The organism is Enterococcus sp. DIV0691 (assembly GCF_051711145.1).
Classification (GTDB): Bacteria; Bacillota; Bacilli; order Lactobacillales; family Enterococcaceae; genus Enterococcus_B; species Enterococcus_B hirae.
Window position 1 is genome coordinate 578,187 of the sequence record NZ_JBIOLY010000001.1, and the last position, 115,343, is coordinate 693,529.

General features: G+C 36.7%; 97 protein-coding genes, 1 pseudogene, 1 riboswitch and 2 other annotated features (2 of these 101 cut by a window edge). Of the genes and pseudogenes, 81 read left to right on the top strand and 17 right to left on the bottom strand.

All coding sequences use genetic code 11. The features are described 5' to 3' along the window. Window positions 1–322 carry the start of a hypothetical protein gene (locus IGJ11_RS02615; RefSeq protein ID WP_010719970.1) on the bottom strand. Its footprint begins 374 nt before the window's first position, so only the first 322 of its 696 coding nucleotides appear in the window; its start codon is at window positions 320–322; the stop codon falls past the left edge of the window. A 522-nt stretch (window positions 323–844) separates the two neighbouring features. Here IGJ11_RS02615 and arsC point away from each other — a divergent pair. The 10 genes and pseudogenes from arsC to IGJ11_RS02665 all read left to right on the top strand — a co-directional run bounded on the left by arsC (window position 845) and on the right by IGJ11_RS02665 (window position 12,448). Next, complete coding sequence (gene arsC, locus IGJ11_RS02620) at window positions 845–1,255, top strand: arsenate reductase (thioredoxin) (RefSeq protein WP_207414639.1); 411 nt, start codon at window positions 845–847, stop codon at window positions 1,253–1,255. Window positions 1,256–1,702: 447 nt separating this feature from the next. After that, window positions 1,703–2,767: a ComEC/Rec2 family competence protein gene (locus IGJ11_RS02625; protein WP_176581668.1), complete on the top strand. Its 1,065-nt coding sequence runs from the start codon at window positions 1,703–1,705 to the stop codon at window positions 2,765–2,767. Next, a complete protein-coding gene (locus IGJ11_RS02630; protein WP_438772300.1) occupies window positions 2,764–4,059 on the top strand; it encodes an ABC-three component system protein in 1,296 nt (431 codons plus the stop codon). Before IGJ11_RS02625 ends, IGJ11_RS02630 begins: the two co-directional genes overlap by 4 nt. 15 nt (window positions 4,060–4,074) lie before the next feature. Then, window positions 4,075–4,665 (top strand): ABC-three component system middle component 1, encoded by a 591-nt coding sequence (locus IGJ11_RS02635; RefSeq protein WP_207432906.1) that lies wholly within the window; start codon window positions 4,075–4,077, stop codon window positions 4,663–4,665. Further along, complete coding sequence (locus IGJ11_RS02640) at window positions 4,655–7,768, top strand: AAA family ATPase (RefSeq protein WP_251849348.1); 3,114 nt, start codon at window positions 4,655–4,657, stop codon at window positions 7,766–7,768. Before IGJ11_RS02635 ends, IGJ11_RS02640 begins: the two co-directional genes overlap by 11 nt. 295 nt (window positions 7,769–8,063) lie before the next feature. After that, window positions 8,064–8,297: pseudogene (locus IGJ11_RS02645) on the top strand (transposase); the annotation flags it as partial. A gap of 254 nt (window positions 8,298–8,551) precedes the next feature. Continuing rightward, complete coding sequence (locus tag IGJ11_RS02650; protein ID WP_010719963.1) at window positions 8,552–9,283, top strand: GntR family transcriptional regulator; 732 nt, start codon at window positions 8,552–8,554, stop codon at window positions 9,281–9,283. A 12-nt stretch (window positions 9,284–9,295) separates the two neighbouring features. After that, window positions 9,296–10,468, top strand: coding sequence for an SIS domain-containing protein (gene agaS, locus IGJ11_RS02655; protein ID WP_063626617.1), 1,173 nt, complete (start codon window positions 9,296–9,298; stop codon window positions 10,466–10,468). A 22-nt stretch (window positions 10,469–10,490) separates the two neighbouring features. After that, on the top strand, window positions 10,491–11,498 hold the full coding sequence (gene lacD / locus IGJ11_RS02660; RefSeq protein WP_010719961.1) for a tagatose-bisphosphate aldolase: 1,008 nt from the start codon (window positions 10,491–10,493) through the stop codon (window positions 11,496–11,498). Between the two features lie 11 nt (window positions 11,499–11,509). Continuing rightward, window positions 11,510–12,448, top strand: coding sequence for a hexose kinase (locus IGJ11_RS02665; RefSeq protein WP_063626621.1), 939 nt, complete (start codon window positions 11,510–11,512; stop codon window positions 12,446–12,448). Window positions 12,449–12,468: 20 nt separating this feature from the next. On the opposite strand, the gene IGJ11_RS02670 is transcribed toward IGJ11_RS02665, so the two are convergent. After that, the gene (locus tag IGJ11_RS02670; protein ID WP_438772304.1) at window positions 12,469–12,678 is read right to left on the bottom strand and encodes a hypothetical protein; all 210 of its coding nucleotides are present in this window, start codon (window positions 12,676–12,678) and stop codon (window positions 12,469–12,471) included. A 604-nt stretch (window positions 12,679–13,282) separates the two neighbouring features. On the opposite strand from IGJ11_RS02670, the gene IGJ11_RS02675 reads away from it, so the two are divergent. The 5 genes from IGJ11_RS02675 to IGJ11_RS02695 are packed head-to-tail and all read left to right on the top strand — an operon-like array spanning window position 13,283 to window position 17,691. Beyond that, the gene (locus IGJ11_RS02675) at window positions 13,283–15,061 is read left to right on the top strand and encodes a glycoside hydrolase family 35 protein (protein ID WP_207432913.1); all 1,779 of its coding nucleotides are present in this window, start codon (window positions 13,283–13,285) and stop codon (window positions 15,059–15,061) included. Window positions 15,062–15,064: 3 nt separating this feature from the next. After that, a complete protein-coding gene (locus tag IGJ11_RS02680; RefSeq protein ID WP_010719958.1) occupies window positions 15,065–15,544 on the top strand; it encodes a PTS system mannose/fructose/N-acetylgalactosamine-transporter subunit IIB in 480 nt (159 codons plus the stop codon). Between the two features lie 12 nt (window positions 15,545–15,556). Continuing rightward, a complete protein-coding gene (locus IGJ11_RS02685; protein WP_010719957.1) occupies window positions 15,557–16,453 on the top strand; it encodes a PTS mannose/fructose/sorbose/N-acetylgalactosamine transporter subunit IIC in 897 nt (298 codons plus the stop codon). Beyond that, window positions 16,440–17,249: a PTS system mannose/fructose/sorbose family transporter subunit IID gene (locus IGJ11_RS02690; RefSeq protein ID WP_438772306.1), complete on the top strand. Its 810-nt coding sequence runs from the start codon at window positions 16,440–16,442 to the stop codon at window positions 17,247–17,249. The genes IGJ11_RS02685 and IGJ11_RS02690 overlap by 14 nt, the downstream gene beginning before the upstream one ends. Before the next feature lie 37 nt (window positions 17,250–17,286). Then, entirely contained in the window at window positions 17,287–17,691 is a 405-nt protein-coding gene (locus tag IGJ11_RS02695) for a PTS sugar transporter subunit IIA (protein WP_010719955.1), read from the top strand. A gap of 473 nt (window positions 17,692–18,164) precedes the next feature. On the opposite strand, the gene IGJ11_RS02700 is transcribed toward IGJ11_RS02695, so the two are convergent. Then, window positions 18,165–19,100 (bottom strand): response regulator transcription factor, encoded by a 936-nt coding sequence (locus IGJ11_RS02700; protein ID WP_063626626.1) that lies wholly within the window; start codon window positions 19,098–19,100, stop codon window positions 18,165–18,167. Between the two features lie 271 nt (window positions 19,101–19,371). On the opposite strand from IGJ11_RS02700, the gene ptcA reads away from it, so the two are divergent. From ptcA to aguA, 3 genes are all read left to right on the top strand, one after another. Next, complete coding sequence (gene ptcA / locus IGJ11_RS02705) at window positions 19,372–20,391, top strand: putrescine carbamoyltransferase (RefSeq protein ID WP_207432926.1); 1,020 nt, start codon at window positions 19,372–19,374, stop codon at window positions 20,389–20,391. Between the two features lie 236 nt (window positions 20,392–20,627). After that, a complete protein-coding gene (locus tag IGJ11_RS02710; protein ID WP_251849347.1) occupies window positions 20,628–22,046 on the top strand; it encodes an APC family permease in 1,419 nt (472 codons plus the stop codon). Continuing rightward, window positions 22,000–23,097 (top strand): agmatine deiminase, encoded by a 1,098-nt coding sequence (gene aguA / locus IGJ11_RS02715; protein WP_207432939.1) that lies wholly within the window; start codon window positions 22,000–22,002, stop codon window positions 23,095–23,097. Before IGJ11_RS02710 ends, aguA begins: the two co-directional genes overlap by 47 nt. A gap of 409 nt (window positions 23,098–23,506) precedes the next feature. On the opposite strand, the gene IGJ11_RS02720 is transcribed toward aguA, so the two are convergent. Next, a complete protein-coding gene (locus IGJ11_RS02720) occupies window positions 23,507–24,337 on the bottom strand; it encodes a MerR family transcriptional regulator (RefSeq protein WP_010719950.1) in 831 nt (276 codons plus the stop codon). 82 nt (window positions 24,338–24,419) lie between these two features. On the opposite strand from IGJ11_RS02720, the gene IGJ11_RS02725 reads away from it, so the two are divergent. Next, on the top strand, window positions 24,420–26,396 hold the full coding sequence (locus tag IGJ11_RS02725) for an ABC transporter ATP-binding protein/permease (protein ID WP_207432950.1): 1,977 nt from the start codon (window positions 24,420–24,422) through the stop codon (window positions 26,394–26,396). Further along, window positions 26,380–28,236: an ABC transporter ATP-binding protein/permease gene (locus IGJ11_RS02730; RefSeq protein WP_207432961.1), complete on the top strand. Its 1,857-nt coding sequence runs from the start codon at window positions 26,380–26,382 to the stop codon at window positions 28,234–28,236. The genes IGJ11_RS02725 and IGJ11_RS02730 overlap by 17 nt, the downstream gene beginning before the upstream one ends. A 332-nt stretch (window positions 28,237–28,568) precedes the next feature. On the opposite strand, the gene IGJ11_RS02735 is transcribed toward IGJ11_RS02730, so the two are convergent. Further along, the gene (locus IGJ11_RS02735) at window positions 28,569–30,071 is read right to left on the bottom strand and encodes a helix-turn-helix domain-containing protein (RefSeq protein ID WP_251849344.1); all 1,503 of its coding nucleotides are present in this window, start codon (window positions 30,069–30,071) and stop codon (window positions 28,569–28,571) included. Window positions 30,072–30,276: 205 nt separating this feature from the next. Between IGJ11_RS02735 and IGJ11_RS02740 the strand changes: the two genes are divergently transcribed. Further along, window positions 30,277–32,403, top strand: coding sequence for a VWA domain-containing protein (locus IGJ11_RS02740; protein ID WP_433961362.1), 2,127 nt, complete (start codon window positions 30,277–30,279; stop codon window positions 32,401–32,403). A gap of 103 nt (window positions 32,404–32,506) precedes the next feature. Next, window positions 32,507–33,391 (top strand): diacylglycerol/lipid kinase family protein, encoded by an 885-nt coding sequence (locus IGJ11_RS02745; RefSeq protein WP_251849342.1) that lies wholly within the window; start codon window positions 32,507–32,509, stop codon window positions 33,389–33,391. Window positions 33,392–33,672: 281 nt separating this feature from the next. Here IGJ11_RS02745 and IGJ11_RS02750 read toward each other — a convergent pair whose 3' ends face one another. Beyond that, window positions 33,673–34,362 (bottom strand): N-acetylmannosamine-6-phosphate 2-epimerase, encoded by a 690-nt coding sequence (locus IGJ11_RS02750; RefSeq protein WP_063626642.1) that lies wholly within the window; start codon window positions 34,360–34,362, stop codon window positions 33,673–33,675. 343 nt (window positions 34,363–34,705) lie between these two features. Here IGJ11_RS02750 and IGJ11_RS02755 point away from each other — a divergent pair, with 343 nt between their 5' ends. The 17 genes from IGJ11_RS02755 to IGJ11_RS02835 all read left to right on the top strand — a co-directional run bounded on the left by IGJ11_RS02755 (window position 34,706) and on the right by IGJ11_RS02835 (window position 53,874). Then, window positions 34,706–35,899: an MFS transporter gene (locus IGJ11_RS02755; RefSeq protein ID WP_034699715.1), complete on the top strand. Its 1,194-nt coding sequence runs from the start codon at window positions 34,706–34,708 to the stop codon at window positions 35,897–35,899. Window positions 35,900–36,071: 172 nt separating this feature from the next. Then, complete coding sequence (locus IGJ11_RS02760; RefSeq protein ID WP_010719940.1) at window positions 36,072–36,398, top strand: nucleotide pyrophosphohydrolase; 327 nt, start codon at window positions 36,072–36,074, stop codon at window positions 36,396–36,398. 51 nt (window positions 36,399–36,449) lie between these two features. After that, window positions 36,450–37,172, top strand: coding sequence for a class A sortase (locus IGJ11_RS02765; protein WP_010738352.1), 723 nt, complete (start codon window positions 36,450–36,452; stop codon window positions 37,170–37,172). A gap of 255 nt (window positions 37,173–37,427) precedes the next feature. Further along, the gene (gene licT / locus IGJ11_RS02770) at window positions 37,428–38,279 is read left to right on the top strand and encodes a BglG family transcription antiterminator LicT (RefSeq protein ID WP_010738350.1); all 852 of its coding nucleotides are present in this window, start codon (window positions 37,428–37,430) and stop codon (window positions 38,277–38,279) included. A gap of 120 nt (window positions 38,280–38,399) precedes the next feature. Beyond that, window positions 38,400–40,268, top strand: coding sequence for a beta-glucoside-specific PTS transporter subunit IIABC (locus IGJ11_RS02775; RefSeq protein ID WP_053765881.1), 1,869 nt, complete (start codon window positions 38,400–38,402; stop codon window positions 40,266–40,268). A gap of 14 nt (window positions 40,269–40,282) precedes the next feature. After that, window positions 40,283–41,725, top strand: coding sequence for a glycoside hydrolase family 1 protein (locus tag IGJ11_RS02780; protein ID WP_438772312.1), 1,443 nt, complete (start codon window positions 40,283–40,285; stop codon window positions 41,723–41,725). A 336-nt stretch (window positions 41,726–42,061) separates the two neighbouring features. Continuing rightward, window positions 42,062–42,823 carry a formate/nitrite transporter family protein gene (locus IGJ11_RS02785; RefSeq protein WP_010719935.1) on the top strand — a complete coding sequence of 254 codons (762 nt, stop codon included), beginning with the start codon at window positions 42,062–42,064 and terminating at the stop codon, window positions 42,821–42,823. 240 nt (window positions 42,824–43,063) lie between these two features. Then, window positions 43,064–43,765, top strand: a complete 702-nt coding sequence (locus IGJ11_RS02790) for a GntR family transcriptional regulator (protein ID WP_063626646.1) — start codon at window positions 43,064–43,066, stop codon at window positions 43,763–43,765. Between the two features lie 601 nt (window positions 43,766–44,366). Further along, window positions 44,367–45,701 carry a PTS sugar transporter subunit IIC gene (locus IGJ11_RS02795; protein ID WP_010738347.1) on the top strand — a complete coding sequence of 445 codons (1,335 nt, stop codon included), beginning with the start codon at window positions 44,367–44,369 and terminating at the stop codon, window positions 45,699–45,701. Between the two features lie 22 nt (window positions 45,702–45,723). After that, complete coding sequence (locus IGJ11_RS02800; protein WP_207432973.1) at window positions 45,724–46,812, top strand: DUF871 domain-containing protein; 1,089 nt, start codon at window positions 45,724–45,726, stop codon at window positions 46,810–46,812. Between the two features lie 8 nt (window positions 46,813–46,820). Further along, window positions 46,821–47,933 (top strand): amidohydrolase/deacetylase family metallohydrolase, encoded by a 1,113-nt coding sequence (locus tag IGJ11_RS02805; RefSeq protein WP_207432976.1) that lies wholly within the window; start codon window positions 46,821–46,823, stop codon window positions 47,931–47,933. Beyond that, on the top strand, window positions 47,917–49,023 hold the full coding sequence (locus IGJ11_RS02810; protein WP_207432980.1) for a DgaE family pyridoxal phosphate-dependent ammonia lyase: 1,107 nt from the start codon (window positions 47,917–47,919) through the stop codon (window positions 49,021–49,023). Before IGJ11_RS02805 ends, IGJ11_RS02810 begins: the two co-directional genes overlap by 17 nt. A gap of 20 nt (window positions 49,024–49,043) precedes the next feature. Next, window positions 49,044–49,784: a 2-dehydro-3-deoxy-phosphogluconate aldolase gene (gene dagF / locus IGJ11_RS02815; RefSeq protein ID WP_010719929.1), complete on the top strand. Its 741-nt coding sequence runs from the start codon at window positions 49,044–49,046 to the stop codon at window positions 49,782–49,784. A gap of 19 nt (window positions 49,785–49,803) precedes the next feature. Next, entirely contained in the window at window positions 49,804–50,808 is a 1,005-nt protein-coding gene (locus tag IGJ11_RS02820; protein WP_207432983.1) for a sugar kinase, read from the top strand. 1,323 nt (window positions 50,809–52,131) lie between these two features. Continuing rightward, the gene (locus IGJ11_RS02825) at window positions 52,132–52,707 is read left to right on the top strand and encodes a TIGR00730 family Rossman fold protein (RefSeq protein ID WP_063626655.1); all 576 of its coding nucleotides are present in this window, start codon (window positions 52,132–52,134) and stop codon (window positions 52,705–52,707) included. After that, window positions 52,707–53,147 (top strand): nucleoside 2-deoxyribosyltransferase, encoded by a 441-nt coding sequence (locus tag IGJ11_RS02830; protein WP_010719926.1) that lies wholly within the window; start codon window positions 52,707–52,709, stop codon window positions 53,145–53,147. The genes IGJ11_RS02825 and IGJ11_RS02830 overlap by 1 nt, the downstream gene beginning before the upstream one ends. 22 nt (window positions 53,148–53,169) lie before the next feature. Then, entirely contained in the window at window positions 53,170–53,874 is a 705-nt protein-coding gene (locus IGJ11_RS02835) for a deoxynucleoside kinase (protein ID WP_207432987.1), read from the top strand. Window positions 53,875–54,183: 309 nt separating this feature from the next. On the opposite strand, the gene IGJ11_RS02840 is transcribed toward IGJ11_RS02835, so the two are convergent. Further along, window positions 54,184–54,366: a hypothetical protein gene (locus IGJ11_RS02840; RefSeq protein ID WP_010719924.1), complete on the bottom strand. Its 183-nt coding sequence runs from the start codon at window positions 54,364–54,366 to the stop codon at window positions 54,184–54,186. 250 nt (window positions 54,367–54,616) lie between these two features. Beyond that, entirely contained in the window at window positions 54,617–55,042 is a 426-nt protein-coding gene (locus IGJ11_RS02845) for a hypothetical protein (RefSeq protein ID WP_207432991.1), read from the bottom strand. Between the two features lie 396 nt (window positions 55,043–55,438). On the opposite strand from IGJ11_RS02845, the gene IGJ11_RS02850 reads away from it, so the two are divergent. The 8 genes from IGJ11_RS02850 to IGJ11_RS02885 all read left to right on the top strand — a co-directional run bounded on the left by IGJ11_RS02850 (window position 55,439) and on the right by IGJ11_RS02885 (window position 65,637). After that, the gene (locus IGJ11_RS02850) at window positions 55,439–56,836 is read left to right on the top strand and encodes a glycoside hydrolase family 1 protein (RefSeq protein WP_207432994.1); all 1,398 of its coding nucleotides are present in this window, start codon (window positions 55,439–55,441) and stop codon (window positions 56,834–56,836) included. 365 nt (window positions 56,837–57,201) lie between these two features. Further along, a complete protein-coding gene (locus IGJ11_RS02855; protein WP_207432999.1) occupies window positions 57,202–58,278 on the top strand; it encodes an ABC transporter ATP-binding protein in 1,077 nt (358 codons plus the stop codon). Further along, window positions 58,278–59,165, top strand: a complete 888-nt coding sequence (locus tag IGJ11_RS02860) for a carbohydrate ABC transporter permease (protein WP_010719920.1) — start codon at window positions 58,278–58,280, stop codon at window positions 59,163–59,165. The genes IGJ11_RS02855 and IGJ11_RS02860 overlap by 1 nt, the downstream gene beginning before the upstream one ends. Then, window positions 59,162–59,980, top strand: a complete 819-nt coding sequence (locus IGJ11_RS02865) for a carbohydrate ABC transporter permease (RefSeq protein WP_207433003.1) — start codon at window positions 59,162–59,164, stop codon at window positions 59,978–59,980. The genes IGJ11_RS02860 and IGJ11_RS02865 overlap by 4 nt, the downstream gene beginning before the upstream one ends. Then, the gene (locus tag IGJ11_RS02870; protein WP_207433007.1) at window positions 59,964–61,262 is read left to right on the top strand and encodes an MBL fold metallo-hydrolase; all 1,299 of its coding nucleotides are present in this window, start codon (window positions 59,964–59,966) and stop codon (window positions 61,260–61,262) included. Before IGJ11_RS02865 ends, IGJ11_RS02870 begins: the two co-directional genes overlap by 17 nt. Window positions 61,263–61,286: 24 nt before the next feature. Continuing rightward, window positions 61,287–62,567, top strand: coding sequence for an extracellular solute-binding protein (locus tag IGJ11_RS02875; RefSeq protein WP_063626665.1), 1,281 nt, complete (start codon window positions 61,287–61,289; stop codon window positions 62,565–62,567). Between the two features lie 478 nt (window positions 62,568–63,045). Further along, window positions 63,046–64,596 carry a bifunctional metallophosphatase/5'-nucleotidase gene (locus IGJ11_RS02880; protein ID WP_207433009.1) on the top strand — a complete coding sequence of 517 codons (1,551 nt, stop codon included), beginning with the start codon at window positions 63,046–63,048 and terminating at the stop codon, window positions 64,594–64,596. Between the two features lie 405 nt (window positions 64,597–65,001). After that, window positions 65,002–65,637 (top strand): hypothetical protein, encoded by a 636-nt coding sequence (locus tag IGJ11_RS02885; protein WP_053765869.1) that lies wholly within the window; start codon window positions 65,002–65,004, stop codon window positions 65,635–65,637. A gap of 63 nt (window positions 65,638–65,700) precedes the next feature. On the opposite strand, the gene IGJ11_RS02890 is transcribed toward IGJ11_RS02885, so the two are convergent. Beyond that, entirely contained in the window at window positions 65,701–65,847 is a 147-nt protein-coding gene (locus IGJ11_RS02890) for a hypothetical protein (RefSeq protein WP_438772318.1), read from the bottom strand. A gap of 187 nt (window positions 65,848–66,034) precedes the next feature. Between IGJ11_RS02890 and IGJ11_RS02895 the strand changes: the two genes are divergently transcribed. Beyond that, on the top strand, window positions 66,035–68,110 hold the full coding sequence (locus IGJ11_RS02895; RefSeq protein WP_207433011.1) for an LTA synthase family protein: 2,076 nt from the start codon (window positions 66,035–66,037) through the stop codon (window positions 68,108–68,110). Window positions 68,111–68,612: 502 nt separating this feature from the next. Beyond that, entirely contained in the window at window positions 68,613–69,524 is a 912-nt protein-coding gene (locus IGJ11_RS02900) for a helix-turn-helix domain-containing protein (RefSeq protein ID WP_207433013.1), read from the top strand. Window positions 69,525–69,637: 113 nt separating this feature from the next. Here IGJ11_RS02900 and ndk read toward each other — a convergent pair whose 3' ends face one another. Next, window positions 69,638–70,081: a nucleoside-diphosphate kinase gene (gene ndk, locus IGJ11_RS02905; protein ID WP_010719910.1), complete on the bottom strand. Its 444-nt coding sequence runs from the start codon at window positions 70,079–70,081 to the stop codon at window positions 69,638–69,640. A 219-nt stretch (window positions 70,082–70,300) separates the two neighbouring features. Beyond that, window positions 70,301–70,475: riboswitch (M-box (ykoK) riboswitch) on the top strand. A gap of 347 nt (window positions 70,476–70,822) precedes the next feature. On the opposite strand from ndk, the gene mgtA reads away from it, so the two are divergent. From mgtA to nhaC, 7 genes are all read left to right on the top strand, one after another. Then, window positions 70,823–73,471 carry a magnesium-translocating P-type ATPase gene (gene mgtA, locus IGJ11_RS02910; RefSeq protein WP_010738332.1) on the top strand — a complete coding sequence of 883 codons (2,649 nt, stop codon included), beginning with the start codon at window positions 70,823–70,825 and terminating at the stop codon, window positions 73,469–73,471. Between the two features lie 317 nt (window positions 73,472–73,788). Then, window positions 73,789–74,460: an HAD family hydrolase gene (locus tag IGJ11_RS02915; RefSeq protein WP_207433015.1), complete on the top strand. Its 672-nt coding sequence runs from the start codon at window positions 73,789–73,791 to the stop codon at window positions 74,458–74,460. A 77-nt stretch (window positions 74,461–74,537) separates the two neighbouring features. After that, window positions 74,538–74,773, top strand: a binding site (T-box leader). A 38-nt stretch (window positions 74,774–74,811) separates the two neighbouring features. After that, window positions 74,812–75,049, top strand: a binding site (T-box leader). Between the two features lie 62 nt (window positions 75,050–75,111). After that, complete coding sequence (locus IGJ11_RS02920) at window positions 75,112–76,185, top strand: methionine ABC transporter ATP-binding protein (protein ID WP_088744979.1); 1,074 nt, start codon at window positions 75,112–75,114, stop codon at window positions 76,183–76,185. Window position 76,186: 1 nt separating this feature from the next. Then, entirely contained in the window at window positions 76,187–76,867 is a 681-nt protein-coding gene (locus IGJ11_RS02925; RefSeq protein ID WP_010719905.1) for a methionine ABC transporter permease, read from the top strand. 13 nt (window positions 76,868–76,880) lie between these two features. Beyond that, window positions 76,881–77,717 carry a MetQ/NlpA family ABC transporter substrate-binding protein gene (locus IGJ11_RS02930; protein ID WP_010738329.1) on the top strand — a complete coding sequence of 279 codons (837 nt, stop codon included), beginning with the start codon at window positions 76,881–76,883 and terminating at the stop codon, window positions 77,715–77,717. Window positions 77,718–77,791: 74 nt separating this feature from the next. Then, window positions 77,792–79,027 (top strand): M20 family metallopeptidase, encoded by a 1,236-nt coding sequence (locus tag IGJ11_RS02935; RefSeq protein ID WP_207433017.1) that lies wholly within the window; start codon window positions 77,792–77,794, stop codon window positions 79,025–79,027. A gap of 372 nt (window positions 79,028–79,399) precedes the next feature. Beyond that, a complete protein-coding gene (gene nhaC, locus IGJ11_RS02940) occupies window positions 79,400–80,812 on the top strand; it encodes a Na+/H+ antiporter NhaC (RefSeq protein WP_010738327.1) in 1,413 nt (470 codons plus the stop codon). A 69-nt stretch (window positions 80,813–80,881) separates the two neighbouring features. Here nhaC and IGJ11_RS02945 read toward each other — a convergent pair whose 3' ends face one another. Both IGJ11_RS02945 and IGJ11_RS02950 read right to left on the bottom strand, forming a co-directional pair. Beyond that, window positions 80,882–81,325 carry a DUF305 domain-containing protein gene (locus IGJ11_RS02945; RefSeq protein WP_034699754.1) on the bottom strand — a complete coding sequence of 148 codons (444 nt, stop codon included), beginning with the start codon at window positions 81,323–81,325 and terminating at the stop codon, window positions 80,882–80,884. A gap of 131 nt (window positions 81,326–81,456) precedes the next feature. Then, window positions 81,457–82,794: an amino acid permease gene (locus IGJ11_RS02950; RefSeq protein WP_010719900.1), complete on the bottom strand. Its 1,338-nt coding sequence runs from the start codon at window positions 82,792–82,794 to the stop codon at window positions 81,457–81,459. Between the two features lie 348 nt (window positions 82,795–83,142). Between IGJ11_RS02950 and IGJ11_RS02955 the strand changes: the two genes are divergently transcribed. The 12 genes from IGJ11_RS02955 (at window position 83,143) to IGJ11_RS03010 (ending at window position 98,851) form a co-directional block, all read left to right on the top strand. Next, window positions 83,143–84,030, top strand: a complete 888-nt coding sequence (locus IGJ11_RS02955; protein WP_207433018.1) for an oligosaccharide biosynthesis protein Alg14 — start codon at window positions 83,143–83,145, stop codon at window positions 84,028–84,030. A gap of 269 nt (window positions 84,031–84,299) precedes the next feature. Further along, entirely contained in the window at window positions 84,300–84,893 is a 594-nt protein-coding gene (locus tag IGJ11_RS02960) for a YczE/YyaS/YitT family protein (RefSeq protein WP_010738324.1), read from the top strand. Between the two features lie 403 nt (window positions 84,894–85,296). Beyond that, window positions 85,297–86,505 carry an ammonium transporter gene (locus tag IGJ11_RS02965; RefSeq protein ID WP_207433019.1) on the top strand — a complete coding sequence of 403 codons (1,209 nt, stop codon included), beginning with the start codon at window positions 85,297–85,299 and terminating at the stop codon, window positions 86,503–86,505. A gap of 29 nt (window positions 86,506–86,534) precedes the next feature. After that, the gene (locus tag IGJ11_RS02970; protein ID WP_207433020.1) at window positions 86,535–87,965 is read left to right on the top strand and encodes an amino acid permease; all 1,431 of its coding nucleotides are present in this window, start codon (window positions 86,535–86,537) and stop codon (window positions 87,963–87,965) included. A 22-nt stretch (window positions 87,966–87,987) separates the two neighbouring features. Beyond that, window positions 87,988–88,914: a glutaminase A gene (glsA, locus tag IGJ11_RS02975; RefSeq protein WP_034699759.1), complete on the top strand. Its 927-nt coding sequence runs from the start codon at window positions 87,988–87,990 to the stop codon at window positions 88,912–88,914. 261 nt (window positions 88,915–89,175) lie between these two features. Next, entirely contained in the window at window positions 89,176–90,624 is a 1,449-nt protein-coding gene (locus tag IGJ11_RS02980; RefSeq protein WP_034866326.1) for a hypothetical protein, read from the top strand. A gap of 213 nt (window positions 90,625–90,837) precedes the next feature. Then, complete coding sequence (locus IGJ11_RS02985; protein WP_053766158.1) at window positions 90,838–91,959, top strand: glycerate kinase family protein; 1,122 nt, start codon at window positions 90,838–90,840, stop codon at window positions 91,957–91,959. Between the two features lie 349 nt (window positions 91,960–92,308). Then, on the top strand, window positions 92,309–93,805 hold the full coding sequence (locus IGJ11_RS02990; RefSeq protein ID WP_207433021.1) for an Lsa family ABC-F type ribosomal protection protein: 1,497 nt from the start codon (window positions 92,309–92,311) through the stop codon (window positions 93,803–93,805). 86 nt (window positions 93,806–93,891) lie between these two features. Further along, window positions 93,892–94,449 (top strand): histidine phosphatase family protein, encoded by a 558-nt coding sequence (locus IGJ11_RS02995; protein ID WP_010738316.1) that lies wholly within the window; start codon window positions 93,892–93,894, stop codon window positions 94,447–94,449. Window positions 94,450–94,889: 440 nt separating this feature from the next. Next, window positions 94,890–95,966 (top strand): DUF871 domain-containing protein, encoded by a 1,077-nt coding sequence (locus tag IGJ11_RS03000; RefSeq protein ID WP_010719888.1) that lies wholly within the window; start codon window positions 94,890–94,892, stop codon window positions 95,964–95,966. Then, window positions 95,953–96,849 (top strand): N-acetylmuramic acid 6-phosphate etherase, encoded by an 897-nt coding sequence (gene murQ / locus IGJ11_RS03005; RefSeq protein WP_010738315.1) that lies wholly within the window; start codon window positions 95,953–95,955, stop codon window positions 96,847–96,849. The genes IGJ11_RS03000 and murQ overlap by 14 nt, the downstream gene beginning before the upstream one ends. Before the next feature lie 13 nt (window positions 96,850–96,862). Continuing rightward, entirely contained in the window at window positions 96,863–98,851 is a 1,989-nt protein-coding gene (locus IGJ11_RS03010) for a glucose PTS transporter subunit IIA (RefSeq protein WP_438772323.1), read from the top strand. Between the two features lie 687 nt (window positions 98,852–99,538). On the opposite strand, the gene nrdI is transcribed toward IGJ11_RS03010, so the two are convergent. Further along, on the bottom strand, window positions 99,539–99,988 hold the full coding sequence (gene nrdI, locus IGJ11_RS03015) for a class Ib ribonucleoside-diphosphate reductase assembly flavoprotein NrdI (protein ID WP_010719884.1): 450 nt from the start codon (window positions 99,986–99,988) through the stop codon (window positions 99,539–99,541). Between the two features lie 208 nt (window positions 99,989–100,196). Here nrdI and IGJ11_RS03020 point away from each other — a divergent pair, with 208 nt between their 5' ends. After that, window positions 100,197–101,621 (top strand): basic amino acid/polyamine antiporter, encoded by a 1,425-nt coding sequence (locus IGJ11_RS03020; RefSeq protein ID WP_010738312.1) that lies wholly within the window; start codon window positions 100,197–100,199, stop codon window positions 101,619–101,621. A gap of 162 nt (window positions 101,622–101,783) precedes the next feature. Here the strand turns inward: IGJ11_RS03020 and IGJ11_RS03025 are convergent, their stop codons facing one another. Further along, entirely contained in the window at window positions 101,784–102,104 is a 321-nt protein-coding gene (locus IGJ11_RS03025) for a DMT family transporter (protein WP_010719882.1), read from the bottom strand. A gap of 471 nt (window positions 102,105–102,575) precedes the next feature. On the opposite strand from IGJ11_RS03025, the gene IGJ11_RS03030 reads away from it, so the two are divergent. The 4 genes from IGJ11_RS03030 (at window position 102,576) to IGJ11_RS03045 (ending at window position 106,294) form a co-directional block, all read left to right on the top strand. Next, window positions 102,576–103,262 (top strand): DUF969 domain-containing protein, encoded by a 687-nt coding sequence (locus IGJ11_RS03030; RefSeq protein WP_010719881.1) that lies wholly within the window; start codon window positions 102,576–102,578, stop codon window positions 103,260–103,262. A 1-nt stretch (window position 103,263) separates the two neighbouring features. Then, complete coding sequence (locus IGJ11_RS03035) at window positions 103,264–104,208, top strand: DUF979 domain-containing protein (RefSeq protein WP_207433022.1); 945 nt, start codon at window positions 103,264–103,266, stop codon at window positions 104,206–104,208. A gap of 55 nt (window positions 104,209–104,263) precedes the next feature. Continuing rightward, window positions 104,264–104,908, top strand: coding sequence for a pyroglutamyl-peptidase I (gene pcp / locus IGJ11_RS03040; protein WP_207433025.1), 645 nt, complete (start codon window positions 104,264–104,266; stop codon window positions 104,906–104,908). 90 nt (window positions 104,909–104,998) lie between these two features. Continuing rightward, window positions 104,999–106,294, top strand: a complete 1,296-nt coding sequence (locus tag IGJ11_RS03045; protein WP_207433026.1) for a hypothetical protein — start codon at window positions 104,999–105,001, stop codon at window positions 106,292–106,294. Window positions 106,295–106,447: 153 nt separating this feature from the next. Here the strand turns inward: IGJ11_RS03045 and pnuC are convergent, their stop codons facing one another. After that, window positions 106,448–107,206 (bottom strand): nicotinamide riboside transporter PnuC, encoded by a 759-nt coding sequence (pnuC, locus tag IGJ11_RS03050; protein ID WP_010738309.1) that lies wholly within the window; start codon window positions 107,204–107,206, stop codon window positions 106,448–106,450. A gap of 285 nt (window positions 107,207–107,491) precedes the next feature. On the opposite strand from pnuC, the gene gloA2 reads away from it, so the two are divergent. From gloA2 to IGJ11_RS03075, 5 genes are all read left to right on the top strand, one after another. After that, on the top strand, window positions 107,492–107,872 hold the full coding sequence (gene gloA2 / locus IGJ11_RS03055; RefSeq protein ID WP_207433027.1) for an SMU1112c/YaeR family gloxylase I-like metalloprotein: 381 nt from the start codon (window positions 107,492–107,494) through the stop codon (window positions 107,870–107,872). A gap of 92 nt (window positions 107,873–107,964) precedes the next feature. Then, window positions 107,965–108,483 (top strand): hypothetical protein, encoded by a 519-nt coding sequence (locus tag IGJ11_RS03060; protein WP_010719875.1) that lies wholly within the window; start codon window positions 107,965–107,967, stop codon window positions 108,481–108,483. Between the two features lie 77 nt (window positions 108,484–108,560). After that, entirely contained in the window at window positions 108,561–108,740 is a 180-nt protein-coding gene (locus IGJ11_RS03065; RefSeq protein ID WP_010738307.1) for a hypothetical protein, read from the top strand. 52 nt (window positions 108,741–108,792) lie between these two features. Further along, entirely contained in the window at window positions 108,793–109,356 is a 564-nt protein-coding gene (locus tag IGJ11_RS03070; RefSeq protein WP_010719873.1) for a GNAT family N-acetyltransferase, read from the top strand. A gap of 287 nt (window positions 109,357–109,643) precedes the next feature. Then, the gene (locus IGJ11_RS03075; protein WP_251849252.1) at window positions 109,644–111,515 is read left to right on the top strand and encodes a collagen-binding domain-containing protein; all 1,872 of its coding nucleotides are present in this window, start codon (window positions 109,644–109,646) and stop codon (window positions 111,513–111,515) included. Between the two features lie 152 nt (window positions 111,516–111,667). Here the strand turns inward: IGJ11_RS03075 and IGJ11_RS03080 are convergent, their stop codons facing one another. Continuing rightward, window positions 111,668–112,183 carry an LURP-one-related/scramblase family protein gene (locus IGJ11_RS03080; RefSeq protein WP_010719869.1) on the bottom strand — a complete coding sequence of 172 codons (516 nt, stop codon included), beginning with the start codon at window positions 112,181–112,183 and terminating at the stop codon, window positions 111,668–111,670. A 23-nt stretch (window positions 112,184–112,206) separates the two neighbouring features. Continuing rightward, window positions 112,207–113,076 (bottom strand): Cof-type HAD-IIB family hydrolase, encoded by an 870-nt coding sequence (locus IGJ11_RS03085; protein WP_207433029.1) that lies wholly within the window; start codon window positions 113,074–113,076, stop codon window positions 112,207–112,209. Between the two features lie 124 nt (window positions 113,077–113,200). Here IGJ11_RS03085 and IGJ11_RS03090 point away from each other — a divergent pair, with 124 nt between their 5' ends. The 3 genes from IGJ11_RS03090 to tsaE all read left to right on the top strand — a co-directional run. Next, window positions 113,201–113,881, top strand: a complete 681-nt coding sequence (locus IGJ11_RS03090; RefSeq protein WP_010719867.1) for a uracil-DNA glycosylase — start codon at window positions 113,201–113,203, stop codon at window positions 113,879–113,881. 152 nt (window positions 113,882–114,033) lie between these two features. After that, a complete protein-coding gene (pta, locus tag IGJ11_RS03095) occupies window positions 114,034–115,014 on the top strand; it encodes a phosphate acetyltransferase (protein ID WP_010719866.1) in 981 nt (326 codons plus the stop codon). 257 nt (window positions 115,015–115,271) lie between these two features. Beyond that, a protein-coding gene (gene tsaE, locus IGJ11_RS03100; RefSeq protein ID WP_251849251.1) for a tRNA (adenosine(37)-N6)-threonylcarbamoyltransferase complex ATPase subunit type 1 TsaE crosses the window boundary here: on the top strand, window positions 115,272–115,343 show its beginning. It continues 402 nt past the right edge of the window; 72 of the gene's 474 nt are visible here — the first part of the coding sequence; it begins with the start codon at window positions 115,272–115,274; its stop codon lies beyond the right edge, outside the window.

A 115,343-nucleotide genomic window follows, 5' to 3' on the forward strand; every position in this document is an offset into this window, starting at 1 on the left:
AATAAAGTTTTCCATCTTTAAAAGAGTAGGCGGCGTTAGTTGGAGTATAGTAGGTCCTAAGTTGTTCTAAATAAACAATGGCTAAAATATGGCCTCTAGGATCATTTCTGCGCCAAGATTCTGTTTGTCCAACTGTTACTTTGTAGTAGTCTGACGAGACATCTTTTCCATTATCTGCGTTAATGGAAGCTGTAAATGAATGTGACGGATCTGTACAATCGTTTGTTACGGTGACATCAGCATGTGTTTTGGTTAGTGGTAAGAAAAACATTAAAGCAATGAAACCAAACAATAGGCTGACCAATGGTAATTTTTTTTTCATGGTATTCCTCCCTTTAATATAATTTATGTAAACGATCTTCGCTTACAATTTAAGTTTAAAGGAACAAGTTTAGGTTTCAATGTGTCCAATCAATCAATTTATTTCATTTTTTTAGTATAAAACCAAATGTAGTGAAATTATGGGTGGGGTGCTAATAGCTACGGTTATTCTAGCTTCTTTCAATAGAATAAGGTTCGTCAAACTGCCGTTTAAAACAAAGCGTTCATTTAGCATTCGTTAGTAAAAAATTCTTTTAGGAAATGATTCATGACATCGAGTATGATGAATTTTCTTCAATTTTAGACGATCCATGGATAATGACATTTATTAATTGTCAGGTAAAAAGAAGATCAGAACTGATGGCCAAAACATACCAAACTGATAATTGATGACGTAACTTTTCAATCATTTCACTCTTTTTTGATGCTTTCCTACAAAAATTCCTGTATGCTTGCTTTTAGTTAGAGAATAAAATAATGACCGAGCTATATCGAATGCTCATATCCAGGAGGAGAAATAAAAATGAAAAAAATTTATTTTTTATGTACGGGAAATTCTTGTCGTAGCCAAATGGCAGAAGGGTATGCACGTCAATTATTATCTGCCTCGGATGTGGAAATTAAAAGCGCAGGTATTGAAACTCATGGACTGAATCCACGAGCGGTTCAGGTAATGGCTGAGGATGGAATTGATATTTCAAACCAAACGTCTGATTTGATCGATCAGGATTATTTTACACAAGCAGACTTGATTATTACGCTTTGTGGAGATGCAAAAGATAAATGTCCGACGATTCCTGTAGGTGTTCAGCACATTCATTGGGATTTAACAGACCCCGCACAAGCAGTTGGAACCGAAGCAGAAATAGCATCAGCTTTTAGAAAAACAAGAGATAGAATTAAAGCACAGGTAATTGAACTCAAGAACCAGTGAGAGTCAGTATTTTTCGAAAATTGAGTGATCATTTGAGCTTCATTTGTCTGTATAGTGCTAAATTTTAACAGTCAAGAATTGAAGTCAGCAAGCCTTAAAATGGTCTTGCTGGCTTTTTTTTGCTTGCGATATTTTTGTCGCCTTCTCAATTATTTGGCGAGTTATGAATCAAGCAATTATTTCTGGTTATGAGAATGATTGGCGTTTAAAAATCAAAATTTATTTACAATAACAATGTTATGGGGAGTAAGATAAGAAAGAAAAGAGTGTATTTCGCGCAATTAACTAATGGACTGAAAGCTCTTATTGTCAGCTAAATTCCAGCGCCAATAACAAATGAATAGAAGTTTATTGTGTGTGATTTTGGTTAGTAAAGAATAACAAGATCAGCGAAAAGAAAGCAGAAGAAGGAGGAGGTTGCAGGGACAGGACTGCAATGAAAGAGAAATGATTACAGTGAAAGCTTTACCTGCTTATGATGGCGATTGTTTGATTGTTCAGTATGGAGAAGAAGATCAACGGACGAATCTGTTTGTCGATGGAGGTCAAGGACAACAAGTTGTTAGGCAGTTGAAAGAGGAAATTGCAACAATTAGCCAGAAAGGCGAGTGCATTGACTTACTGATTTTGACACATATTGATGCCGATCATATTCGGGGATTTTTGAGTTTGTTTTCTCAGTCGAGTTTTGACAAGTCATGTATTAAACGAGTGTTTTTTAATTCTAGAAAGCTGTTATCGCAAAAGTTTGATACAAAGGTTGTTTATGATGATCAACTGGAGATCGTTCAAGAAAAGGCAGAGATTAGTTTTAAACAAGGGGAGTCTTTCGATCGGTATTTGGAGGATTTGAAGATTGAAAAGATGACAGTTATTGACAATTCTTGTCAGCCCAAATTACTCAATGGAGCAAAAATGACGATTTTGACACCTGATGAAGCAAGTCTAAGGAAATTATATACAGATTGGGAAAAGGCAATTCAAAAAGAAACCAGGGATCAACTGATCAGCGGTCGAAATGTCAATCATCAGGGAAGCGTAGAAGAACTGATCAAAAAAGCTTTCCAAGAAGATCGCGCTGTCGCAAATGGGAGCAGTATTAGCTTTATATTGGAGTATGAAGGCAAACGACTGTTGATGCTAGCAGATGCTCATCCAAGTACTGTCACTGCGAAGTTAAAAGAACTGTATGGGGAAAAAGAGCTGCATTTTGACTTGGTAAAAGTGGCTCATCATGGGAGTAAAGCGAATACTAGTGACGATTTATTAAAACAGATTGAATGTGAAAATTATTTGATTAGTTCAAATAAGGGGAATCGTCATGGTTTTCCGCACAAAGAAGCCTTATCAAGGATTGTTTACCACAACTACACAAAAAAACGACCAACGAATTTTTATTTTAATTATTCTGATGCGAGTGAGGGGTTATTTACAAATGAAGAAATAAAAAAATACGGGATTCAATTGATCAAGAAAAAAATGAATGAGAGGGTACTAACGATTGACATATGAATGATTTTGAAGAGTTATCAGTGAATATTAGAGGAACCAATACTTATGGTTCAGGTTTATTGTATCAGCAGGATTGTGAAACGGGTTTTGTGATCACCGCAAAACATTGTGTAGTTGGGGAAACAATTAATGACTTCAAACTATTTGATTATACCCAATCTGAACTAGAAATCTTAGAACCACCAAGATGCTCAGATAGTCTAGATTTAGCGATTATCAAAGTGAAGGTAAAAAAAGGTTATCCTGAACTGCTTATAATGGAACCAGAAAATAAGCAAGAAATCGTATTTTATGGTTATCCAGAGTGTATGAAAGAAGACGGTGGAACTCCTTATCGAGGAAAGGCAACTCAAATCAGTAAGCCAGATATTTTTAAATTGGTACTGGACAATGAAATAGGATCGTCTAACAACACGGAGTATGAGAACATACGAGGTTGCTCAGGATCAGGAGTGTACGTCGAAAGAGAAGGTAAGTGTTATTTGACTGGGATTATTACGAAACTTCAGTCAGCGGGGCAACAAGGAATTGTTGAAGGGATTCATATCGCACATATTGTTGCTTTCTTTTTAGAAGAGTTTGATATCATGCTGGTACCTCGTTGCTTGAATGATTTTAGTGAATATTTGGCATCTATCATAAATGAATTACGAGAAGTAGGTGGACAAGAAAATAAGCTGATTTTTCTGATTGAAAAATGTTATCGTGAATGTTTTTCCGACATAACGCCTAAATTGATCCATAATCGGTTAAGTGATTACCTGTTTCTTCCTTCTCAGAAAAATGAGGATTATACCAATAAATTCTTGTGGATCGCTTGGCTGGAGATCTTGCTTTACAAGTTATTACAAACAAATATTGCTTTTGAGATCGATGATTGTTTCAAATTACTCACTCAGGAAAAGGAAAGAGCTGGTATCCATGTATTATTTACAAATCATCTAACACTTGACCGTTTCATTGGGAGTTTATTTAGAAGTACACTTTATGACAAGCTCGATAAACAAGATGTTTTGTTTGTAACTAATCAAAGGAGAAAATTTCGGGGTGGGAGTATTGCCAAGCGAGAACAAATTGAGGGAATCGTCGTGAACATCGATCATCCAGAAGTTTATGATCGGTTAACGATTGATAATCCCAATGAAAAAAAATTATTTCCTATTGTTCATATCGATTATATCGAAAATGAAATTGATCAGATTTTACACGACACAAAAGGGTTAACAGCCGTTGAGTTTTCTCAGAGGTTTCCAGAGGAGTTAACTCGTTTGTTTGAAGAAATTGCAAACTAATGGAGGTAGATAACAATGGTAGAGATATTAAAAGAAATCACTACGTATGAAATAATAGAAAAAACGACGGGATTGACCTGTTACACGTACCAACAAGCAAGCAAAAAGTATCGACTCCATTTTTTTTGTTATGTATTTGATAATCAAGATGAGTTATTAGCCAACTATGAAGAAATCAACGATCAGATTGCCTACAGTTTTCAAAGTCAATTAAAAAGGAAGATTGAACGATGGAATATTTATTTTTTTCTTTTTGTCAAAGCCAAAGTAGCGAAGCCAATCAAAGCCAGTATTGAACAAGACAAGTATGCAACCAGAAAGGTGATCGTGGATAATTTTCGAGAATTTGCTACTAATGATGCGCAAAAAGAAGCACAAAAAGAAGCACAAAAAAATAAAATTCAAGAAAGATTATTATTGAATCTGGAACAGACAAAACCAGTAAAGAAACTGGCTAAGGATGAGCGGCAAAATGATGAGAAAATCATCCATTTGTTAGCAGAATTAAAAACGATGGCTAAAAAAGAGAAAAAAGCACGAATACAAGAGTATATAAAACATGAGCTGTCAAATCTTAACGTAAAGGAAGGAACCGATGAGTCTTAAATTGAAAGGGATAAAAATTGATTCGTTTCGAGCATTTGAAAGGCAAAAATATTTTGATTGTGTGAATCCTGTTTTTAATGAAATATCAAATTTGATTGTTTTGTATGCGCCAAATGGAACCGGAAAAACCTCTTTTTTTGATGCCATCGAATGGAGCTTGACTGGCGAAATCAGTCGACTGAATGAAAATAAAAATGTCCGTGATATCGCCTCCCAAGAGCGAAAGTATATTTTAAAGAACAAATATTCCTCAGCCGAAGTGGGCAGTGTGGAACTAGCATTTGATGATGGCAGTTTTTATGCATTAACAACGAAAAAGTTAAATGGAAAGCAAACAACGGATTACGTTGAAGGGAATGAGTCCAAAAAAACGGTTGATTTAACAGCGAAAGAATTAAAGATTTTACGACAAAAAAATTTATTGACACACAATCAAATCGATGCTTTTTTGCGATCACAGAGTGCCGAAGGAAGATATGATGCTTTAAGTAATTTTTGGGACAAAGAAAATGTATCTGAGGATTATAAAAATCTAGTCTTATTCGTCAACGAAATGAATAAAGTATTAGGACAACAAGAAACTAAAATGAATCAGCTAACAAAAGAGATTGAAAAACTCGAAAGTAATGCAAAAATATGGCAAACAATCAACCAGCTGAAAGAAAATTATGCCAAGTTAAACGGAAAGAATAGTAAAAAAGATCCATTGTTAAAGAATCAATTAGGTTTACAAGAATTGTATATCGAATCGAACAAATTAAAAAGCAATAATCAAATAAAATTGAACCAGTTTGAAGAGGAGCGACAACAGCTAGAAAATTTAATCACAATGATCCAAGAGTATCGACAAATACCGCAGCAGATCGAATGGTCTGAAAAGCAGGTTGCTGATGTCGACGAAAAGTTAGCCCATTTGACAGAAATTGAGACAATCGAAGAAAAAAAGAAAGCACTGTTTGACGAAAAAATAGACTTGAGCAACCATCTCAAGCGTTGTAACTTTCTTATCAATCATGAAGCAGATTTTCAGGCACTAGAAATGGCTGAACAAAACAGTAATAGAGAAATCAATGAATGGATTAATCAACGAAAAAAATGTGAACAAGCATTGATTACTTTACAAAAGGAGCATCAAGAGCAAGAAGTAACATTAAGTGAGTGTCAAAATAAACGAGCGTTGCGGACGAATCAATTAACAGAAATCAAAGAATTAAACAGTTATTCCGATGTTAAAGCGAAAAGACAATTACTTGATCATGAAATCAAACAACAGAAAAAGAAAAAAATAGAGTTGGAAGCCAAGTTAGGTAAGATAAAGCTAACGTTGACAAAATTGTTTTCATTACTAAACTTAGACGATCATCAGTTAAGCCAAAAAGACTATTCAAAAGAACCTGATTATTCATTTTTGTTGGAACAGATAAGCCAACTTGATGACATTTGGCAAGAAAGAAAAAAATTGAAAGTTGATTTAGCACAAAAGAAGAAGGAACGTTCCTCTTTAGAAGATCTGGGCAGTCAGTTAGAACAGTTGAAAAAATTAGGTTATTCTATCGTAACGGATACGTCTTCGTCTGTCTGTCCATTATGTCTCCATGATCATCAAGAATTTCAACATATCATCCAAAAAATTGAAGCTAGTACGGCAGGTCTTTTACCGATTGAGCAACTGACGAAGGAAATCAGCCACTTAGAAGGAATGATCGATGAATCAACTAGGCGGTTAACTGAGGTAGTTTCTGGAGTAAAACAACAGATTCAGATACAAATAACGATTAAGGAAACTGAAATCAACCAACTTGACCACGATCTGTTACAAGTAACCTTAAAATTAAAACAACAAGAAGAAGCGTATTTAACCAATGAGAAACACTGGTACAAGTTAAATGAATACAGCCAAAAATATGGGATTGACTGTGAAAAAATTGCTGAAGAAACCCAGAAAAGAGTAAAGTCACTACAGGAGGAATTGGTAAAATTAACGAATGAATACCAAAATATCAAAGAAAAAATCAATCAAAATGAACAGCTGAATGTCAAGAATACTCATACACTCAAAACGATCGAATTACATTATCAACAAGCAAAAAAAAGCTTAAATGATCTAAAAGGAAACGAACAGTATCAATATTATCAGCAAGAACAGGCGTTTTATGAAGCGCTTGGTATTTCTGCTATCTCTGATTTTAAAAGGCAATGTAAACGCGAGTTAGAAAAAATCAATGAACAAGAAACCAAGCTTATTGCTGAAAAAGAACAACGACTAGAACAAGTAAATGGGAAAAGTAAAACAGAATTAGTAGAAGAACAACGAATCCAAGCAGAGCAGATTCGGCAGCTCGTTGTACGGAGGAAATATATCGAAAAGATATCTTATCAGCTGTTTGACCAAGTAATCATTGCACCAGAAGAATTGGAAAAAAATAAGCAAAAGTTGACCACAGCTATTTACGAATTAACGGAAAAAAATCAACTGTTGAGTCAACTATCTGGGCTTACCAGTGATTTTATCTCTGAAACAGGTATTGAAACGAAAAGAAGCGAACAAGCAAAAGTAAAAAAAATCTATGACCACTTAAGTAGCAAAGTACAAGAACTAAAAGAATTAAAAGACAGTAAATTAACCGAGATCAAAAAGCAAATCAAAAGTACATTTAATTTAGATACCGTCAATCAGATTTTTCAAATGATCGAACCTCACCCTGATTTTCGTAAGATTAGTTTTAAAATCAATGAAGCAAATCCCGATAAATTAGGACTGGATATTATGTGCAAACGAACAGAGGATGAAGAGGATGCCCCGATTTTATATCTAAGTTCTGCCCAAGTAAATATATTGTCTTTAAGTATTTTTCTAGGAACCGCTCTAGAGAATACAGACAAAGTGAATACGATTTTCATGGATGATCCAATCCAACACTTAGATAGTCTTAATGAATTATCCTTTATTGATCTATTAAGAATCCTTGCATTTAAGCTAGGAACACAGATCATCTTTTCCACCCATAACCGCCAGTTTTTTGACTTATGTCAGAGAAAATTAGATGCCAATTACCATAATGCCAGTTTTATCGAAATGAATTATACAGAGAATCAGTTGTAACAAATTTAGTTAGTCAGAAAAAGTGAAAAAGGGAGCTCTTTGATGTGAGGTTAGCTGAAAGATTCAGAGTATAAAACAAAAATTGCCTACAGAAGTTAAAAAAGATACGGATAGAGAATCAATCCCAACGAATAAGGGATTGATTCTTTTTTTCTAGATTAAATATAGATAGGAAGAATATATAGGTTGGATGGAGAGTTGTACTACCTATACGAAAGCAGAAGCTTTTTTAGGCTCTACATTTTTTGATATTGGCGAAATTCGCCAACATTTTTTTATGATTTAAACGGTATAGAAAAGACATCATTCACTATTTGGGGGCTATTTAACCAGAGAAACCGAAACCTATACGACAACTTTGCGAACATTTAGAAAGTTTCTGACACAGATCCGAAATGCCTTCTGCTACAATTACTCAAATGGACCACTAGGATGTTTAAACAAGCCTATCAAAGTATTTAAACGAAATTTTTATCATTTCAAACGGCGAATCTTGATTCGTCACGGTAAAACTTTTTTAAGCAAATAAAGATACTAAGATTAGTAGGTTTCTATTTCCTATTTTTTTCAACTGGTATCAGATTTCAGCACTTATGACTGTTATTTTCGCTAGGAACAATTTCTTAAAAATGGATAGTTTTATTATTTCAATAAAATAATCATTGCTAAATCAACGATTTAAGACGGTTGTAGAATTTTTTCCAGATTGTTTGTTGACAAAAATAAAAAAACCATCTTACCATTAGTTTGTGGTTATAACCAGTTTAAAAGAAGGAGAAACCTATGGGAAATTCTTTTAAAAACAAAGCTTTGTATCATCAGTTGGTAGATTTACTTAAAAATCAGATGGAAAGTAACATGATACCCCATGATAAATTACCCTCTGAACGAGAATTAACTGCTCAATACGGAGTTAGTCGGACAACGGTTCGATTAGCTTTGAAAGAGTTGGAAAATACAGGTTATATTTATCGGAGACATGGAAAAGGAACATTTGTATCCGATATCAAAAAGAACGTAGCAGATTTAGCAGGAACCTATAGCTTTACTGAACAAATGAAAAGTTTAGGTAGAACTGCTGAGACGCGGATCTTAGCTTTTGAAAAAATTGAAGCGGACAAATTTATTGCAAAACAATTGAATCTTTCATTAGGAGAAGTAGTCTTCAAATTAAGTCGATTGCGGATAGCTGATCGGGAACCGCTTATGATCGAAGATACCTATTTGCCAGTCAAATTTTTCTTATCATTAAATGATCAGCTTTTAAGAAGCAAACCTCTATATGATCTTTTTTCCGAGGATTTTAATCAGACCGTTCGATTAGCAGATGAAGAGCTATATGCAAGTGTTGCCTCAAAGGAAGATGCGAAACAGCTGATAATCTCAGAAGGAGCACCTGTCCTTCATTTAGCACGTCAAACCTATAATATGAAAAATGAAATTATCGAATTTACTTTAAGTGTCGCCCGTGCGGATCAATTTCATTATCAGATCCGCCATATTCGAAATAGTTAGGAGAATCGAAACATGTTTACAGTAGGAAAAGAAAAACTGGATCAGCTGGGTGCTGAGATCACGACTCGCGAAATACGCCAACAGCCGGAACTTTGGGAAGAAACCCTTGATCACTATCAAACAGTTCAAAAGGAATTAGATAATTTTCTTGCAATAGTTAAAGAAAAGGCAAATGGTCAGCGAACACGTGTAATCTTCACTGGTGCAGGAACATCTCAATATGTAGGAGACACATTAGTTCCTTATTTGCGCAAGAACGGTGATCGCCAAGCATTTAGCTTTGAAAGTATTGGAACGACTGATATTGTCGCAGAACCTGAAGAGTATTTAATTAAAGAAGAACCAACTTTACTTGTATCATTTGCGAGGAGTGGAAACAGTCCTGAAAGCTTGGCAGCAGTTGAAATTGCAAATCAGGTGGTTGATACGATCTATCATTTATCAATTACGTGTGCTGTAGAAGGAAAACTAGCTCAAATTAGTCAATCCGATTCCAATAGTTTTTTATTCTTGATGCCAGCACGTTCCAATGATAGTGGCTTTGCTATGACTGGTAGCTTTTCCTGCATGACTTTAGGAGCTTTGTTGACATTCGATCAAACAGTATTAGTGAAGAAACAACAATACCTGAAGGTTTTAAGTAATTTAGGAAATGAAGTAATTACCCGAGTAAATGAAATTGAAAAAATCGTTCAGCTTGATTTTGAACGCATTGTTTATGTTGGTTCAGGAAGTCTAGCTGGATTAACAAGGGAAGCGCAATTGAAGATTCTGGAATTGACAGCCGGAAAAATTGCTACCATCTTTGATTCATCAATGGGCTTTCGCCATGGTCCAAAGTCGTTTATTAATCAAAAAACAATCATGTTCGGTTTTGTTAATAATAATCCTTACACGCGTGATTACGACTTGGATGTCTTAGAAGAAGTGCGTGGAGATGAAATCGCTTCCGGAGTGTTCGCCATTACTCAACCAGGGCAACGGAATTTCACTGGCGATAAATTCGAGTTTACAACTGAGGCCGAATTACTGCCAGATGGCTATTTAGCACTAAGCTATATCATGGTTGCCCAAATAGTCGCTTTGTTATCATCGATTAAAGTGAATAATAAACCAGATACACCGTCACCAACAGGAACAGTTAACCGAGTTGTAAAAGGTGTAACGATTCACAAATATAAGTAAAAATAAACTGGGAGGAAGAACCATGATTACATTAACCAGAGGAAAAAAAGCAGCAATGGATCGTTTATCGACAAAAGATGGTATTATCAGTGCCTTAGCGATTGATCAACGCGGAGCATTAAAAAAAATGATCAAAGCCTTAAATGTAGAATTAAATGATGAACAGATTGAGCGTTTCAAGGAGTTAGTTTCTAGTGAATTAACCCCTTATGCATCTTCTATTTTATTGGACCCAGAATATGGTCTTCCTGCTGCAAGTGCACGACATGAAGATGCTGGTTTGTTGTTGGCCTATGAAAAAACCGGCTATGATGTAACAACACCGGGACGCTTGCCTGATTTATTAGCAGATTGGTCAGTTTTACGATTAAAAGAGCAAGGAGCCGATTCGATTAAGTTTCTACTTTATTATGACGTAGATGAAGATCCGGAAATCAATCATCAGAAGCATGTCTTCGTAGAACGTTTAGGTAGCGAGTGTGCCGAAGAAGATTTGCCATTCTATTTAGAATTACTATCATATGATACTCAAATTTCAGATGTTCATTCACTTGAATATGCCAAAGTAAAACCGCATAAAGTCAATAGCATGATGAAGGAATTTTCGAAACCACAGTACAAAGTAGATGTTTTAAAGGTAGAAGTTCCTGTCAATATGAACTTTGTAGAGGGTTTCAGTACAGATGAAGTAGCGTATACCAAAGAGGAGGCGGCAAAGTACTTCTTGGAACAAAGTCAAGCGACAGATTTGCCTTTTATTTTCTTGAGTGCCGGTGTTTCTACGAAGCTATTCCAACAAACATTGTTTTTTGCTAAAGATTCAGGTTCGACCTTTAATGGTGTGCTTTGTGGTAGAGCTACTTGGAAAAATGGTGTGAAGCCGTTTATCAAATCTGGTGAAGAATCTGCTCGTGCCTGGCTGAAAAGTGAAGGTCGTGAAAATATCGAAAGCTTGAACAACGTTTTGGCACAAACAGCCAGTTCTTGGTATGACAAAGTCCAAGTTGAAAAAGAAGCAGCTGTGAACTAGGAGGAGAGCTCGTGATAGTAACTGTAACGATGAACCCGTCAATTGATATTTCCTATCCGCTTGCTTCCTTGAATGTGGATACTGTCAATCGAACAGATCAAGTTAATAAAACAGCAGGTGGAAAAGGACTTAATGTAACCCGAGTAATCCATGATCTAAAGGGGGATGTACTCGCTACAGGAGTTCTCGGTGGGTTTCATGGGGCGTTTATTGCAGATGAATTAAAGCATGCCGGTATTAAGCAGAAATTTACAGAGATCAAAGAAGAAAGCCGGGATTCAATCGCTATTTTGCATGAAGGAAATCAAACTGAGATTTTGGAAGCGGGCCCAACAGTTTCCTATGAAGAACAGCAGAATTTCCTAGAAAACTTCAAGGAGCTAATAAAAAAAGCAAAGATTGTCACAATCTCAGGTAGTCTTGCAAAAGGATTGCCATCAAATTTTTACCAAACGTTGGTCCAATTGACAGAAGAGCAGTCCGCAAAGGTTCTTGTCGATACCTCTGGGGAAAGCTTGCATCAGGTTTTAGCTGGCAAACAGAAGCCATTTTTAATCAAACCAAATCTTGAGGAATTATCGACACTACTGAGACATTCATTTTCGATTGATCGATTAGAAGAAGTCCAGGAAGAATTGATTCAACCTATCTTCGCAGGTATTGAATGGATCATTGTTTCTCTAGGAAAAGCTGGAGCTCTCGCAAAACATAAAGATTGTTTTTATCGAGTTACGCTCCCTACGATAAAAGCAGTCAACCCAGTTGGTTCAGGAGATGCTACAGTCGCTGGATTTGCCTACGGCCTATCACAAGAAATGGATGAAATAGAACTTTTGAAGTTTTGTATGGCTACTGGTATGGCTAATGCACAAGAAGGACAAACAGGTCATGTTTCACCGGTGAATATTCAATCGCATATTGAAAAAATAACTGTAAAAAAGATTGAGTGAAAAAATCGATCTAGATAAAATCAATGATTTTTTGAGACCAACTCAATTTGGTAGAAGTTCCATTTTTTGTAGGATTCAACGTACTCCAGTAGTTGTTGTGAACCTCTACGTTTCGTCACTCGGACTTGCAGAACGGTCGGTTCATCGGTAAGAATCTTTAATAATTTCGCAACATTTAAAGGAGTTGGAAATATAATTTTATTTGTTTCCGTAAAATCTTCCTCATTCATGTGGATATTGTAGTCTTGTTTAAAGCGCTGACAGCTGGAATTGTAATAACACAATTCTTGACAATTAGGATCCACATATTGTTCGGGCAAATAAGTTTGCTGATAGATATATGCAGTTTTTTAGTTTTTCGTAAATGTCTGATGCAATCATAAAATGCTAAGGCTGGCAGTTTAAGCTTGTTTAAATAGTGTGGATCATTCCCTCGAGCGATTGATAAAACTTGGACTTGATCATTACTGATAGTGAATAATTCAATGTCAGAAAACTAGACCAGTTTTTCTTTACGTGAAACAAATGAGTCACGACCTTGATGACGAATTATGAATCCATCCTTTATTCATTCAGGGAGCGAATGACTGTAATAGAGCTTACGTTAAATATTTATATTAATTCTGCTTCTGTGTAAAGTTTATTGCCATTTTGGGATGTCTAAATTAACCCTTCAAACAACATCAAAGAATTAAACTTTTCGTTAGAGTCTTTGGTTTTGTATGTATAATTTGATTTTAACACGTTCTGTTATGTTGGATAGGGTTGACTTTCTATTTCAAATTATTTGATATATCAATATATTGAAAACGCTTTTATTGAAGGAGGGAGCTTTTGAACACATTTGAGATTAAAGAAGATTTTCTTCTAAACGGTAAGCCCTTTAAGATACTCTCAGGAGCTATCCACTATTTTAGAGTGGATTCAGCCGATTGGTATCACTCGTTATATAATCTGAAAGCATTGGGATTTAATACAGTTGAAACTTATGTACCATGGAATCTACATGAACCTAAAAAAGGAGATTTCCATTTTGAGGGAATTTTGGACTTAGAACATTTTTTGTCCATTGCTGAGGAATTAGGACTATACGCGATTGTTAGACCATCTCCATATATTTGTGCAGAATGGGAGTTTGGTGGTTTTCCTGCTTGGTTACTTAATGAGGGAACTCGGATCCGAACAAATGAAACCGTTTATTTGAACCATGTGGCGGATTATTATGATGTTTTAATAAAAAAAATCGTGCCGCATCAGCTGACAAATGGTGGAAATATTTTAATGATTCAAATTGAGAATGAATACGGTTCTTATGGAGAAGAAAAAGACTATTTACGTTCGATACGTGATTTAATGTTGGACAGAGGAATAACAGTGCCATTTTTCACTTCGGATGGACCATGGCGAGCGACACTCAGAGCAGGCAGCATGATTGATGAAGATATTTTAGTTACTGGAAATTTTGGTTCAAAGGCTGAAGAAAATTTTTCTTCAATGGAAGCTTTCTTCAATGAGCATGGGAAAAAATGGCCTTTAATGTGTATGGAATTTTGGGATGGTTGGTTTAATCGTTGGAAGGAACCGATTGTACAACGTGATGCAAAAGAATTAGCTGAGGCAATCAAAGAGGTCGTGCTGAGAGGAAGTATTAACCTGTATATGTTCCATGGAGGAACAAATTTTGGATTTATGAATGGTTGCTCAGCTAGAGGAGTGATTGATTTGCCACAGATTACTTCTTATGATTACGGAGCACCCTTAGACGAGCAAGGAAATCCAACCGAAAAATATTATGCAATCCAGACAATGATTCATGAAACGTTCCCTGATATCCAACAAATGGAACCTTTGACAAAAGACACAATGGAAATGAAAGATATTCCATTAATTGATAAAGTCAGTTTATTTTCAACATTAGATACAATTAGTCAATCAGTAAAAATGAAATATCCAGAAACGATGGAAATGTTAGGACAAAATACAGGTTATATTCTGTATCGCACCTCAATAAAAAAAGATGCAGAACATGAAAGACTGAGAGTAATCGATGGAAGAGACCGTAGCCAACTATTTTTAAATCAAAAACTGCAAGCTACACAATATCAGACAGAAATTGGTGAAGATATCATTGTTCCAATGCCTCAGGAAGACAATCAATTAGATATTCTAATTGAAAATATGGGGCGTGTTAATTATGGTCATAAATTATTAGCCGATACACAAAAAAAGGGAATTCGTACAGGGGTCATGGCTGATCTACATTTTATCACTGATTGGAATCAGTATTGTTTACCACTAGAATCATGTGAGAAGGTTGATTTTTCAAAGGAATGGTATCCTAACCAGCCAAGTTTTTATCGCTATGAAGTAGCACTTGATGAAGTGGAAGATAGCTTCATTGATCTATCAAAATTTGGGAAAGGTGTCGTATTTGTTAATCAGACTAATATTGGACGTTTTTGGGAAGTTGGGCCAACACTTTCGCTATATATTCCGAAAAGCTTATTTAAAAAAGGAAACAATGAAATAGTGATTTTTGAAACAGAAGGAACTTTCCAACCAGAGATCCAATTAGTAAAAGCACCACTATATAAAGAAATGAAAGAAGGATAAACAATGAGTATTATCGGAGTAAGAATTGATGGACGTTTAATTCATGGACAAGTAGCCAACTTATGGACAACCAAGTTGAACATCACACGGATTATGGTTGTAGATGATGAAGTTGCAAAAAATGATATTGAAAAAAGTGGATTAAAGCTGGCAACTCCACCAGGAGTTAAATTAAGTGTATTGCCGATTGAAAAAGCTGCTAATAATATTTTAGCAGGAAAATATGATTCTCAAAGATTATTGATTATTGCTCGGGAGCCGGATCGTTTATTGAAGTTGGTAGAATTAGGAGTCCCAATTGAAGAAATTAATGTTGGGAATATGTCACAGACGAATGAAACACGGTCCATTACTAAATCAATCAATGTGGTTGATCAAGATGTAGAAGTATTTAACAAATTACAGGCTAAAGGTGTTCGCTTAGTAGCGCAGATGGTTCCAAGTGATAAAGCAGAAAATTTTATGGCTTTATTAGCGAAATAGGAGGATAAATAAATGGATATCTTATGGTGGCAGATCTTATTATTAACATTATACGCAGGGTATCAAATTTTAGATGAGTTACAAATTTATTCATCGCTGAGTGCACCCGTTTTTGCCGGATTATTTGCTGGTCTAGTGATGGGGGATCTAAAAGCAGGACTTATTATTGGTGGTAGTATGCAATTGACTGTACTTGGTGTTGGTACCTTTGGGGGTGCATCAAAAATTGATGCCAACTCTGGAACGATTTTAGCGACAGCTTTCTCAGTAGCGCTAGGAATGAACCCAGAGCAAGCAATTGCCGTAATTGCGGTACCAGTAGCTAGCTTGATGATTCAATTAGATATATTAGCCCGTTTTGCGAATACGTATTTTGCACATCGCATTGATAAATTAGTTGAAGATATGAACTATAAAGGGATTGAACGTAATTTCTTAATGGGAGCCCTCTCTTGGTCACTTTCTCGTATGATTCCCGTTTTTCTAGCATTAGCATTTGGAGGAGGACTAGTAGAACAAGTGGTAGCCGTGCTAAATGGTGATTTGAAGTGGTTAGGCGATGGATTATCAGTAGCTGGAGCAGTTTTACCAGCTGTCGGTTTTGCTATTCTACTACGTTACTTGCCAGTTAAAAAGCATTTCCCTTATCTAATTTTAGGATTTACATTAACGGCATTACTAGGAACCGTCTTTACTAACATGCAGGTTTTAGGAACGGGTGTTGCAGGAGTTGTGAAGAATTTCGAAGGAATATTTAATTCACTTCCGATGTTAGCAATTGCACTAGTTGGATTTTCTTTAGCAGCCATCAGTTACAAAAATGGACAGCTGATACCACATTCGCCAGCCCCTAAAGATGTTACATCGAATGATTCAGATGAAGGAGAGATTGAAGATGACGAAATCTAATTATAAGTTAACGAAGGAAGACTTTAAGCAGATCAATCGCAGAAGCTTGTTTACTTTCCAATTAGGTTGGAACTATGAACGGATGCAAGGATCAGGCTATCTTTATACAATTCTGCCGCAATTACGCAAGCTTTATGGTGATAATTCTCCTGAATTAAAAGAAATGATGAAAACTCATACCCAATTCTTTAATACATCAAACTTCTTCAATACTATCGTTACCGGGATTGACTTGGCTATTGAGGAAAAGGAAGGTATTGATGGTAAAGACACTGTCTCAGGTTTAAAAGCTGGGTTGATGGGGCCTTTTGCAGCAATTGGTGATTCGATTTTCGCAGCGTTAATTCCAACAATTTTTGGAGCCTTAGCAGCCAATATGGCAATTAATGGCAACCCAACTGGAATTTTTATTTGGATTATCGCACAAATCGCTGTTATGATTTTCCGTTGGAAACAATTAGAATTTGCTTATCGTGAAGGAATCTCTTTAGTTACCACGATGCAACATCGCTTAACTGCCTTGACAGATGCTGCAACTTTGTTAGGGGGCTTCATGGTTGGAGCGTTGGTCGCTACCATGATTAATGTAAAATTGTCTTGGGCACCAAGTATTGGTGATGTGACGTTAAACATGCAAAACAACCTGGATATGATTTTACCACGATTATTACCAGCCGGTATCGTTGCAGCAATTTATTGGATGCTTGGCAAAAAGAATATGACTTCTACTAAGGCAATTTTCATAGTATTAGTGATTTGTGTAGCATTATCAGCTTTAGGCGTGATTTCAAAATAAGTCAGGCTGATTCCAATTAGTGATGAGGAGTGGTTCAATGGGAAAACAATTAGTTTTAATTAGTCATGGACTTTTCTGTGAAGAATTAAAAAAAAGTACAGAAATGATAATGGGGCCTCAGGAAAGTATTCACACAGTAAGCCTTCTTCCTTCTGAATCAGCGGAAGATTTTCGTGAAAAGTTTGAAACAGTAATTGCCAATTTAGATGATTTCGTGGTATTAGCAGATTTAATGGGTGGCACTCCGTGTAATGTAGTTTCAAAAATAATTCTCGAGGGTCAAGTAATTGACTTATACGCAGGCATGAACATGCCAATGGTCATTGACTTCATTAACAGTCAATTAATTGGAACAGAACTTTCATTAATCGAATCTGCTACAAGTAACATTTGTTATGTGAATGGACGGATTTTCAGTGATGACGATGATGAAGATGAGTAAGATAAAATATATGAGTGATGAAGCCAAAGAAATATTTCTCTGATCAGACTATAGATAAAAGACATTTCAAACTTGTAATTTGAGTTTGGAATGTCTTTTTATCTAGTTTTGTTCAAAATTTTGGACAAAAAAGAGACCCTTTGTCAAATGATGTTGGTAAAGAGAAATTCTAGAATGATTGGTGAAAGATTGAGAAAAAAGTATTCAGTATCAAGTAATAAGAAGGAATTTCCGAAATTTGACAAGAAACATAAATACTTTTTTTTTGGTGTTGATTATTATCTACTTGGTGTGTCTCAAATTTTTTATAAATTTCAGCGAATTTTTGAAGATGCCGCTTTTGTCTCATTCTCCATTTTTTTATTTTATGATTAACCTCATAAAAAAGTGGGACATTAATTAGATTTTTTCTGATTAATGTCCCAGACTCGTCTACAGACTGAGAACTTGGAAGGGATACTTCCAGGACTTTTTTAAACGGTTGACTCAATGGCTTCTTTATACTTTTCAAAAAGGGGGATAATTTGCGTGCGCTTTTTTATGTCAAGTTTAATAAAAATATTGTGGACATGAGTTTTAACCGTTCCTAATGAAAGAAAGAGCTGGTCAGCAATTTCCTGATTGGTTCGATGTGACAGTAGCAATATAAAAATTTCCGTTTCTCGTTGAGTAAACTGGTGATCCTGACAAAAGTCTTGAATCAAGAGAGAGGTGTCTTGCTTTTGTGTTTTTTCTTTCTGAGGTTGATATTTTTTGATAAAGAAGTGCAGTAATAAAACACATATAACAATCGAAAAAATATCCTCTGAGACACTACGATTATAAATTTTTGTCACTAAGGAGCTATATTGATCGACATTGAAAATCACGAAACTATCTTCAATAATGATCAAAATACTAAAGAAGAGATTGATGAACATCAATTGCTTTAAATAGTGTTTGTTCAGCAAAGGTACATCCTTTTTTGTTCCTCGCCAACAATAAATTCCTAGGTAAAACAGGAAGAGTTGATTGCCCAGATAATAGAGCCAGACTTTAAAGGCTGAATTATCCATCAATGGGATGGTAATCATCCAAGCAGCCAAAGCAAGCAGTAAAGCATAATGGAGAGGGGAAAGTTTTTCTTTTTGTAGTTCGGCAAGAATAGAAATGGAAAAAAAGGCGTTTCCCATAAAAATAATCGTTTTAACTGCTGGCGCACTCATAAATGCTTGATCATAACTTTGTGCAAAGGAATTGAGGAACTCCGTCATATAAATAATCGTGTTATCAAAAATGAAGAATGCCAAATACAAACTGATCCAGAGAAATAAGTTGTTTTTTTCTTTTAAATAAGCATAAATAGCAAAAGTCATCGTGATTGAATATAGAATGATCAATAGAATGTTGTAAACAAAAATAGCTATCATATTGAATCCCCTTTCATTTTTTTCCTTACCTCAAATTTCTTATTTTAATTATAACACCGATTTTTTTATCTTTACTTTTAATTCCTATAAACTTCCTTCTAAACTTTTGTAAACCCTTGGAAAATAACTGGTTTATATCCAAAAATAAACCAGCCTGTACCACGTATAGATCGACAATGATAACGTTTACAACTAATAGCTTATCGTAAACTCTCACTTTTTTTCCTAAAGTGAAGATGCAAAGCAAACAAATTACTTAGGAGGTTTCATTATGGGAAAAAAAGATTTTATTACAACTGAAAATTACACGAAGGAAGAGATCCAACAAATTGTTGACCTGTCATTGAAAATCAAAGCGGCCATCAAGAATGGTTTTTATCCTCCTTTGCTAAAGAACAAAGTGTTAGGGATGATCTTCCAACAGTCTTCTACCAGAACGCGGGTTTCGTTTGAAACAGCAATGACACAATTAGGGGGGCACGCAGAATATCTAGCACCAGGACAAATTCAATTGGGTGGTCATGAAACGATAGAAGACACGAGCCGAGTTCTTTCTCGTTTAGTTGATATTTTGATGGCTCGGGTGGAACGTCATCATAGTGTGTATGACTTAGCAACGAATGCCACGATCCCAGTTATTAACGGGATGTCTGACTTCAACCACCCAACGCAAGAAATTGGCGATCTTTGCACCATGATCGAACATCTTCCAGCAGGCAAAAAAATTGAAGACTGCAAGGTTTCCTTTATTGGAGATGCTACACAAGTCTGTTTCTCTTTAGGATTGATTGCAACAAAAATGGGAATGGAATTCGTTCAATTTGGACCAAAAGGGTTCCAGTTAAACGAAGACCATCGCGCACGACTAGACGCAATTTGCAAAGATTCTGGTGGCTCCTATACGATATCCGATCAAATCGATGTTATCGAAGGTTCGGATTTTGTTTATACAGATGTTTGGTATGGACTGTATGAAGCTGAACTATCAGAAGAGGAACGCATGCGTATTTTTTATCCTAAATACCAAGTGAATACGGACTTGATGAAACGTGCTGGGGAACAAGCGAAATTTATGCACTGCTTGCCTGCCACTCGTGGGGAAGAAGTCACAGATGAAGTCATGGATGGACCGAACTCGATCTGTTTTGATGAAGCAGAAAATCGGTTGACTTCGATTCGCGGTCTCTTAGTGTACTTGATGCGAGATTATGCGGAAAAAAATCCAATCGATGAGACCAAAAAAGCAGCGGCTAAAAAAGACTTGGAAGCTTTGCTAGGTGAAACATTTTAGACGCAAGAGATGAGGAAAGGAAATAATCTGCGTATCATGACGATGCGTGAGGATTGTCTCTGTTCTAGAGGAGGGGCTAACGATCTGAAAATCGATTCTTTCTAGCAGAATCTTGATCTCACACTAATGCAGCTTTTATGCCGCACTAGGAATCATACGAGGTGAGTCCGCAGGTTACAAGAATCGTTCAATCGCTGGTCCAACCTTATTCCCTTGTACCGGAAAGGAAGAAAACAATGGGAGAAAAGAAAAAATTTAGTTTGATGAGTGCTATATTATCTGTTATTTGTGTTGTATTTGTGGCAGAAGCGGCTGCACCGGTAGCAGCAATCGGAAATTCACAATTTTTTTGGTGGATCTTTTTATTGATTGCATTCCTTTTGCCCTATGGATTGATCTCGTCAGAGTTAGGAACAACTTATATCGGTGATGGCGGTATCTATGATTGGGTGACACAAGCCTTCGGACATCGCTGGGGATCTCGCGTTTCTTGGTATTACTGGATCAATTATCCACTGTGGTTAGCTTCTCTAGCAGTAGTCTGCCCTGATTTATTGATGACGATCACAGGCAGCGAATTTTCAACAGCTGCTGCTATCATGATCGAACTGATCTTTATATGGATCATTGTTTGGATCAGTTTTTATCCGGTCAGTGACAGTGTGTGGATTTTGAATGGAGCAGCTGTTATCAAAATGCTGCTGGCAATCTTGATTGGTGGCTTAGGTCTCTATACTGCGTTTACTAAGGGTGTGGCGAATGAGTTTACTCTTTCTTCCATGCTGCCAAGTTTCAATTTAAATAGTTTGTCCTTTATTTCAGTAATCATTTTTAACTTATTAGGATTCGAAGTGATTTGTACATTCGCGAATGATATGGAAAATCCTAAAAAGCAAATCCCTCAATCGATCATTGCCGGTGGACTGGTGATTGCAGCCATTTACATTTTTTCTGCATTCGGGATCGGTGTAGCAATTCCTACGGATCAGATTAGTACAGGCAGCGGATTGATGGATAGTTTTAAGTTATTGACAGGATCAACAGGCGGCTGGTTCATTATTTCGATGGCCTTTTTATTCTTACTGACATTGTTTGGCAATATGATTTCTTGGTCGTTAGGGGTTAACAATACTGCTTGTTATGCAGCCGAAAATGACGATATGCCGAAAGTATTTGCCAAACGCAGCAAAAAAAACGGCATGCCTACTGGTGCGGCGATTATGAATGGTATTGTTGCTTCTATCGTTGTCATCATCGCACCAATTTTACCAAATCAAGATTTATTTTGGGCATTTTTCTCGTTGAACCTAGTAATGTTCCTACTATCATATGTACCTGTTTTTCCTGCGTTTTATAAATTGCGCAAAATCGATCCAGAAACACCTCGACCTTTCAAGGTGAGCGGCAGCGACTGGTTCTTGAATGTATTAGTCGCACTACCGATGATCATGATCGTGATCTCATTGATTTTCACAGCGATTCCTTTGCAGTTTGATGCTGAATCGCTGAGTCAGCAATTACCAATCACGATTGGAGCAATTATATTTGCCCTCGTTGGTGAAATCATTATCTGGATCAAAAAAATCAAAAAAGAAGGAGTGCTGTATCATGGCAAAGCGAATCGAAAAGACCACACCGAAACAAGACGGGTTTAGAATGCCTGGAGAGTTTGAACCACAAGAGAAAGTATGGATGATTTGGCCAGAGCGTCCGGATAACTGGCGTGATGGAGGCAAACCGGCTCAAGAAGCATTTGCCGAAGTCGCAAAAGCGATCAGCAAATTCACGCCAATGAATGTGGTCGTGTCGCAACAGCAATATCAAAACTGCCGTCGTCAATTGCCTGCCGACATCACTGTCTATGAAATGTCGAACAACGATGCTTGGATTCGTGACTGTGGTCCTAGCTTTGTCATTAACGACAAAGGCGAATTACGAGGCAATGACTGGGGATTTAATGCTTGGGGCGGATTAGTTGATGGCTTATATTTCCCTTGGGATCAAGACGATCTGATTGCACAAAAGATCTGTGAGATAGAGCACGTGGATTCGTATCGAACGGAGGATTTTATTTTAGAAGGGGGATCCTTTCACGTTGATGGAGAAGGTACTGTTTTAACGACTGAGATGTGTTTGTTGAGTGAAGGTCGGAACCCTCATATGACAAAAGAAGAGATCGAACAAAAATTATGTGACTACTTAAACTGTGAGAAAGTACTTTGGTTAGGTGACGGGATCGATCCGGAAGAAACCAATGGGCATGTGGATGATGTGGCATGTTTTGTTCGTCCCGGAGAAGTGGCTTGTATCTATACTGAAGATCAAAACAGCCCATTTTATGAAGCGGCTCAAGCTGCTTACAAGCGTTTGAATGAAATGACCGATGCCAAAGGTCGCAAATTAAAAGTTCATAAGCTTTGTTGCCCAGTAGAGAATGTCACGATCAATGGGGATTTCAAGATCGATTACGTAGAAGGAACGATGCCACGTGAAGATGGCGACATTTGTATTGCTTCTTATATGAATTTTCTGATCACGAACAACGGTGTGATCGTTCCTCAGTATGGAGATAAAAATGATGCGCTGGCACTTGAGGAAATAGCAGAATTCTTTCCAGATAAAGAAGTCGTAGGCGTAAATACAGTTGAGATCGTATACGGTGGTGGAAATATTCACTGTATCACACAACAACAACCGCAAAGATAGGTGGAGGCTTATCTCAAAAATTGTCATCGCATTGGGTGGAATTTTAGGCGACGCTGCTCATGAACAATTGACCAAAGCCCAAAGCAGCAAATTCGATTACTGACCTGATCAATGACGGCCGTTTATTCGTTTTTAGAGATACTAGAAGAGACTGAGACAACTTTTGTCCCAATCTCTTTTTTTGTTTCATTGTCTATCATTAGCTGACGATCAGCTTGGTGATTCAACCATTAGAGGAAGCCAGATGTGGGTGAGATCTTTTCATAGTTTTCCCAAACCCATAAAAATCTCCTAGGTACCTTTTTAGTATATTTTAAAACAAATAATGCATATATATACAAATTGAATCATTTTTAAGAGATTGTTTTAAGAAGGGGAAATAAGGAACTTTCTTAGTTTCAGTAAACGATTAATTCTTTTTTACAGGTATCAAGATTTCAAATACACGTTTTTCAGGAATCGTGGTAGTAATTTCATCTTGCCATAATATTTTCCAAAAAAATCTTTCTGGAATAAATTTATTTTTTTGAAAATAGTTCAGTAGTTTCTGATTGATTTCTTGCTTATTATAATTTGAATCCTCTATGAAGAAAGAGACATATGTTCCATTCGATCTGGTTATAATTTTCTCTGCGTCGTAAAGATGGCTTTGTTCCTTGTTTATTTTAATTAGTGACCTAAAAGGAGTTTTTTGAATGTCAGAAAAAATAGAATCTTCTACTAAAAAATTTATAGGATAGCCATTAAATAAATCTTTTTGATCTAAGGATAAATAAAAATCACTATAACTAGATAAAGAATCGATGGAGTCGTAGTAATGAGAATGCATTAAATCAGAACAAATAAAAGATTCTTCTTCTCTATAAGAATGAGTAATTATATCAAAATTTATATTTTTCAATGTTGTATACCGATCGATATAATTTTCTAAAAACGTCTGCATATGTTTTAAGTCATTGATTTTTTCATCTAAAATTTCTTTTCGCTTTTTAAATTCTGTCAGCGTGTCATCCATGTTTCGATTATCGAGAAAATATTTAATCTGTTCTAAAGGTACATCAAGGAATTTCAAGGTTAGTATAACGTCTAATTCAAAGCATTGGTCACAAGTATAATATCTATAACCATGAGTAGATATTTTTTTTGGTTTGAATAAATCAATTTGATCATAATAAATTAAGGTTCTTCTACTTAAATTGACGTATTTTGCAAATTCACTGATTGTTAAATAATTATTCATAATTACCTCCTTGAATATAACGTAACGTTACAGTTTATTCTAGCAGAGCAATAACCCAAATTCGTTATAAAAGGAGATTCTTATGTTAAGTTTAATCGAAATAAAAAAAGTATTTGGAAATGAAATAGTATTGAATCATTTATCAGGAGATTTCCAAAAAGGCCTCAATTTTATTTACGGTCCATCGGGTAGTGGGAAGACAACGCTATTAAATATCATTAGTGGTATGGATCAAAATTTTGAAGGAGATGTTTATTTTAACAATCAGTCGATGAAACGTTTTACGAAAAAAGAACTATCCGACTATTATTACAATTCAATCGGTTTTATCTGGCAAGATTACCAATTGATAGAATACTTAAGTGTAGAATGTAACATTGATTTAGTTCTAAGCCTATCGAACTTAAATAAAGCAGAACGAAAAATGAAAGTAGCAAAGGTATTAGAGGAACTAGGAATATCTGGATTAGCTAAAATGAAAGTGGCAAAATTATCTGGCGGACAAAAACAACGAGTAGCGATAGCTAGAGCATTAGTAAAAGATCCAGAAATAATCATAGCAGATGAACCAACTAAAGCATTAGATCTTTTAGCTGCTAATAAAATAATGACGGAGCTAAAAAAAATCGCTAAAGAAAGAATAGTGATAATAGTCACTCATGATAAAGGTTTAATTGAAAAAGACGCAAATGTCTATAGCATGGAGCAAGGACAACTAAAATTAGTAGGGCAAAGTAAACAACACTCAAAAGATGACGGGAAAAACAATCGATTGAATAAACCTCCTTATTTATCTTTAAAAAATTGTATCTCTCAATCTTTTAACATTCTAAAAGGCGCATCCATATATTCTATATTAACGATTATTTTACTCATACTTTCTTCCTTTTTTATGTTGATTAATTTGAGTGGGGAAATAAAAGAAAAACAAAATGATAATTTTAGCCGTCTCGTTAAAGAAAGAGGAGAGACGATCAAAGATATTTCTTTGTCAAAAGAATCGACAGGTGGTGGTCCTTCTGGTTCTCTAAAACAAGATACTTCAGGAGCAGTAGATTTATTAAAAGATGATCCCAGAGTAGATTTTGTGGCACCCTTGGAAATAGTGGGTGATTTGAAACTAAACGTAGGAGATTTGATTAAAAATTATGAAGTGAAGGATAGCTTTAACTTGCCTGCAATTACGAAATTGATAGCTGGAAGATATCCTTCAATTGGAGAAATAGAAGTGGCTGTTCCTAAACGGTTACTGGATTTACTAGGTCTAAAACCCACCGACGTAATCGGGAAAAACTTAAATATGACAGGGCTTATAGACGTAAATCCAAAGATTGGAAGCAACGAGATTACAGGATCAAAGGTCTCATTAAATGATGTAAAAGTAGTGGGAGTCATTGAAAATAATCCTAAAGGTGGAGCAATTACCAGCACTTTAGGAAGACGTGACGGGAAACTAACGGATGGCCCGTTGTTGTTTAGTGTAGAAGCTATCAAAAAAATGCGCCAACAAGCAGGCATTGAGAAATCAATAAGTTATAACGTAAGAGCAAAAACATTAGATGATATTTTACCTATCGTGAATAAACTACAACAATCAGGTTTACAACCTTCTGGAGATTTTAGCATGATTGAAGACATGCTCCGATTGAGAAAGAAAAATGAGGAGCAAGGGGTTACCATCAGTTTGATATTCTTTGTATTGTCACTAACAATTAGTATTGTTCTGGCTTTGTTCAATTTTTATATAAAGAAAAGTGAATTTCGTTTTTTCAAATTCAATGGTTTCAGTAATAAAAATATTTTAAGTTTAATCATTTCAGAATACTTTATACTTGGAATAATGTCTTCTCTTCTATTTCTGATAACTTTCCCATTGCTTAGTCTTTTAAGTCAAAAAATATTTAGTATATATATAGTATCTACTAATAACTTAGTTTTGGTATTGTTGCTGCCATTTGTCCAATCAATAATAATCAGTATCCTATCCTACTTATTATTTCTTAAAACTAATCCTACTCATAAAATGAAACAAGGTGATTCGAATGATTTACTTAAATAATGTCAGTAAAAAGTACAAAGATTTGGATATACTATTACATGCCAATTATCGATTTAAAGATGGTACGTTAACTTGTGTATTAGGGAATAGTGGAGCTGGTAAATCAACATTATTAAATTTAATAGCAGGCTTAGATATAGATTATGATGGGGAAATTGAAAATTTATGTTTTAAGGAAAAAAATTTCTCAAATAAAAACTTGTCTAATTATAGATTCAACAATGTGGGATTTATTTTTCAAGATTATCATCTCTTAAATGGATATACAGTACTTGAAAATGTCATAATGGGGGCACATTTAGACTCTGAACTAACGAAAGAAGAGAAAATCGAAAAAGCATTGAATTTATTAACGGAACTCGGTTTAAAAAACAAGGCAAATCAAATGGTCCATGAGTTAAGCGGCGGTCAAAAACAAAGAGCATCTATAGCGAGAGCCTTAATGAACGATCCTAAAATAATTCTTGCAGATGAACCAACGGCTGCTTTAGATGAATTAAATAGTGATGGTGTGATGAAGATACTAAAAAGGTTGGCAAGGAATCGAACCGTGATTGTTATTACACATAGTGAAAAAGTTTCAAAGTACGCCGATGAAATAGTCTGTTTAAAAAATCATACAATAGAAATAGTTAAAGAAAAAGAGCGATATGAATTAGACTATAGTAAGGAAAGTCAGACTTTCACAGCGAAAAAAACTAAAGAGATTGTCCCAAAACTCAACTCAAAATTACTTTTTTGGATAGCAATCAGGAATTTTAGAATACATTTTTTAAAAAATTTACTTGCTATCGTATTGATTTCATTAGGAACGGTCTCTTTTATTTCAACGTTAGGAATAAAAAATACAATAAAAAATGAAATACAGTCATTTAAAGAAAAAAATGATTACTATAGTAAAGGATCAATTGCTTTTTCAAAAAAGCCTTTATCTGAAGGGCTTACTTATTTACAAACATTACCAAACGTTAAGGATGTGTATTACCAATATAATCTCCAAAATATTAATCTTAAATATGATCATAAGAATAAACACTTAGATACTAAATCACCAACATTCATTTCTTCCGATCTTTCGATGATTTATGGGGACATGCCTAAAGATAATAGGAATGAAATCAGTCTATCTCTAAGTGTTGCCTCGTCTTTGAGTAAGAATATTAATCAATTAGTTGGAAAGTACGTTGACTTTGAATACTTTGATAAGGAGGGACAAAAACATAAAATAAAAATGAAAGTGAGTGGTATCTCAAACGATACTTTTGATAACTTTACAATGAGTACGAAGCTGGAAAAGAAAATTTATAAAGAAGTAGCTAAAGGTGAGGCATCTGCTATAGCGTTTAGTGTGAAAAATTTTGAGGACATTCCCAAAATTCATCGCCTGCTGAAAAGTGAGGGGTACGATATATACACTAAGGAAAAAGACATTCGTGCTTTTAAAAATAGTTTTGCTGATACTATAAAGTTGTTTACCATATTATCCAATTTACTTTTACTCCTATTTATCTCTGTTAGTTTTATTATAATCTATCGAATTTCTATCACTAGATATTCTGAAGTTGGTATACTAAGTTGCTTAGGATATAGTACCAGAAATATCTCTAAGATATTGAGAAGAGAAACCGTTCTATTTTGTCTACTATCCATCTTATTTAGTAGTATATGGCTTCTTATTTTTAATACTGTATATAGCCATAACTTTGGTTATAATCTAGAGTTTAATTTCCAACTAGGGCTGCTTTTGTTGTTAGTAAATATTGGATTAGTTTTTGGCATAACTGGTTTTGTTAATTATCGATTGGTCAACCTATCACCTAGTCTGGCTTTAAAAAAATAAGATCTTTAACTTTAGAAATATAGTACTGACTAAGAGTCTGGGACTGAGACAAAAGTTGTCTCAGTCTCTTCTAGTATCTCTAAAAACGAATAAACGGTGATACAAAAGTAGCATCTTCGGAAATAAGCCGAAATTTACCAAAAATTTGAGAAGCAATTTTCGGAAATTCCTTCTTATTTCTTGATGCTGAACACTTTTGTCTCAACCTCAGTTTTTTTGCTTTTATTTCCCACAAATCTTAGGCTATTTTTATGAATTGAAAAAGTATAAATATGATCGAAGAAGTGTTATCCGCAGTTCAAATAATGAACATTCCATTTCTTCTGCTCTTACTACACCAGCTCTTCAAGTACTTGTTTAATTGCCAGCAGATCGGCTAATGTGACTTGGGCATTGATCAGTAAAACGGGGACGGTTTCAAAACTTTCTGTTAAAGGAGCGGTACTAAGGCAGAGATCATAGTCTTCGTTTTCAAAATGGCTGCGAATATCCAGATGGTAGTAGCTTTGAAAAGAAGACTCGATACGTTCTTTGATTGTTAAAGAAAGTGCCAAAGGTAAATCTGTTTCGAGTTTAAGGTTGATTTTTTTCATAAAGGTGGATGGTGGTGAAACCAAGGTCCAAGCAACCGCTACATGTAACGCAAGTCCTTTTCGTTTGCTATCTGAGGATGAGTAAAGATCAATTTGATCTAACAATTGTTCAGAACGCATCAAAAGGTTGGGAAAATTCTGCGAGACATAGTGCTGTAGATTATAGCCGGTCAAGGTATGGATCGTCTCTCCAAATAGTTCGACGGACAAAATTCCAGAAAGAATCGTTCGCAAAATCAAGTTCTTTTTTCTGGTAGACAATTGTTGAGAGTCTGTATCTTTCAGTAACAAATGGATGATTGCTTGCAAATAAGAACGATTTTGAACGCTTTCCTCTTGGATGGCAAAATAATCAGCTAACTGCTCTTTAGAAAAAGTGAGATCCAGATTTGATCGTAGCCACAAGAAAATAAAGTGGCTCTCCATTGTTTCGAGTAAGAAGTGTTCACTCAACTCATCTGTCAGTTTTTTTAAGAGTGATGAATGCTGGTCCGTCAATTGTTGGAACAGTTCGTGGTCTTTAGACGGTAGATCAGGAGCTAAAGTGATCATTTCAGCTGTTATTTTTTTGCCTTTTCTAAACCGAATAATCGTCACGGCTAGTACATAAGTAGTAATTTTTAGTTCAATCTCATTGAAAGGAATTTCATTGATTTCATAAAAGTGTCGGGCGAGCATTTCACATTTTTGTTGAGAAATACCTGGAAATGGCCAGTGAAGACCAGAAAAATTTTTCCAAAAAAAAGCAACCATAAAATAGCGAATACGAGGTTCATCACCGACTAAATAGAGCGTTCCTTTATTTTTTTTTACGGTAAACCCCAATGGCTGTAGTAGCGTTTCTAGTTCATAGCTTCGCTTTCGTACAGTAGATTCGGATAAATAATTCTCGTAGGCGAATTTGACTAGATTCACTTCATTTTCCAACAATAAAGTTTCAAATAAATTGAAAAAAGGATTTTCTTGTAATATTTTACAAATCACCGTTTTATAGTCTGTTTTGGTTCCTGTGAATTTATAGCCGAGACCATGTTTTGTATGAAAAATTGGTTCACGACTTTCATCTGTCATTAGGGAATGATTGCTTAGAACATCGTAATATTTGTAGATCGAACGCCGATCCATATTGAGGGCTTGGCTCATTTCTTCAATCGTTACAAAGCGCTTTTGATGATATAAAAAATGTAAAAGTTCGATTTCTTTTTTGACATCATTTCCAAAAAAATCATTGAATATTTCCATAAAAAAACTCCTAACCAAAGATTTCCCTCGATTCTTAGCTGTTACTTGATGCCATCTTATCATAAAAAGAGGATTTTAATGTATTCCAAATGTACATTTTTTTAGCTCAGAAAAGATTCCAGAAAATTTATACTAGCAATTGTTGAAAAAATTCTAGGGTTTTAATAAGGATGGGGAAATCTGTTGGTAGAAAAGGAGAGAAATGATGGGAACGAGAAAAGACAGCTATTTCAAGATAGTGATTTTATTCGTAGGATTAATGAGTATTTTACTGGGAATAGGGATGCAAAAATCATTTGCGGAGACGGTTGATTTTGCTTATACCGATTCTACGGGACAACGTTTAACAAATGGAACAGCAGTAGGGAATACCTATAATTATGATTATGGCCATGCACCAGAAGCCGTATTTGACGAAGAAAATTATGTTAATTACGCCGACCGTGCATATTTAAAAAAGAGTGTCACAGAAGATAGCAAGACACAAGGTTTATTTGACGTCACGTTAGATGTGAAAGGTAACCAGATCGGAACACCGATTGATTTAGTTTTGGTGATCGATTATTCTTCCTCCATGACTGGCGAAAAATTAACCAATGCTTTAATCGGATTACAACAATTTGGCAATGAATTAGCGGATTCGTTAGCTAATGGGAATATCCGCGTGGGGATCGTAGCATACAATCGAGAGGTTTATTCAACAAATGGTTTTTCAAGTAATATGAATGACTTAGAGAACTTCTTGAAATATACCGCTGAGTCACATTCGGGAACATTTATGCAAAAAGGATTATTAGCAGGGCAACGGTTATTATTGGAGAAAAGTCGGCCAGAAGCGGAAAAATTATTTATTCATATTGGTGATGATAGTGCTAATCGTAGTTATCTTCCAGTACAAGGAGCGAAAGAGTATCCAAATGAGGGAGAGATCATTGATTATAATGGCTACCATACCGATCATTATATTCAAGATTTTCAAACTGATTCTGACAAATACTATACGACGAACAGTAACCCTTCTGATCCCAATGCAATTTCTGTTAGTAGTTCAGTTGTGACAGATGCGACCTTAGGGACGATCGTTTCTCTCAAGCATTCGGGTTTTACCTGTTATTCGATAGCGACAGCACCTTCTGCTCGAGGGGAATATATTGGGCGAAACTTAGCTTCTAAACCGCAACAATACCTTACAACCGATGAAAATCTAAGCGGTTTGGGTTCTGCCTTAACAGAGATCGCCAACCAAATTGATAAAACGATTCCTAATGGTACGATCACTGATCCTATGGGGCAAGACATTTTACTCCAAGGAGCGGGTGAGTTTAATGAACGCTCCTATCAATTAGTCGGTTGGCGAAAAAATGAACAAGGAAATTGGGAACAAGCCAATGATGTAGTGGCTGATGTAGTTGTATCGGAAGCGAACCAAACGATTACGATTGCAAATATTGCATTAGGGGAAAATGAACGGCTTACGTGTACCTATCAAGTCCGTTTAAACACTGAAAATACTCATTTTAAAGGCGAAACTTGGTATTTGTGTAATGGACGGACAACGTTAGCACCAACAAATGAAAGTGAATTACTTGATTTTCCAATCCCTTCAATCAAGGCACCGACAACAACAATCCAAGTAGCAAAAAAATGGAAAAATGTAGCGGCATCCGAGATCCCAGAGACTATTGACTATGTGATTCGCAGGAGTTCGGTCGTTGATCCTACGAGTTGGCAAAGTTCAGCGGTGCTTTCTTTAAGAAAACAAGATAATTATCAAGCAACGATCAAGGAACTGCCAGTGGGAAACGAAAAAGCGGTCTTACCAAAATACAATAATCAAGGAGAAGACTTTACTTATCAAGTAGCGGAAGTGAATGTACCTGATGAGTTTGAGAGTACTGTAACCAATAATGGCAATTCTTTTGTGATCACGAATACGAAAAAAACGACCGAACCAAGCACAACAGAACCAAGCACAACAGAACCAAGCACAACGGAGCCAAGCACAACGGAGCCAAGCACAACGGAGCCAAGCACAACGGAGCCAAGCACAACGGAACCAAGCACAACAGAACCAAGCACAACAGAACCAAGCACGACGGAGCCAAGCACGACGGAGCCAAGCACAACGGAATCAAGCACCATCGACTTAAGAAACTCTGGACCAAGTACAACTAAAAAAGAGGCGATGCTCCAGATTGCTTCTGAATCTTCGACTGATTCTGAAGCGGAACATTTACCAAAAACAAATGAACATTCCTCATCCATTCTGGTCTTTCTGGGAACGATGATCGTCGGATCGGTGGGTTATTATTTGATTCGTAAAATAAGATAGCCAATCAGCTGGTGTAGCTCAGAATGTCTGAAACTAGATGCTCTGAGTTTTTTTGTGCTATAGTTTAGTCAAAGTCATGTTGTGAAACGAAGGGGGAACCAGGATGAAAAAAGCGTTGTTGGTCGTTAATCCAAGTTCTGGAGGAGAACAAGCACAAGAATATGAAAAACTGGCCCATCAAAAGTTAACCACGATGTTTGATGAAGTCGTTGTTCTTCATACGAAAAAAGCTGGAGATGCCAAGAATTTTACTCGAGAAGCGACAGTGGATAGGTATCACAGCGTGTTTGTCATGGGTGGAGATGGTACTGTTAATGAAGGAATCAATGGGATCGCTGAACAAGCACATCGTCCAAATTTTGGTTTTATTCCGTTAGGGACAGTCAACGACTTAGCCCGTGCTTTAGGCATACCGTTAGAACCCGAAGAATCTATCGCTCATCTTTCAATGGATGCGTTGCAACCATTAGATATTGGGAAAATCAATGACCAATATTTTATGAATGTCGTGGCGATCGGGACCATTCCTGAGTCAATCAATGATGTAGATCCAGAAAAGAAAACAAAATATGGTAAGTTTGCTTACTTTATCTCAGGAATCAAGCAATTGGCTGGAACCCAATCTTATAAATTCCAGTTAGTCATTGATGGGCAGGAAAAACAAATTGAAAGTAGTACATTGCTGGTAGGATTAACTAATTCAATTGGTGGTTTTGAAACATTGATACCTAATGCTAAAGTAAACGATGGCAAATTGCACTTGGTTTATTTAAAAGACACTTCATTGTTAGATACGTTAAAAACATTGCCTGATTTGTTAAAAGGTGTTGATTCTTCTACCGATCATCTGGCTTATCAAACCTGTGAAACGATCCAGATTGCTTTGAATGAAGACCAAGAATTGGCAACAAATGTGGATGGCGATGAAGGTGTCAATCTGCCTGTCACACTAAAAGTTCTTCCTTCTCATCTGATGATTTATTGTTGAGAAACCAGGGAGGATCATCTTTCTAAGCTGTTGATCTGAGTCATAGCCTTTGTTTTGAACAGTAGGTACCTCTGTCATCTGATGTCGATTTTAAGCGGATCTGAGAATCTGGTGAGACAGAGGCTGTGAATAAAGTTGGAATAATAAACTGAAAAACAGCCAGGATGAGGTTGAGGCAAGGTTTGGCTCAGTCTCGTTCTGGCTGTTTTTGGTTAGTTCTATTTAGCTGATTTAGTTAGAAGGACGAAAAAGCATTTCTCCTGAAAAAATGAAGGAGTCTCTTAATCTAATGCTTCGATAAAGCGTTGAGTAATTTCTTGAGGGCGTGTGATCGCGCCACCTACAACGATGCCAGCTACGCCTAAATCTTTGACTTGTTTGGCTTGTTGTGGCGTGTGGATCCGACCTTCTGCAATAACGCATATATCAGCTTGGATCAGTTCTTGGATGAGTGGGAGATCAGGACCAGCTTGTTTCACACTTTCTTCTGTATAGCCGCTTAAAGTTGTCCCCACAAAATCAACTCCTGCTTCGTAAGCATTCTTTCCTTCTTCAAAAGTGGCGATATCAGCCATCAATAATTGCTGTGGATATTTTTCTTTGACTTTAGCAATGAATTCATTGATGTTCAGACCATCGTGGCGTTTGCGTAAAGTACAATCCAAAGCGATAACTTCAACCCCTGTGGCTACTAGTTCATCAACTTCCCGCATGGTTGCTGTGATAAATGGCGCTTCAGGAGGATAATCACGTTTAATGATACCGATGATCGGCAGGGCCACTTTTTCTTTGATCGCCATAATATCCCGTACTGAGTTCGCACGGATACCAACAGCTCCTGCTTTTTCAGCAGCTAAAGCAAAATAAGGCATCAAACTACCTTCTTCTGTATAAAAAGGTTCTCCAGGTAAGGCTTGGCAGGAAACGATCAGCCCACCAGCAATTTTTTCTAAGAATAATTGTTTGTCCATTCTGTTTTTCTCCTTTATAGTTTTTTCTCAGTTTCACAAAAACGTTTCGCAAAGAGCTAAGGCTATGCGAATGATAGCAAAAAAGTGATTACTTAGATAATGGATATCTAAGATAAATTGCTTGATCAGACAAATAAGCGGTTTAGAAAAACGCTTTATTTTTTGATTACAAAATAAGTGTAGCGATTTCGTAATTATTGAGCAAGTGATAGTTCTCAAAAACAGCGTAGATCAGTTGAGTGAATGAATTGACATAAAAAAACAAAATTTCTTGCTTTTTTCTTGATTTTTATATATGATTTTAACAATTTAGGGTAAAAATGAAAGAAAAGGGGTAACAAAAATGACGAAGTATCAACGGAAGGTTTTATTAGCAACATCATCAGGGATTGCATTAGAGAATATGGATATCATGTTCCTAGCTTTTTCTTTATCTTCAATGATTGCAACTTTTCATATTAGTGGAACGCAAGCGGGAATGATTGCGACGATCACTAATCTGGGGATGCTCGTTGGAGGTATTTTTTTTGGTCTGATGGCGGATAAATATGGTCGAGTAAAGGTGTTCTCTCAAACGGTTATCTTATTTTCAATTGCTTCATTATTGATGTATTTTTCTTCAACGATTTATTTAGTCTACTTGTTTCGTTTTATTGCAGGAATCGGGGCTGGGGGCGAGTATGGCGCTTGTATGTCTTTGATCTCTGAAACTTTTTCAAAAAAACAAATTGGACGAGCTTCGTCCATTGCTGGTATTGGAGCCCAAGTAGGCGCGGCTCTCGCTGCTATTTTGGCGGCAATCGTCATTCCATGGCTCGGGTGGCGCATGTTATATGTGATTGGTGTATTACCTGTATTATTAGTTTTAGTCATCCGACATGGCTTAAAAGAACCGGAGGCATTTCAAGCTGCGAAAGCAACTAAAAAGGCAACAAAGTTACGCAATCTATTTGAAACAAAACAACTTACTTGGCAGACGATTGGCTTGAGTCTTATGGTGACTGTCCAAATTGCTGGTTATTTTGGTTTGATGAATTGGTTACCTTCGATCATGCAAGCACAACTAGGATTATCCGTTTCAGGTTCGTCTTTATGGATGGTGAGTACGATTGTGGGGATGTCATTAGGTATGTTGACTTTTGGGATCATCATGGATAAATTAGGTCCCAGAACAGCCTTTACTTTATTCTTGATTTGTTCAGCGCTCTCGGTCTTCTTACTCGTTTTAGCTCGTAGTCAATGGAGTTTAGTAGCAGCAGCGGTGGTTGTTGGTTACTTTATCAATGGCATGTATGGCGGCTATGGTGCAATCATTAGTAGCCTGTATCCTACTGAGATCCGTGCAACAGCCAATAACTTTATTATGAATTTAGGTAGAGCTGTAGGTGGATTTTCTTCGATCATTATTGGCTTTTTGATGGATCATTATCAATTATCTGCTGTGATTATTTTTCTAAGTAGTATTTATCTTGTCAGTCTAGTGGTCTTGTGGACACTTACTGGTGTAAAAGAATTAAAATTCAGCTTACAAGAATAACATCCATTGGTGTAAGTTATCAGTGGATAAGTAACATTCGTTATCATTTTGCTTTATAAAAAGATCGTTAAATAAATACGTATATTTTATTTTATCTAGGTAAATATACTTATTTTCTATTAAAAACATGGTATGATTATTAGTAATCGAATAAAGAAATAGGTGAATGTTCATGGATAGTATGGCGAAAGTCAATCAATTTAGAGACGAAAGAAATTGGCGACAATTTCATAACGAAAAAGATCTTGCAATTTCTATTTCCTTAGAAGCTTCTGAATTACTGGAGCTTTTTCAATGGAAGCAACCAGAAGAAGTGAAGGAAACTTCATTAGAGCGGATCAAAGAAGAACTGGCAGATGTCTTGATCTATTCTTACATGATGGCTGACAATTTACAGTTGGATCTTGATGAAATTATTGAAGAAAAATTAGCAAAAAATAAATTGAAATATCCAGTAGAAGCAAGTCGAGGACAACGAAAGAAATATACAGAACTTTAAGTGTGAAACTATAGGTTGCGTTTATTTTAGCTAAATAAGGGAGGCAAGTGAATGAAGGAAAAACCAAGCAAAGGTCGAGTAAAAAGATGGATCGCCAATTTTTTCTTATTTTTACTATTATTGGTTGGCTTAGCGTTAATTTTTAATGAACAGATCAAAGATTATTTTGTTAAAAATACCGGAGATAAATACGCAATTGCCAATGTGACAAAAGATGAAATCAAGAAAAACAACGAAAAAGAGGCAAGTTTTGATTTTGATGCAGTGGAGTCAATGAGTACGGAAAGTGTGTTGCGTGCCCAATTGAATCGAACGGACTTACCAGTTATTGGTAGTATTGCTGTTCCTTCTGTGGCAATCAATATCCCGATTTTTAGAGGTTTAGATAATGCGAACTTGCTTTATGGTGCGGGGACATTAGATCCTAATCAGCAAATGGGAAAAGGAAATTATGCTTTAGCGAGTCATCGTTCGAGCAATCCACAACTATTATTCACGCCACTAGAAAATTTATCATTAGGAGATAAAATCTATTTGGTAGATTTGGAAAATGTCTATACGTATAAAGCAACCTTTAAAGAAAAAGTGGCACCGACGGAAACCCAGCTGTTAAATATCCAAGAAGGAAAATCGCTCGTTACTTTGATTACGTGCGGAGATATGAATGCGGTGACTCGATTAGTCGTTCAAGGCGAATTAGAGAAGGTTACACCAATGAAAAAAGCGACGAAAGAAATGAAGGCAGCATTCAATATGGAAACACGAACATTTTAGACGAAAATAGTTAATGAAAAACCGACGATTGCTAGTTCGCTCGAGTAGCTAATAGTTTTCGTCGGTTTTTTAATTTCTCATTTTTACAATTACTAAAAAAAAAGTTGAAAAGGCTTGCAAAAATTAAAGAAGGGTGCTATGCTTGGTTCAGATAATCGATGGATTGTTACTGTTCGGCAGGCAAAACCAGAATTCAACCTAAAGTACAGGGGGATTCTAGGTTTTTTTATTTTTTTTATGAGAGGGCGAGGGAAAATGGTTATTGAAAAAGTCTTAAATAATAACGTCGTCATTTCAAAAAACGAACGAGGTGAAGAGATTATCTGTATGGGCAAAGGCCTCGCGTTTCAAAAAAGACCTGGTGATAGGATTGATAAAACAGCAGTTCAAAAAGAATTTGTTTTAAAAGATTCCTTAGCAACCAATCAATTTCAACAGCTGATGGCGGATGTCCCATTAGAAGAAGTAGAATTAGTCAAACAGATCGTTGATGTGGCGGAAGAACGATTAGGCGTTTCGTTGTCGTCAAATATTTATTTGACATTGACCGATCATATTCATTATGCGATTTGTCGAGCGAACGAAAATATCCAGTTACCAAATCCACTTCTTTTTGAAACAAAGAAATTTTATCCGAAAGAATACTTGGTGGCCAAAGAAGTATTGCAATTGATCCAGAGAAAAGTTGGAGTCAGTCTACCGATTGACGAAGCAGGATTTATCGCTTTTCATTTAGTGAATAGCCAACAAGGAAATGGGGATATGCAAGTCACGATGACTGCAACGACGATCGTTAGAGATATTCTCAGCATTATTAGTAAGTTCTTTGGTGTGACATTTGACGAGGAATCGTTGAATTACCAACGAATCATCACCCATTTACAATTTTTTACACAACGCTATTTAAAAGGCGAAAGTTCGGATGAGCAGGATGAATTTCTCTATGCGCTCGTTCAAGGGAAGTATCCAAAAGCCTTTCGCTGTTCGGAACGGATCAATGACTATCTCTTAAAAACACAACAGGAACCAATGGGAGTCGCAGAACAAATCTATTTAACGATTCACATCCAACGTGTAGTGAGTGAAAAACAAAGTACCCAATCTTAAGGATTGTTACTGGTAAAGCAGGCAAAACCTAGATTGAAAAATAGGGCACGAATTTTCGTGACCGTTTTTTCAATCTAGGTTTTTTATTTGATTAAATCAACTAGAAAGAAGGAAAAGAAGATGGATAATCAAGCAGTTGGTAAAAGAGTATGGGAGGCAGTCGGAGGTGAAAAGAATGTCAATAGTTTAGTACATTGTGCGACACGTTTACGTTTCAAATTAAAAGATGAATCGGTCGCAGATACACAAAAGTTAAAACAGGATCCAGATGTGATTCAAGTAGTACAAAGTGGTGGTCAGTACCAAGTAGTTATCGGTAGTAATGTGGCTGACGTTTACCAAGCAATCGTTGATGAGCAAGGTCTGACAGATCAATCAGGAACAGAGGATCAGTCAAAAAATCCTTTGAATCGCTTGATTGATATTATTTCTAGTATTTTCACGCCATTTTTAGGCGCAATGGCAGCTGCAGGGATCTTAAAAGGATTTTTATCTTTGGCAACGGTGTTAGGTTGGCTGGCTACGGATACTGGGGCTTACCAAGTTCTATTTGCAGCCGCAGATGGTGTCTTTACCTTTTTACCAGTGATGTTAGCTTTTACTGCAGCCAAAAAATTCAAAACGAACCAATTTTTATCTGTGGCAATTGCTATGGCGTTAGTTTATCCAGCAATCACGCAACTAGCTGGAGCTGGAGGGGCAGTGGATTTCTTTGGCTTACCAATCGTGTTAGCTCAATCAGGTTACACATCTTCAGTGATTCCGATCATTTTAGCTGTTTGGGTCCAAAGCAAATTTGAACCGCTGGTGAAAAAAGTGATTCCACAATTTTTACAAATGATTTTTGTACCAATGATCGTTTTATTGGTGATGGTGCCATTAACTTTCTTACTGTTAGGTCCAATCGGGACAGTTATCGGTAATGGGTTAGGTAGTCTATTTAATTCGATTTACAGCTTTAGTCCATTAGTTGCGGGCTTGATTATGGGAAGTTTATGGCAAGTGTTCGTAATGTTTGGGATGCACTGGGGCTTTGTACCGATCATGTTCTTGAATATTGAACAATATGGGTTTGACGTCATGGTTCCAATGCTTTTACCAGCCGTTTTAGCTCAAGGTGGTGCAGCCTTAGCAGTGGCGATTCGGACCAAAGATACTAAGCTTCGTTCATTAGGTATTTCATCTACAATTACCTCACTTTTTGGCATTACGGAACCAACTGTTTATGGGGTAACTTTACCGTTAAAGAAACCGTTTGTCGTTGCTTGTCTGTCAGCCGGTATCGGAGGCGCAATGATTGGTTTTGCTGGTGTGAAAGCTTTCTCTAGCGGGTTAGTAAGCTTGTTAACGATCCCAACGTTTATTAGTACGAACCAAGCAGTTGAATCCAATGTGACCATGGCAATCCTTGCGACAGCTCTTTCATTTGTCTTAGCATTCGTAGGTACGCTGATCGTTGGATTTGATGAAACCGTCCAAGATGAAAAACTAGAAACAAATCAACAAACAACAGCAGGTGACACGATTAGTTCTGCTCGACATAATCTAAAAAGTCCTTTAAGCGGGAAAGTCCTGCCATTATCTGATGTTCCGGATAAAGTTTTCTCTTCTGGAGCGATGGGAAAAGGGCTTGCGATTGATCCGGAAAAAGGTGAATTGATTGCGCCAGCAGATGGGGAGATCACGACCATTTTCCCAACAGGTCATGCGGTTGGTTTAACAACGAAAGATGGAATTGAAATCTTGATGCATATCGGTATGGATACCGTTGAGCTTGAAGGACAAGGGTTTGAGACTTTTGTAAAACAAGGGGATCAAGTAAAAGCTGGTGATTTATTGGTTCGATTTGATATTGAAGCGATTAAAGCCGCTGGATACAGTGTGATCACGCCAATCGTTATTACAAACACGGAACATTTTGCTGATGTGTTGGAATTAAATCAAGAAGAACTGATTGCTAGTGAAGATTTTCTAGCAATTGTCAAATAAGGAGGAAATAGCAGATGACTACAAAGTTTTCAAAAGATTTTTTATGGGGTGGCGCTACAGCTGCCAATCAATTAGAAGGTGCTTATGATCAAGATGGGAAAGGGCTCTCAGTTGCTGACGCGATGCCTGGGGGGAAACAACGATTTGCAGTTATTGGCAGTGAAGACTTTGATTGGACGATCCAACCAGATAAATATACCTATCCTAACCATCAAGGGATCGATCATTATTATCGGTTTAAAGAAGACATTGCGCTTTTTGCTGAAATGGGCTTTAAATGTTATCGTTTCTCCATTGCTTGGACTAGGATTTTCCCTCAAGGAGACGAAGTAACACCGAATGAGAAAGGTTTAACCTTTTATGAAGAAGTGATTGATGAATGTTTGAAACATGGGATTGAACCTGTGATCACGATTTCCCATTACGAAATGCCATTAAATCTAGCAAAAAAATATGGCGGATGGAAAAACCGAGAACTGATTGAATTTTACGAACGCTTTGCTAAAGTGGTGCTTGAACGCTTCAGCGATAAAGTCAAATATTGGATGACGTTCAATGAGATCAATTCAGCTTTTCATTTTCCAGCTTTGAGTCAAGGATTAGTAAAAAGTAATGGTGCGGCTGATTATCAAAATATCTTCCAAGCATGGCATAACCAATTTGTAGCAAGTAGTAAAGCTGTAAAAATCGCTCATGAATTACGAGAGGATAGCCAAGTGGGTTGTATGATTATCTATGCAACGACGTATAGCATAGATGCTAATCCAATCAATCAAGTAGCTACATTGATCCAGAACCAAGAATTCAATTTCTTCTGTGCAGATGTTCAAGTACGGGGACAATACCCGGCATACACAAACCGCACGTATGAAAAATATGGCGTAGATAGTGCCAAATTAGAACAAACGACTGAAGATTTTGAGTTGTTGCAAGCATATCCAGTCGACTATATCGGTTTCAGCTATTATATGTCTACTGCAGTCAACGAAACGGACCCAGATGCAGCGGCCTCAGCGGGTAATCTTTTAGGTGGAGTTAAAAATCCGTTCTTAGAAGCCAGTGAATGGGGATGGCAGATTGATCCAGAAGGTTTACGGATTGCATTAAACGAGTTGTACAACCGTTACGAAAAACCATTGTTTATTGTTGAAAATGGGTTAGGCGCGATTGATAAGGTAGAAGAAGACGGGCAAATCAATGATGATTACCGTATTGATTACTTACGTCGGCATATCGAAGCAATGGGAGAAGCGGTGGCTGATGGAGTGGAACTCATGGGATATACGCCATGGGGATGTATTGATCTGGTAAGTGCTTCGACTGGTGAAATGAGTAAACGTTATGGATTTATCTATGTTGATTTGGATAATGAAGGGAACGGAACCAAAAATCGTTCAAAGAAAAAATCTTTTGATTGGTATCAAAAAGTCATCGCCACCAATGGAGAAAAACTGTAAGTTTGTATTCATGATAGAACCGTTGTTTACTAAGAAATTAAGAATAGTTCATTTCTGATAAAGAAAATAAGGTCATTTTTGACAAATCACTGTCGAAAATGGTCTTTTTTCTATTTGATCGAGCGATTCATTTTACTCTCGTTGTTCTAAAGAAAAAAATCACGAGATGTGGGAAAGTCTCACTTGTGTGCCCTGTCATAGAATGATAAAAAAATATCGGTTATTTTAAAATAATCATAGGGATTAGGAATGGAAGATGATATAATCTAAAATGAAAATGTGAAATAAATCACTATTATTTTTGAAAAAATATGGGAAGTGTGGGTTTGAACATCTATGTATACACCAGAAGAAATTATGGATATCAGTATCCATCTTGGAACTAAAAAGATCCAAAAGCCAATTCTTGCGAAATTAATTCTAGGTTTTATCGGAGGAGCAATGATCTCGTTAGGTTATTTAGCCTACATCAGAGTTTCAGCTTCGATTCCAGAATCACTGGCGAGTTTAACTAGTTTAGTAGGGGCGGCTGTGTTTCCTATCGGACTATTGGTGATCCTGCTTGGTGGCGGGGAATTAATTACTGGAAATATGATGGCGGTTGCAATTGCTTTTATGGATAAAAAAGTAACTTTTTCACAATTAGTTAAAAATTGGACAATTATCACGTTAGCTAATATCGTGGGTGCCATTTTTGTTGCATATTTCTTTGGACACTTTGTCGGATTGACTCATTCAGGCGTTTATTTGGACCAAGTCATCCATATTGCTGATCATAAGATCGAAGCTTCTTGGTGGCAAGCACTTGGTTCGGGAATCGGTTGTAACTGGTTTGTCGGCTTAGCATTATGGCTATCCTATGGAGCAAAAGATGCAGCTGGAAAAGTATTGACTATTTGGTTCCCCGTAATGATTTTTGTTGCCATCGGCTTTCAGCATAGTGTGGCTAACTGCTTTGTGATCCCAGCCGCAATTTTTGAAGGACAAGCGACTTGGACAGAATTTCTCTTGAATTTTATCCCAGTTTATATCGGTAATATTGTCGGCGGTGCAATATTCGTATCAGGATTTTACTATGCAAGCTATAAGCATCATTGAAAATAAGCATGTTGATCGATAAGTTAGAAGACTAATAAGAACATCGAAGTTTGCGTTTTGCTTACTTTGGTGTTTTTTGTAAATGATAAAATAATTTCTTCCTATTATAATTTTATAGATAAAAAAGAAGAACTATTGTCTTAATCCTCAATCCACCAACATAGCTAATCCATGGCGTTTATATTCTTTTTTTATTTTTTATGTGCTATGATTCTAGTAATAAAATCGAAAGGTGAAGTTATGAAAAGGACACGTGTACTATACCTAGAAGTTGCAGACAAGATCAAAGAAGATATCTTTTCAGGAAAGTATCCTGTCGGCACCATGTTGCCTACAGAAAATGAATTAGAAGAAATGTTTCAAGTAAGTAAGATCACGGTTCGTAAGGCCATTGAATTATTAGCAACAGATGAATATGTCGAAAAGAAAAGCGGACGAGGGACGACGGTAGTAAGTAATCGTCCATACAATCGTTTGTCAAAAGCGGCAAGTTTTACACAGATTCTAGAAAACTCACAACATACAGTTCACAAAGAAACGTTGGAATTAAAGAAAATCACTTTAAAAAAAGATCATCCATTATTTGCCTCTTTTGGTTCAACGGCTGTCTGTTTTAAGCGATTATACTACTTAAACGACCGTCCTTATATTTACTTTACGCATTATCTGCCAAGTGATTTGCTAGAAATCAAGCGCAAAGTATTTGATGAAGAGTCTTTATATCGATTATTGACCCAAAAAGGTTATGCCATCGCCTCCTTTGCCGATGATTTTTCCGCTGTGTTTCTAACAAAGGATGAACGGGAAATTTTAAAAACTACCTCAGAGATCGCGATTAAAAGAACGCGACAATCAAAGACTCACTTGGGGAAAACAATCGAATATTCAGAAGCAATTTACGAGACCAATCTGCATCCTTATCATATAGACTATGAAACATAAGGTTGTTTGAACGATGTTCTGCTTCAAGTAATAACGGCGAGCCTTAGAAAATAGCTTTTCATATTTTGTAAGGCTCGCCGTTATTACCGCAGAAGCAATCGTTCAAACACCGTCTATCAGGAGGTAAAAGCCTCAGGTTAAAGGCTTACCAGAAAATAGCTTTTCATATTTTGTAAGGCTCGCCGTTATTACCGCAGAAGCAATCGTTCAAACACCGTCTATCAGGAGGTAAAAGCCTGAGGTTAAAGGCTTACCAGAAAATAGCTTTTCATATTTTGTAAGTACGCTCGTTATTACCGCAGAAGCAACCTTTTAAACACCGTCTATCAGGAGGTAAAAGCCTGAGGTTAAAGGCTTACCAGAAAATAGCTTTTCATATTTTGTAAGGCACGCCGTTATTACCGCAGAAGCCATCAGATACATGGGTCAAGATATTCGCAGGTGTTTTTTTGTGATGGGGGAAGGATTGTGTATTTTTAGGATAAGCTTCCTTAGAGAGTAGAAAAATTTTTACTATTTATAGAAATCGTTTACAAAGTTAGCATAATATGGTACGATCACTTTGATAAACATTATAATGTTATAAAAGGAGAGAGCGGTAATGGATAAGTTTGTAGGATTGATTGAACAAAAGATTATGCCAGTAGCTAACCGAATTGGAACACAGAGGCACATGACGGCAATTAGAAAAGGAATTATTGCAACGATGCCACTAACGATCGTCGGTTCATTTTTTACGATTTTACTGAACATTCCGATTGAATCTGTGGCAGCAGTGATCGAACCCTATCGGCAAATTTTGGATATTCCTTTTCGTTATACGATAGGGATTTTGGCATTATACGCAACATTTGGGATTGCTTCATCATTAGCAAAAAGTTATAAAGTTGATTCCTTGACGGCTGGTATATTAGCATTGATGTCGTTTCTGATCGTGGCAGCACCACCGACACAGGTATTAGAAGACTTGGAAGGAATCACAGCAGGACGTTATATCAATATTGCGAATCTAGGATCAGGTTCATTATTTGGTGCCATTGTTACAGCAATTATTTCTGTCGAGATTTATCGTTTCTTCATTGAAAAGAAAATTACAATCAAGATGCCTGATGGGGTGCCACCAGAAGTGACAAACTCTTTTGTTGCATTGATTCCTGGAGCGGTGATTTTGATTTTCTTCTGGGTGATCCGACATATGCTTGGTTTTGATCTGAATGGGTTCTTAAGTGAGTTATTGATGCCGCTAAAAGGCATACTTGCAGGGAATAGTTTGTTTGGTGGTTTATTAACAGTCTTCTTGATTTGTTTTTTCTGGGTTCTTGGGATTCATGGACCAGCCATTATGGGACCAGTGATTCGCCCATTTTGGGATATTTCGATTGCTGAAAACATTGATGCTTTCAACGCTGGTGCGAATGCTCATAATATGCCGAATATTTTTACAGAACAGTTTTTACAGTGGTACGTGTGGATCGGTGGCGCAGGAACAACCTTGGCTTTAGTGGTTTTATTCATGTTCTCCAAATCAAAATATTTAAAGAGTTTAGGTCGATTATCGATTTTACCAGGACTATTCAACATCAATGAACCAATGATCTTCGGGGCACCGATTGTAATGAATCCAGTATTAGGGATTCCGTTCATTCTTGCACCGTTAGTAACGACTACTTTGTCATATGTCTTAACGGTTAGTGGTCTCATCCCAATGATGACGGCTCGGTTACCATTTGCTATTCCTTCGCCAATCGCCGCTTGGATGAGTACAAACTGGAGCGTAGCAGCTGGCGTGTTAGTTATTGCTAACTTCCTGATCACATTGGCTATTTATTATCCGTTCTTCAAAGTATTCGAAAAACAACAACTGGCTCGTGAAGCAGAAGAACAAGCGCAAGAAGAAGCACCAATGGTGACGGGCGTTACCGAGGAACAAGCATAATAAAAAATGGAGGATAGTGGCTATGAAACGTGCACTAGGGATTTCACTTTACCCAGATCATAGTGATCCAATCAAAGATCAAGAATATTTGCAATTAGCACAACGTTATGGGTTTACCCGTATTTTTATGAGTATGTTAGAAGTAACGGAAGATCCTCTGATCGTAAAACAAAAGTTTCAAAAATTGATTCATTTTGCGAAAGAATTGGGATTTGAAACGATTTTAGATGTTGCTCCCAACATTTTTGAACAGTTGGACATTTCGTATGACGACTTAAGTTTTTTCCACGAAACTGGTGCAGATGGAATCCGTCTTGATTTAGGATTTGACGGCGGAAAAGAAGCTTTGCTGTCATATAACCCTTATCATTTAGCGATTGAGTTGAATATGAGTAATGATGTTGCTTATTTGGATAATATTTTGTCTCATCAAGCAAATAAACCCTTTCTCTATGGGTGTCATAATTTTTATCCTCAAGAAGGAACAGGCTTACCTTACCGATTTTTTGAGTCTTGCAGCCAACGATTTAAAAAACAAGGGTTACGAACGGCTGCTTTTGTTTCTTCTCAGGTGGGAACAATCGGACCTTGGGATATCAATGATGGGTTGACTACGTTAGAGATGCACCGTCATTTACCGGTCCATGTAGCAGCAAAACATTTGTTTGCTACTGGGTTGATCGATGATGTCATTATTGGAAATGCCTACGCATCTGAAGAAGAGCTGCGTCTGTTAGGGGAAATGGATCGCTATCAAACGGTATTTACGATTGAGTGGCTGACAGCTACTCATGAAGTAGAACGACAAATTGTACTAGGAGAACAACATGTTCGTCGAGGAGATATCACTGAACAGGTTATTCGTTCCACTGAAGTTCGAAAAAAATATAAACATGCAGAAAATGAAGCTCATGATAACGAAAATAAATTTCAAGTCGGTGATGTAGTCATTGGAAATGATACATTTGGCAAATACAAAAATGAACTTCAAATCGTTTTAGAACCACATCGGGATGCAAGGAAAAATAAAGTTGGTGCAATTGTACCAGAAGAACATCTCTTACTAGATTTTATCCACCCATGGTCGAAGTTCAAATTTATAGAAAAGTAGGCGTTGTGATGTTCGATTTAGTGATCAGAAATGCACGTAGATTAACTGGCGAAACACTGGATATTGGGATCAATGATGGAAAAATCCAGAAAATCGCAACAAGTATCCCAGAAAAAGGAAAAACAGAACAAACGTTGCAGCCAGGGCACTATCTTTCTGCTGGCTGGATCGATGACCATGTCCATTGTTTTGAGGAAATGACTTTATATTATGATTACCCAGACCAGATTGGTGTGAGTAAAGGGGTAACAACGGTTATCGATGCAGGAACAACAGGTGCCGAAAATATCCATCAATTTTATGAACGAGCAAAAAAAGCCAAAACCAATGTGTATGCCTTGTTGAATATTTCAAAGTGGGGCATCGTAGAACAAGATGAATTAGCTGATTTATCCAAGATACAAGCGAATTTGGTCAAAGAAAAATTGACTGAATTTCCAGAATTTATCGTGGGAATCAAAGCTAGAATGAGCAAAACCGTGGTTGGGAATAATGGATTGACACCGCTGGAATGGGCGAAAAAAATTCAAAAAGAGAATCAACAGATTCCTTTGATGGTGCATATTGGCTCTGCCCCACCACATTTAGAAGAAATTTTGCAGCTTCTGGAAAAAGGCGATATCTTGACCCATTGTTTTAATGGGAAAGATAACGGGATTATGGAGAAAGAAACTCATCAGATTAAACCGTTTGTCAAAGATGCCTTAGCCAAAGGGGTGATTTTCGATATTGGTCATGGCACCGACAGTTTTAATTTTGAGGTGGCAAAAGCAGCCTATGACCAAGGAATCAAAGCGGACTCTATTAGCACGGATATCTATATTCGTAATCGAAAGAACGGCCCCGTTTACGATTTAGCGACAACGATGGAAAAATTGCATTTTATCGGCTATTCCTGGTCAGAAATTTTAGAAAAGGTAACTTGTGTGCCGGCTAAAAATTTTCATTTAGGAACGAAAGGTCAGATAGAAGTAGGTTTTGATGCGGATTTTACAATATTTGAATTTGTTGACCAAGAAAAGACGATTACTGACTCGAATGGACAACAGCAAGTGATCGATCAACAAATCAAACCAGTTAGCGTAGTTATTGGGGGAAAGAGTTATGAGTGTAAGTTATGATAAATTTAATTTAAAAGAAGTGATCAATGCTTCAGGCCGGATGACGATTTTAGGTGTTTCCAAAGTATCGGAATCTGTTTTGGCAGCGCAACGCTTTGGCGGCGAACATTTTTTTGAAATGTCAGACCTGAGTGAAAAAACGGGTGCTTATCTGGCGAATCTCTTAGCAGTTGAGGATGTTCAGATCGTTTCTTGTGCTTCTGCTGGTATTGTTCAAGCAGTGGCAGCGGTTATTGGCAAAGGAAGTCTAACTCATGTTTATCATCCTTATTCAACAACTATCAAGAAAAAGGAAATTATTTTACCCAAAGGACACAATGTTGATTACGGCACATCCGTTGAATTAATGATTCAACAAGGTGGGGGGCAAGTAATCGAGGCAGGTTATGCCAATATGTGTAGCTCTGAACATCTTGAAAGCTGTATCACTGAAAATACCGCAGCGATTCTTTATGTCAAAAGTCACCATACGGTTCAAAAAAGTATGTTGTCAGTAGAAGAAGCAGTAGCAGTTGCTCAAAAACATGAAATCCCGTTGATTGTTGATGCAGCAGCAGAAGAGGATTTATTCAAATACACTAAACTAGGAGCGGATCTAGTGATCTATTCGGGTGCAAAGGCGATCGAAGGTCCAAGTGCAGGAATGGTGATTGGAAAGAATCCTTATATACCATGGGTGCGATTACAGTCAAAAGGGATCGGTCGTTCGATGAAAATCGGTAAAGAGAATATTTTAGGATTTACCCAAGCGGTCACCGATTATCTTGAACATGGCAGTGAATCTGGGGAGTCAATGAAGCGCCGTTTACAACCATTTGTTGAAGCGTTGAATCACATTGATCATTTGTCAGCAACTATTGTTCAAGATCCAGCTGGTCGAGAGATTTATCGAGCGAGTGTTAAAATCAGTGATCGTTCTGCACATTCAGTTATTCAGGCACTAAAAGAAAAAAATCCAGCAGTCTATACACGAGATTATCAAGCGAATCATGGTATCATTGAATTTGACATACGTTCGGTCAATCAAGAAGAAATGCAAAAAATCATTGTTCGCCTGCAAGAAATCATGAATGAAACAAAATTATCTTGAGTGAAAAAGGAGAGAAAAAAATGTCACGAATTCCTAACTATTTACACGATCAAGTTTGTTTGAATGTTTTAGCTAATTCTGTTGAAAATGCGGTGGAGTGTTATGAAGCAGCTGAAGGACATATTTTGCTGGGGGTGCTTTCAAAAAACTATGAAACAGACGAAGCAGCTATTGCTGACATGAAAAAGTATCAAGCAGCAACGAATAATGCGCTATCAGTTGGCTTGGGAGCAGGTGATCCAAATCAGAGTCAAATGGTGACTCGTTTGGCAAAAGTCTTGCAACCACAACATGTGAACCAAGTATTTACTGGAGTGGGTGCTTCACGAGCTGTGTTAGGTCAAAATGAAACAGTGGTCAATGGATTAGTTTCACCAACAGGTAAAGAAGGGTATGTCAATATTGCAACCGGTCCTTTAAGTTCTCAAGGTACAGCAGGCGTAGTCACGATTGAAACAGCGATTCGCTTACTACAAGATATGGGAGGAACATCAATCAAGTATTTTCCAATGAAAGGGTTAGCACATCAAAAAGAGTATGAGGCGGTAGCGCAAGCTTGTGCCACTTATGATTTTGCATTAGAACCAACAGGAGGAATTGATTTAACCAACTTTGAAGAGATCCTTCAAATCGCTGTCGATGCCAAGGTGAAAAAGATTATTCCCCATGTCTACAGCTCGATTATTGACCCTGAAACGGGCAATACGAAGCCAGAGGATGTCCGGACATTACTACAAATCATGAAAAAAGTTGTCAGCTAAGATGAAAAAAGGTGAGAAAATGAAATTTGGGGCATTTGGAGAAGTGATGTTGCGATTGACACCTCCAGAACACTTGATGCTAGAACAAACCCATACATTAAGACTGGCATATACCGGAACAGGTGTGAATCTAGTTGGTAATCTAGCTCATTTTGATATGGAGAGTTATCTATTGACGGCTCTGCCCGATAATCGCTTAGGCAGTGCTGCGTTAGCTAACTTAAAAAGTATCGGTGTTGAAACGAAGTATGTAATCCAACAAGAACAACATATCGGTACCTATTTCGCAGAAATGGGGTATGGTGTTCGTCCTACTGAAGTTACTTACCAAAATCGAAAACATAGTTCTTTTGGATTGTCTCAAGAAAATGACTATGGAGTACAGGCGTTTATTGAAACAGTAGATCTTGTGCATATTTGCGGGATCAGTTTGAGTTTGTCTGATCAGTGTGCCGAAACAGCGATTTCTCTTGCCAAGAAAGCTCATGCTCAGGGAAAAAAAGTATGTTTTGATTTCAACTTTCGGCCAACATTGAACCAGGAACAAGATCAAAGAAACATCTTGAAACAACGCTATGAGGAAATTTTACCTTATTGTACGATTTTATTTGGCTCGATCCGTGATTTGACGGAATTATTAGAATGGCGAACAAGCGATTCAACGAAAAATCCTATCGCCTATATCCAATCCTTTTTAGCTTATTATGACATCGAATGGTTTGCTGGTACGAAACGAACCAGCCATGAAGGAAGAAAACAATTAAAAGGATATTTGATCACCGTCACAGAAGACGTTGAAACACCTTTTTACGAGTTATTTGTTTTAGACCGAATTGGTGCAGGGGATGCTTTTGCGGCTGGGATATTATTAGGATATGCGGAAAACTGGTCATTGACTAGAACCGTCGAGTTTGCAACAGGAAATGCTCGTTTGGCTCATGCAATCCAAGGAGATGTTCCGCTCACAACTAGAAAACAGGTTCAACAATTACTAGATGCGCCAGATGTCGATTTGATTCGCTAAGAAATAGTCTTGCGATGAATGGACGAAATAAAATGCATCGGAGCGTTAAAAAAGTCTTGAAACGGGAATCAGTGTTTCAAGACTTTTTGACATCGTCTGAAATATTAAAAGTTAGCTTTTAGTAGATAGCGGATCAGCCAAGAGTTGAATAAGCTGATGGTAAAAATCCAGAAAGGATTGAATAGAGTTGCAACTGTAGCGGTCGTTTTAGATTGCTAACTTTCTCTGTTGTTTTTAGGGTCTAAAAGAAGGAGAAATATTTTTGACAAAAATCTGGGAGAAAAACAGTACAGTTTTTTGTAGGTTTTCGTTTTCTCTTGACTACCACGTAAGCGATCAGTATTATAAGGAACAGATAGAAACAGCCAAATAAAAAAAAGGCACCTCCATTTCTAGTGGCAGCCAGAAACAGAGGTCTTGAAAAAGTCAACCACATTGACCAATCAAGTTTGCCATAGTCAATGGAAACCATCAACTTCGTTTATTGTATCGAATCTCAAAGGAGAAATCTACCTTTTTTGATGAGAAAAATAGATGAACTACATGTGTTTTATTTACTGTGCCATAAATGGATTGGATACGATGTGTCCAGTCCATTTTTTTATCCAAAAACATACACCTGAGGATAACGAGTAAAATGAAGATAGCAAGTGCAACAAATAGGGGAGAGTTTACTTGGGCGAGTAAAGTGCGTCAATGTTGGTTTTGGCTTTTTCAAGGAACATAAAAAAAGCACATGTTTTAGAATAAAAGCATTTGGCTGTTTCTATCGTTTTTCAAGATCAGAACAATAATTGAGTGAGCCGTCGTACCATGAGATAAAACCGATATATTGAAGGAATGCAGATTTTCTTTCAAGTATTGGCTTATTTTTTTGCTATTAGATAAAAAGTTGGTCTTTCTTATTGGTTGTCAAAATGTGATGAATATCAGAAAATAGAACAATTCAAGAAAGCATTTGATTGGGGAGTTCATATACATAAAATTTTTAGCGAAACATTTACAGAGAATGAAACATAACAATTATTTTATCAAATTTTTTGCGAGAAAAGAATGATGCTAGATTCTCGTTAAATGAGTGAATGTTATTGTCAGAACACGATGAAAGCAAGCTTTCTTAATTAAGAAAGTCGTTTCAAATTTAAACATTTATGTTATTTAATATTTTTTTAAAATAAAAAAGATTAAAAAATTTTTCGCCAACAAACACTAGATATAGTGTTTGTTTTCTTATATACCACTAAAAAATCACAAAATCTAGTCTTTTATTTTAAAAAAACAAGTGTAAAATGAAGTTAGACTTTTGAGTTGGGATGTGTTTTTTTGAAACTAACAGTTTTTTGTGGCTCCCGTTTTGGTAATAAAGAAAGCTATAAATTTATTGCCCAAACGTTAGGAAAATATATGGCTCAAGAAGAGATTGAGCTGGTTTATGGTGGATCAGAATCGGGTATCATGGGAGTTTTCAGTCAGACTTTACTAGAAAACAATGGGAAAGTCACTGGTATCTATCCAACAGGGCTTTTTGATTCTGAGTTACCGAATACAAATGTAACAACTTTTATTCCTACCGAGACAATCGACGAACGAAAAGTATTGTTATTTGAACAAGGAGATGCTGTTTTGATCTTTCCTGGAGGATTGGGAACCTTAGAAGAGTTTTCTCAACTTTTATCTTGGATGGCCATTGATTTAACAGCGAAGAAACCAATTGGTATTTTAGATATCGGAGGATATTATGAAGGTTTAAAGACGTTATTAGAAACGTTTGCCAAAGAAGAATTTATGGATGCCAAATGGCTGGATTACGTCTTTTTTTCAAATAACCCATTAGAACTAGTCGATTTATTACGCGCAGAAGTAAGTGAAACACAACAATTATTAGAGGAGGCAAATTAATGAGTCAAATTTATTTAGCAGGTCCATTCTTTTCAGAGGAGCAAGTCGAGCGTGTTGCTCGTATCGAAAAAGCATTGGAAGAAAATCCAACGGTGACTGGTTTTTATTCGCCAAGACATCATCAAGAAAGTAATTATGAAATGTTTAGTGCAGGTTGGGCACAAGAAGTTTATGAAAAAGATATGGCAGAACTAACAGCAGCTGATTACGTAGTAGCTATTTTAGATTATGAACATCAAATCATTGATCCAGGGACAGCTTATGAATTAGGGGCAGCGACAATGATGAAAAAACCAATGATTGTTTTCCAAGAAGAGACTGTTCCAACTAATTTGATGATTACTCAAAGTTTGCATACTTATTTAAAAACAGTTGACGAAGTACGTGACTACGATTTTAAAACATTACCAGTAACGAAATATGTAGGCGAGTACTTATAGAAATAGAAAGAGGAAGGATTGCATGTCAGTGATATTAATTTCAGGAACGATTGGTGCAGGAAAAAGCAGTTTGACAGATATGCTTGCAAAAGAAATCGACTCAAAACCATTTTATGAAAGTGTTGAGGATAATGAAGTGTTACCACTTTTTTATTCAAATCCAGAACAGTATGCTTTTTTATTGCAAATTTTCTTTTTGAATAAACGATTTTTAGCGATGAAAAATGCTTTAGTGGATGATGATAACGTGTTAGACCGTTCGATCTATGAAGATAGCCTGCTATTTCATTTAAATGCAGATCTAGGTCGAGTGACCGATATTGAAGTGCAACAATATGATAATTTATTGGATACGATGCTTAACGAGTTAGATGATGTTGCTCCTAAGAAACGTCCAGACTTGATGGTTCATATCAAAGTGTCCTTGGATACAATGTTGGATCGCATCAAAAAACGGGGTCGTGATTATGAACAGCTAGAAAGTGATGAGACACTTTATGACTATTATCGCTCTTTAAATCAACGTTATGATCAATGGTATGAAGATTTTGATGTTTGTCCGAAGATTCAAATCGATGGTGACCGCTTCGATTTTGTTGAAAAGCCAGAACATGCAAAAGAGGTCATTGAACAAATCCAACAAAAATTAGCAGAATTAAGCGATGCAGAGGCAGGGAAATACTTTACTGAGAATCAACATGCAAAAGGACAAGGACTGGGTCAGTAAACAGTCATAATGTTCCATTTAAAAAAGATGATGACATCGTTCATTTTAAGAAACAAGCTGGAAAACCTCCAAGATAGTCGAAACGATTTGGCGGTTTTTCAGCTTGTTTTCGATAGATCGGTTCCTGAAAAGAAATGATTCGAAAGAACACAGTTCGATAGTAATCAATTTATCAAGGAAAAATCTGTTTTTGGCTAAGTGAAAAAGATAGTAAAAATAGATCAAAAGATTTGAACGTGTCTGTTGACATCTTCAAATCTTTTGACCTATTGGTATCCTGCCATACTTATACAAAATAAGGCCGAGACTTTATTTAACAGTTAAAACATCCGCATGTCTTTCTTTCGTATAGGATTCAAATGACTTAAATGAATCTTTTACAGTTTTATGACAGTGATCGCAAATACTTAAGCTTCCTTGATCACTAAATTCGGTATGAATATTTTTACTGGTTGTACAAGTACAATAATCATGACTATCAAATATACTCATTTTTTTCTCCTTTATCACATTGTGCTTACCCAATATACCAGAAAGAAATGGCAGAAACAAAAAAATTAAGAGAAATTAACAATTTCTCTTAATTCCGGTTAATTCCTAGCGAGTGAGCCATGTCAGCTCTCGTTTTTTTGTACGAAGTGACAAGAAAACAGCCAGAACAGTTGCAAGTTTTTTCAAAAATAAAAGCTGTTCTAAAAGTTTTTCCTTTACTGATCAGGTCAAGTCGGTCTTTTTAGGTCTTTTACAAACTATAAATATTTCCGTCCTGATCTTCGATTCGGTAGTTTCCGATCTTTTTGAAGGTAACGGATACTTCTTTACCATCTTCTTTACCAGAGATGGTATAAGTGTCTGCTTCGGTCTTGATCTTGATATCATTGAGTACTGTTTTTTCTTGAGAAGTACTTGCGGTATCTTTTTCAGTTCCTATATAGGTACGTGTCCATTCCATTTTATGATCGCTAAAAATGATTTGCCCACTGACTAAATTCATGTCTTTGCGGACTTTTAATGAATAGTTACTGTTACTGATATCTTCTTTTTCAGCTTGTAGAGTCGATGAATCTGTCGTTTGGTCTGCTGAGTTACCAGATCCACCGAATAGGCTGCATCCTGATAAAGTAAAACAGCTGACAAGCGAAAGAACCATGATGACTAATTTCTTCAAAATATTTCCTCCATTGTATGATACAGCTTTAACTACAAACGGTGTGAATCCGCTAGTCAACCAAGTTGGCTGGGTTTCTGTCGTTGTGTTTACTGTGACTAATAAATTAGTATAGCTTCTATTATAAGATTTAGGAATACTAGCTTTTGTCTATTCCATTGAAAAAAGGTGTTTATGTCTCTTCTATTCAATCTCATTTCTTTACAGATGTCAACTCCCCTTCAAAAGGACTGGTTTGCTCAGTACAGCAAATAAAGTAGGGGTGTACGAGTAGTTTCCACTAAATAAAACGTTTGCTAAATTAACTTGTAACTGGTGTAAACGTTTGCTATATTGAGTAGGGAACAAGTATTATTTAGCAAATAAACTGAACTCTTTAATAGAAGGTGTGAGTGGATGACAAATTATCAATTTCCAAGTAATTTTTGGTGGGGATCAGCCGCAAGTGGCCCGCAAACAGAAGGTCGTGTTGCTGGCGATGGTAAAGGAGAGAATATTTTTGATTATTGGTTTAGCCAAGAACCAGAAAAGTTCTTTGATCAAGTAGGTCCTGAAAAAACATCACAAGTGTACACGAAGTATAAAGAAGACGTTCAATTAATGAAACAAACTGGACACAATAGTTTTCGTACTTCGATCCAATGGAGTCGCCTGATTCCTGAAGGGACTGGCGAAGTGAATCAACAAGCTGTTGATTTTTACCATGCGTATTTCGATGAATTGATCGCTAATGGCATTGAACCATTTGTGAATTTATATCATTTTGATATGCCGATGCCTTTGCAAGAAAAAGGCGGATGGCTCAATCGGGAAACGGTTGAAGCGTATGAAAGGTATGCTAAGATTTGTTTTGAATTATTTGGGACGAAAATCAAAAAATGGTTTACCCATAATGAGCCAATCGTGCCAGTTGAAGCTGGGTATCTTTACCGTTGGCATTACCCGGAAGAGTCCGATATGAAAAAGGCGATCCAAGTAGGCTATCATGAAGCGCTGGCTTCTGCATTAGCCGTCAAAGCATATCATTCCATGGCATTAGATGGCTCAATCGGAATCATTTTGAATCTAACACCAAGCTATCCTAGGGATGAAAACAACCCAGAAGATGTCAAAGCAGCTAAATTAGCTGATGCCTTTTTTAATCGTTCGTTTCTTGATCCAGCAGTTAAAGGTGAGTTCCCACCAGAATTGATCGCCATTGTGAAAGAATTAGACATGGTACCAGCGATGCAAGAAGATGACTTAGCGATCATTAAAGAAAATACGATTGACTTATTAGGGATCAATTATTACCAACCAAGAAGAGTCAAAGCAAAAGAAACACCGATTGATCATGAAAATGGACCAATGCCAGAAGATTATTTTGATAATTATGAAATGCCACATCGTAAAATGAATCCTTATCGTGGTTGGGAAATTTATGAAAAGGGAATTTATGATATCTTAATCAATGTTCGAGACCATTATGGTAATATTGACTGTTTCATTTCTGAAAACGGTATGGGTGTTGAAAATGAAGCACGTTTTATCGAAGAAGATGGGATGATCCACGATGATTATCGCATTGAATTTGTCCAAGAACATCTAAAATATGTTCATCAAGCAATCGAAGAAGGTGCTAATTGCTTGGGGTATCATATGTGGACGTGTATGGATAACTGGTCGTGGACCAATGCTTACAAAAATCGTTATGGATTTATTTCCGTTGATTTAGCAAATGATGGTAAACGGACGATCAAAAAATCTGGTCACTGGTTTAAAAAACTATCTGATACCAACCAATTTACAATATAAAAAAGTCAACGTTCCTCTTGCTCCGTTTAATAAACGGTCAAGAGGAATATTTTTGTTTGTTTGAAAAATTAGAATACAATGAAAACGCTTTTGAATGTATATAAATAAAGAATGTTATTTGATATCTTTATAAAGTAAGTATGCTTTTTAAGTGATTTTTTTAGTTTTTATCAATTGTAACCGTTTCTATATGATTAAAATACGAACGTTATCTTTTTTTGAGGAAGTGTGAGCAGATGGTTTTCTTTTCAAGATATTTACACAGAATTAAATCAATCTACACATAGAAGCGTTAGCATTGATTATAAGGTAGAAATTATTAACACCTGTAAAAAGAAATTTTATTACGTGAGGGGCTATGAAAAATGATTGAGGTTATCAATCTGAAGAAAGTATTCGATAATGGGTTTGAAGCACTGAAGTCTGTTGATTTTCAAATCGAAAAAGGGGATTTGGTTTGTTTGCTTGGCCCTAGTGGTTGTGGAAAATCAACGATTTTGAATTTGATTGCGGGGTTATTAAGCCCTAGTCATGGGGACATTCGTTTTAGTGGAGAGTCGGTGGTACGAACGGAACCGAAAGATCGGAATATTGGTTTTGTATTTCAAAATTATGCTTTATACCCGCATATGACTGTGGTTGAGAATATTATGTTTCCATTGACGGTTGGCGAAAACAAAATCAAAAAAGCGGAAGCTAAAAAAATATCACAGGAATATATGAAACTAACGAATATCGAAGAACTCCAAGATAAAAAACCAGGGACTTTATCAGGTGGACAACAACAACGTGTGGCTATTACACGAGCCTTAGTCCAGAAACCAGAAGTTTTATTATTAGACGAGCCCTTAAGTAATTTGGATGCACGCTTGCGATTAAAGATACGAGAAGAAATCCGTCGTTTGGTAAAAGAAGTTGGAATCACTACGATTTTTGTGACGCATGATCAAGAAGAAGCACTTTCGATTAGTGACAAAATCATTTTACTGAATGAAGGTGTGATTCAACAAAATGATATTCCGCAGAATTTATACTTAGACCCGGCTAACCTGTTTGTTGCCAATTTTATCGGTAACCCGATCATCAATACGTTACCGGTCGAGGTCAATGTTCGTGAAGGGAAAATCAGCCATACGAATTTTCAAATTCCTCTGACGAAACTGGAATCCGCTCAATTAAGAAAACCATTAGTAGATGGAAAATATATCTTAGGGATTCGACCAGAAGACGTTTTTCCAACGACTAACGGATTGTTCGAAGTACAAGTTTCTGGAGTTGAATTGATCGGACGTGAACAGATTTTGAATTTTTCGCTCGCTGCGAAACGTCTGAAATCGATCGTTAGTATTGAAAAGCTCATCGAAGAAGATACGGTACTTTCTTTTGATTTCCAGTACCATAAAATGTTTCTTTTCGATGACCAAGGGGAGCGGGTGTACTAATGTTCAAAAAAGCATATGATCCAGAAAATCAACCGAAAGCTTGGTTCTTCTTACTGCCATCATTGGTCATTATTGTTTTGTTCAGTATCTATCCGTTGTTCCGTTCACTAGCGATGAGCTTTCAAAAAGGCTCCTTAATCAATCAACAATTTGCAGGAATTGAGAATTATCAGCGTGTGTTGTCAGACCCAGTCTTTATCAAAGCATTAAGAAACACCGCATTGTTTGCTTTTACAGTTGTTCCTATTTCATTGCTCCTTTCACTGGGAATCGCTTGGGTGATCTTTGAAAAAGTGAAACATAAGACTTTTTTTGAAACGATTTTTTTCATGCCTTATGTGACAAGTACGATTGCTATCGGGATCGTCTTTCGCTATTTTTTCAACGGGTCCTATGGGCTCATTAATTATTTGCTGAATTTTTTAGGATTTGAATCAATCAACTGGTTAGATAATGTTTCGATGAGTATGACAACGTTGATCATCTTTGGGGTTTGGACCAGTCTCGCATTCAATATCATTATCTTATTGGCTGGTTTAAGAAATATTGACGAAGAGCATTATAAAATTGCTCGAATGTTTGGAGCAGATGCTTGGGAGATTTTTAGTCGGATCACGTTTCCTCAATTGATCCCAACGATCACCTTCTTATTAACTGTTAACATCATCGGAGCGTTTAAAGTCTATACTCAAGTCTATGCTTTGTTTGGTGGGCAGCCAGGGATCGCCAAAAGTGCTACGACAGCGGTCTTTTATATTTACGATAAATTCCACATCGCTGGTCGACCAGGGATCGCTATGGCGGCGACGGTCATTTTGTTCCTCGTCATTTTACTGATCACATTTATTCAAAATAAATTGTTGAAGAAAGTAGGGAGAAGAGGATGAAAAAAGTTGTTACAGGACTCTCATTGCTATTTATCGGAATTTTAGGGATCGTAACGATTTTTCCATTTATTTATATGATTTTAGCTGGGTTGATGACATATGGTGAGGCAACGAGTATTCCGCCAACCTTACTGCCAACATCATTTCAATGGGGAAATTATACGGAGGTATTTGAAAAAGCACCATTTTTACGTTATTTCTTCAATACCGTCTTTGTTTCGTTAGTAACTACGATCGCTACAGTCATCACATCTGTTTTAGCGGCTTTTGCGTTAACAAGTCTGGAATTTCGTTTTAAAAAATTGATTATCGGGATCATGATCTCATTACTAATGGTTCCTTATGAGTCCATTATTTTTACGAATTATAATACGATTTCACGAATGGGATTACTAAACAGCTATAGTGCATTGATCATTCCTTTCTTGACCAGTATTTTTTATATTTATTATTTGAACGGGTATTTAAAGAGTATCTCCAGTACCTTTTATAAAGCAGCTAAAATCGATGGTGCCAGTGATCTAGAGTATATTTGGAAAATTTTAGTGCCGATGTCTAAACCAGCATTAGTCACGGTGGGTATCTTGACATTTATTTCAAGTTGGAATTCATTTTTATGGCCACTGCTTGTGACGAACGAGAAAAAATTCCGCCTGTTAAATAATGGTTTAGCCGCTTTTACCTCTGAAAGTGGGAGTGACGTTCATTTACAAATGGCGGCGGCGACGTTAACAGTTATCCCGATTTTGATTATTTATTTGATTTTTAGAAAAGAAATTATACGAGGAGTGGCGAAAAATGGAATCAAAGGATAAAACAGTGATTACTTTCCATAGCGGAATCTTAACGATCGGTGGAACGATCATTGAAGTTGCCTACCGCGATTCACACATCTTTTTTGATTTTGGCACAGAGTACCGTCCAGAATTAGACTTAGCTGATGAATCTTTAAATACATTGCTTGAGCATCGATTGATTCCTGACTTGAATGGATTATATGATCCAAGGCTGTTTGATCAAGTACAGCACATACAAGCAGGAGAAAGAGCGCCGTATCAGCATACAGCCGTTTTCTTATCTCACGCTCATTTAGATCATTCAAAAATGATCAATTATCTTGATCCAGCAATTCCTTTATACACTTTAAATGAAACGAAGCAAATCTTACATTCCCTTCATCGAAACAACGATTTCTTGATTCCTTCTCCTTTTGAAAAAGAAGGGTTTGTACGTGAAATGAATGGATTATCTCCTTATGAAACTGTCCAGATCGGAGAAATCAGTGTGGAGATTCTACCAGTCGATCATGATGCGTATGGTGCAGCTGCTTTACTAATCAAAACGCCTGACCGATTCTTGACTTACACTGGTGACTTGCGTCTTCATGGATATGACCGGCAAATGACAGAAACGTTTTGTCAAAAATCATTTCAGACTGACTTATTGATGATGGAAGGCGTCAGCATCAGTTTTCCTGACCGAGAAATAAGCGAACAAACGCCAATTGCTACGGAAGAAGAGCTAGTTCAGCGCTTTTGTGAACTGGTCGATCAATATCCTAATCGTCAAATTACTTTCAATGGGTACCCAGCAAACCTTAAACGCTTTGAAATGCTGGTGAAACAATCCCCGCGAACGATGGTTTTAGAAGCGAATATGGCTGCATTAATGAAAGAAGTTCTAGGAATGGATGTGCCCTATTACTATTTAACGGATAGTCCAGTCATTCCGATTCTTCAGTCAGAATTAGAATATCCCTACGAAGTTTTACGCAACGATGAAACAACTTTTGTTTGGCAAGTCGTTGATAATATAGAAAACTTGCAAGGAGGAGGTTTATACATTCATAGTGATGCCCAACCATTGGGAGATTTTGATCCACAATATGCTGTCTTTTTAAAGATTTTAGCTGAAAAGCAAGTTGAATTTGTTCGATTATCGCTGTCTGGACACGCGTTTCCGGCTGATTTAGCTGAAATCATCGACAAGATACAACCAAAAGTGTTAGTGCCGATCCATACGTTAAAACCCGAGAAATTAGTCAATCCTTATGGAGAAAGAATTTTGCCAAAACGTGGCGAACAAATTATTTTATAAGAGAAAAGGGAGAGTAAAAAGAAGATGAAAATGAAAAAATGGGCTTCTGTGTTTGTGGCTGCAGCAGCAGTATTTGCGTTAAGTGCTTGTGGAAAGAATGAAAAGGTAGATAGTTCAAGTGAGGATATCGTAACAGAAATCAATGAAAAGACAACGATCAACTTCTGGCATGCGATGAATGGTGCGCAAGAAGAAGCATTAACGAAACTTACAGATGACTTCATGAAAGAAAATCCTAATATCAAGGTAGAGTTGCAAAATCAATCGCAATATTCGGATCTTCAAGCAAAAATCAATTCGACATTACCTTCACCTAAGGATCTGCCGACAATCACTCAAGCTTATCCAGGATGGCTATGGAATGCCGCTCAAGATGAGATGTTGGTTGATTTAAACCCTTATATCGAAAATGATACGATTGGCTGGAAGGATCAGGAAGAAATCCGTGATTCATTATTAGAAGGTGCTAAAATTGATGACAAGCAATATGGTATCCCTTTTAACAAATCAACGGAAATGCTTTTCTACAATGCAGATCTATTAAAACAATATAACGTTGAAGTGCCGACGACACTAGCAGAATTAAAAGAAGCTTCAAAAACGATCTATGAAAAATCAGATGGGCAAGTGGTGGGTGCTGGGTTTGATTCATTGAATAACTACTATGCGATCGGTATGAAAAATCAAGGTGTTGATTTTGACAAAGACTTAGCTTTAGATGGGAAAGAATCACAAAAAGTGATCGATTACTATGCTGAGGGCGTCAAAGATGGTTATTTCCGAATTGCTGGATCGGATAAGTACTTGTCAGGTCCTTTTGCAAATGAACAAGTGGCAATGTTTGTTGGCTCGATTGCTGGAGAAGGTTATGTGAAAAAAGATACTGAAGGAAAATTTGAGTATGGCGTTGCGCCACGTCCTGAAAAAATCAATTTGCAACAAGGAACGGATATCTATATGTTCAGTAGTGCCAGTGCTGAAAAACGCACAGCTGCTTTTGAATATATGAAATTTTTAGCGCAACCGGAAAACCAACTGTATTGGGCAAATATGACTGGTTATATGCCAATCGTTGAATCGGTTCTTGAAAGTGATGAATACAAGAATTCTACAGAAACAAAAGTACCACAATATTTAGAAGCAGCTACTTCTGATCTATTCTCGATCCCTGTGATTGAAAACGCAGATCCTGCTTATAATGAGGTACGTTCGATCATGGAAAACATTTTATCGAATACGAATCAAGATACGAAGAAACTGATAAAAGATTCCGTTCCTCAATTGGAAGATGCTTGGAATCAATAAACAATCGAACGAAAGAACGTTAAGAACGTTAGCTTGTTTGCTTTAGGCGGTTGTGACAAAAGTGTTTAACATCAAGAAATAAGAAGGAGTTTCCGAAATTTTCTTCTCAAATTTTGGGTCAATTTCGGCTTATTTTTCGAAGATGCTGCTTTTGTCTCGCTGTGAACAAGAGGCTGTGAGAGAAGCGTTTAGCTCCGAGCGAATAAGAGAGGATTTTTTAAAATAGTTCCTCATATTTTAGAAAATCATCGCTTATTGTTGAGGAGTTGCTTCTTGAACGCCGTTTAGCAAGAGGTCGTGAAAACATCGGGTAGCTCTGATGACAATAAGAAAGAATTTTTTGAAACAGCTTCTCATGTTTTGAAAAATTCAGGCTTATTTCAAGGAGCTGATGTTTGAACACCGTTTATTCGTTTTTAGAGAGACTAAAAGAGACTGAGGCAAGTTTTGGTTCAGTCTCATGAAATGGGAGACAAGTATGAAAATAACATTGTTAGCAACTAGTGACGTCCATGGATATATCTATCCAACGAACTATGCGACGGATCAAGAACAACCTTATGGCTATGCAAAAATTGCCAGTAGGATCAAACAAATCAGAGAAACTAGCCCAGACCCTCTTTATGTCATTGATAACGGTGACTTCATTCAGGGGTCACCTTTTAGTTACTACTTAGCAAAACAACAAGATCACCACGTCTCAGAATTAACAAGTGTCTTAAATGAAATGGATGTGGATGCTAGTATATTAGGAAATCATGAATTTAATTATGGCTTATCTTACTTAGAACAAGCTATCGCTAGTTATCATCATCCTGTCTTATCTGCTAATATTTTAACGAGCAAAGGCGATCCTTATTTTGGACAGCCCTATGTGATGATTGAAAAACAAGGGATCAAAGTGGCGATTTTAGGGTTGACCACGCAATATATCCCCCATTGGGAACAACCTGAAACAATTAAAGACCTACAATTTGTTTCTGCAGTTGAAGCAGCAAAACAGTATGTACCTAAACTTAGAGAATTAGCAGATGTAGTGGTTGTAGCTTATCATGGTGGATTCGAGAGAGATTTAGAGACTGGCGAACCCACCGAAGCATTGACTGGCGAAAATGAAGGCTTCCAACTACTCCAAGAAGTAGCTGGGATGGATGCGTTGATTACTGGGCACCAACATCGAGTGATTGCTGCGAAGGTAAATGGTGTGCCGATTATCCAACCGGGCTATCGTGGCGAATTTTTAGGTAAAATCGAATTATCCTTGGAACGAACGGTTAATGGCTATCGTGTTTCGGACGGAAAAGCAGAACTGATTTCCTTAGTAACTGACGAGGCAGATGAAGACATTCTTTCACTTGTTCAAAAAACAGAAAATGAATTGCAAACATGGCTTGATCAACCAGTGGGAGAGGTACAAGGAGACATGAAAATCACTGATCCGATGCAAGCACGAATCGTGGAACATCCTTATATTGAGTTTATTAATCGGGTGCAAATGGCTGCCAGCGGAGTATCGATTTCTGGAACGGCTCTGTTCAACAATGAAGGTCAAGGATTCAATGAAACTATTACAATGAGAGAAATTATTACCAATTATATTTATCCTAATACTTTAGCAGTTCTTAAAATTACAGGGCAGGATCTAAGAGATGCCTTAGAACAAACAGCAAACTTCTTGGCAATAGAATCAGGCGAGATCGTATTTAATCCTGCGTTCATTGAACCTAAACCACAGTATTATAATTATGACATGTATGAGGGCATTGATTATGAGATCGATTTACGTCAACCAGTAGGGCAAAGGATCACTAAATTAGCCAGAGCAGGCAAACCGATCCATCCTGAGGAAGAGCTGGAAGTAGTCATGAATCAGTACAGAGCGGTCGGTGGTGGGAATTATCACATGTTTTCTGCCGATAAAATCATTCGTGAAATCCAAATCGATATGACTGAACTGATTGCTGATTATTTAAGAAAACATCAACAAATTCATGCTGAAGTAAATCATAACTTTCGGGTAATCAAGTAAACAAGGGGGACAGAAATTAGTGAAATTTGTCTATTCAAGTCTATTCAAGAAAAGAGCAAGCCAAAACGAAGGTAAATAAATCGAAGCATGCAATTAACAAAATTGTTTATCAAAACTAATCCAAAAGGTAATTGTTGTAAATGATTAACAGTCTCAAGTGTTGTAAGTTTCAGGTTATTTTCAATGTACTTATAACGTTTTTTTGGTGAAAGTATGATCTTAGAAACGTTCTAAATTTGCTTTACTATAAATTTAGTTACAACCTTTTTTATAAAACGATCCATCAGTATGGGTTATTTATAAAAAAATTTCCGTTATTTAATATCTTTTTTTACTTTTTTGTCTTTACTCTTCATTTTTTGTATATAATGGAATAGGCAAATTTGAATGGGAGTGGAGAAAGGTATGAGAAAAAAACGTCCTTTTCTTCTCTTTTGGTTAGTTGGTTTTTTCTTACTGCTTTTTTTATCAGCCGCAGTTTCAGGAAAAATGACAGCAGATATCGCTCAACTAGAAACAGAAAAAATCATTGCAAGTAAAGAATCAGTAGATAAATTTAAAAAAGAATTTTCTACTTATTGGTGGAAGGATTACAAGATAGTAGCCAACTATGATAAGGGAGAATTAGAGCTTTATTTGCCAAAAGACAAGGAAAGTAATCAGTTTATCAATATTGATGATGTCTTAAGTGCTATTTCGTTAAGACAATATCAATTCAACGATAAACATTTGACCGTCTTACTTTTAACCAATGACGGAGAAAAACTAGCTCGATTAAAGAACGGAAAAGTAATAACCAGCTATTCAGATAAGGTGAATCGTGAGGTTGTTAGTACCCGTCTGAAAGATTGGATAAAAATGAATAAAGAAGTCAAAGAAAATTCTGATACGACTCAGGTTGAGCCGACTCAGGAAAGTTCTTCTGAACGTTCGGAAACAATTCAAAGTACGACCCAAAGTAAGTCCAAGACGCAATCGAGTCGTACAACTAAAAATAGCACAAAAAACAGCAAAGCAAGTCAGCAACAGAAGGCAAAGTAACACGAGTATTTTAGTAAGAGTACACAAACTGGGAAATAGATGAGACAGCCCGTCTTTTCCAGCTCAAGTACTGAGAGGTGCATGATAGTCATTCATTTGAAATGATGAAAGTTCATTTGTTTTTACTAAGTTACTGTTTTCTGCTGAATCTTTGACTGATTGTTCTTGCTTCATTCGATAACTAGAACTATTGTAGTTCAGGTTGACCAAAACAAAAACAGCTAACAAAAACTCCTCAGGATGGACATATTTAGTCCGAGGGGTTCTTTTTTTTTGGCATAGATATCCATAATTGCTCCCTTCATTTCTAAAAAAAATCTTAAAATAACCCTTTTTTTAGGAAATTTTCATTTTTTAGGAGCAGAATAAAAAAAAATAAAAGAGAGAAGTGATACTTGTGACACATTTGAAAAAATTGTGCCAAAATCGTTTGCTGATTGTTTTGACAGCTAGTTTTTTCTTTTGGCTGAAAACGATCTTTGCCTATTACGTTGATTTTTCATTGGGCGTTGAAGGCAGCATCCAATACTTTATTCTGTGGATTAATCCAATTGCAACGACATTGTTGTTTTTTGGTTTAGCATTATATATAAAAAAATTGAAACCCGCATTGATTGTTCTTTTAATCATTGATATTTTAAATACGCTTTTGCTTTATTTGAATATTATTTTTTATCGAGAATTTACAGATTTCGTGACCGTAAAGTCTATTCTAGGCTTTTCTAAAGTTTCGCAAGGTTTATCAGGAAGTTCCTTTGCATTAATGAGACCTCATGACATTTTGTATTGGTTGGATATATTAGTATTTGTAGGACTCATCATCTGGATGTTTGTTAAAAAAATACCAGTAAAAAGTCCTGCAGTCTCTAAACCAGTGGCGATCGCAGTCACTTGTCTGTCAGCGTTGATTTTTTCAGGAAATTTAGCGCTTAGTGAAGCAAATCGTCCCCAATTGTTGCAACGGACGTTTGACCGTTCTTACATCGTCAAATATTTGGGAATCGATGCCTATACTATTTACGATGCTATCAAAACTGGGATGACAAGTAGTGTTCGTGCGCATGCAAGTAGTAATGGTGTGGAAGAAGTGAGAAAATACACCGAAAATCATTATGCTGCTCCTAATCCAGCAACATTTGGCGTGGCTAAAGGGAAAAACATCATTGTCCTGCATTTAGAAAGCTTCCAACAATTTCTAATCAATATGAAGGTAGATGGTCAAGAAGTAACGCCATTCTTAAATAGTATCTATAAGAATCAATCAACGATCAGCTTTGACAATTTCTTCCATGAAGTTGGACAAGGAAAAACAAGTGATGCAGAAAATATGTTAGAGACGGGAACTTTTGGTTTACCACAAGGTTCTTTGTTTACCGAGTTAGGTTCAGATAACACGTTCCAAGCTGCTCCAGCAATCTTGGCGCAACAGCAAGGTTATACGAGCGCGGTTTTCCATGGGAATGTCGGGAGCTTCTGGAACCGAGATCATGTGTATAAAAATTTAGGCTATGACAACTTCTTTGATCGTTCTTATTTCAATAGTTCAGATGAAACGTTGGGATATGGTATTTTAGATAAGGACTTATTCAGAGAATCAGCTAAATATTTGGAACATTTACAACAACCGTTCTATACTAAGTTTCTTTCGGTAACCAATCATACGCCATACTATACAGACGATAAACATTTTAATTTCCCATCATTGAAGACTGGCAATAGCAGAGTAGATGATTACGTCCGGACAGCTCATTATTTAGATCAATCGTTGGAACAATTCTTTACGTATTTGAAAAAATCCGGTATCTATCAAAATTCGATGTTTGTCATCTACGGAGATCATTTTGGAATATCCAATACGGATAATAAAGACTTGGCGAAAGCCTTAGGAAAAGACCCTACTACTTGGGATGATTTTGATAATGCTCAAATGCAGCGAGTGCCATTGATGTTCCACATTCCAGGTTATAAAAAAGGTGAGATCAATCATGAATATGGTGGCGAAATTGATGTGTTACCTACCCTGTTACACTTAGTAGGAATCAATGATAAAGACTATATCCATTTTGGTACAGATTTGCTTTCACCACAGCATGATCAGTTGGTTGCCTTTAGAAATGGTAATTTTGTGACACCTAAATATACCGTTTTAGATGGAAAAACTTATGATAACCAAACAGGGGAAATCATTGATCCTAAAAAAGCTGGTATCCAAAAAGAAGTGGAAAAAGATCAGAATCAAGTCAAAACGGCTTTAAGTTTATCTGATAAGTTGAATCAAGAGAATCTATTACGTTTCTATGTACCAGATAACTTTAAAACGATTGATCCTAAAAAGTATGATTATAAAAATGATGCAGAGAAAAATGAAACCATTGAAAAACAAAAAGGAAGCAAGTCCACGAGTGTTTATTCTAAAAATGGAAATAAAACAACGACTAACCTTTACCCTGCAGAAACAGATGATAATAATTAAATGAATAGTTGATAAAACTTCCAAAAAAGTCGATTTGTTTTCACTTTTTTGGAAGTTTTTTTTATATAATTCGTAAACTTTTTTATTTTAGCGTATGTAATTAGTGAAGGAAACAAATTTTTTACAGCGATTCTTTTGGAAGTGAAAAATCCGAGGAAATTTGGATAGGTGTAAAAAATGATGGCTGAATTCAGTTGAATCAAATAAAAATAGAAAAGGAAAATAGGATAAACTTGTCAGCTATAGGTTGACCGAAGAATAAAAATCAGAAACAACAAGGAGGGGAAACGTTTAATCAAAACAACAACTGGCAATGAACGAACATGTACATATAGAAGCACAGATCCAAGCAGCTAATTTATTTTTCAACACTTTGGCTAAACATTTCTTATCATACAAACGGTCATGTGATACGTGTTGTAGAAGTGTTACAAGAAGGATGAAAGATCAACTGTTTCGTACATGGCACTCACTCAGTTATTGGTTTTGGTAACGATCAATTATGTATGATGGAGAATTAATCAAGCAACTTCGAGTGAATCGAAAGTTGACACAAACACAGTTAGCAAAGGGAATCTGTTCTAAAACATCTCTAGTAGGAATCGAAAATCATACCGTAAAGAAGATCTCTTTTTGTACACTAAAAGCCTTCTTGGAACGCTTAAATATTTCTTTGGCCGAATATGAATGGTTACGTAATCAGCTTGAAGAACCCAAAAAAACGAAGAAAAGTAGGCATCTTTTAAATAAAATCCAAGAAGAGAACTTTGATCCTTATAAGGAAATTGCCAACAACCGAAAGCAATATAAAAAAACAGCTGATTTATACTATTTAATGTTAAATCTACAGATGTTTTGGCAGACGAATGGAAAAAGGGAGTTGCAATTAGAATTTCTAGGATATGAGTGTCGCACGATTGAAGAATACTTTATGAAAATCAGGGAATATGGTCATTTTGAGTTAGATATTCTTTCCAAGTATCCCTATATTTTCAGTGATTCATTTCTAGATAATCATTACTTGAAAATCAAAAAAAGAATGCGACAAATGACCGATTCTTTGAATGAAGACTATTTATTTACATTTTTAATGAATCTCACGCTTTATTATATCGATAAAAAACGTTTCAAAAAAGCGCGTAGTATCAACCTCGATATGTCTCGCAGTTTGGCACACAAAGAAAAATCAACAATCATTTATGAAAGTTTGATGACAGAATACTACAGAAAGCTGATTGCACAAGCCTTAGGTGAGCCACTTTCAAAAGAGCTGAATACTTTTTTTACGGTCATCGAGTATACCCTAGGCAAGAAAGAGCGCAAACGTCTTGAAGAGAAACTCTTGGAAGTGATAAAAGAAGAAGAGAAAAAAATGATGTTGTTTGAACAGATTGCCAATATAGAACAAGAATAAGTAAGACAAGTGAATAAGAGTAGAAAAGACCTTGCAACAATCATTGACTAAACGAACTGTCAGGTACTTTTCTGCTCTTTCACTCAACTATCAGTAAGAGCAAATCTGTTTGGTCATTCAGGATGAACGATCTCAGATTTTTGCTTTTTTGTATCGAATAATGGGAAAAAACGATTGATTTCATTGGTTGCAGCATCTCTTGAATCAGATGCATGAATGATATTTTCAGTTCCAGGTAAGGCATAATCTCCACGAATCGTTCCAGGAACAGCATCTACAGCTTTAGTTGCACCGACCATCTTACGGACGATATCGATGACATCCTCTCCAGCTAAAACAAGATAGACTACTGGTCCCGAGGTCATATAATCAATCAATTCATCGAAAAAGCTCCGACCGCTTAAGTGATGATAATGCTCTTGTGCGAGTTCTTTTGTCATTGTTGCAAACTTCATTTCAGTAATTGCTAATCCTTTTTCTTCAAATCGTTGGATGATCCGCCCAATTAAATGACGTCTGACACCATCCGGTTTGATAATGACCAATGTACGTTCCATCTGATACACCCCTTTTTTTGTTATACCTTTATTATACTGGTGTCTGAGTAAACCCACAATCAAAGTGAAAAAGCTGATCAACATGCGGGCTATTAAGTACAATAAGAATTTTCTAACCCCATCAAGCAAAAACAATTTATTTACCATAAATGTTTGGAAAAAGCAAAAAATAAGTTTGACAATCGGTGCATAAGTTGTTATATTTACGAAGGAAAACTAAATAGGATTTGTTAGGTGAGGCTCCTATACAAACACAGGCTACTGCCCAAAAACGTCGAGAGACGCCAATGGGTAGAACAGGAATTGTCGAGACAAGGCTTTTCATAAGGTAGCTAAAAGCAAGGAATTGCTTTTTACGTTGTACAGTGTCAAAACTCAACGATGAGATCAAAGAAGCTTTTTTTTATGTGCTTTTTCGACCTTTCGCTGAATTTTTGATGAAAGGTCTTTTTGTGTTGAAACAATCCTAACAAACAAAAAATGGAGGTGGTTTCGTTGGGAAGTTGATGCTTTTAAAACGAAAGAGAAACAAGAACAATTCTATCAAGTTAAAGGAGATGAGAACAAATGGATGACAGTCCTGCGAAGAAAATAATGCGAGAGAAATTGCTGGCTGAGGCTATTATCTATCTGTTTTCAGCCCCTTTAAATACAGCATTTTCTCCATTACTCAACTAACTAAAAATAACCCAGCTTAAATAAGTGTTGCTTATATTTACTGGGTCTAAGGAGAAAAATGAGATGGAAAAAAAGAGAGATACACAAAAAATGTATGCTGCATTTGCAGGAAAGACAAAACAAGAATTATTGAACTTCTTTCATTCGACTGATCAAGGAATGAAAGACGAACAAATTGAAGAATCAAGAGAAAAATATGGTGAAAATTCAATCTCTTATGGGAAGAAAACACCCTTTATTGTAGAAGCTTTAAAAGCTTATATTACACCATTCACCTTGGTATTGATTGCACTCGGAGTGATTTCATTTATCACAGAATACGTGTTAGCCGCTCCTGGGGATAAAGATTTATTTGGAGTAATTATCATCTTTACGATGGTCATCGTCAGTGGAACGATGACGTTGGTTCAATCTGTTCGCTCTAACCAAGCCGCAGAAAAATTAAAATCATTGGTAAAAGTAACCGCAGCAGTTAAACGTAACGGTGATTATACTGAGATTCCAATGGAAGAAATCGTTTGTGGAGACCTTGTTCGATTATCAGCAGGTGATATGATTCCTGCAGATATGCGTCTGTTGTCAGCTAAAGATTTATTTATTTCACAAGCTGCCTTAACTGGTGAAAGTTACCCTGTCGAAAAGCAAGCGATTGTTTACGATGATGAGACTTTGAGTGAAACTAGTTATGAAAATTTGGCTTTTATGGGAAGTAACGTTATCAGCGGGAGTGCTGAAGGTATTATTGTATCTGTTGGTAATGAAACATTATTTGGACATGTGGCTCAAACGCTCTCTGAAAAACCGATCAAATCAAGCTTTGAAATTGGTATTCATAAAACATCCATGTTATTGATCAAATTCATGGCTTTAATGGCACCAACAGTTATCGTTATCAATGGGTTGACTAAAGGGGATTGGCTAGAAGCTTTTCTATTCGGTTTATCTGTAGCAGTCGGTCTTACACCTGAAATGTTACCAATGATTGTTACTACGAACTTAGTTAAAGGCGCTAGTGTGATGGCGAAAAAAGGAACGGTCATCAAAAATTTGAATGCGATCCAAAACTTTGGTGCGATCGACGTGTTATGTACGGATAAAACTGGGACATTGACTCAAGATAAAATCATTTTAGAATACCACATGGATTGTTCTGGTAAAGAAGATGATCGTGTTTTACGCCATGCGTATTTAAATAGTTACTATCAAACAGGTTTAAAAAATCTGTTGGATGTAGCAATTATTGATGAAGCCAAACAAACGTTAGCAACCGATAAAATCAATTACCGCAAAGTGGATGAAATTCCATTTGACTTTGAACGTCGTCGGATGAGTGTCGTTGTAGAGGACACCGCAGGTAAAACACAAATGATTACCAAAGGTGCGATCGAAGAGATGTTGAGTATCTCTAATTACATCGACATTGATGGGATCGTTAGTCCATTAACCAATGAAAAAAGAGAATCAGTTCTTGCAAAAGTGAGAGATTTAAATGAAGATGGTCTACGTGTAATCGGAGTGGCCCAAAAAACAAACCCAAGCGTAGTTGGCGAATTTTCAGTGAAAGATGAGTCAGATATGGTATTGATTGGATACCTTGCTTTCCTTGATCCTCCAAAAGAAACAACGAAACAAGCACTAAAAGCATTGAAAGATCATGGTGTCGCAGTCAAAGTCTTAACTGGTGATAATGAATTAGTCACTCGTTCGGTTTGTCGTCAAGTGGGTCTGGAAATTAATGAATTGATCACTGGCGAAAAGATTTCAGAAATGGATGATCGCGAATTAGCACAAGTTGCTGAAAATCATGAAGTATTTGTTAAATTGAATCCTCAACAAAAGGCTCGTTTAACGACAGCTTTACGTCAAAATGGCCATACCGTGGGCTTTTTAGGTGATGGTATCAATGATGCACCGGCAATGAAAGTAGCGGATATCGGTATTTCGGTTGATACAGCAGTAGATATCGCAAAAGAATCAGCCGATGTGATCTTACTAGAAAAAGATTTAACGATTTTAGAAAGAGGTCTTTTATCTGGTCGAGAAACATTTGGGAACATCATGAAATACATCAAGGCAACTGCAAGTTCAAACTTTGGGAATATGTTCTCTGTCTTAGTTGCTAGCACATTCTTACCATTCTTACCAATGTTGCCATTGCAAATTCTCTTTTTGAATTTGATTTATGATGTGTCTTGTATCTCACTTCCATGGGATAAAATGGATAAAGAATACTTACATGAGCCTAAAAAATGGGAAGCATCAAGCATTGGGAAATTTATGGTGTATTTTGGACCTACGAGTTCGATTTTTGATATCACTACCTACTTATTGATGTACTTTATCATTTGTCCAGCAGTTGTAGGTGGAGATTTCCATACATTAGATGCACAACAAAAGATCGTATTTATTGCGTTGTTCCATGCAGGTTGGTTCGTTGAATCATTATGGTCACAAACATTAGTCCTACACGCACTACGGACACCAAAGATTCCATTTATCCAAAGCAATGCGACATTTGCGATGTTTACGATTACGACATTAGGAATCGTTGTAGGTTCGATTCTGCCATTTACAGGCTTTGGTGCAGAACTAGGTTTGATGCCGTTACCAGGAACTTACTGGACTTGGTTAGTCGTAACGATTTTAGCTTACTTGACATTAGTGACAATGGTCAAAAAATTCTATATTAAAAAATTTGGTGAACTATTGTAATGGTTGATGAATGAACACCGTGAAAAAGAGGTTGTGAAGTCATCGGGTAGCTCCGAAGACAATAAGAAAGAATTTTTTGAAACAGCTTCTCATGTTTTGAAAAATTCAGGCTTATTGCAAGGAGTTGATGAATGAACACCGTTTACCCGTCCGTTCTCACCTCTAATCATGAGTTCGGGGCACTTCAAAAGTGCCTCGGACTCATTTTTTTCTACACCTTTCATTTTATTATGAAAGGAAAATATGATTCGTTCTGTGCAAATAACAATGAAACATGCTAAACTATGGATATTGTTTTCTGAAAGGAATAGTGAAAAATGAAAGGCGCAATATTTGATTTAGATGGACTATTAGTTGACACGGAGAAAACTTATCGTGATGGTTGGTTATGGGGATTCCAACAGTATGATTTAGCGATTCCCAAAGAAGTAGTAGATGCTTGGGGAGGTAAAAACTGGAAGCAAAGTTTTGACATTTTAGTGAAAGCAGCTGGAAGCCCTGAAAAAGTTCAAGAAGTTCGTGCCAAGCGTGAAGAATATTTTTATCAACAGCTTCATAACGGTGGGATACAATTAAAACCCTATGCGAAAGAAGTTTTAGCCGAATTAAAAAAACGAGACTTACGACTTGGATTAGCGACAACGACAGTTACTAAAAGAGCGACTGATATCTTAGCCCAATTTGATTTGGCTAATTATTTTGATACGATGACATTCGGTGATGAAGTAAGTGAAAACAAGCCTTCACCTGTTCCTTACTTGACCGCTTTAGAAAGAACAAAATTAGTTGCTTCAGAAGCATTTGCAGTGGAAGATTCTTTAGTTGGAGCTACTTCTGCTTCCCGAGCTGGGATAGGCATTGTTTTAATTCCAGATACTAGTTTTGAACGAAATTATACAGCAGAAGAAAAAGAAAAATTAAATTTACTTGCTGAAGGAAACGACTTACGAACTGTTATTGAAATGTTAGATAAAAAAACAACAAAATAATTCAATCATTTTTTTTGTAAACTTCTTCCTTGACTTTTAATTATGAGTACGGTAAATTATTCGCAACAACTAAATAAGTATATTCGTTGATAAGGAAAGTAAACTTGAACGATTTCTTAGAGAGGCTCTGTTTGGTGAAAAGAGTCAAATCCGCAAAGTTGAAAATGGCCTTGGAGAATAATTTGTCGATAAGTAGATAAATTCGGTCGTCGTTCAACCGTTAAACTGAACCCCAATCTCTCAGGAATGAGACGTTGGCTAGAGGGAAGGAAACTTCCGAATAAAGGTGGTACCACGATTCGTCGTCCTTTTACTAACATTTTTTGTTGGTAAGAGGATTTTTTTATATATTTTTTTGCAATGATGTAGTAAGTACAGTTGGAAATCTTTTAACAGAGAGCTTCGGGAGCTGAGAAGAAGCAAAGAGGAACGATTGGAAAATGGCTACTGAGCATTTTACCCCAAGCATTTTGTGAGGCGGTAACGGCTGCGACCGGTATCTCGCTAGAGTATGTTTGTACTTGAAGAGGAGCGACATGTGAATGTGGCTTGAATATGAGGTGGTAACACGCAAAAGGGCGTCCTCAAGGAAATGATTGAGTTCATTTTCTTGAGGATGCCTTTTTTATTATACAACAAGGAGGAGAACGAATGATTGAGTTAAAAAACATCAGTGTCCATTTTGAGCAAAAAGGTAAAGACATCCCAGCTGTCAATGAAGTGAATTTATCGGTGTCCCAAGGAGATATCTATGGCATTGTGGGCTACTCTGGGGCAGGGAAAAGCACGCTTGTTCGTGTGATGAATTTCTTACAGAAACCAACGAAGGGGGAAGTAATCATTCAGCAGACGAATTTAAGTGATCTCACACCAAAAGAATTAAGAAAAGAACGGAAAACGATTGGTATGATTTTTCAACATTTCAACTTAATGGAAAGTCGCACAATTTTTGACAACGTTGATTTCTCCTTAAAGTATACTGGGAAATCAAAACAGGAACGTCGTCAGAAAGTAAGTGACTTACTGGATTTAGTAGGATTGAAGGAAAAAGCTTCTGCCTATCCCAACCAATTATCTGGAGGACAGAAACAACGAGTAGCGATTGCGAGAGCTTTAGCAAATGATCCCAAAATATTGCTTTGTGATGAAGCGACGAGTGCCCTTGACCCAAAAACGACTCATCAAATTCTAGCGCTGCTCAAAAAATTAAATCGCCAATTAGGATTAACGATCGTCTTGATCACCCACGAAATGCAAGTAGTGAAAGAAATTTGTAATAAAGTGGCGGTGATGGAAGCTGGACGAATCATCGAAAGTGGAAGTAGTGTTCAAATTTTTAGTCATCCAAAAGAAGAACTAACGAAAGATTTTATACGTACAGCGACTCACTTAGATCAAGCATTGGAAAAGATTACTGGACAGCAAGGCTTTGCAGAAGAGCTTACGGATAAATGGCTAGTTGAACTGAGTTATGTGGGGAGCCAAACGAATGAACCATTGATTGCCCAGTTGTATAGCAAATACCAAGTAACAGCAAACATTCTTTATGGCAATATCGAATGGCTGCAAGAAACACCGATAGGTAGCTTGGTGGTAACTTTAGCGGGAGATAGCATTCAAAAACAAAAAGCTCTAGATTATTTGATCCAATTAGGTATCAAAGTCAATCTCTTACAAAAACATGAAACACAAGAAAGAATCAAACTCGTTGAAGGAGGCGTTTAAGATGAACGAATGGCTCAAAAGCTATCTGCCAAATGTTTATTTGATCCCAGATGAATTCATTGAAGCGACAAAGCAAACACTATATATGACTTTCTGGTCTGCTTTGATTGGGGGAATCTTGGGCATTATATTAGGGGTGGTTTTAGTCGTTACCCGCCCTAAAGGATTAATTGAAAACCGCTTATGTTTTGAACTTTTTGATAAGGTGATCAATATCGTACGATCCATTCCATTTATCATTTTACTCTCTTTACTTGCATTGACGACTCGTTTTATTGTCGGAACAACAATTGGAGCAACGGCAGCACTAGTTCCTTTGATTGTCGGCATCGTTCCTTTTTTTGCTCGACAAATCGAAAATGCCTTGCTTGAAGTTGATCCCGGTGTTATCGAAGCTGCACAAGCAATGGGAACGAGTCCATTGGGTATCATTTTTCGTGTTTATTTACTGGAAGGACTACCTAGTATCATTCGTGTCTCAGCTTTAACGATCATCAATGTTATTGGCTTAACCGCAATGGCAGGTGCTGTAGGAGCTGGTGGTTTAGGAAATTTAGCTATTTCTCGGGGCTATAATCGATTTCAAACAGACGTAACGGTTGTTGCGACATTATTGATTTTGGCATTGGTGTTTTTAAGTCAATTTATCAGTAATTTTTTAATTAAAAAAATATCACATTAATGGAGGAGAAAAAATGAAAAAAGTGATTCGATTTGCTGTAGTGACATTCGTCGCATTATTTTGGCTGGCAGGCTGTAGTCAAGGAAAGGCAGATACAAAAACAAAAGAAACAACTGTCAAATTAGGGGTGATTGGTGAAGATACAGATGTTTGGGACGATGTAAAAGCACGTCTAAAAAAGGAGAATATTGAATTAGAATATGTAAAGTTTACCGATTATAATCAACCAAATGCGGCCTTAGCTGATGGCTCAATTGATTTGAATGCCTTTCAACACCAGTTCTTTTTAGATAACTATAATGAAGAACATGGCACAAATCTAGTTTCAATCGGAAACACCGTAAATGCCCCATTAGGAATCTATTCCAATACGATCAAAAAGATTGAGGAAGTAAAAGAAGGTGCAAAAGTAGCCATCCCTAATGATGTAACCAATGGGGGACGCGCTTTACTTCTTCTTCAATCAGCGGGGCTGATCAAAGTTGATCCATCGAAGGGACAGACTCCGACGATTTCTGATGTGACAGAAAACGATAAAAAACTTAAGCTCACAGAATTGGATGCTTCGCAAACAGCACGTGCGCTAAACGATGTGAGTCTTTCGGTCATCAATAGTGGGGTAGCAGTCGATGCAGGGTTCACACCAACGAAAGATGCAATTTTCTTAGAACCAGTGGATGATCGTGCCCGCCCTTATGTCAACATCATTGTTGCCCGAAAAGAAGATGAAACAAACCGTACGTATCAAAAAATCGTTGATACTTATCAAACTGAAGCAACTGCTAAAGTCATTGAAGAAACGTCAAAAGGTTCGAGTGTTCCAGCATGGAAAACCTTTGGTCGTAAATGAGCATCATCAGAAAGTACAGCTCAAATGAACTAGAAATTTTTATCTGAAGCCAGCATACAAGGAGGAATTTTTTTATGACTACATCAACTATTTCAACGAATCGATCCAGTTTATTGAAAAAAGCGATCCAAGAAAGATTACCAGAATATCAAGCACTTGCCTTGGATATCCATCAACATCCAGAAGTGAGCAATTACGAATTTTATTCATCTGCTGCTTTGATTCGCCAATTAGAAAAAGAAGGCTTTACAGTTGAAAAGGAGGTCGCTGGACACCGTACAGGATTTGCTGCTAGCTATCGCTCAGATAAGCCAGGTCCGACGATTGCATTTTTAGCTGAATTTGATGCACTTCCTGGAATTGGACATGCGTGTGGACATAATCTTTTTGGAACGTATTCTGTATTAGCCGCGAGTATCATTAAGAAACAAATTGACGAAATTGGTGGTGAGATCCGAGTGTATGGAACACCAGGGGAAGAAGGAGGAGAGAATGGTTCAGCGAAAGGGAGCTTTGTTCGTGAGGGATTATTTGACGATGTGGCGGCTGCTTTATGTGCTCATCCAGCTTACCGTTACGGAAAAACAACCGAATCGCTAGCTAATGATCCAGTTGATATCAAATTTTATGGAGTTGCTTCTCACGCTGCTGCAGCACCCGAAAAGGGAGTTAACGCACTAGAAGCACTGATCCAAGTTTTTAATGGTATCAACGCACTACGCTTACAATTACCTAAAGATGTCAATATCCATGGGATCATCACTAACGGCGGAGTTGCTGCTAACGTCATCCCTGAATATGCTGCAGGACGTTTTTATTTACGTGCTGGCAATCGACAAACATTAGATATAGTCTTTAAAAAAGTGGAACAAATCGTGAAAGGGGCTGCATTGAGTACGGGCACAAGCTATGAATTTGGTTTGTTTCAAAATGCGGTAGATCATATGATTCCGACACCTTCTTTCGATGAGTTGTTTTTTACACATGCAAAAGCAGCTGGAGTTCCAGAAACGGAAATCGATGTAACAGAAAAGACCAGCTTAGGGTCCTCTGATGTAGGGAATGTCAGTCAAGTGATTCCGACGATTCAACCAACTATTTCGATTTCAGATGAGTATATCGCTGGACATTCGGAAGAGTTTAAAGCAGCCGCAAAAAGTGAAAAAGGGTTGGCATCGATCGCCATTGCAGCAGAACTATTAGCGGCTACCGCTTTAGATTTATTCGAACAACCAGCTTTATTGACAAAGATTCAGGAAGAACACCAACAACTTTTAGAAAAAAGTCAGTTAACTGGTTCGACTTTTTAAATAAATAATGATTTATGATTTGAAAAAAATAGTCATTTTGTATTGACAAAAAATCTCGCAGAAGGTAAACTTCATGAAAGTCAACTTTTCACATAGTAGCGTTTCAGGTGTTTTGTTCAGAAAGTCGGTGGTAGCTGCGAACCGATCAAGCCGAAATGTCGAATTACATGAAAAGGAATAAAAACTAAATAGTTAAATCAAAGTGAAAAACAGAACTGTTTTTAATTAAGGTGGTACCGCGGAGTCATTCGTCCTTAGTTGAAAATAGTTCTTTTTGTTTGATTAGAGGGGGAAATGCCCATGAATTGTGGCGGAGTCATTCGATATCTATTCTTTTTTAGTACTTCGATTAACTAAAAAAGGAGAATGATTATGAAGAAAAAAGGAAAACCGAGTTTTAAAGAAGCTGTATTTGTCTTATTGGTGATTGTGGCAAGTATAGCAATTGGGGTTGTCGGATTAAAATTATCACCAAACATTACGATCTTAGCAGCAATTGGAATGATCATGCTTTACGCTGTAGTGAAAAGATACCCAACAGAGTGGTTACATGAAGGAATTATCAATGGAATCAAACCGGGAATCATTCCGATTTTTATCTTTATATTAGTCGGCGCACTGATTGCGGTGTGGATCCAAGCAGGAATTATCCCGACACTTATGGTTATTGGTTTTAAATTGATAAGTGTCAAGTGGTTTGTTCCTTCTGTATTTGTTGTTTGTGCTATCGTCGGTAGTGCAGTAGGGAGTGCTTTTACTGTCATGTCAACGATTGGGATCGCATTTTTCGGTATTGGTACGACATTAGGAATTAATCCAGCGTTAGTCGTGGGATCAATTGTTTCAGGTGCTGTTTTTGGAGATAAAATGTCTCCTTTGTCAGAGTCAACCAATCTAGCCGCAGCAATCGTTGATGCCGATCTATTCAAGCACATCAAACATATGATGTGGTCTACGGTTCCAGCTTTTGTCGTTTCCTTCTTTTTGTTCATGGTTCTTGGACACACAAATAGAGAAACTAGTCTAACGGCTATCCGAGAAGTCACTGATATCCTGGAAGCAAACTTTACAATTTCTTTTTGGTCGTTGATTCCCTTGTTCTTAATGTTATTATGTGCTTGGAAAAAAGTACCAGCTATCTTGACTATTCTGTTAAATATAGCTGTGGCGGTGGGGATGATCTTTATTCAGAATCCGCAAACCTCTCTTAGTAGTTTAGCGACAGTGATTGAATCTGGATTCGTTGCAACTACTGGCAATCAACAAATTGATTCATTACTTAGTCGTGGTGGGATCGAAAGTATGATGCCAACTGTTTCTTTGATCATTTTAACATTATCACTTGGTGGATTACTCATTGAATTCGGTTTGATTTCAACTGTTATGGATGTCGTTTCTAAGAAAATGACCAATACACCAAAATTGATTTTCACCACATTGATGACAAGTATTGGTGTCAATCTCTTTATTGGAGAACAATTTTTATCAGTTATCTTACCTGGGAATGCGTTCAAAGAGACTTACCAGAAAGCTGGGTTTGACCCAACTGTTTTAGGTAGAACGTTAGAAGATGGTGGCACAGTGATCAATTACCTTGTACCTTGGGGAATTGCGGGCAGCTTTGTAGCTAGTACCTTTGGGATTCCAACCCTCACATACTTACCATTTGTCTTTTTCAGTTTACTCTCACCAGTTTTTTCAATGGTTAGCGCCTTTACTGGATTAGGGATCGAAAAAATAGACGAAAAGCCGAATGGAACGCTTGGTATCGATACAAACGAATAAACTCTCGGAATATTTGAATCAAAAAAACGCTCAAAACAGCAATGTTTCGGGCGTTTTTTTACGATATACTTATTTTTGTTCTTCAATCAACTTCTTCATTTGTTCGATTTCTTTTTCTTGCGCTTCGATGATGTCGTTTGCTAATTTCTTGACTTCAGGATCTTTCAAATTGGCACGTTTACTGGTTAAAATAGCAATCGAATGATGAGGGATCATGGCTTTCATCCAAGCGACATCACTGACTGTTGTTTGACTACGGACCATAAACAAAGAACCGGCAAATACTAAGACACTTACCCCTAAAATGATTTTGTTCAATGTTTTATTCTCATACATTTTCCACATAAATAAGAGCATGATGATCGCCATTACAGCGCCCATCATCAATGCCATGAACACCCGTGTACGACTAAAGAAAAGATGATCGATCGAGTAGACATTCAAATACATCATACCAAACATGATGACGGTCGATACCCCAATCATTAATAAAAATTTCCAATACTTTTTCATTTAAAAACACTCCTTTTATTTTTTCCCCAACTTTTATCTTCTCAGCTTACAAAAAAACAAGCAACTAAATTGTTTGGTACAACTTAGTTGCTTGTTTTTAGCTTAAGGAACTCAAGCTATTTATAGGGCTATTAAGCAAAGATATCATTTTTCTTGCGGTAGCTAAAGAAAATCACCAAGTAAAGAAGGGCAGTCAATAATGTCACGCCAATTGAATTAGTGAAGAAGATTCCCACAAAGATCAATCCTAAAACTACGATTGCTAATAAGTTTACCCCTTTTTCAAAAAGAGAACCTTTCTTTAATGCAAGGATAAAGGCTGCAATACTGATCATAAGCCAGATGACTAAGACAGTGTAGGAAAGAGAACCAGCCAAATAGCCAAATAGTTTGTCACCAACAAAGTAAGAAAGAACAACGCCTAAATATAAAACACTTGCGCAAAATAATACGGAACGTTGTGGAACATGGTGTTTATTCAAAACAGATAGTTTTTTTGCTGCACCTTTTTTGTCTTTTAAACGGAAATACAGCAAACGTGAAGAAGCATATACACCTGAGTTGATGGAAGAAAAGAGCGCTAAGATGATCACAAAGTTTACAAGATCAGCGGCAAATGGAATATGCATTTTTTCAAATACCATCACAAATGGGCTAGCAGATGAGTTTGCCAAGGTATCCCAAGGGAAAATGATTAACAACAAGAACAATGGAATGATATAAAATGAAATGATTCGTCCCATTACTCCACGAATTGCCTTAGGAATCGCTTTTTTGGGATTGTCGGCTTCACTTACTGTGATCGCAATCAATTCTGAACCACCATAAGAATATATAACTACGAGTAGCGAGTTGACGATTCCTTTCATACCATGAGGGGCAAAGCCACCATGATCCGTAATACTGTTTAGTGTAGGAAAGACCCCAATGTCAAACATTTGATGACCTACCAGGTATATCCCGAAGATAATCAACAATATGATTACGCTGATTTTAGCAAATGCCAACCAATACTCAGTTTCAGCAAATAACCGCACAGAATATAAATTAATCAACGTTGTCAACACGGCTAGAATTAAGACAAAGGTCCAAGGTGGAATCGTTGGAAACCATAATTGTAAGAAGGATGCTGCCGCTACAGCTTCGGCAATAATATTGATCGTCCATAATGAATAGTAAACCCAGTCGATAAAGTCAGCAGAATGGGCACCTAAAAAAGGTCGAACAAGCCCCGATAATCCATGCTGGGTATCCCCGTCATCTAAAACTAATTTACCAAGACCATTCATTACGATGAATAAAACAGCCCCACCAATCAAAAAAGCAATCAAGACACCAGGACCGGCAATCCCAATAGCTTCGCCACTTCCTTTAAATAGTCCCGCACCAATAGCACCCCCCAGTGCTAGCATCGTGATGTGTCTGGAACTTAGTTGTTTTTTTAGTTTGTTTGTTTCAGTTTTCTCCATAAGCAACCCCTTTTCTAAGACTAAACTATTGACGACGAAACAATCGTAGTCAAATGATTGATAACTATATTAAGTAGAAAAATAACTTTTTATATCATAGCAAATTATCTGACAATTTCAACAATTCTGTAAATAAAAATTTCTACTTTAATGAAAACATCATATGTTTGTCATAAATTTCCTATGTAAGCGTAAAACTTGATAGTAGGAGCAAACCCTAATAAGAGAGCGTTTTGTTTGTCTTTTCCTAAGGGAAGAAATTATGATAGCAAAAAATCACTAATTTTCATGTTACTATTGAATTAATCAAATGAACCATAATGGTCATAGGAAAGTGAGGAAACCAGAATGTCAAAATTGCCTATCTTATTGGTTGCAAAAGATAAAGCGTTGTATTTTTTACCCTCGATTGATTCATTAGATGTCATTTCGGGAAAAGATTTATTAGATCCAGTGTATTTTAATTTTTTCCATCCCAAATTGAAAGAATATGAATTGATCGTTTTTTTAGATTATGGATTCGAAACGGAAATAGCTGTGAAGATCCGCCCTTATACAACAGCTAAAATCGTTTTATACTTTTGGAATCATTTGAAAGAAGAGGAACACTTTAGAATGCTTCAACAAGCACAAAACGAATCGGCCGTCGATGAAATATACCATTTTGACCGAATAGAGGCGCAAAAACTTGGATTACGCCACAATAGTTCATTTTATTCTAAAAAGATGAAGATTCCTCAGGTGGAAGTCACTTCTGATTTGTTTTTTGGTGCCACTGATAATGGTCGTAAGGAGCTAGCAGAGAGCTATCGCAAGGAATTTGAACAGCGTGGACTTACAACCAATTATTATATTTTACCTTCACGAGGAAATGAGCAGGCGAATTATCTTTCTTACGCAGATTATTTAGCATTGACCGCACAATCACAAGGAATTTTAGAACTCATGAGAGCAGGACAAAAAGGAGTCACTTTACGAACTTTTGAATCTAGTTTTTTTGAGAAAAAGTTAGTGACTGACAATGAAGCAATTAAAAGCTACTATTTTTATAATCCTCAAAATATCTTTTTACTTCAGGAACGAAATTTGGATGAATTGCCGGAATTCCTGCATTCACCTTTTCAGCCAGTTGATCCGAACATTTTAAACTTTTTTGATGTCAATAATTGGGCTCAAAGGTTCTTATGGCTAGATAAAGTAGACTTTGAAAAATATGAGTATCATAAAGAAGATTAAGAATGTATGGGTGAAAAAGCGGGGGAAATTTTTAGAAAAACATTCGTTCTTTTAACGATGTAAACATTTTCTCATTATACCAGATAAATCGCTTACTTTTACGTTAATTATTTCAGTGGTAGCCGTAATAGTTGATAGTTATTTCTTCCTATTTAATAGTAAAATAGGCTCCATAGGTTTAGTTGGCGTATCAGATATGATAAATGTATCGTCATTTGTTTAATATCTGATTGTTCAACAAGCGGATCTTTTGGTTTGATGGAGGAAAAATGAATAGATTAGAACGAAAAAAAATAATACAAGTGATTTTAGGGACAAGTATGATTGCATTAGCGATCACATTATTGATCACTGCACATAAAGGCGCAGATACGATCAGTGTTTTTTTATTAGGTATGTTGACGTTGATTGATATTCCCTTTTGGGTAGCTAGTTTGTTGTTTAATGCAGTAGTGTTAGGAATCGTTGCTATCTTCAATCGAAAAGAATTAGGGATCGGTAGTTTAATCAATGGTTTTGGATTGGGATTACTGATTGGACAGATTGAACCATGGCTAAATAAACTTTCAGTTAACATGACTGGCTATTCAATCATGGCAGTTCTTTTAGCCCCTATTTTATTTGGGGTTGGAGCGGGATTATATGTTTCTTCAAACAAAGGATCTGCTGCATTAGAAGCACTGACTCAATTGCTTTTTAAATTTACGGGATTTAGTTTAACTTTTATTCGGATCGGTTTAGATGCACTAATGGTCATTGTAGGCGTATTATTAGGTGCCCCTATTGGTATCGGAACACTTCTATGTGTACTAGCGATTGGACCAATCTTTGGATTAACACTAAAGCAATTGAATAGAGTTTAAACGTGTGAAGCAATTCTGTGCAAATCGAACATCATATTTATATGTATTACATAGAAAGAGTCGGATTGATATCCAGACTCTTTTTTGTTTTGTTTACTAATGATTCAGTTTAATGAAAAAAATAAAGAGAAAGTTTATTTTTGTTCAAAAAGTTGAACGATAACAAAATAAAAAAACAAAAAACAGCATTATTTTTGTTCGGATTTTCTCTGGAAATCCATCAGACAGCTAGATAAAGTGATTAAAAAAACGGATACATATTAAATAAGGTAAGACTTTTAAGAAGTAATTAGACCAATATTTTAGTTTATTTCGGATTTGACGATACAAAACGCAAAAAGATAAACAAAAAACAGATGTTAAAATTTCTTATACTCAAACCATAGAAAAGAGGTGAAAACGAATGAATCATTTACCTATCAATACAGGTGATACAGCATTTATGATTTTATGTACCGCAATGGTTTGCTTGATGACTCCTGGCTTGGCATTTTTTTATGGCGGGCTGGCACGGAAAAATAACATCACAACTATTATGGCACAGTCGTTTCTTTCAGTAGGAATAACAACTTTGATGTGGATATTTGGTGGTTTTGGATTAGCTTTCGGTAGAGATATCGGTGGACTAATTGGTAATCCAGCTGACTTTTTTTTAATGAAGCATGTCTCTAACGCACCTAATTTATTACATGGAGCAACGATTCCTTTTTTGATGTTCTTTTTATATCAATTGATGTTCATCGTAATCACCGTTCCATTGATGACGGGGGCCTTTGCTGGAAGATTGAATCTTAAAGGTTATGTTTTGCTTTTGATTTTTTGGAATCTTCTGATTTATTTCCCTGTTTGTCACTGGATATGGGGAGGCGGATTTTTAGCACAATTAGGCTTCCGAGATTTTGCTGGTGGTGCTGTCATCCATACGACTGCAGGGTTCGGCTCGCTGGCATGTATTTTGACACTTGGACAAAGAAAGATTCCTACTTCTGAACGATCAGGACATAGTAGTTTGATGGCAGCAGCTATTGGAACAGGTCTTCTTTGGTTTGGCTGGTTTGGATTTAATGCTGGAGGGGCACTCCGAGCAGATTACCAAGCGGTCAATGCTTTTGGTTCAACTTTTGTTGCGTTGGCATTTGCGATGATGACGTGGTTGATCTTAGCGAAAATCAGAGGGAATGGTTTTGATTTTGTCGACATTTTAACTGGTTCTGTCGCTGGACTTGCAACAGTTACACCGTGTGCAGGCTATATCAATCCAAGTAGTGCCATCATCATCGGAATCATTGCCGGAATTGTTTGTCAGTATGCTGTTGCATTTCGTAAGAAGAAAAATTGGGATGATGCACTTGATGTATGGGGTGTACATGGCATGGGTGGTTTTACTGGAACCATCTTAATTGGGCTTTTTGCTACAAATGCTCATTTGCTCTCTGATTCACACAGCTGGTTCCTATTAGGTGTTCAAATCATCGGTGTTTGTCTAGTTGCCTTATACGCTTATGCGCTCACAGCAGGTATCTTAAAGAGCATCATGTGTCTAACGATCATCACGACGACGAAAGAAGAACAAGAAGAAGGATTAGATTTCACGTTTTTTGAAAATAAATAAATTAAATATAGTAGAAAAGAGGAAGTTTCATGCAAGAAAGCAAAGCGAAAATTCCTGCGAAGAAATTAACATTTTTTGGCTTTTTAGCCATGACGATCTCAATGGTTGTTTCACTTTATGAGTACCCAACATTTGCGACATCGGGCTTTAGTTTGGTTTTCTTCCTGTTGTTAGGCGGTTTGTTATGGTTTATTCCGGTAGCATTATGCGCGGCTGAAATGGCAACTGTTAAAGGCTGGGAAAAAGGCGGTGTCTACACTTGGGTAAGTCGCACGCTAGGTAAAAGATTTGGATTTGCTGCTATCTTTTTCCAATGGTTTGAAATCACAGTTGGTTACTTAACGATGCTGTATTTCCTGACAGGAGCATTATCTTATGCAACAGGAATCTCTGCTATCCAAAATAATAAGTTTTTGAAATTAGCGATTCTTTTAATTATTTTTTGGGCTATTTTATTGTCTCAATTAAGAGGGACAAAATATACTTCATTGATTGCTCGGATCGGGTTTATTGCAGGGATCTTGTTACCAGCACTAGTTCTATTCGGATTAGGTATCCACTATGTGGCTTCTGGCGCACCCTTACAAACGTCACTATCAATGAAAACATTGATACCTGATTTTTCAAAATTACCAACATTAGTCGTTTTTGTTTCATTTATTTTAGCGTATATGGGGGTAGAAACTTCTGCTAGTCATGCAAATGAAATGGAAAATCCTAAAAAGAATTATCCACTAGCGATGTTCGTATTAGTTATATTAGCGATTATTTTGGATACGTTTGGTGGATTGACAGTGGCAACAACTGTTCCTCAACAAGGATTATCACTCAATACAGGGGTTATTCAATCTCTTGAATTTTTATTGCGACACATTGATCCCAGTCTTGCTTGGATTGCAAAAATTCTTGCTATCTTAGTGTGCTTAGGGGTTATTGGAGAAATTGCATCATGGGTCACTTCACCATCTAAAGCCTTACATGTGGCTGCCGAAGAAGGTTTATTACCTGCACATTTTGCGAAAGAAAATGCTTATGGTGTACCGGCAAACTTAATGATTGCTAATGGGATCGTTGCATCCATTTGGGCAACTGTCTTTACATTAAGTGGTGGCGGAAATAATTTATCCTTCCTTGCAGCTATGTCACTAACAGTAGTTATCTATTTGATGCTGTATTTTATGTTTTTTATTGGCTATTTAAAATTAGTTTACAAAGATGATTCATTAGAACGGGCTTATCAAGTGCCAGGTGGAAAAGTTGTCAAAACCATTGTCGCTTGTTTAGGATTATTGACTTCACTATTTGCTTTTTGTATTTCTTTTGTACCACCTTCAAGTATTGCTGCAGGACAACATGGAATCTATGAAACGATTTTAGTCATTTCATATCTCATTGTTGCAGTTATTCCTTTTACGATTTATGCATGTCGTCATAAATTTCAACATGCAAATAATAAATAAAAATTGAAAGCTGGTTATTAAAATGGATGTCAAAGAATTAGAACAATTGATTGGGAAAAATTTCCACTACTATCAAACAGGACATGTAGCAGATTATATCCCAGCGCTTGCGCAAGTAAATCCGGAACAATTAGGAATGGCAATTTATGATTTGAAGAAAAATCAATTAATCGAAGCGGGTGATTCGCAAGTTCGTTTTGCGATTGAAAGCATGTCAAAAGTACCCGTATTATTATTAGCCATCCAAGATAATGGCATCGATAAAGTCTTTCAAACGATCAATACAGAACCAACAGGTTTTGCTTTTAACTCGATTTTGAATATGGAACTCAATCATCGTCATCATCCAATGAATCCATTTGTGAATGCTGGTGCGATTGCAACCACTTCTTTGATTGCCGGAAAAGATCCAGAGGACAAATTCAATCGTATTTTAGCTTTTATGAAAGAAATTTGTGATGATCCTCAAATTACATTGAACGAAGAAATCTATCGTTCTGAATCAAGAACTGGGGATATTAATCGCTCCTTGGCTTATTACATGAAAGGTAATCAAATGATCGACGGAGATGTATCAGAAATCCTCGATGTGTATTTTAAACAATGTTCAGTAAATGTGACTGCTAAAGGGATTGCCAAGTTAGGCGCTGTCTTAGCGAATAAAGGTATTGCTCCTTGGAGTGGACAACAAATCATTACAGAAGAAAGCGCAACGATTGTCAAATCAATTATGACAACTGCAGGATTGTACGATGAATCAGGGGAATTTTCTGTTCATGTCGGTGTTCCAGCTAAAAGTGGTGTCGGTGGGGGCCTAATGGTAGCTGTTCCTAATTATTATGGCATGGGTGTTTTCAGCCCAGCATTAGATGCTTTTGGTAATAGCGCAGCTGGAATCCAACTTTTAAAAGATGTTGTCGAAAAACTCGATGTTGATATTTTTGACTAAAATTAGCGAGAAAGTATTAAGCAGAATGATGAAAACAGATTCCTCCTTAGTTGAATCTTTTTTACTCGATGCAAAAAATGCTTCACTGTCATTTATTTATAGTTAATGATTGGTTTGTTCGGGCTGGGAAGAAGCTTTTTCCCAGCTCAGACTTTTTTATTTTGTTTTTGTAAACGTTTTCCTTTTAAGGAAATAAAAAAAATGGGTTTTAAGTAATATGTTTAAATAAGTATATATATAAATTAGAGGAGCGAAAAAGGCATGTTGGAAAATTACATTGAGCGGAATATTTCGAGAAAAGTCTATCTTTGTGAGCAATTATTTGAATTTCAAGAAATAGATATCGAATATATTGCCAAAATGTTAGGTGTGACAATGCCTACTGTGTTACACGATCTTGAAAGTATCACCGAATGTTTAGAATATTGTATCGAAGACATTAAGCGAGAAAAGCATATCTATAGAGTCATATTTAAACATGGTATTGAATTATCAGAGTTAACACAGTTTTTATATGGACAATCGTATTTTTTAAAATTTTTAAGTTATTATTTTAGAGGGCAATTCACTAGTACGGAATTATCAGATCTTGAGTTTATCTCTTTAAGTAAAGTTTATACGATCAAAAAGACAGTCTTAGATTTTTTTAAAGCTAATTCCTATTTAAGAAATAAACAAATTATCATTCCTGAATTTGACGTGCGAAATCTTTTACTTTCCTTAGTGAGATACATTAATTGGGAAGGGTATGAAAATAAAAATCATCAAGTAATAGATGCTTGTCACCAATTGATTGATTTTGTCGAAACACATTTTTTCAAACGAAGATATTCTGAGGAAGATAGATTTTTGATTGTTCGAGGAATTGAAATAGCGATTGGACGTAAAGAATATCCTCTTTATTTTGATGAAGAAGATAAAAAGTCAGCTGAAAAAAAGCCTTTATTTCATATTGTTAGCCAAGGATTAGCTGAACAAAAAGAACATTTAGATATACAAGAAGAAGACGTGTATTATATTTTTTCGTTATTTAACACACGAAATTATACGAACGAAAATATGGAATTATTGAAAAAAGATTTTGAAGTTGTTTATACCAGTTTCATTGAAAACACGCCTTGTCTCCATGAGCTAATCGAAAAAATTGTAACTAGAATTGACAAAAATTGTAAAAATGATTTTATTTTAAAAAAATCATTTTTACAGTTTATTCGTACGATCTGGGCAGATGGTCAAGTATTTCTCCCTGATCAAATCTATTTATTAACTACTGCAGAAAAAAAACTGTATGAGGATATCATAGTTATTCTCAATGATTGGAAGGAAACATACTATCCAAAAGTAAGATGGAATCACAACTTGATCAGAAAATTTGTCAAAAGTATGACATTGATTACAGACGAAAAAGAAGAACAACCTACTGAAATTTTCATTGTGGCTCCTAGTGTTGTAAAGCAAATTTTTTATCGTGAACTACTCATGTCCGAAATGAATGAATATACTGAACTGAATCCAATGATTTATCATTCGTTAGAAGAATTACCAGATGAATGCTTGTATTTTACGCACAGAATCGTGTATTGTGATTATACTGTATATCAATGTGGATTTGACACTGAAAACACGAGGGTGATACCAATTTCTTTGAACAGGAAATATGAGCATCTTAATACCACATGGTCGGTTGTTTCAAATAAAAAGCACTTATAAACAGCAAGAATCAAATAGCAATAATCGAAAGTGGGCGTTCAAGAAGGAAGTGAATTCTTGAACGTCACTTTTCTGTTTTTAGAAAACAACATCAATGGTTTCTAAGTTCAATCCGAGTATTGTTTTTTGCAAATTTTCAACTTGTATTGGTTGTCAAAAAAAGAGAAACATGTCTTACTAGTAATGAGAGCAACGTACAGAGGAGGAACGACAATGACGATCTTAGCAGCCATTGATTCATTTAAAGGAAGTGCCTCATCGTTTGAATTAAATCAAGCAGCTTTGAACGGCTGGTTTTCAAAAAAAGGAGAAAAAATCAATCGCCCGATTGCTGATGGAGGAGAAGGAACAGCAGAGGCAATCTATCATGCTTTAGGTGGTCAATGGCGGGTAATCGAAGGGGTAGATCTGCTTTTTCGAAAAGTAAGTTGCAGATATTTACTCACGGTTTATGCGGGAAAACGCCTGGCAGTGATTGAATCAACTGAAGTAATCGGTCTTGATTTATTAAAGGAGCCAACTGATCAAACGATTCGATCAGCTTCTAGCTTTGGCTTGGGAGAACTTTTGAAAGATGCTTTGACACAAGAGGTTGATCAGGTGATTGTCACATTAGGTGGGAGTGGCTGTTCAGATGGTGGCTTAGGTCTGTTGCAGTCGCTAGGAGCCAAGTTAGTTGGGGCTACAGAGGGAAATCCACTGCTGACGACGAAACGAATCGAGTGGGGCAAAAGCCGTGAGAAATTCAAAAAGGTTCAATTGCTAGTTGCTGCTGATGTGACAAGTTTTTACAGTGGCCCACAAGGAGCAGCTCAAATTTACGGTAAGCAAAAAGGTGGTACAAAAACAACTTTAGCATTTCTTGACAAACAGGCAACGAATTTAACCGAACAGATAAAACAAACGACTAATATTGATTTAAATGCTGTTTCTGGAAGTGGGGCTGCTGGTGGAATCGGTGGAGCGTTATTGCTTGTCGGTGGTAAAATGGTTTCTGGTTTTTCACTTGTTGCTCAACTGATTGGTTTAGAAGAAGCCATCAAACAAGCAGATCTCGTGATCACAGGTGAGGGACGAATCGATCAGCAGACGATCAATGGGAAAGTACCATATGGTGTAGCTAAACTGGCAAAGAAACATGGGAAAAAAGTTATTGCGTTATGTGGCAGTCGCGAAAAAAATCTTGGACGATTAGATGAATTTCTGCCAAGTGTTTTTAGTATCCAGCTAGGACCGATTGAATTGAAAAAAGCCTTAGATCGTCAAGAAACCCTCGAAAAAGTAGCGATTATGACACATAATCTCAGCCGATTAGTGGAAGATGATTTATCTTAGTTGACAGTTTAAAAATAATTATGTTAACCTAATGACAAATAAAACGAAGTGAGGGATCTTGCCATTGAAAAACTAAGTCAATGATTGAAAGCTGCATTAAGGCTATTTTATTAATGAGAAAAGTGCATAAATTACATTAATCAAGATGTTTGAGTGAAGAGAAACGGTCTAACGATTGCCCGTTGAAGCTTGCTCACGCAGAATTTAATGTGAAAAACACTTACTCAATAAAAAATAGCAGGCAGATTTTCAGAATTGGCGAGTTTTCATTGGTGGGGTCTCTTTTTGTAGCCCTTCTTTGGCGACCAGTTCTGAAAATAGGACTGGTCTTTTTTATAGGAGGATATAAATGTCGAAGATAGAAATTAAAAATTTAACTTTTGGTTATGACAATCAAGTGCTACCCTTATTTGATCAAGCTACATTGAATTTTGATACCACTTGGAAATTAGGATTGATCGGTCGGAATGGACGTGGAAAAACGACATTATTGAACATTTTACAAGATAAACTACCTTATCAAGGACAGATTATCCATCAGCAAGAATTTAACTATTTCCCTCAAGAAATTGGAGAAGAAGCACAATTTACTTATGATGCGTTGAATGAGATAGCTGATGTCGAACTTTGGGAAATCGAAAGAGAACTACAATTAATGGAAACTGACCCAGAGATTTTGTGGCGACCATTTCACACACTGTCTGGTGGTGAAAAAACAAAAGTACTCTTAGCACTGCTTTTTGTTGATGATCAGCATTTTCCTTTGATCGATGAGCCGACGAATCATTTGGATTTAGTCGGAAGAAAACAAGTAGCTAATTACTTGCAGAAAAAAAATCAAGGATTTATCGTGATCAGCCATGATCGCGGATTTATCGATGAAGTGGTCGATCATGTATTAGCCATTGAAAAAAGCCAATTAGAACTGTATCAGGGGGATTTTTCAGTATATGAAGAGCAAAAGCAGTTAAAAAATGAGTTTGAGATTGCCCAAAATGAAAAAATCAAAAAAGAAGTCACGCGCTTGAAGAAAACTGCAGCAGAAAAAGCAGAGTGGTCCCGATCTCGTGAGGGAGATAAGACGAAAAAAAGCGTTGGGTTTATCGATACCGAAAATCGTAGAGTGAATCGTGGTGCAATTGGTGCGGATGCCGCTCGAACGATGAAACGCTCGAAAGCAATCGTGAATCGGATGGAAACGCAAATCGGGGAAAAAGAAAAATTATTGAAGGATATCGAATATGTAGAGCCTTTGACAATGAATGTCAAAAAAACACATCATAAACGATTGCTGACTGTGGAGAATTTACAACTGGGGTATCAACAGCTGCTTTTTTCGCCCGTTAATTTTACGATTGACCAAAACGAATGTGTGGCGTTGACAGGGGCAAACGGTATAGGGAAATCTACGATCATCCATTATCTTTTAGACGATTTTGATGGAATAACTGCAGGTACGATCCATAAGCCTAATCAACTAACGATCAGTTACGTGCGTCAGAATTATGAAGATAATCGAGGTACGCTCAGTGAATTTGCAGAAAAGCAAAAAGTTGATTATCAAACATTTTTAAATAATCTCCGCAAGTTAGGGATGGAAAGAGAAGTCTTTCATAACCGAATTGAACAGATGAGTATGGGGCAACGCAAAAAAGTTGAACTAGCCAAGTCGCTTTCTCAAGAAGCGGAATTATATATTTGGGATGAACCGTTGAACTATTTAGATGTCTTCAATCAAGTCCAGTTGGAGCAACTGATTTTATCGTTTAAACCTGCAATGTTGGTTGTGGATCATGACCAAGTCTTCTTAAATAAAATAGCTGATCGACTCATTTCACTCAAATAACTCATTGTCATCAATAAGTAGTGAAACTTGTTTTGTTCATTGGTTATGTTACAATCGAGCCAGAACAAACAAAGGAGCGTTGAATAATGTTATATGTAACTAGACATGGCGAGACAACTTGGAATGCAGCAGAACGGGTCTGCGGGAGAGCGGATGCCCCGTTAACAGAAAAAGGGCAAAAACAAGCGGAGAAATTGGCTGAAAAAGTTTCAGAATTACAAATCCCAGTCACGAAGATTATCCATTCCCCTTTACAACGTGCAAAAGATACAGCGCAAGCCGTTGCCGATAAACTTCACTTGCCAATGGAAGTAGATGAACGATTAATCGAAATGGATTTTGGGGAATACGACGGGATGCCAAGTCATGAAACAATCTTTCAAGAAGCACGACAAGAATTTGCGGTGCGTTTTCCAAATGGTGAATCAGTGTTAGATGTTTATGCTCGAGTTGTTCCATTGATCGAAGAATGTCTTGCTGATGAAGAGAATGTCTACCTATTAGTTTGTCATAATGCGTTGATTCGTATCATGAACGCTTATTTCCATCCTATGCCAAATGAGACATTCTTTGATTTTTTTGTTGAAAATACGGAATTAGTTACTTTTCCTAGTAAACATGAGCTGAACACTATAAAGTCTTAACTCATTTTTGGCGGGTAGCAGCGGAGTCAAACATTCGTATCATGAATCAAAAAAATAGTTGATTTCTGAAACCGATAAGCGGAAGAATCCAAAAATAGTTTTTGCTATTTTTGTCATTCTTCCGTTTATTTACGTGGCTTTTTGTCAATAAGGACTGATGAGTTGTATAAAATCAAATAGAGGTCAGAATGAACCAATGATTGATGCGTATTTTTGTTCTGTCATTCAGCGCATGAAACACTTTTTAGTCGGTGTGTCGTTCTTTCTTTAGTTATATAATTAGCCATTAATCTTTGAAATCGCCTATCATTATCAATCAACGAAAACGCTTTTAGAAATAAAATTAATTTATTTTTATAAAAATGTTGAAATTTTATTTCACAAGAGGTATACTCTGTTCATAGAAATGAATACGGATACATCGCGTGAGGGGGAGACAGATGTTTGGTTTTTCGATCTTTATGAATGAAGCTTTAACGATAGAAAAAAAAGCTTATATCCAAAAGATGGCAAAGAATGGGTTTGATGGGATATTTACTTCTATGCATATTCCTGAAGATGATGCTAGTTTATATAAAAAACGGTTAACAGAACTAGGCGAATGTGCCAAAGAAAATCAATTGGATCTAATGGTAGATATTTCTGGAGATGCTTTAAAACATGCTGGGTTTTCGATGGCAGATTTAGAGCCATTAAAAAAGATTGGTGTTACTGGGTTACGAATGGATTATCATCTTTCAAATGAACAAATTGCGAATTGGAGCCATCAAATCAAAATCAGTTTAAACGCCAGCACGATCACTCCACAAGATGTCACAGAATTACAAGTCGCTAATGCAGATTTTTCTCAACTTGAAGCATGGCATAATTACTATCCGCGTCCCGAAACTGGATTAGATCGGAAATGGTATCAAGAAAAAAATCATTGGCTAAAAGAACAAGGCTTTACAATCCAAGGTTTTGTGGCAGGGGACGAAGCCTTACGTGGTCCGTTATATCAAGGTTTACCTACTTTAGAAAGTCATCGACATGTCCATCCTTTAGCTGCTGCGCTAGATTTGATGTCATGCGATACAGATTTGATTTATATCGGTGATGGCGGACTTTCAGAAGAAGTTCAAGAACAATTTGCCATGTATCAAAGAGAACAAACAATTTTACTACATGCTGAAGTAATTGATGCCCAGTTTTACGAGTATATTTTAGGAAACCATATGAATCGGCAAGATGAGGCAAGAGATGTTATCCGCAGTGCGGATGCACGGTTTAGAAACATCCCTCAAATTCCTCCTCGTGATACGAAAGAACGAGCAAAAGGAACGATTACTTTAGATAATGAACGATATCTTCGTTACATGGGGGAGATTCAAATTACTAAAAAGGATTTACCAGCAGATGAAAAAGTGAATCGAGTCGCTCAAATAAGCGAAGCCGAGTTACCGCTACTTGAGCAAATCCGTGCAGGGGTAAATTTTAAAATAATTAGAAGAGAAGGAAAAACAAATGAAGCAAATTAATTTAGAAAATCTAACAACAGAGCGACGAAATCAACAAACATTTGGACTTGATGAAATGAGTGTTACCCAAGCAGTTCAGCTAATGAACCAAGAAGATCATAAAGTAGCCGAAGCCGTTTCAAAAGAATTGGCTAGCATCGAACCAGTGATCCAACAGACGATTAAATCTTTCCAACAAGGTGGTCGATTGATCTACATGGGTGCCGGTACAAGTGGCCGTTTAGGTGTGCTAGATGCTGCAGAGTGTGTACCAACATTTGGTGTAGAACCTGAGATGGTCATTGGCTTGATTGCTGGTGGTGAAGCAGCCATGACAGTTGCGGTTGAAGGAGCAGAAGACTCTTTAGAGTTAGGGAAAGAAGATTTAGTAAACTTAGGATTAACTGAAAATGATATGGTCATCGGGATTGCCGCAAGTGGTCGTACACCGTATGTGATTGGCGGTTTAGATTATGCTCGTACAATCGGTGCGACTACTGCTACAATTTCTTGTAATAAAAATGCTGAAATCAGTCAACATGCCGATTATCCGATCGAAGTTGATGCAGGACCTGAGTTTCTAACCGGTTCAACTCGCCTAAAATCTGGTACAGCACAAAAATTGATTTTGAATATGATCTCAACAATTAGTATGATCGGGATTGGCAAAGTATTCAATAACTTGATGGTCGATGTGAAACCGACCAACGAAAAATTGATTGAGCGTTCAAAACGAATCATTATGCAAGCAACAGAGGTTGACTATCAAACCGCTGAGAAGTATTTTAATGAAGCAGATAAAAATGTGAAATTAGCGATCGTGATGATTTTAACCAATAGTGATAAAGCGACAGCAGAAGAAAAATTAGTTGAAGCAAACGGCTTTGTAAAAGGAACCTTATGAGGGGGAAGAACCAATGGCTAAAAATGAATTGACTTTAGAAGAATTAGCAACGCGGATCTATGCTGGTGTAGGCGGAATGGGCAATGTCGAAAGCATTGTCCACTGCATGACCCGTGTTCGAATGAAGATCATTAATGATGAGCTTGTCGATGTTGCAAAATTGAAAGCGATACCTGGTGTATTAGGCGTTGTTGAGGACGAACAACTGCAAGTGATCATCGGTCCTGGTAAAGTGAACAAAGTAGCACAAACGATGGTAGATCAAGCAGGTGTAAAATTAGGAGAACAGATTTCTTCAGGAAATAGAGCTTCTGATAAGTCGTCAGCCTCAGGAAAAGATTTGGTAAATGAGAGAGCGCAAGCGATGAAAGCTGCTCAAAAAAATAAACAAAAACCATCAAAAATCAAATCAATCTTGAAAGATATTTCGAACATTTTCGTCCCTATGATTCCAGCATTTGTCGGTACTGGGATTGTGGCAGGGATTGCTGCGGTACTAGCAAACTTAGTGACAGCGGGTACATTAGATGCAGCAACTTGGCAACAATACATTGATATCATGAACATTCTAAAAAATGGTATGTTCAGTTTCTTAGTGATTTATACAGGGATCAATGCAGCTCAAGTTTTTGGTGCAACACCAACTCTTGGTGGTGTTATCGGTGCGGTAGTCTTATTAACAGGCATGAATCCAGAAGCGCCACTTAAAAACTTATTCACTGGTGAAGCATTAGCTGCAGGTCAAGGTGGGATTTTAGGAGTTATTTTTGCTGTCTGGTTATTAGCAATCGTTGAAAAGAAATTGCATAAAGTTGTACCAGATTCCATTGATATTATTGTTACCCCTACATTATCATTGATTGCTATTGGCTTAGTCGAAATTTTCTTCATCATGCCACTCGCTGGTTTCATCTCAGATGGAATGGTTGGCGGAATCAACTGGGTATTAGGTGTAGGTGGTGCCTTTTCAGGATTTGTCTTGGGGACACTATTCTTACCGATGGTTATGTTCGGATTGCATCAAATCTTAACACCGATCCATGTCCAAATGATTGATGAAACAGGAAAAACACTATTATTACCTATTTTAGCGATGGCTGGTGCCGGACAAGTCGGAGCAGCATTAGCATTGTGGGTTCGTTGTAAAAAAGATAAAGAATTGACTGAAATGATCAAAGGTGCGTTACCCGTAGGAATCTTAGGAATCGGTGAACCATTAATCTACGGTGTGACACTGCCGTTAGGACGTCCGTTCATTACCGCTTGTATCGGTGGTGGTATTGGTGGTGCTGTTGTTGGGATGATTGGAAATGTAGGTGCTATTGCGATCGGGCCTTCTGGTGCTGCTTTGATCCCATTGATTTCAGATGGAAAATGGTTAGGGTATGTCTTAGGGTTACTCGCTGCTTACGCAGGTGGTTTCCTAGCAACATTCTTCTTTGGTATTCCTAAAGAGCAATTGGAGAAAGAAGAATTAGCTGAAGAAACAACAACTGAAATGACACCAATGACGGAAAATACAGGAGCAGTCAGCACAAGTGAAATTTCATTAGCTGCTGTAGCTGATGGAGTAGTTGAATCACTTGAAAAGGCAAGTGATCCCGTATTTGCTCAAAAAATGATGGGAGAAGGTTACTTTGTTGAGCCAATCAATGGTCAGATCTATTCACCAGTAAGTGGAACGATCAGTTCAGTGTTCCCCACTAAACACGCGATTGGCATCACAACCGCTAACGGATTAGAAGTGTTACTCCATATGGGGATCAATACAGTTGACCTTGGTGGTGCACCATTTGAGGTGAAGGTAACAGAAGGTCAGCTGATGACACCCGATACACTTGTTGCTCAAGTCGATTTAGCAGCAATCAAAGCTGCCGGTAAAGAAACTTCGATGATGGTTTTAATTACCAATATGGAGAAAGTAAAAAATTTCGTTTTAGAAAAAACAGGTGAGACAAAAGCCAAAGCGAAGGTCATGACTGTTGAAGCTACAAAAAATTGAACGAAGTAAAAGCAGATAAAGAATAGAGAAAATTCGAGCCTGGGACCAAGTGCGGTCTCAGGCTCTTTTCTATGATTAATAAGAGGGAAAAATAATTGTAAGAGAAACAGTTTGATTCATTTAAGACGATAAATCACTGGTGAACCAAGCTAAAAGTTCAATTGGAGAAATTAGAAGAAATACACGAAGACAAAGTGGCTAGAATAGTAAAATAAGCCCGATTTTGATGGTATGTACTAAAAGTAAAATCAGGCTTATTTCATTTTTGGTAGATGATTGTCCCAACATCGCCTATCTATTTAGCAACAAGTAATAAATGATTTTTCAAACTATCTAGTTCGTTTTCTTTCTCTTTTCCAATCATGAATTCCTCTTTGTCTATAGTTACCTTATTTACTTTTGAAATCTGAATCTCTTGTACAACATTATTGTTTTTATAAAACTTTATTTGATAGTTGAATCTTTTTTGCTTTGATGTCAGTTTCATATCATAACGTTGAGCATGTTGATCCGATTTATTAAACAGAACATTAAGGTTTCCTATTAATGTTTTTAAAAAATTGGGGTCTGTAGCTTTCCAACTTTTGGATTACTGAATGAGTATAAAGCCTAAAAAAGAAAAATAGAGAGGAAACTTACCAACTAAGTTTCCTCTCTATTCTCTGTTTTGATCGAATTTTTTAGAAATTATTGGTTAGCTGTTTCGACTAACTTTTGATATACTCGCTCAACATCTGCTGGGGTTCCCCGTAATTCATAGTCGGCGAGGAAAGGGAAGCCAAATTGGCTGGCGTATTGTTTAGCTGTTAAGCAATATTGATTATTAAAATTTTTGTTTCCACTCCCTACGACACCCAGACAAAGCGTATGATTGTCTTCGTATTCCAGATATTCACGCATGGTTTCTGTTAAAATTTCTGTATCACCGTTATCTAACCCATTTCCTCCATCTAAGTAAGTGGGTACAAAAGTGAAGAAAGGTTCACTCTCTTGTTGAAAGTCACTATTTTCATGAATTTCTTTTAGCGTGATTTCTGGTAATTGAGGATTTAACTCATGTTGGTTCGCAGCATATTCAGCAAGTTTTTTAGCGAAAGCTCGTGTGTTTCCAGAGATCGATATATATAGAATGTTCATTACATTTCCTCCAATTCTTGTCTCCAGTATAGCATTTTTTTATCAATTTTTGGAAAAGGTTTTCCCTAAATGAATATGCAAGATTCTTGTATAATTAGAAAAAAATAGTTACAATTATATTTCTATTAGAATTTTTATGAATAAAGTAAAACAGGTGAAGATTTGTTATACTTTTGGTAAAAGCGGTTTATTTTGGAGGATGCTTAAAATGGATACAGAGCAACAGAACAAAGGAATAGGGTTGTTTCCACTAGCGGCCTTAGTGATTGGGTCAGCGATAGGAGGTGGCGTATTTGGTATTATGACGGACATCTCCGGATCGGCTGGTGCCCCAGCTATTTTTAGTTGGGTACTAGTTGGAACAGCTATGTTGATGCTCTCGTTATCAATCAATAATATCAATAAAAAACGTCCAGAGCTGGAAGGTGGTATTTTCAGCTATGCAGAAGCTGGTTTCGGACGTTTTGCTGGATTTATCAGTGGTTGGGGTTATTGGCTTACTTGTTGGTTGGGGAACGTAGCCTTTGCTACGTTGCTAATGAGTGCTTTAGGTTACTTTTTCCCAGTATTCGACGGAGGTCAGAATATCGCTTCGATCGTTATGAGCACTTTGTTTTTATGGGGATATGCTTGGCTAGTCAATCGTGGGGTCGAAAATGCAAGTTATGTGAACGCTATTGTAACGATCTGTAAACTTGTCCCACTATTTTTATTTATTGTTGTAGCAATCAGTACCTTTTCACTGCAACAATTTATCGATAATTTTTCTAGTGATATCATATTGAGTGCGAATGGCCAGCCCGTGCCATTTTCTAGTCAGATATTGAGCTGTATCATGGTGATGTTATGGGTGTTTGTTGGGATCGAAGGAGCTTCTGTGGTTGGTTCTCGTGCAAAGAAAAAATCAGATGTAGGGAAAGCAACGATCCTTGGTATTTTTGGTTTAATCATCATTTATGTTTTAGTTTCGATGTTACCTTATGGGACAATGTCAATGAAAGAATTGCAAGGAATCCAAACACAGCCAGCGATGGGCTATGTGTTTGAAATGATGGTAGGAAAATGGGGAGCAATCTTGATCAACGGTGGTTTGATCATTTCGCTTGTCGGTGTCTGGTTATCTTGGACGATTTTACCGATTGAAACCATGAGGAATATGGCAGATGCTAACTTATTACCGAAACGCTGGGGTCAAGTCAATAAAAAAGGTGCGCCAACATATGCTATTGTCTTAACGACGATTTGTACTAATGTTTTCTTACTTTCTTTATTGTTCACGGATAGTGCGTATAATTTTGCTTACACACTTGGGACAGCAGCGATATTCTTTACTTGGTTATTCTTAGGTCTTTATCAGATGAAACTATCTTATCAAAGAAAAGAATGGGGGCAATTCTTTATCGGCTTTTTAGCCAGTGCATTTCAAGTCTGGGCAATGCTCGTGGTTGCTTTCAATGAAGTGATGTTAGTGTTAGTACTCTTCTTACCTGGGATCTTCTTTTATTTAAGAGCCCGGAAAGAACAAAATGAGCCAATCCCTCATCTTCACTTAGATAAATTTTTATTAGTCGGTGTCACAATGATCGGACTAACAGCAATGATTCTATTTGCTACAGGCGTTTTACATGTTTAAATACACAAATATGTTAAATTAAGTCATTAAAAAAGCCAAATAAACGGTAATTCATGATTCTAATAAAAGAATCGTTAGCAAAACCGGTTATCTGGCTTTTTTTGATGTGTTCATGCACCTACTATTGTTTTGGTCTGATCAACCATTCCTGATAATGTAGGATCAATGTCCACTGGTTATTTTGATTCCGACCAGACTAATCAATAATAAGCCAACGAAAAACCAAGTGGCTAATGTCAGTTTATCATGAAACAAGACGACACCAATGATCACTGAACCAACGGCACCGATTCCGGTCCAAATAGGATAGGATAAACTCATTGGTAACTGTTTGATCGCCTTTGATAAGAGATAAAAGCTGGCGATCATGCCAATGACTGTGTAGAAAGAATAATTCAATTTAGAAAAACCATCACTCCATTTCATCATCGTAGACCAAAAAACTTCCAAGATTCCCGCTAAGATTAATTCAAACCATGCCATATTAATCACTCCATTTACACAAAAAAGAGGAGTAGCATTCCTCCAAAGACCTAATGGAATGCTTATCCTCTTAATACTACCCGGCGATAGTTGTGTCATTATTTTGTTAATTGAAAGGATAACACAGAATAAAAAATAAGGGTAGTGATAAGCTAAAACGTGAACCAATTTGAATCGGCCATTCGATTTAGAAGTCGTTTTTTGGAGGAAAACACCTACGTTAAAGTGTTATTTTAGATAATGAAGCACGTTTTTGTTTGTTTTTTGTTCATTTGTTAGTTAACAAAAATAAGATCTCAAAAAATTTGAACTGTAAACGAGTTGTTTCAATCGTAAGTGATTTTTCTAATTTTTTTATTGAATTGACTGAATTTTTAAAAAATACAATGAGATAATTGGATTTTATCTATATTTTCATGGCTTTTTGATTTATAATAAAAAAATATCTTGTAATTTTAAGGAGGAAGTCAAATGGAGAACTATCTTAGTCTTTTAGGTGTCTTGATCGTCATTATCGGTTTTGCACTAAAATTAGATTCAATTTTGATCGTAATGGTCGCACTGATTGTCACCGCATTGACAGGCGGTTTAGGAATTGAAGGAATGTTAGAAACTTTAGGAACAAGTTTTGTCAATAATCGAGGAATGGCTATTTTTATCATTATTATGTTGGCAACAGGTACACTGGAACGTAATGGTTTGAAAGAATCAGCAGCTTCGCTTATTAAGCGCTTTAAGAAAGTATCAGCTGGGATGATCATTGATATCTATGGGGTCTTCCGTATGATCTTTGCAGCGTTCAATGTCAGCTTTGGCGGAGTTGCCGGTTTTGTCCGCCCAATCATCATGCCAATGGCTTTAGGAACAGTCGAATCAAAAGGCCTGGAAATTGATCCACAACATGAGGAAGAACTAAAAGGCATGTCTTCTGCGATGGAAAATATTTGTTGGTTCTTTGGACAAGTATTATTCGTTGGTGGAGCAGGTGCGTTGTTAGTTCAATCGACTTTAAAAGGTCTGGGTTATGAAGTGACACTAGGACAACTTGCTTTGGTTGAAGTACCAGTTGCTGTCGTTGCACTGATTGTTGCAAGTATTTATTTCTACTTAAGAGAGAAAAAATTAGCGAAAAAATATTATTCAGGAAAGGGGCAATAATATGAGCTTTTTTACAGATCCTGAAATTTTATTAGGGGATAAATTATTAGAAATATTATATATCATCATGGGGTTAGTTCTGATTTATACAGGAATCAGAAATATTAAAGATAAAACGAATCCTCATCGATACGGTTCTGCTTTTTTCTGGACAGTATTAGGAATCGTAATTGCTGGTGGAAGATGGTTACCTGCGATCGTCAACGGTCTTTTGATTTTTGCCATGACAGTTCCAGCGATTGCAAAGAAAGTCAGCAAAGGAGAAAGTCGCTTACCTTCTAAACAATACATGGAAAAAATGTCTGATAAATTAGGAATGAAAATCTTTATTCCGGCATTGAGTATTGGGATCTTTGCAATCTTGTTCGCACTCTTTACTAAGCTTGGCGCATTAGTTGGTGTTGGTGTTGGTGTTTTTGCCGCAATGGTGATCATGATGTTCTTCTCACGAGACAATCGACCAACTACTTTCTTAGATGATGCTGCGGATATGCTAGGAACAGTAGGACCTTTAAGTATGTTACCAATGCTCTTGGCATCATTAGGAGCGGTTTTTACAAGTGCAGGAGTAGGGACAGTTATTTCTAATGCAGTCGGGCAAATCGTTCCCGAAGGTAATGTGAATGTCGGTATTATAATCTATGCATTGGGTATGGTTATCTTCACGGTGATTATGGGGAACGCCTTTGCAGCGATTACGGTAATGACTGTAGGGATCGGTGCACCGTTTGTATTCAGTCACGGCGCAAATCCAGCACTAGTGGGAATGGTTGCTCTGACCTGTGGGTTCTGTGGAACCTTGTTAACACCGATGGCTGCAAACTTCAATGTCGTGCCTGTGGCAATGTTAGAGATGAAAGATAAATACGGCGTAATCAAGAACCAATTATTCGTAGCGATCTTCATGTTAGTGTTCCAAATCGTTTATATGATTTTATTTAAATAAGAAAAAACTCTATAATAATAGTTAGTTTATATTGAGAATAATGGAGGAATGTAAAATGAAAGTACTAGTAACTGGTTTTGATCCATTTGGTGGAGATAAAGTGAATCCTGCTTATGAAGCAGTGAAAAAAATGCCTGATGAAATTGCTGGAGCACAAATTATCAAAGTGGAAGTCCCAACGGTTTTTGCTAAAAGCAGCCAAGTTGTGGAAAAAGCAATCGCAGAACATCAACCGGAAATCGTCATCTGTGTTGGACAAGCTGGTGGACGTTCAGCTGTTTCATTCGAACGAGTAGCAATCAATTTAGCAGAAGCTAGAATTGCTGACAACGAAGGAAACCAACCTTTTGATACAGCGTTAGAACCAGATGGACCAGCTGCTTATTTCACTTCTTTACCGATTAAAGCAATGACAAAAAATGTCCATGAACATGGATTACCTGCTTACATTTCGTATACAGCTGGTACCTTTGTTTGCAACGACATCATGTATCGTTTGCTTCACTTGATTGAGACAAAATTCCCGACGATTCGTGGCGGATTTATCCATGTGCCATTTTCACCTGATCAAGTGATTGATCGTCCAGTAGGCACACCATCAATGTCATTAGATGATATTGCCGCTTCTTTGACTTATGCAGTAGAAGCAGCCGTAACAAATGATCATGACATTGCTGGCAATGCAGGAACAACTCACTAATTTTTACAAATAATGTAGTGAAAAACAAATCATTGTGTCGACTGGTCGAATCAGACCAGTCGATTCTTTTTTTGAAAGGAAACATAAGTAATGAACGACTGGCAAAAGGTATTTAAAGAATGGTATCCCAAAGAAATCAATCAAGTCTATCCAATTAAGATATCAAAACAGTATACAAGTAATCAGCGTTGGGAAATCTATGAAAAGTTGACGACGAAACAACGTCAATTAGTTGATCAACATCGACGCTACTTGATCAATTCCCAATTTATAGAAGAAAATTATTTAGCAGCGACTGATTGGGTCTTTTCCGATTTTAAAATCAATCCTTTTTTTCGTACCAAACGGCGACAACAAAAATTATATTGCGAATGCGGTCGTGAATTAAAAGTGCAATATATCGTTCATTCACCAAAGACCGGTAAGAGCCTTTCTTTAGGGATCAATCACTTTGCTGAACATTTACACGTAAGCCCGCAAATCGCAACATCTATCAATCAAGGAATGACTAAAGTCGATTTAGCACTAGACGAATTATTGTGGCTGAAACAGCAAAACGTGGCGTTTCCAGAAGATTTATGGCAAGAATATTGTTTTATGCTCTACCAAAATCGAAAATTAAAAAATCCCTATTTGCCTGATCAAAAACTAGTTGCCAGGGTTGTGGATTTTCGTGAAGCAGATATGCCAATTTATCTTGCTGATTATCAAGCGCTGAAACAAGAGATCTCACGTATTGCAACGCAATTAGAGGGAACCCCTAAAAAAATTCGTGGGAAGAAAGAACTATTTGAAGATTTTTCAGAAGAATTAGTGAAAGATGTCGAGACTTTTTTAACGAATTACCGAACTTTTTTGCAAAAAGATTGGGCGTTGATCGCTGTTGACGGGGGTGAACAACTATCATTGACCTTCTTTGAAACATTTATCCAGCAATTAAGAGCAACTGGACGCCAACAAACTCCAGAACAACAGAGTAAAATGACTGAATATGCACGCAAGCAGCGATTTATCCAATTCGAGGTGTATCTTTTCATCTGGCAGCAATATTGTCGTTATGGTTTCACAGAAGGCTTCTTTGATAGTATTCCTAGAGTCATGAGAAATGGTTTCTTGAAGGTCTTACGAAAAGAAAAAGAAATGAAGCAAACAGTGATAGCCAACGAAAATGTGTCACAGAAAAAGGTAGTCACCGAGGAAGTATGGGATAAAATTGCTGTTGAGTTGAAAACGAAAAAAGTGATGACCATTTTAACAGAACTAAATGAAAATGACTATTCCTTATCGAAAGAACAACAACATGCGTTACAATATTTCCAACAATTAGAAAAAGTTTTGCAAACAGAAAGTTCAAAAACTAAGCAATTATTAAAAAGACTATTGTGAAAGTCGATAGGGTAAAAATAAGCTAGCTACCACCAATCAATTGTTGGCGGCAGCTAGCTTATTTAGATAAGTACCAAGAAAAAGGGAACATCGAAACATGCTTTACCAGAAGTCTGTCGATTATATTCAGATCAAAATGATCATGGCACGGTCTTAAATCAGCACACTCTTTTCATGCTCTTGATCATATTCTTTTTCCATTTTTAGCATTCGTTCACGTTCTTTTTGGTTATACCAAGGAGAAACTGTGAAAGCCAAGACATCATTCAATAGGTAAACGGAACTATTGACAAACATAGCTAAACTAGCTGAACCATGTCTAAATGAGATGTACCACAGAACCATCTGTGCTAATCCTGAAGCCAACCACCAATAATATTGGTTATTGTAACGCAAGAAACTGATCACACCAGCTGTCAAACTGATTGAAAAGGCAATAGCATCGATCCAAGGACGTGGATCGTCTGTTAAGCGCCCAATCAAGAAACCTGAAATAGCATAAACCAGGATCGTAGCAAAAATTGCGACTAACCATGTTTTTCCATTGAACTTACGGATTTTTGCTGCCATGTTATGATTCCATTCTTTACTTAATAAAACAGGGATATCTAAGGTGATCATATAGGCGATTTGTTCGCCGATACTCAAGTAATTTTTAGCAGAAAAACCAACGATGATGAAACAAATAGCTGATAAAATTCCTAAAATACCATTAACAGATTTCGCTGCATTGATTGATAAGATACACAAGACACCAAGTGTAGTACCGATAAAAGTGATCACCGCTAACCAAGTAATAGGGCTATTCACAAGGGTCATAATCTGACACCCAAGACTAAAAAAGAAAAGATAGTAATTTTGTTGAGGCCAACCTTTGAGTTGGTGTGCTAAAAAGCGAAAATAATTTATCATTGATAAAAGCTCCTTTAAACACTAAATATAGTATGTGTTCGATTTGTTGACACAACCTATTGTATTACTTTCAAAAAATATTTCTAGTCTTTCAATTTAAAATAATATGTGTTATGATACTTTTTGCTTTGTTTTCTGGAAACATGAAAACTTTACATTGAATTGATGAAAGAATGGGAAGTCAACCGATGTAGGTGAACTTTCCATTTTTTTCTTTATAAAAAACTTTTGACCAAAGAAAATGTTAAAATATGAAAAAGAATAAAAGATTAAAGGAGTAAAAAAATGAATTTATCTGCTATCCATCATGTCGCAATTATTGTATCTGACTATCAAAAATCACGGGAATTTTACGTTGATAAGTTAGGCTTTGAAGTAATCCGTGAAAATTATCGTGCGGAAAGAGAAGATTATAAATTAAATTTAAAGCTTGGAACAGCTGAATTAGAAATATTCGGGGTAGCTAATGCGCCTAAACGTCCAAGTTATCCAGAAGCATGTGGATTAAGACATCTGGCTTTTAAAGTGGAACAGATTGAATCTGTCATTGAAGAGCTTCGTTTAAAAGGGATCGAAACTGAGCCAATTCGAATCGATACATTTACTGGGAAAAAAATGACTTTTTTCTTTGATCCAGATGGCTTGCCGTTAGAATTACATGAATAAGTAACAAAATTGTCACTTTTTCTTTCTGTCATTCGATTTTTTTTAATAAAAAATCTTGATATGCTAGTAAAAAAAGGAAAAGGGAGACACTGATGAAGATGAAAAAAATTTTATTTGGGTCAGCTATTCTCATACTTATTGGGCTAACGGCTTCGTTAGGATTATTGACTGCTACGTTTCGTTATGATGATATTAGTGAACAAGAATATCAAATCTCACTGAAAAAAGCAGTGGGAATCTTTAAAAAAGAAACAAATAAAACAAAAGTTCAAATGGTTCAGTTTGTACCAAAAGAGGATGTCCAACAACAAACAAACAATACCTTTCAATATCTTTTCGTAGATTCTGAGCAAACGCTTGTTGTCAATCCTACAACCGGAAAGCCAGCTGTTCGTTCGAGTAAATTAGCCGAAAACCAACCATTCTTTGACATCAAAAAGATCTACTCAAGCAAATCTCCTCAAAAGGCAATGAAAGAAGCTGTTAAACAAAGTGGAAAGCGCAATGCTAAAGTAAGAAGTTGGGTTTTGCTAATGAAAAGCGACAAATTATACTATGAGATCAAATTAGCAGAGGATAATGAAGAATCTGTTTTGTTGATTCGTGCCTAAAAATCAATAGCTATCATTTTTCTTTTTTACAATATAAGAGTAAGCTAAATGTGTAAAAAAGAAAGGAAGTCATTGCTATGGAAAAGATGAAATGCCCAAATTGTGGGAAAAAGTTTACTTATGAAGAAGTCAACAATGTAGTTGAACATGTTGATAAAGAAATGCCGATCGTTTGTCCTTATTGCCGGACAGAAGCTGCTCGCATCGTTTCACATGGTTATTTTGTTACCCAAAAAATCGAGGATTATTTAAAATAACTCTTTTGATCTTTATTTTTCAGTGATAGAATGAAAAAAAGGAGAGAATGAAATGATTCGTTTTGCAAAAAAAGAGGATGCTCAAGAGATTGCTCCGCTGATTTTAGTTATTTTAAATGATATGGAATTACCTTTTTTACAAAAGTATGGGAAAGAAAAAACAATTGAAATCTTAGAAGAAGCCATTATGGATCCCGATTATCGTTACAGTTATACAAGAGGAATTGTTGAAGAAATTGATGGCAAGATAGCTGGTGTAGCATTTGGCTACACAGATGAAGAAGAGCCATTTATCGATAAACCCTTAGAAGTAATTTTAGAAAAACATGGAATTACAGATAAGGAACAATTATTTGTAGATCAAGAAACATTTCCTAAAGAATGGTATTTGGATTCCATTTCCGTTTCGGAAGCTTTTAGAGGACAAGGAATAGGTTCACACTTACTTGAAGCTTTACCTAAATTAGCTAAAAAAACTGGGCGAAATGTTATTGGTTTAAGTGTAGATGAACAAAATCCTAACGCCAAAAGATTGTATGAACGTCACGGATTTAAAGTAGTAGGCAAAAGGAAAATCAGTGATCATCTCTATGATCACATGCAAAAGGAAATTTAATGGTTTCTTAATTAAACCAAACTTATTATTTTTTAATAAAGACATTTAAATTGTTGTAACTATTATTTGATAAAATGTTGAGTGAAAACAAGGTTTTTCACTCTTTTTTTGTTTTTTTTTTCATAAATTTCAGTTGTATATATTAAATGATAGTTGTTATAATCTCTTTTTTATGAAAATATTTTTCATTTATTTTCAATTATTCTGTAATGACGGGTCTTTTTTTAAGTATTAAAATATGCTCTATCGCTCGTCACTGGGCTTGGAGACAGGAAAGGACCGTTGAAATGTTAAGAAGTAAAATTGGGAATATATTTGGTGTTGTGCTATTATTTTTAAATCTCTTTGTTGCTCTACCTGCAATAGCGGAAACTTATACGCCTCAAGATTCTGGTAGCATCTATGATGATTTAACTGGTGATTATGGAATATTAGGGATTGCTTCTCAATTCCATATATTCGCAAAAGAAAAAACGACGATAAACGCGCATACAAATGGTAATATTGCAACAAAAGAGCTAGATGCAAACAATAATTTTGGGACAGATATCATCACAGGTGACCTCCAACTAGAAATTAACTATGTTCAAGCAACTGATTCATTGATTGGCTCATCCTTTACTTCGGGAGATAGTAACCGAGTAAATAAATTTGTTGTAGGTTCTTCAATTAGTACAGGGATCGAAAATGATCGGGCAGTGGTAAATGGCTCAAGGATCGACCATTTATCTGCTTCAGAACTTTATCAAGATCGACCTGGGAATACTTATATTGATTTTGACACGGAATTTGCAAAATTAGAAGGAGCTTCGGAAAGTTTGATGTCGATTACTCCTGCTAAAACCTATCTTTCAAGTGATTTTCCTGATATGAATAATCGAACGATTGATGTAACAGGAATGGGAAGTTCAGATGTTGTAATCATCAATGTGGATGCTTCAGTGTTATCAATGAATACACCACTGAATATTGTAAATTCTGAAAATAAAATTTTGGTTATGAATGTCATCAATGCACCAACTGATTTCACGATCCAGTCACAAATTCATTACAATAATCGAGCAAATCATGAAACGGAAGATTTTTCTGACGCAAATATTTCATGGAATTTCCCAAGTAATGTAACGAACTTGGCGATAAATGCACCTTTTCAAGGTACCATTATTGCGCCACGAGCAGATGTCACAGCCAATCAAAATATGGATGGAACAATCATCGGAAAAAATGTTACGCTAAATGCAGCAACCAATCGTTGGGACCCTAACGAAATTTTCCTTGCTGATAATCCAGATAATTCTGGATCAAGTGACAGCAGTACCGACACAACAAGCAGTGATAGCAGTACGGATACGACAAGTAGTGATAGCAGTACTAACCCAACAAGTGGTGACAGTGATACCGATACGACAAGCAGTGATAGCAGTACTAACCCAACAAGTGGTGACAGTGATACCGACACGACAAGCAGTGACAGTAGTACTAACCCAACAAGTGGTGACAGTGATACCGATACGACAAGCAGTGATAGCAGTACGGACACGACAAGCAGTGACAGCAGTACCGATACGACAAGCAGTGGCAGCAGTACCGATACGACAAGCAGTGACAGCAGTACGGACACGACAAGCAGTGATAGTAGTACGGATACGACAAGCAGTGACAGTAGCACTAACCCAACAAGTGGTGACAGTGATACCGATACGACAAGCAGTGACAGTAGTACGGACACAACAAGCAGTGACAGTAGTACTAACCCAACAAGTGGTGACAGCAGTAGCAACCCAACAAATGGTAATAGTGATACGGACACGCCAACTCCATTTCATATTGATCCAAGTATGAGCGGAGAGGATACCAATCAGGTGTATCCTAATAATGATGATAAAACTAATCAATCAAATGGAATGAATAGCACTATCCCACAACAAGGGAAGGGTACTGATTTAGATAGAAATGAGTTTAACAGTTCCACAAATGAAACAACTAACGTAACCGATGAATCTCGGTCAATGGATTTTCAAGATCAAGATTCACAAGTTTTGCCAAAAACAAATAGTGCTTCCAATAAATGGTTAGCAATTGTTGGTGGAATGATTATTGTATTAGTTGTTATTGTGGGATTTATGAGAAGAAAGAAGCATAATAAGAAGAATAAATAAAGGCTCATCAAGTGCTTGACTGAGCCAACTAAAAATAAGCCTTCCTACATGAAGCGTATCTGCTAAGTTCGTTTGCTCTGACTAGCGGGTCTTGTTTCCTAGAGGATGGCTTATTTTTTCTTGAAGTTATTCTGATTATAAGAAGGAGCAAGTTAATTTGTGTCTAATCGGTAAGAAAGAGGTGTATCTTTGTCATGGTTTTTACGGTATAACCAGTAGTCTAATACAGCTGCGATACAGATACAGATAGGCGCATTTTCTTCCATTGGAATATCAAGTACATAATAATCTCCAGAAAAAAGCGTTGCTTTATCCATTTTCATGATTCGTTGATTAAAATGATGGATTTGATATTGATGGTTATAGATATCTCCTTGAACTGTCCAATGTAGACGACGTACATAGTAAAAATCCCCGGGCCAGTTAAAGATTTTTTGCATCGTTCCTACTTTTTTAAAATCCTTATAAAGTTCAAAACGGGTTCCGAAAGTTAGACTCGTTTGTTTAATATGTGCCACAAGATTTCCGTTCATTGCATAAAGAGACAAAGCATCTCCTTTTGTTCCCCAACGACCAACCATTAAGAAGATGGATTTACCAGATTCATTTTTAACAACAGTCCTCGTGACACGACTGAGATGCTTTTCTTGAATGAAAAATTCTGACATCTTTCTCCCTCTTTTCTCGAAAATTATAGATTTTCGGAAATTGCCCGTAAGATTGCCTTGCCGACCCCAGAATCCAGGTTAGTATCAGTGACAAATTTTGCGTAATCTTTGACTTCGATTTCAGCATTTCCCATCGCAAAACTAACACCAGCCACTTGTAACATACTAACGTCATTAAAATTATCCCCAATCGCCATGACATCGTCTAATTCGATTCCTCGGTCATGTGCGACATGAGCCACAGCAATTCCTTTTTGGGCATTTTTGTGATTGACCTCGATATTGTTTTGACCAGACGAAGTAACAGCTAAGTCACCCAGTTCACTGATTTCTTTTCCAACTGGACCCAATACTCGCGGACCTTCCGTATGGAAACAAATCACTTTTAATACCTCTAATGTTTCGTCTTGGAGCAAGTCACGAATACTATCAACATAATTGATATGCAAAAGTTCAAGGTTGGCTGAAGCCATCGCAATCGCCATTTTATATGTTAAATGGGGGAGATGACTACCAATCATTGAGGCAAAGCTTTCAATTCTTTTGGCTTGGCTTTCAGAATAAAGCCCTCGATTGGTCGATACTTCATAATAAATCTCATTTTGATCAAGGATATCTAAGACAGTTGCAGTTTTTAGAGTCGGTATTGGAACAGTGAACAAGGAGTTTCCTGTTTTGTCGAAAACTTGCGCACCATTTAGCGTAATCATGGCACAATCAATGCCAACTTCATCTAAAGCCGCACGTGCTTCTTGATAATTGCGACCAGTCGCAACCATAAATTCAATCCCTGCATCATTGGCAAAGCGGATCGCTTCGGCATTTTCGGGTGATATACTCATATGGGCATCTAATAAAGTACCGTCCATATCTGATGCGATTAATTTGATCATAACTCTCATCGTTCCTTTCTTTCTCTTCTTCTTAGTTTACCATATCCAGATGACACTGCGTGCGAAGATTGCCCCTTGTTAAGAAAGAATTTGTGAGTTATCCTGATTGTTGGAGGTGGAACGATTGAAAGAAATCATTCATAACAGTTGGCAAACGATTTTAACAGATGAGTTTGAAAAAGAATACTACCAAAAGTTAAGAAACTTTTTAAAAAAAGAATATACGACTCAGAAAATTCATCCAGATATGTATCATATTTATGAAGCGTTGGAATTGACTCCTTACGAAAAAGTAAAGGTTGTGATTTTAGGTCAAGACCCTTATCATGGTGTCAATCAAGCACATGGCTTATCTTTTTCTGTGCAACCAGGGGTTAAAATTCCACCATCATTAAACAATATCTATAAAGAATTGCAAAGTGATTTAGGTATTTCGCCGGTCAAACATGGCAATTTAGTTTCTTGGGCTAAGCAAGGCGTTTTACTATTAAATACGGTACTAACGGTCCGAGAAGGTCAAGCTTACTCACATCGTGGCAAAGGTTGGGAAATATTGACGGATAAAATCATTGAAAAATTAAACGAACGAGAAAAACCAATCGTTTTTATTTTATGGGGGAAACCGGCTCAAGAAAAAATGAAAATGATTGATAAAAGTCGGCATATCATTTTAACATCTGCTCATCCTAGTCCATTATCAGCTCATCGAGGATTCCTAGGCTCTAAACCTTTTTCTAAGACCAATGATGCACTGATGGCATTAGGGGAAACACCGATCGATTGGCAATTACCTGAAACAGTGTAGTAAGACAGCGTTTTCCTGTTATATGTCAGATTGTATGTTATGTGAAAGACTTCATTACTAATGGTTTTTTGACTGATACAGATAAAATAAACTGTTCTTTTTTTTGGGAATAGTGTATGATGGATACATAGAAAATATCTGGAGGTCATCTTGTGGAATTGTTTGATAGTTTGAGATTCAAAATTGTACGTCGCAGCATTAAAATCGTTTTTCCTGAAGCAACTGATGCAAGAATTTTAGGTGCAGCAGCTCGTTTGAAAGCGGAAGAATTAGTGGAACCTATTTTGATTGGTAGCGAAGAAGAAATCACAGCTGCTGCTCATGCTCGTGGAATTAAAACTTCAAGTTTTACGATCATTGATCCAAATCGTTATGATAAATGGGATGAAATGGTTGAAGCTTTTGTGGAACGTCGTAATGGAAAGGCATCCAAGGAACAAGCAGAAAGCATCTTAAAAGATGTCAATTACTTTGGTACGATGTTGACATATATGGGAATTGCTGACGGGATGGTTTCTGGTGCGATTCACTCAACTGGAGATACTGTTCGTCCAGCGTTACAAATCATCAAAACAAAACCAGGCGTCAGCCGAACAAGTGGTGCGATGATCATGGTACGTGGACGTGACCAAGAAAAATATGTCTTTTCAGATTGTGCTATCAATGTCAATCCCAATGCCCAAGAATTAGCAGAAATCGCTGTAGAATCAGCAAAGACTGCTGAATTATTCGATATTGATCCTAAAGTAGCATTAATGAGTTTTTCAACTAAAGGATCTGCGAAAGCACCAGAAGTGGATAAAGTGGTCGAAGCAACTAAAATTGCTAAAAAATTAGCGCCTCAATATGTAATTGATGGCGAATTACAATTTGATGCTTCTTATGTTCCTTCAGTGGCTCAACTAAAAGCACCTGATTCTGATGTAGCTGGACAAGCAACTGTCTTTGTTTTCCCAGAATTGCAATCTGGAAACATTGGTTACAAAATTGCTCAACGTTTTGGTAATTTTGAAGCGATCGGACCGATCTTACAAGGATTGAATAAACCAGTTTCTGATTTATCTCGTGGAGCAAACGAAGAAGATGTGTATAAATTAGCGATCATTACTGCAGCCCAAACATTATTAGACTAAGATCTAAGACTCAATGAATAAGAGTTCATGAAAGAAGCGATCGGCTCCGAGCGTATAAGCGCTGATTTTTTGAAACATTTTTCATGTTTTGAAAAATTTAGACTTATTGCAAGGAGCTGATGATTGAAAAACATTTATTCATTTTGACACATATGAAAAAGCTCGGGACGACCTTTGTCCCAAGCTTTTTTTTGCTTTAAAAAATTTTCCATCCACGATATACTGTCACAAAAGGCTAGATGAAGGAGTAAGTTAGAATGATTGAATTAAGTGGTTTAGATAAGACAGAAGAATTGGCAAAAGTCATCGGTGAAGTGGCACTGCCTGGG

Excerpts from the sequence above, each read along its gene's own strand:
- arsC (WP_207414639.1), top strand. The coding sequence starts at position 845 with ATGAAAAAAATTTATTTTTTATGTACGGGAAATTCTTGTCGTAGCCAA.
- IGJ11_RS02625 (WP_176581668.1), top strand. The coding sequence starts at position 1,703 with ATGATTACAGTGAAAGCTTTACCTGCTTATGATGGCGATTGTTTGATT.
- IGJ11_RS02630 (WP_438772300.1), top strand. The coding sequence starts at position 2,764 with ATGAATGATTTTGAAGAGTTATCAGTGAATATTAGAGGAACCAATACT.
- IGJ11_RS02635 (WP_207432906.1), top strand. The coding sequence starts at position 4,075 with ATGGTAGAGATATTAAAAGAAATCACTACGTATGAAATAATAGAAAAA.
- IGJ11_RS02640 (WP_251849348.1), top strand. The coding sequence starts at position 4,655 with ATGAGTCTTAAATTGAAAGGGATAAAAATTGATTCGTTTCGAGCATTT.
- IGJ11_RS02650 (WP_010719963.1), top strand. The coding sequence starts at position 8,552 with ATGGGAAATTCTTTTAAAAACAAAGCTTTGTATCATCAGTTGGTAGAT.
- agaS (WP_063626617.1), top strand. The coding sequence starts at position 9,296 with ATGTTTACAGTAGGAAAAGAAAAACTGGATCAGCTGGGTGCTGAGATC.
- lacD (WP_010719961.1), top strand. The coding sequence starts at position 10,491 with ATGATTACATTAACCAGAGGAAAAAAAGCAGCAATGGATCGTTTATCG.
- IGJ11_RS02670 (WP_438772304.1), bottom strand. The coding sequence starts at position 12,678 with ATGAATGAGGAAGATTTTACGGAAACAAATAAAATTATATTTCCAACT.
- IGJ11_RS02680 (WP_010719958.1), top strand. The coding sequence starts at position 15,065 with ATGAGTATTATCGGAGTAAGAATTGATGGACGTTTAATTCATGGACAA.
- IGJ11_RS02685 (WP_010719957.1), top strand. The coding sequence starts at position 15,557 with ATGGATATCTTATGGTGGCAGATCTTATTATTAACATTATACGCAGGG.
- IGJ11_RS02690 (WP_438772306.1), top strand. The coding sequence starts at position 16,440 with ATGACGAAATCTAATTATAAGTTAACGAAGGAAGACTTTAAGCAGATC.
- IGJ11_RS02695 (WP_010719955.1), top strand. The coding sequence starts at position 17,287 with ATGGGAAAACAATTAGTTTTAATTAGTCATGGACTTTTCTGTGAAGAA.
- IGJ11_RS02700 (WP_063626626.1), bottom strand. The coding sequence starts at position 19,100 with ATGATAGCTATTTTTGTTTACAACATTCTATTGATCATTCTATATTCA.
- ptcA (WP_207432926.1), top strand. The coding sequence starts at position 19,372 with ATGGGAAAAAAAGATTTTATTACAACTGAAAATTACACGAAGGAAGAG.
- IGJ11_RS02710 (WP_251849347.1), top strand. The coding sequence starts at position 20,628 with ATGGGAGAAAAGAAAAAATTTAGTTTGATGAGTGCTATATTATCTGTT.
- aguA (WP_207432939.1), top strand. The coding sequence starts at position 22,000 with ATGGCAAAGCGAATCGAAAAGACCACACCGAAACAAGACGGGTTTAGA.
- IGJ11_RS02720 (WP_010719950.1), bottom strand. The coding sequence starts at position 24,337 with ATGAATAATTATTTAACAATCAGTGAATTTGCAAAATACGTCAATTTA.
- IGJ11_RS02725 (WP_207432950.1), top strand. The coding sequence starts at position 24,420 with ATGTTAAGTTTAATCGAAATAAAAAAAGTATTTGGAAATGAAATAGTA.
- IGJ11_RS02730 (WP_207432961.1), top strand. The coding sequence starts at position 26,380 with ATGATTTACTTAAATAATGTCAGTAAAAAGTACAAAGATTTGGATATA.
- IGJ11_RS02735 (WP_251849344.1), bottom strand. The coding sequence starts at position 30,071 with ATGGAAATATTCAATGATTTTTTTGGAAATGATGTCAAAAAAGAAATC.
- IGJ11_RS02740 (WP_433961362.1), top strand. The coding sequence starts at position 30,277 with ATGGGAACGAGAAAAGACAGCTATTTCAAGATAGTGATTTTATTCGTA.
- IGJ11_RS02745 (WP_251849342.1), top strand. The coding sequence starts at position 32,507 with ATGAAAAAAGCGTTGTTGGTCGTTAATCCAAGTTCTGGAGGAGAACAA.
- IGJ11_RS02750 (WP_063626642.1), bottom strand. The coding sequence starts at position 34,362 with ATGGACAAACAATTATTCTTAGAAAAAATTGCTGGTGGGCTGATCGTT.
- IGJ11_RS02755 (WP_034699715.1), top strand. The coding sequence starts at position 34,706 with ATGACGAAGTATCAACGGAAGGTTTTATTAGCAACATCATCAGGGATT.
- IGJ11_RS02760 (WP_010719940.1), top strand. The coding sequence starts at position 36,072 with ATGGATAGTATGGCGAAAGTCAATCAATTTAGAGACGAAAGAAATTGG.
- IGJ11_RS02765 (WP_010738352.1), top strand. The coding sequence starts at position 36,450 with ATGAAGGAAAAACCAAGCAAAGGTCGAGTAAAAAGATGGATCGCCAAT.
- licT (WP_010738350.1), top strand. The coding sequence starts at position 37,428 with ATGGTTATTGAAAAAGTCTTAAATAATAACGTCGTCATTTCAAAAAAC.
- IGJ11_RS02775 (WP_053765881.1), top strand. The coding sequence starts at position 38,400 with ATGGATAATCAAGCAGTTGGTAAAAGAGTATGGGAGGCAGTCGGAGGT.
- IGJ11_RS02780 (WP_438772312.1), top strand. The coding sequence starts at position 40,283 with ATGACTACAAAGTTTTCAAAAGATTTTTTATGGGGTGGCGCTACAGCT.
- IGJ11_RS02785 (WP_010719935.1), top strand. The coding sequence starts at position 42,062 with ATGTATACACCAGAAGAAATTATGGATATCAGTATCCATCTTGGAACT.
- IGJ11_RS02790 (WP_063626646.1), top strand. The coding sequence starts at position 43,064 with ATGAAAAGGACACGTGTACTATACCTAGAAGTTGCAGACAAGATCAAA.
- IGJ11_RS02795 (WP_010738347.1), top strand. The coding sequence starts at position 44,367 with ATGGATAAGTTTGTAGGATTGATTGAACAAAAGATTATGCCAGTAGCT.
- IGJ11_RS02800 (WP_207432973.1), top strand. The coding sequence starts at position 45,724 with ATGAAACGTGCACTAGGGATTTCACTTTACCCAGATCATAGTGATCCA.
- IGJ11_RS02805 (WP_207432976.1), top strand. The coding sequence starts at position 46,821 with ATGTTCGATTTAGTGATCAGAAATGCACGTAGATTAACTGGCGAAACA.
- IGJ11_RS02810 (WP_207432980.1), top strand. The coding sequence starts at position 47,917 with ATGAGTGTAAGTTATGATAAATTTAATTTAAAAGAAGTGATCAATGCT.
- dagF (WP_010719929.1), top strand. The coding sequence starts at position 49,044 with ATGTCACGAATTCCTAACTATTTACACGATCAAGTTTGTTTGAATGTT.
- IGJ11_RS02820 (WP_207432983.1), top strand. The coding sequence starts at position 49,804 with ATGAAATTTGGGGCATTTGGAGAAGTGATGTTGCGATTGACACCTCCA.
- IGJ11_RS02830 (WP_010719926.1), top strand. The coding sequence starts at position 52,707 with ATGAGTCAAATTTATTTAGCAGGTCCATTCTTTTCAGAGGAGCAAGTC.
- IGJ11_RS02835 (WP_207432987.1), top strand. The coding sequence starts at position 53,170 with ATGTCAGTGATATTAATTTCAGGAACGATTGGTGCAGGAAAAAGCAGT.
- IGJ11_RS02840 (WP_010719924.1), bottom strand. The coding sequence starts at position 54,366 with ATGAGTATATTTGATAGTCATGATTATTGTACTTGTACAACCAGTAAA.
- IGJ11_RS02850 (WP_207432994.1), top strand. The coding sequence starts at position 55,439 with ATGACAAATTATCAATTTCCAAGTAATTTTTGGTGGGGATCAGCCGCA.
- IGJ11_RS02855 (WP_207432999.1), top strand. The coding sequence starts at position 57,202 with ATGATTGAGGTTATCAATCTGAAGAAAGTATTCGATAATGGGTTTGAA.
- IGJ11_RS02860 (WP_010719920.1), top strand. The coding sequence starts at position 58,278 with ATGTTCAAAAAAGCATATGATCCAGAAAATCAACCGAAAGCTTGGTTC.
- IGJ11_RS02865 (WP_207433003.1), top strand. The coding sequence starts at position 59,162 with ATGAAAAAAGTTGTTACAGGACTCTCATTGCTATTTATCGGAATTTTA.
- IGJ11_RS02870 (WP_207433007.1), top strand. The coding sequence starts at position 59,964 with ATGGAATCAAAGGATAAAACAGTGATTACTTTCCATAGCGGAATCTTA.
- IGJ11_RS02875 (WP_063626665.1), top strand. The coding sequence starts at position 61,287 with ATGAAAATGAAAAAATGGGCTTCTGTGTTTGTGGCTGCAGCAGCAGTA.
- IGJ11_RS02880 (WP_207433009.1), top strand. The coding sequence starts at position 63,046 with ATGAAAATAACATTGTTAGCAACTAGTGACGTCCATGGATATATCTAT.
- IGJ11_RS02885 (WP_053765869.1), top strand. The coding sequence starts at position 65,002 with ATGAGAAAAAAACGTCCTTTTCTTCTCTTTTGGTTAGTTGGTTTTTTC.
- IGJ11_RS02900 (WP_207433013.1), top strand. The coding sequence starts at position 68,613 with ATGTATGATGGAGAATTAATCAAGCAACTTCGAGTGAATCGAAAGTTG.
- ndk (WP_010719910.1), bottom strand. The coding sequence starts at position 70,081 with ATGGAACGTACATTGGTCATTATCAAACCGGATGGTGTCAGACGTCAT.
- mgtA (WP_010738332.1), top strand. The coding sequence starts at position 70,823 with ATGGAAAAAAAGAGAGATACACAAAAAATGTATGCTGCATTTGCAGGA.
- IGJ11_RS02915 (WP_207433015.1), top strand. The coding sequence starts at position 73,789 with ATGAAAGGCGCAATATTTGATTTAGATGGACTATTAGTTGACACGGAG.
- IGJ11_RS02920 (WP_088744979.1), top strand. The coding sequence starts at position 75,112 with ATGATTGAGTTAAAAAACATCAGTGTCCATTTTGAGCAAAAAGGTAAA.
- IGJ11_RS02925 (WP_010719905.1), top strand. The coding sequence starts at position 76,187 with ATGAACGAATGGCTCAAAAGCTATCTGCCAAATGTTTATTTGATCCCA.
- IGJ11_RS02930 (WP_010738329.1), top strand. The coding sequence starts at position 76,881 with ATGAAAAAAGTGATTCGATTTGCTGTAGTGACATTCGTCGCATTATTT.
- IGJ11_RS02935 (WP_207433017.1), top strand. The coding sequence starts at position 77,792 with ATGACTACATCAACTATTTCAACGAATCGATCCAGTTTATTGAAAAAA.
- nhaC (WP_010738327.1), top strand. The coding sequence starts at position 79,400 with ATGAAGAAAAAAGGAAAACCGAGTTTTAAAGAAGCTGTATTTGTCTTA.
- IGJ11_RS02945 (WP_034699754.1), bottom strand. The coding sequence starts at position 81,325 with ATGAAAAAGTATTGGAAATTTTTATTAATGATTGGGGTATCGACCGTC.
- IGJ11_RS02950 (WP_010719900.1), bottom strand. The coding sequence starts at position 82,794 with ATGGAGAAAACTGAAACAAACAAACTAAAAAAACAACTAAGTTCCAGA.
- IGJ11_RS02955 (WP_207433018.1), top strand. The coding sequence starts at position 83,143 with ATGTCAAAATTGCCTATCTTATTGGTTGCAAAAGATAAAGCGTTGTAT.
- IGJ11_RS02960 (WP_010738324.1), top strand. The coding sequence starts at position 84,300 with ATGAATAGATTAGAACGAAAAAAAATAATACAAGTGATTTTAGGGACA.
- IGJ11_RS02965 (WP_207433019.1), top strand. The coding sequence starts at position 85,297 with ATGAATCATTTACCTATCAATACAGGTGATACAGCATTTATGATTTTA.
- IGJ11_RS02970 (WP_207433020.1), top strand. The coding sequence starts at position 86,535 with ATGCAAGAAAGCAAAGCGAAAATTCCTGCGAAGAAATTAACATTTTTT.
- glsA (WP_034699759.1), top strand. The coding sequence starts at position 87,988 with ATGGATGTCAAAGAATTAGAACAATTGATTGGGAAAAATTTCCACTAC.
- IGJ11_RS02980 (WP_034866326.1), top strand. The coding sequence starts at position 89,176 with ATGTTGGAAAATTACATTGAGCGGAATATTTCGAGAAAAGTCTATCTT.
- IGJ11_RS02985 (WP_053766158.1), top strand. The coding sequence starts at position 90,838 with ATGACGATCTTAGCAGCCATTGATTCATTTAAAGGAAGTGCCTCATCG.
- IGJ11_RS02990 (WP_207433021.1), top strand. The coding sequence starts at position 92,309 with ATGTCGAAGATAGAAATTAAAAATTTAACTTTTGGTTATGACAATCAA.
- IGJ11_RS02995 (WP_010738316.1), top strand. The coding sequence starts at position 93,892 with ATGTTATATGTAACTAGACATGGCGAGACAACTTGGAATGCAGCAGAA.
- IGJ11_RS03000 (WP_010719888.1), top strand. The coding sequence starts at position 94,890 with ATGTTTGGTTTTTCGATCTTTATGAATGAAGCTTTAACGATAGAAAAA.
- murQ (WP_010738315.1), top strand. The coding sequence starts at position 95,953 with ATGAAGCAAATTAATTTAGAAAATCTAACAACAGAGCGACGAAATCAA.
- IGJ11_RS03010 (WP_438772323.1), top strand. The coding sequence starts at position 96,863 with ATGGCTAAAAATGAATTGACTTTAGAAGAATTAGCAACGCGGATCTAT.
- nrdI (WP_010719884.1), bottom strand. The coding sequence starts at position 99,988 with ATGAACATTCTATATATATCGATCTCTGGAAACACACGAGCTTTCGCT.
- IGJ11_RS03020 (WP_010738312.1), top strand. The coding sequence starts at position 100,197 with ATGGATACAGAGCAACAGAACAAAGGAATAGGGTTGTTTCCACTAGCG.
- IGJ11_RS03025 (WP_010719882.1), bottom strand. The coding sequence starts at position 102,104 with ATGGCATGGTTTGAATTAATCTTAGCGGGAATCTTGGAAGTTTTTTGG.
- IGJ11_RS03030 (WP_010719881.1), top strand. The coding sequence starts at position 102,576 with ATGGAGAACTATCTTAGTCTTTTAGGTGTCTTGATCGTCATTATCGGT.
- IGJ11_RS03035 (WP_207433022.1), top strand. The coding sequence starts at position 103,264 with ATGAGCTTTTTTACAGATCCTGAAATTTTATTAGGGGATAAATTATTA.
- pcp (WP_207433025.1), top strand. The coding sequence starts at position 104,264 with ATGAAAGTACTAGTAACTGGTTTTGATCCATTTGGTGGAGATAAAGTG.
- IGJ11_RS03045 (WP_207433026.1), top strand. The coding sequence starts at position 104,999 with ATGAACGACTGGCAAAAGGTATTTAAAGAATGGTATCCCAAAGAAATC.
- pnuC (WP_010738309.1), bottom strand. The coding sequence starts at position 107,206 with ATGATAAATTATTTTCGCTTTTTAGCACACCAACTCAAAGGTTGGCCT.
- gloA2 (WP_207433027.1), top strand. The coding sequence starts at position 107,492 with ATGAATTTATCTGCTATCCATCATGTCGCAATTATTGTATCTGACTAT.
- IGJ11_RS03060 (WP_010719875.1), top strand. The coding sequence starts at position 107,965 with ATGAAGATGAAAAAAATTTTATTTGGGTCAGCTATTCTCATACTTATT.
- IGJ11_RS03065 (WP_010738307.1), top strand. The coding sequence starts at position 108,561 with ATGGAAAAGATGAAATGCCCAAATTGTGGGAAAAAGTTTACTTATGAA.
- IGJ11_RS03070 (WP_010719873.1), top strand. The coding sequence starts at position 108,793 with ATGATTCGTTTTGCAAAAAAAGAGGATGCTCAAGAGATTGCTCCGCTG.
- IGJ11_RS03075 (WP_251849252.1), top strand. The coding sequence starts at position 109,644 with ATGTTAAGAAGTAAAATTGGGAATATATTTGGTGTTGTGCTATTATTT.
- IGJ11_RS03080 (WP_010719869.1), bottom strand. The coding sequence starts at position 112,183 with ATGTCAGAATTTTTCATTCAAGAAAAGCATCTCAGTCGTGTCACGAGG.
- IGJ11_RS03085 (WP_207433029.1), bottom strand. The coding sequence starts at position 113,076 with ATGATCAAATTAATCGCATCAGATATGGACGGTACTTTATTAGATGCC.